This is a genomic window from Noviherbaspirillum malthae, from assembly GCF_015352985.1.
Taxonomy (GTDB): domain Bacteria; phylum Pseudomonadota; class Gammaproteobacteria; order Burkholderiales; family Burkholderiaceae_D; genus Noviherbaspirillum; species Noviherbaspirillum malthae.
Map to the genome: position 1 here is coordinate 112,593 of NZ_JACYXF010000007.1, position 100,383 is coordinate 212,975.

General features: G+C 63.1%; 95 protein-coding genes and 1 tRNA gene (1 of these 96 cut by a window edge). 52 read left to right on the top strand and 44 right to left on the bottom strand.

Annotated elements, in window-relative coordinates; all coding sequences use genetic code 11:
• The 7 genes from IGW03_RS12515 to IGW03_RS12545 form a co-directional block, all read right to left on the bottom strand.
• Nucleotides 1-725, bottom strand: partial view of an Nramp family divalent metal transporter gene (locus IGW03_RS12515; RefSeq protein ID WP_194722897.1) — the 5' portion only. 613 nt of this gene lie to the left of the window's left edge; 725 of the gene's 1,338 nt are visible here — the first part of the coding sequence; its start codon is at nucleotides 723-725; its stop codon lies beyond the left edge, outside the window.
• Between the two features lie 166 nt (nucleotides 726-891).
• Nucleotides 892-1,809: a manganese catalase family protein gene (locus tag IGW03_RS12520; protein WP_194722898.1), complete on the bottom strand. Its 918-nt coding sequence runs from the start codon at nucleotides 1,807-1,809 to the stop codon at nucleotides 892-894.
• 150 nt (nucleotides 1,810-1,959) lie between these two features.
• Nucleotides 1,960-2,127, bottom strand: coding sequence for a hypothetical protein (locus IGW03_RS12525; RefSeq protein ID WP_194722899.1), 168 nt, complete (start codon nucleotides 2,125-2,127; stop codon nucleotides 1,960-1,962).
• A 117-nt stretch (nucleotides 2,128-2,244) separates the two neighbouring features.
• Nucleotides 2,245-3,051: a phosphonate ABC transporter, permease protein PhnE gene (gene phnE, locus IGW03_RS12530; protein ID WP_194722900.1), complete on the bottom strand. Its 807-nt coding sequence runs from the start codon at nucleotides 3,049-3,051 to the stop codon at nucleotides 2,245-2,247.
• A complete protein-coding gene (locus IGW03_RS12535) occupies nucleotides 3,048-3,884 on the bottom strand; it encodes a PhnE/PtxC family ABC transporter permease (RefSeq protein ID WP_194722901.1) in 837 nt (278 codons plus the stop codon). Before IGW03_RS12535 ends, phnE begins: the two co-directional genes overlap by 4 nt.
• A gap of 16 nt (nucleotides 3,885-3,900) precedes the next feature.
• Entirely contained in the window at nucleotides 3,901-4,722 is an 822-nt protein-coding gene (locus tag IGW03_RS12540) for a phosphonate ABC transporter ATP-binding protein (protein WP_194722902.1), read from the bottom strand.
• Entirely contained in the window at nucleotides 4,722-5,573 is an 852-nt protein-coding gene (locus IGW03_RS12545; protein WP_194722903.1) for a putative selenate ABC transporter substrate-binding protein, read from the bottom strand. The genes IGW03_RS12540 and IGW03_RS12545 overlap by 1 nt, the downstream gene beginning before the upstream one ends.
• A 273-nt stretch (nucleotides 5,574-5,846) precedes the next feature.
• Between IGW03_RS12545 and IGW03_RS12550 the strand changes: the two genes are divergently transcribed.
• Nucleotides 5,847-6,245 carry a chemotaxis response regulator CheY gene (locus tag IGW03_RS12550; RefSeq protein WP_194722904.1) on the top strand — a complete coding sequence of 133 codons (399 nt, stop codon included), beginning with the start codon at nucleotides 5,847-5,849 and terminating at the stop codon, nucleotides 6,243-6,245.
• Between the two features lie 53 nt (nucleotides 6,246-6,298).
• On the opposite strand, the gene IGW03_RS12555 is transcribed toward IGW03_RS12550, so the two are convergent.
• On the bottom strand, nucleotides 6,299-6,985 hold the full coding sequence (locus tag IGW03_RS12555; protein WP_194722905.1) for a type 1 glutamine amidotransferase domain-containing protein: 687 nt from the start codon (nucleotides 6,983-6,985) through the stop codon (nucleotides 6,299-6,301).
• Entirely contained in the window at nucleotides 6,982-7,143 is a 162-nt protein-coding gene (locus IGW03_RS12560; RefSeq protein ID WP_194722906.1) for a hypothetical protein, read from the bottom strand. Before IGW03_RS12560 ends, IGW03_RS12555 begins: the two co-directional genes overlap by 4 nt.
• Before the next feature lie 182 nt (nucleotides 7,144-7,325).
• Here IGW03_RS12560 and IGW03_RS12565 point away from each other — a divergent pair, with 182 nt between their 5' ends.
• The gene (locus tag IGW03_RS12565; protein ID WP_194722907.1) at nucleotides 7,326-9,587 is read left to right on the top strand and encodes a molybdopterin-dependent oxidoreductase; all 2,262 of its coding nucleotides are present in this window, start codon (nucleotides 7,326-7,328) and stop codon (nucleotides 9,585-9,587) included.
• Complete coding sequence (locus tag IGW03_RS12570) at nucleotides 9,580-10,401, top strand: phytanoyl-CoA dioxygenase family protein (RefSeq protein WP_228535431.1); 822 nt, start codon at nucleotides 9,580-9,582, stop codon at nucleotides 10,399-10,401. Before IGW03_RS12565 ends, IGW03_RS12570 begins: the two co-directional genes overlap by 8 nt.
• A gap of 125 nt (nucleotides 10,402-10,526) precedes the next feature.
• Here the strand turns inward: IGW03_RS12570 and IGW03_RS12575 are convergent, their stop codons facing one another.
• Nucleotides 10,527-10,835 carry a hypothetical protein gene (locus tag IGW03_RS12575; protein ID WP_194722908.1) on the bottom strand — a complete coding sequence of 103 codons (309 nt, stop codon included), beginning with the start codon at nucleotides 10,833-10,835 and terminating at the stop codon, nucleotides 10,527-10,529.
• A 236-nt stretch (nucleotides 10,836-11,071) separates the two neighbouring features.
• Here IGW03_RS12575 and IGW03_RS12580 point away from each other — a divergent pair, with 236 nt between their 5' ends.
• Nucleotides 11,072-11,440 (top strand): helix-turn-helix domain-containing protein, encoded by a 369-nt coding sequence (locus IGW03_RS12580; protein ID WP_194722909.1) that lies wholly within the window; start codon nucleotides 11,072-11,074, stop codon nucleotides 11,438-11,440.
• 66 nt (nucleotides 11,441-11,506) lie between these two features.
• Here the strand turns inward: IGW03_RS12580 and IGW03_RS12585 are convergent, their stop codons facing one another.
• Entirely contained in the window at nucleotides 11,507-11,707 is a 201-nt protein-coding gene (locus IGW03_RS12585; protein WP_194722910.1) for a hypothetical protein, read from the bottom strand.
• A gap of 246 nt (nucleotides 11,708-11,953) precedes the next feature.
• Between IGW03_RS12585 and IGW03_RS12590 the strand changes: the two genes are divergently transcribed.
• From IGW03_RS12590 to htpX, 6 genes are all read left to right on the top strand, one after another.
• The gene (locus tag IGW03_RS12590) at nucleotides 11,954-13,186 is read left to right on the top strand and encodes a putative DNA modification/repair radical SAM protein (RefSeq protein WP_194722911.1); all 1,233 of its coding nucleotides are present in this window, start codon (nucleotides 11,954-11,956) and stop codon (nucleotides 13,184-13,186) included.
• The gene (locus IGW03_RS12595; protein WP_194722912.1) at nucleotides 13,183-14,610 is read left to right on the top strand and encodes a UdgX family uracil-DNA binding protein; all 1,428 of its coding nucleotides are present in this window, start codon (nucleotides 13,183-13,185) and stop codon (nucleotides 14,608-14,610) included. The genes IGW03_RS12590 and IGW03_RS12595 overlap by 4 nt, the downstream gene beginning before the upstream one ends.
• Nucleotides 14,607-15,977, top strand: coding sequence for a 3'-5' exonuclease family protein (locus IGW03_RS12600; RefSeq protein WP_194722913.1), 1,371 nt, complete (start codon nucleotides 14,607-14,609; stop codon nucleotides 15,975-15,977). Before IGW03_RS12595 ends, IGW03_RS12600 begins: the two co-directional genes overlap by 4 nt.
• A 78-nt stretch (nucleotides 15,978-16,055) precedes the next feature.
• Nucleotides 16,056-17,669: a diguanylate cyclase gene (locus IGW03_RS12605; protein ID WP_194722914.1), complete on the top strand. Its 1,614-nt coding sequence runs from the start codon at nucleotides 16,056-16,058 to the stop codon at nucleotides 17,667-17,669.
• A 122-nt stretch (nucleotides 17,670-17,791) separates the two neighbouring features.
• Nucleotides 17,792-18,133, top strand: a complete 342-nt coding sequence (locus tag IGW03_RS12610) for an HPF/RaiA family ribosome-associated protein (protein WP_194722915.1) — start codon at nucleotides 17,792-17,794, stop codon at nucleotides 18,131-18,133.
• Between the two features lie 44 nt (nucleotides 18,134-18,177).
• The gene (gene htpX / locus IGW03_RS12615) at nucleotides 18,178-19,050 is read left to right on the top strand and encodes a protease HtpX (RefSeq protein ID WP_194722916.1); all 873 of its coding nucleotides are present in this window, start codon (nucleotides 18,178-18,180) and stop codon (nucleotides 19,048-19,050) included.
• Between the two features lie 136 nt (nucleotides 19,051-19,186).
• Here htpX and IGW03_RS12620 read toward each other — a convergent pair.
• Nucleotides 19,187-19,263 (bottom strand) — tRNA-Met (locus tag IGW03_RS12620).
• Nucleotides 19,264-19,385: 122 nt separating this feature from the next.
• Between IGW03_RS12620 and IGW03_RS12625 the strand changes: the two genes are divergently transcribed.
• Nucleotides 19,386-19,604 (top strand): hypothetical protein, encoded by a 219-nt coding sequence (locus IGW03_RS12625; protein ID WP_194722917.1) that lies wholly within the window; start codon nucleotides 19,386-19,388, stop codon nucleotides 19,602-19,604.
• A 49-nt stretch (nucleotides 19,605-19,653) separates the two neighbouring features.
• Here the strand turns inward: IGW03_RS12625 and IGW03_RS12630 are convergent, their stop codons facing one another.
• Together IGW03_RS12630 and IGW03_RS12635 are read right to left on the bottom strand one after the other, a co-directional pair.
• Nucleotides 19,654-20,178, bottom strand: a complete 525-nt coding sequence (locus tag IGW03_RS12630) for a PaaI family thioesterase (RefSeq protein ID WP_323744965.1) — start codon at nucleotides 20,176-20,178, stop codon at nucleotides 19,654-19,656.
• Between the two features lie 77 nt (nucleotides 20,179-20,255).
• Complete coding sequence (locus IGW03_RS12635; protein ID WP_194722919.1) at nucleotides 20,256-20,702, bottom strand: winged helix-turn-helix transcriptional regulator; 447 nt, start codon at nucleotides 20,700-20,702, stop codon at nucleotides 20,256-20,258.
• Between the two features lie 167 nt (nucleotides 20,703-20,869).
• Between IGW03_RS12635 and IGW03_RS12640 the strand changes: the two genes are divergently transcribed.
• On the top strand, nucleotides 20,870-21,253 hold the full coding sequence (locus IGW03_RS12640; protein WP_194722920.1) for a DUF4148 domain-containing protein: 384 nt from the start codon (nucleotides 20,870-20,872) through the stop codon (nucleotides 21,251-21,253).
• An 85-nt stretch (nucleotides 21,254-21,338) separates the two neighbouring features.
• Here IGW03_RS12640 and IGW03_RS12645 read toward each other — a convergent pair whose 3' ends face one another.
• Entirely contained in the window at nucleotides 21,339-22,913 is a 1,575-nt protein-coding gene (locus IGW03_RS12645; protein ID WP_194722921.1) for a CHASE domain-containing protein, read from the bottom strand.
• A 212-nt stretch (nucleotides 22,914-23,125) separates the two neighbouring features.
• On the opposite strand from IGW03_RS12645, the gene IGW03_RS12650 reads away from it, so the two are divergent.
• Nucleotides 23,126-24,343 carry an MFS transporter gene (locus IGW03_RS12650; protein WP_194722922.1) on the top strand — a complete coding sequence of 406 codons (1,218 nt, stop codon included), beginning with the start codon at nucleotides 23,126-23,128 and terminating at the stop codon, nucleotides 24,341-24,343.
• 333 nt (nucleotides 24,344-24,676) lie between these two features.
• Here IGW03_RS12650 and IGW03_RS12655 read toward each other — a convergent pair whose 3' ends face one another.
• The 4 genes from IGW03_RS12655 to IGW03_RS12670 all read right to left on the bottom strand — a co-directional run bounded on the left by IGW03_RS12655 (nucleotide 24,677) and on the right by IGW03_RS12670 (nucleotide 29,759).
• Nucleotides 24,677-25,081, bottom strand: a complete 405-nt coding sequence (locus tag IGW03_RS12655) for a hypothetical protein (RefSeq protein WP_194722923.1) — start codon at nucleotides 25,079-25,081, stop codon at nucleotides 24,677-24,679.
• Between the two features lie 155 nt (nucleotides 25,082-25,236).
• Nucleotides 25,237-27,291 carry a putative bifunctional diguanylate cyclase/phosphodiesterase gene (locus IGW03_RS12660; protein WP_194722924.1) on the bottom strand — a complete coding sequence of 685 codons (2,055 nt, stop codon included), beginning with the start codon at nucleotides 27,289-27,291 and terminating at the stop codon, nucleotides 25,237-25,239.
• Between the two features lie 124 nt (nucleotides 27,292-27,415).
• Nucleotides 27,416-28,726, bottom strand: coding sequence for an MFS transporter (locus IGW03_RS12665; RefSeq protein ID WP_194722925.1), 1,311 nt, complete (start codon nucleotides 28,724-28,726; stop codon nucleotides 27,416-27,418).
• A 10-nt stretch (nucleotides 28,727-28,736) separates the two neighbouring features.
• Nucleotides 28,737-29,759, bottom strand: coding sequence for a MerR family transcriptional regulator (locus tag IGW03_RS12670; RefSeq protein ID WP_194722926.1), 1,023 nt, complete (start codon nucleotides 29,757-29,759; stop codon nucleotides 28,737-28,739).
• Between the two features lie 248 nt (nucleotides 29,760-30,007).
• Here IGW03_RS12670 and IGW03_RS12675 point away from each other — a divergent pair, with 248 nt between their 5' ends.
• On the top strand, nucleotides 30,008-31,264 hold the full coding sequence (locus IGW03_RS12675) for an NHL repeat-containing protein (RefSeq protein ID WP_194722927.1): 1,257 nt from the start codon (nucleotides 30,008-30,010) through the stop codon (nucleotides 31,262-31,264).
• Between the two features lie 89 nt (nucleotides 31,265-31,353).
• Here IGW03_RS12675 and IGW03_RS12680 read toward each other — a convergent pair whose 3' ends face one another.
• From IGW03_RS12680 to IGW03_RS12690, 3 genes are all read right to left on the bottom strand, one after another.
• On the bottom strand, nucleotides 31,354-31,767 hold the full coding sequence (locus IGW03_RS12680; protein ID WP_194722928.1) for a hypothetical protein: 414 nt from the start codon (nucleotides 31,765-31,767) through the stop codon (nucleotides 31,354-31,356).
• A gap of 467 nt (nucleotides 31,768-32,234) precedes the next feature.
• Entirely contained in the window at nucleotides 32,235-34,151 is a 1,917-nt protein-coding gene (locus tag IGW03_RS12685) for a putative bifunctional diguanylate cyclase/phosphodiesterase (protein ID WP_194722929.1), read from the bottom strand.
• Between the two features lie 127 nt (nucleotides 34,152-34,278).
• Nucleotides 34,279-35,436: a GGDEF domain-containing protein gene (locus tag IGW03_RS12690; protein WP_194722930.1), complete on the bottom strand. Its 1,158-nt coding sequence runs from the start codon at nucleotides 35,434-35,436 to the stop codon at nucleotides 34,279-34,281.
• Nucleotides 35,437-35,842: 406 nt separating this feature from the next.
• Here IGW03_RS12690 and IGW03_RS12695 point away from each other — a divergent pair, with 406 nt between their 5' ends.
• The 5 genes from IGW03_RS12695 to pdeM all read left to right on the top strand — a co-directional run bounded on the left by IGW03_RS12695 (nucleotide 35,843) and on the right by pdeM (nucleotide 42,307).
• Nucleotides 35,843-36,385, top strand: a complete 543-nt coding sequence (locus IGW03_RS12695) for a septal ring lytic transglycosylase RlpA family protein (RefSeq protein WP_228535433.1) — start codon at nucleotides 35,843-35,845, stop codon at nucleotides 36,383-36,385.
• A 106-nt stretch (nucleotides 36,386-36,491) separates the two neighbouring features.
• Nucleotides 36,492-37,541 carry a ligase-associated DNA damage response exonuclease gene (locus IGW03_RS12700; RefSeq protein ID WP_194722931.1) on the top strand — a complete coding sequence of 350 codons (1,050 nt, stop codon included), beginning with the start codon at nucleotides 36,492-36,494 and terminating at the stop codon, nucleotides 37,539-37,541.
• Nucleotides 37,534-39,153 (top strand): ATP-dependent DNA ligase, encoded by a 1,620-nt coding sequence (locus tag IGW03_RS12705; protein ID WP_194722932.1) that lies wholly within the window; start codon nucleotides 37,534-37,536, stop codon nucleotides 39,151-39,153. The genes IGW03_RS12700 and IGW03_RS12705 overlap by 8 nt, the downstream gene beginning before the upstream one ends.
• Before the next feature lie 50 nt (nucleotides 39,154-39,203).
• On the top strand, nucleotides 39,204-41,657 hold the full coding sequence (locus IGW03_RS12710; protein ID WP_194722996.1) for a ligase-associated DNA damage response DEXH box helicase: 2,454 nt from the start codon (nucleotides 39,204-39,206) through the stop codon (nucleotides 41,655-41,657).
• On the top strand, nucleotides 41,654-42,307 hold the full coding sequence (gene pdeM / locus IGW03_RS12715) for a ligase-associated DNA damage response endonuclease PdeM (RefSeq protein ID WP_194722933.1): 654 nt from the start codon (nucleotides 41,654-41,656) through the stop codon (nucleotides 42,305-42,307). The genes IGW03_RS12710 and pdeM overlap by 4 nt, the downstream gene beginning before the upstream one ends.
• A gap of 8 nt (nucleotides 42,308-42,315) precedes the next feature.
• Here the strand turns inward: pdeM and IGW03_RS12720 are convergent, their stop codons facing one another.
• The 5 genes from IGW03_RS12720 to IGW03_RS12740 form a co-directional block, all read right to left on the bottom strand.
• Entirely contained in the window at nucleotides 42,316-43,473 is a 1,158-nt protein-coding gene (locus tag IGW03_RS12720) for a hypothetical protein (RefSeq protein ID WP_194722934.1), read from the bottom strand.
• Between the two features lie 139 nt (nucleotides 43,474-43,612).
• A complete protein-coding gene (locus IGW03_RS12725) occupies nucleotides 43,613-44,845 on the bottom strand; it encodes a metal-dependent hydrolase (protein WP_194722935.1) in 1,233 nt (410 codons plus the stop codon).
• A 64-nt stretch (nucleotides 44,846-44,909) separates the two neighbouring features.
• On the bottom strand, nucleotides 44,910-45,806 hold the full coding sequence (locus IGW03_RS12730) for a helix-turn-helix domain-containing protein (protein ID WP_194722936.1): 897 nt from the start codon (nucleotides 45,804-45,806) through the stop codon (nucleotides 44,910-44,912).
• 225 nt (nucleotides 45,807-46,031) lie between these two features.
• Nucleotides 46,032-46,799: a TerC family protein gene (locus IGW03_RS12735; RefSeq protein WP_194722937.1), complete on the bottom strand. Its 768-nt coding sequence runs from the start codon at nucleotides 46,797-46,799 to the stop codon at nucleotides 46,032-46,034.
• 132 nt (nucleotides 46,800-46,931) lie between these two features.
• Nucleotides 46,932-47,621 (bottom strand): Bax inhibitor-1/YccA family protein, encoded by a 690-nt coding sequence (locus IGW03_RS12740; protein WP_194722938.1) that lies wholly within the window; start codon nucleotides 47,619-47,621, stop codon nucleotides 46,932-46,934.
• 191 nt (nucleotides 47,622-47,812) lie between these two features.
• Between IGW03_RS12740 and nhaR the strand changes: the two genes are divergently transcribed.
• A complete protein-coding gene (gene nhaR / locus IGW03_RS12745) occupies nucleotides 47,813-48,724 on the top strand; it encodes a transcriptional activator NhaR (RefSeq protein ID WP_194722939.1) in 912 nt (303 codons plus the stop codon).
• Nucleotides 48,725-48,757: 33 nt separating this feature from the next.
• Here the strand turns inward: nhaR and IGW03_RS12750 are convergent, their stop codons facing one another.
• Nucleotides 48,758-49,366 (bottom strand): LysE/ArgO family amino acid transporter, encoded by a 609-nt coding sequence (locus tag IGW03_RS12750; RefSeq protein WP_194722940.1) that lies wholly within the window; start codon nucleotides 49,364-49,366, stop codon nucleotides 48,758-48,760.
• A 121-nt stretch (nucleotides 49,367-49,487) separates the two neighbouring features.
• On the opposite strand from IGW03_RS12750, the gene IGW03_RS12755 reads away from it, so the two are divergent.
• From IGW03_RS12755 to IGW03_RS12775, 5 genes are all read left to right on the top strand, one after another.
• Nucleotides 49,488-50,372 (top strand): LysR family transcriptional regulator ArgP, encoded by an 885-nt coding sequence (locus IGW03_RS12755; protein WP_194722941.1) that lies wholly within the window; start codon nucleotides 49,488-49,490, stop codon nucleotides 50,370-50,372.
• 58 nt (nucleotides 50,373-50,430) lie between these two features.
• Nucleotides 50,431-51,675, top strand: a complete 1,245-nt coding sequence (locus IGW03_RS12760; RefSeq protein WP_194722942.1) for an MFS transporter — start codon at nucleotides 50,431-50,433, stop codon at nucleotides 51,673-51,675.
• A 68-nt stretch (nucleotides 51,676-51,743) separates the two neighbouring features.
• Nucleotides 51,744-53,048: a family 1 glycosylhydrolase gene (locus IGW03_RS12765; protein WP_228535435.1), complete on the top strand. Its 1,305-nt coding sequence runs from the start codon at nucleotides 51,744-51,746 to the stop codon at nucleotides 53,046-53,048.
• 60 nt (nucleotides 53,049-53,108) lie between these two features.
• Nucleotides 53,109-53,540, top strand: a complete 432-nt coding sequence (locus IGW03_RS12770) for a carboxymuconolactone decarboxylase family protein (RefSeq protein ID WP_194722943.1) — start codon at nucleotides 53,109-53,111, stop codon at nucleotides 53,538-53,540.
• A gap of 138 nt (nucleotides 53,541-53,678) precedes the next feature.
• Nucleotides 53,679-54,257 (top strand): CHRD domain-containing protein, encoded by a 579-nt coding sequence (locus tag IGW03_RS12775; RefSeq protein WP_194722944.1) that lies wholly within the window; start codon nucleotides 53,679-53,681, stop codon nucleotides 54,255-54,257.
• Between the two features lie 95 nt (nucleotides 54,258-54,352).
• On the opposite strand, the gene IGW03_RS12780 is transcribed toward IGW03_RS12775, so the two are convergent.
• Both IGW03_RS12780 and cls read right to left on the bottom strand, forming a co-directional pair.
• The gene (locus tag IGW03_RS12780; protein WP_194722945.1) at nucleotides 54,353-55,774 is read right to left on the bottom strand and encodes a PQQ-dependent sugar dehydrogenase; all 1,422 of its coding nucleotides are present in this window, start codon (nucleotides 55,772-55,774) and stop codon (nucleotides 54,353-54,355) included.
• Between the two features lie 160 nt (nucleotides 55,775-55,934).
• A complete protein-coding gene (cls, locus tag IGW03_RS12785) occupies nucleotides 55,935-57,365 on the bottom strand; it encodes a cardiolipin synthase (RefSeq protein WP_194722946.1) in 1,431 nt (476 codons plus the stop codon).
• 93 nt (nucleotides 57,366-57,458) lie between these two features.
• Between cls and IGW03_RS12790 the strand changes: the two genes are divergently transcribed.
• Nucleotides 57,459-58,319 carry a DUF429 domain-containing protein gene (locus tag IGW03_RS12790; protein ID WP_228535437.1) on the top strand — a complete coding sequence of 287 codons (861 nt, stop codon included), beginning with the start codon at nucleotides 57,459-57,461 and terminating at the stop codon, nucleotides 58,317-58,319.
• A 239-nt stretch (nucleotides 58,320-58,558) separates the two neighbouring features.
• Here IGW03_RS12790 and IGW03_RS12795 read toward each other — a convergent pair whose 3' ends face one another.
• The gene (locus IGW03_RS12795; protein ID WP_194722947.1) at nucleotides 58,559-58,810 is read right to left on the bottom strand and encodes a DUF6139 family protein; all 252 of its coding nucleotides are present in this window, start codon (nucleotides 58,808-58,810) and stop codon (nucleotides 58,559-58,561) included.
• A gap of 346 nt (nucleotides 58,811-59,156) precedes the next feature.
• On the opposite strand from IGW03_RS12795, the gene IGW03_RS12800 reads away from it, so the two are divergent.
• From IGW03_RS12800 to IGW03_RS12820, 5 genes are all read left to right on the top strand, one after another.
• A complete protein-coding gene (locus tag IGW03_RS12800) occupies nucleotides 59,157-60,416 on the top strand; it encodes a dienelactone hydrolase family protein (RefSeq protein ID WP_194722948.1) in 1,260 nt (419 codons plus the stop codon).
• A gap of 39 nt (nucleotides 60,417-60,455) precedes the next feature.
• Nucleotides 60,456-61,706: an Hsp70 family protein gene (locus IGW03_RS12805; RefSeq protein WP_194722949.1), complete on the top strand. Its 1,251-nt coding sequence runs from the start codon at nucleotides 60,456-60,458 to the stop codon at nucleotides 61,704-61,706.
• Between the two features lie 100 nt (nucleotides 61,707-61,806).
• Entirely contained in the window at nucleotides 61,807-62,577 is a 771-nt protein-coding gene (locus IGW03_RS12810; RefSeq protein ID WP_194722950.1) for a histidine phosphatase family protein, read from the top strand.
• Between the two features lie 10 nt (nucleotides 62,578-62,587).
• The gene (locus IGW03_RS12815) at nucleotides 62,588-63,511 is read left to right on the top strand and encodes an NAD(P)H-hydrate dehydratase (protein ID WP_194722951.1); all 924 of its coding nucleotides are present in this window, start codon (nucleotides 62,588-62,590) and stop codon (nucleotides 63,509-63,511) included.
• Between the two features lie 32 nt (nucleotides 63,512-63,543).
• A complete protein-coding gene (locus IGW03_RS12820; protein WP_194722952.1) occupies nucleotides 63,544-64,137 on the top strand; it encodes a DNA-3-methyladenine glycosylase I in 594 nt (197 codons plus the stop codon).
• On the opposite strand, the gene IGW03_RS12825 is transcribed toward IGW03_RS12820, so the two are convergent.
• The 3 genes from IGW03_RS12825 to IGW03_RS12835 form a co-directional block, all read right to left on the bottom strand.
• Nucleotides 64,119-64,826: a glutathione S-transferase family protein gene (locus IGW03_RS12825; protein WP_194722953.1), complete on the bottom strand. Its 708-nt coding sequence runs from the start codon at nucleotides 64,824-64,826 to the stop codon at nucleotides 64,119-64,121. The genes IGW03_RS12820 and IGW03_RS12825 overlap by 19 nt on opposite strands.
• A 62-nt stretch (nucleotides 64,827-64,888) precedes the next feature.
• A complete protein-coding gene (gstA, locus tag IGW03_RS12830; RefSeq protein ID WP_194722954.1) occupies nucleotides 64,889-65,497 on the bottom strand; it encodes a glutathione transferase GstA in 609 nt (202 codons plus the stop codon).
• Nucleotides 65,498-65,557: 60 nt separating this feature from the next.
• Nucleotides 65,558-65,986, bottom strand: a complete 429-nt coding sequence (locus IGW03_RS12835) for a DoxX family protein (RefSeq protein WP_194722955.1) — start codon at nucleotides 65,984-65,986, stop codon at nucleotides 65,558-65,560.
• A gap of 74 nt (nucleotides 65,987-66,060) precedes the next feature.
• On the opposite strand from IGW03_RS12835, the gene IGW03_RS12840 reads away from it, so the two are divergent.
• Nucleotides 66,061-66,954, top strand: coding sequence for a LysR family transcriptional regulator (locus tag IGW03_RS12840; RefSeq protein ID WP_194722956.1), 894 nt, complete (start codon nucleotides 66,061-66,063; stop codon nucleotides 66,952-66,954).
• A gap of 104 nt (nucleotides 66,955-67,058) precedes the next feature.
• Nucleotides 67,059-67,628, top strand: a complete 570-nt coding sequence (locus tag IGW03_RS12845; protein ID WP_194722957.1) for a hypothetical protein — start codon at nucleotides 67,059-67,061, stop codon at nucleotides 67,626-67,628.
• Nucleotides 67,629-67,891: 263 nt separating this feature from the next.
• On the opposite strand, the gene IGW03_RS12850 is transcribed toward IGW03_RS12845, so the two are convergent.
• Nucleotides 67,892-68,782: a DMT family transporter gene (locus IGW03_RS12850; RefSeq protein ID WP_194722958.1), complete on the bottom strand. Its 891-nt coding sequence runs from the start codon at nucleotides 68,780-68,782 to the stop codon at nucleotides 67,892-67,894.
• Between the two features lie 200 nt (nucleotides 68,783-68,982).
• On the opposite strand from IGW03_RS12850, the gene gcvA reads away from it, so the two are divergent.
• The 8 genes from gcvA (at nucleotide 68,983) to sugE (ending at nucleotide 75,422) form a co-directional block, all read left to right on the top strand.
• Complete coding sequence (gene gcvA / locus IGW03_RS12855) at nucleotides 68,983-69,891, top strand: transcriptional regulator GcvA (RefSeq protein ID WP_194722959.1); 909 nt, start codon at nucleotides 68,983-68,985, stop codon at nucleotides 69,889-69,891.
• A 94-nt stretch (nucleotides 69,892-69,985) separates the two neighbouring features.
• Nucleotides 69,986-70,717, top strand: coding sequence for an AzlC family ABC transporter permease (locus IGW03_RS12860; protein ID WP_194722960.1), 732 nt, complete (start codon nucleotides 69,986-69,988; stop codon nucleotides 70,715-70,717).
• On the top strand, nucleotides 70,714-71,040 hold the full coding sequence (locus IGW03_RS12865) for an AzlD domain-containing protein (protein ID WP_194722961.1): 327 nt from the start codon (nucleotides 70,714-70,716) through the stop codon (nucleotides 71,038-71,040). The genes IGW03_RS12860 and IGW03_RS12865 overlap by 4 nt, the downstream gene beginning before the upstream one ends.
• Nucleotides 71,041-71,141: 101 nt before the next feature.
• On the top strand, nucleotides 71,142-73,142 hold the full coding sequence (siaA, locus tag IGW03_RS12870; RefSeq protein ID WP_194722962.1) for a biofilm regulation protein phosphatase SiaA: 2,001 nt from the start codon (nucleotides 71,142-71,144) through the stop codon (nucleotides 73,140-73,142).
• A 21-nt stretch (nucleotides 73,143-73,163) separates the two neighbouring features.
• Complete coding sequence (siaB, locus tag IGW03_RS12875) at nucleotides 73,164-73,703, top strand: biofilm regulation protein kinase SiaB (protein ID WP_194722963.1); 540 nt, start codon at nucleotides 73,164-73,166, stop codon at nucleotides 73,701-73,703.
• Between the two features lie 20 nt (nucleotides 73,704-73,723).
• Nucleotides 73,724-74,104 carry a biofilm regulation phosphoprotein SiaC gene (gene siaC, locus IGW03_RS12880; RefSeq protein WP_194722964.1) on the top strand — a complete coding sequence of 127 codons (381 nt, stop codon included), beginning with the start codon at nucleotides 73,724-73,726 and terminating at the stop codon, nucleotides 74,102-74,104.
• Nucleotides 74,105-74,106: 2 nt separating this feature from the next.
• Entirely contained in the window at nucleotides 74,107-74,892 is a 786-nt protein-coding gene (gene siaD / locus IGW03_RS12885; protein WP_194722965.1) for a biofilm regulation diguanylate cyclase SiaD, read from the top strand.
• Between the two features lie 215 nt (nucleotides 74,893-75,107).
• Nucleotides 75,108-75,422: a quaternary ammonium compound efflux SMR transporter SugE gene (gene sugE / locus IGW03_RS12890; RefSeq protein ID WP_194722966.1), complete on the top strand. Its 315-nt coding sequence runs from the start codon at nucleotides 75,108-75,110 to the stop codon at nucleotides 75,420-75,422.
• Between the two features lie 174 nt (nucleotides 75,423-75,596).
• On the opposite strand, the gene IGW03_RS12895 is transcribed toward sugE, so the two are convergent.
• Nucleotides 75,597-76,097: an SET domain-containing protein gene (locus IGW03_RS12895; RefSeq protein WP_194722967.1), complete on the bottom strand. Its 501-nt coding sequence runs from the start codon at nucleotides 76,095-76,097 to the stop codon at nucleotides 75,597-75,599.
• 200 nt (nucleotides 76,098-76,297) lie between these two features.
• Here IGW03_RS12895 and mnmC point away from each other — a divergent pair, with 200 nt between their 5' ends.
• The 4 genes from mnmC (at nucleotide 76,298) to IGW03_RS12915 (ending at nucleotide 84,047) form a co-directional block, all read left to right on the top strand.
• Nucleotides 76,298-78,202, top strand: a complete 1,905-nt coding sequence (gene mnmC / locus IGW03_RS12900; protein ID WP_228535439.1) for a bifunctional tRNA (5-methylaminomethyl-2-thiouridine)(34)-methyltransferase MnmC2/FAD-dependent 5-carboxymethylaminomethyl-2-thiouridine(34) oxidoreductase MnmC1 — start codon at nucleotides 76,298-76,300, stop codon at nucleotides 78,200-78,202.
• 798 nt (nucleotides 78,203-79,000) lie between these two features.
• Nucleotides 79,001-80,923 (top strand): PrkA family serine protein kinase, encoded by a 1,923-nt coding sequence (locus IGW03_RS12905; protein ID WP_194722969.1) that lies wholly within the window; start codon nucleotides 79,001-79,003, stop codon nucleotides 80,921-80,923.
• A gap of 260 nt (nucleotides 80,924-81,183) precedes the next feature.
• Nucleotides 81,184-82,452, top strand: coding sequence for a YeaH/YhbH family protein (locus IGW03_RS12910; protein ID WP_194722970.1), 1,269 nt, complete (start codon nucleotides 81,184-81,186; stop codon nucleotides 82,450-82,452).
• Nucleotides 82,449-84,047 (top strand): SpoVR family protein, encoded by a 1,599-nt coding sequence (locus IGW03_RS12915; protein WP_194722971.1) that lies wholly within the window; start codon nucleotides 82,449-82,451, stop codon nucleotides 84,045-84,047. The genes IGW03_RS12910 and IGW03_RS12915 overlap by 4 nt, the downstream gene beginning before the upstream one ends.
• A gap of 1 nt (nucleotide 84,048) precedes the next feature.
• Here IGW03_RS12915 and IGW03_RS12920 read toward each other — a convergent pair whose 3' ends face one another.
• Complete coding sequence (locus IGW03_RS12920; protein ID WP_194722972.1) at nucleotides 84,049-84,303, bottom strand: hypothetical protein; 255 nt, start codon at nucleotides 84,301-84,303, stop codon at nucleotides 84,049-84,051.
• Nucleotides 84,304-84,471: 168 nt separating this feature from the next.
• Between IGW03_RS12920 and IGW03_RS12925 the strand changes: the two genes are divergently transcribed.
• From IGW03_RS12925 to IGW03_RS12935, 3 genes are all read left to right on the top strand, one after another.
• On the top strand, nucleotides 84,472-85,170 hold the full coding sequence (locus tag IGW03_RS12925; RefSeq protein ID WP_228535441.1) for a DUF4142 domain-containing protein: 699 nt from the start codon (nucleotides 84,472-84,474) through the stop codon (nucleotides 85,168-85,170).
• Nucleotides 85,171-85,282: 112 nt separating this feature from the next.
• Nucleotides 85,283-85,732, top strand: coding sequence for a PA2169 family four-helix-bundle protein (locus IGW03_RS12930; RefSeq protein ID WP_194722973.1), 450 nt, complete (start codon nucleotides 85,283-85,285; stop codon nucleotides 85,730-85,732).
• A gap of 257 nt (nucleotides 85,733-85,989) precedes the next feature.
• Nucleotides 85,990-87,648, top strand: coding sequence for an NAD(P)/FAD-dependent oxidoreductase (locus IGW03_RS12935; protein ID WP_194722974.1), 1,659 nt, complete (start codon nucleotides 85,990-85,992; stop codon nucleotides 87,646-87,648).
• Between the two features lie 638 nt (nucleotides 87,649-88,286).
• Here IGW03_RS12935 and IGW03_RS12940 read toward each other — a convergent pair.
• Nucleotides 88,287-88,757 (bottom strand): metallophosphoesterase family protein, encoded by a 471-nt coding sequence (locus IGW03_RS12940; RefSeq protein ID WP_194722975.1) that lies wholly within the window; start codon nucleotides 88,755-88,757, stop codon nucleotides 88,287-88,289.
• 331 nt (nucleotides 88,758-89,088) lie between these two features.
• On the opposite strand from IGW03_RS12940, the gene cysE reads away from it, so the two are divergent.
• Entirely contained in the window at nucleotides 89,089-89,958 is an 870-nt protein-coding gene (gene cysE / locus IGW03_RS12945; protein WP_228535443.1) for a serine O-acetyltransferase, read from the top strand.
• 663 nt (nucleotides 89,959-90,621) lie between these two features.
• Here cysE and IGW03_RS12950 read toward each other — a convergent pair.
• The 3 genes from IGW03_RS12950 to gstA (IGW03_RS12960) form a co-directional block, all read right to left on the bottom strand.
• Nucleotides 90,622-92,898 carry a GGDEF/EAL domain-containing response regulator gene (locus IGW03_RS12950; RefSeq protein WP_194722976.1) on the bottom strand — a complete coding sequence of 759 codons (2,277 nt, stop codon included), beginning with the start codon at nucleotides 92,896-92,898 and terminating at the stop codon, nucleotides 90,622-90,624.
• Between the two features lie 221 nt (nucleotides 92,899-93,119).
• Nucleotides 93,120-94,289, bottom strand: a complete 1,170-nt coding sequence (locus IGW03_RS12955) for a patatin-like phospholipase family protein (protein WP_194722977.1) — start codon at nucleotides 94,287-94,289, stop codon at nucleotides 93,120-93,122.
• Nucleotides 94,290-94,342: 53 nt separating this feature from the next.
• On the bottom strand, nucleotides 94,343-94,963 hold the full coding sequence (gstA, locus tag IGW03_RS12960) for a glutathione transferase GstA (RefSeq protein WP_194722978.1): 621 nt from the start codon (nucleotides 94,961-94,963) through the stop codon (nucleotides 94,343-94,345).
• A 180-nt stretch (nucleotides 94,964-95,143) separates the two neighbouring features.
• Here gstA (IGW03_RS12960) and IGW03_RS12965 point away from each other — a divergent pair, with 180 nt between their 5' ends.
• Together IGW03_RS12965 and IGW03_RS12970 are read left to right on the top strand one after the other, a co-directional pair.
• On the top strand, nucleotides 95,144-96,820 hold the full coding sequence (locus IGW03_RS12965; RefSeq protein ID WP_194722979.1) for a long-chain fatty acid--CoA ligase: 1,677 nt from the start codon (nucleotides 95,144-95,146) through the stop codon (nucleotides 96,818-96,820).
• Between the two features lie 359 nt (nucleotides 96,821-97,179).
• Nucleotides 97,180-98,685, top strand: coding sequence for a B12-binding domain-containing radical SAM protein (locus IGW03_RS12970; RefSeq protein ID WP_194722980.1), 1,506 nt, complete (start codon nucleotides 97,180-97,182; stop codon nucleotides 98,683-98,685).
• A gap of 16 nt (nucleotides 98,686-98,701) precedes the next feature.
• On the opposite strand, the gene IGW03_RS12975 is transcribed toward IGW03_RS12970, so the two are convergent.
• Entirely contained in the window at nucleotides 98,702-98,920 is a 219-nt protein-coding gene (locus IGW03_RS12975) for a DUF3717 domain-containing protein (protein ID WP_194722981.1), read from the bottom strand.
• A gap of 97 nt (nucleotides 98,921-99,017) precedes the next feature.
• On the opposite strand from IGW03_RS12975, the gene IGW03_RS12980 reads away from it, so the two are divergent.
• Nucleotides 99,018-99,719 carry an SDR family oxidoreductase gene (locus IGW03_RS12980; RefSeq protein ID WP_438943642.1) on the top strand — a complete coding sequence of 234 codons (702 nt, stop codon included), beginning with the start codon at nucleotides 99,018-99,020 and terminating at the stop codon, nucleotides 99,717-99,719.
• 68 nt (nucleotides 99,720-99,787) lie between these two features.
• Here the strand turns inward: IGW03_RS12980 and IGW03_RS12985 are convergent, their stop codons facing one another.
• Nucleotides 99,788-100,177 carry a hypothetical protein gene (locus IGW03_RS12985; protein ID WP_194722983.1) on the bottom strand — a complete coding sequence of 130 codons (390 nt, stop codon included), beginning with the start codon at nucleotides 100,175-100,177 and terminating at the stop codon, nucleotides 99,788-99,790.
• 107 nt (nucleotides 100,178-100,284) lie between these two features.
• Nucleotides 100,285-100,383, bottom strand: a 99-nt coding sequence (locus tag IGW03_RS12990) for an IS3 family transposase (RefSeq protein WP_194722984.1), incomplete at its 5' end; no start/stop codon positions are given.

Sequence of the window (100,383 nt, forward strand, 5' to 3'; positions counted from 1 at the left end):
GTGGACGAATGCAGGTAGAGGTTGTGCGGCATGACGGTCGCGCCGATGATGCCGATGGCCACATACAGCATCGCCGGATCGGTGATGGTCTGGCTGTTGGGGATGATGCCGGCGGCGACTTCGCGCCACTGCGGCTGCGCGAGGATCAGGTTGAAGACGATGCAGACGAAGATCACGCTGAGCAGGCCGATGATCAGCGCCTCGAAATAGCGGAAGCCGCGCTGCTGCAGCCACAGTACCACCAGCACATCGAGCACGGTCAGCGTCACGCCCCAGGCCAGCGGTATGTTGAACAGCAGGTTGAGCGCGATCGCGGTGCCGATCACTTCGGCCAGGTCGGTGGCGCAGATGGCGATTTCGCAGATCACCCACTGCGCCAGCGCCGATCGGCGCGAGTAATGCGCGCGGCAGGCTTGCGCCAGGTCCATGCCGGTGGCAATGCCGAGGCGCGCGGCGAGTATCTGCAGCAGGATTGCCATCAGGTTCGACAGCATGATGATCCATAGCAGCGAATAGCCGAAGGAAGAGCCGCCGGCGAGATCGGTCGCCCAGTTGCCGGGGTCCATGTAGCCGACCGCGACCAGGTAGCCCGGTCCCATGAAGCCGAGCAGGCGTCTTATCCAGTGGCCGCTTTCGTTAACGGAAACGCTGCGAAGCATGCCGTTTCCGTCTGCAGTGTTCGGTGAATTCCAGGCTGGTGCGTCCGCGAGGGTGGGCGGTGGCATGAAGGCGCATCCTTGTTATCTTTTTCCTCCGGCAGGCGGCGGTGCGAGGCGCCGCCTGCCTGGACTGGACAGGTGGTCATTGCTGCACGCAGCAATGACGCTGCGATTCACCGGCTCATCGATTCAAGATTCAATCATCATGAATGATGAGTTGATGAATCAGTGATCACGGCTTGATCGTTTTGCCCTTGAGCGATTTTCCCTGGTCGGTGCCGGGTGCGGCGCCGAGTTCGGCACCGGTCGGCGGATCAAGGGTCGGGTTGGATTGGGTGCGCTTGGCCATGACGTCGAGCGCGGTCATTTCCTCGGGCTTGAGCTGCACGCTGGCAAGGCCGTCGCCGCCATCCACCGCCATCTGCTCGTTGCGGTCGGATACGAACATCCACTGGTCGCCCTGGTTCCAGGAGCCGCGCATGTCGCCTTCGCCCTGCGACATGTTGAAGTAGACGCTGGCGAAGCGCGAGTCGCCAGGCAGTTTGCCCGGAGGGAAATTGGGCTCGATGGAATACAGCGCCTTCTCGAACGACTTCTGGTGCGCAATCTCGCGCGTCATCAGGAAGCCCAGCGCTTCCTTGACGCCGGGATCGTCGGTACAGTTGATCAGGCGCTCATACACGATCTTGGCGCGCGCCTCGGCCGCGATGTTGGAACGCAGGTCTGCGGTCGGCTCGCCGATGGTGTCGATATAGGCCGCGGTCCAGGGCACGCCGGCGGAATTGACGAGCGGCGTACCTGCGCCGTACAGCACCTGTGTCGTATGGCTGTCGTTGCCCGCGCCGTTGATCTTGCGATACATTTCCGCTTCGCTGTCGATGCCTTCTGCCAGCGGACCCTTCGCGCCCTTGTTCAGCATGGCGACTAGATTGCCAATCACTTCAAGATGGCTGAGCTCTTCGGTAGCGATATCCATCAGCATGTCCTTGCGGCCCGGATCGTCCTCGCTCAGCGCCTGCGTGAAATAGCGGCAGGCTGCGGCGAGTTCGCCCTGCGGTCCGCCGAATTGTTCCAGCAGAAGATTGGCCAATCCTGGATTGCTTTCTGTGACGCGTACCGTGTACTGAAGACGTTTGTTATGAGCAAACATGGAATTCCTCTCGTAAGTTGCCTGGCAATGATGCTGGGCCAGGTCGCGTTGATAGGTGGACGCGACGAGAATGCAAGACATGTACCACGCAGGCCGGCTGCGTAATAGATAGCTGCGATCTTTAGGATGGGATCGATATGCGCTTGTTATTCAAGCGATTGCTGCGGTGCGTCGCGGTGAAGGAAAGACAGGGAAAGAGAAGATCACTGCGCAAGATTTACCGGCGCAACGTACAAAGTGCATGCGCAGATGACGCATGCCGATGATCTCATCATCGATCAAGGTGGCAATGAAGAGTGAGGAGCCGTGTGTAGACATGACGCGGCTCATTTGCTGAGACTATCACCGCGATTGAAAATTCCTTGCGGCGCAGAGCCGATGTCTGCAGTATCAATCCGTTTGATTGAAGCAGGAAAAGGTTCATGCATCAACACATCAACGCATCAATAGGCGTCGCAGTGCGAAGCTTCCCGCATCGACGAAGGCGACAAGCAGCAGCATCGCAATGATCACGGTGGCGGCCTGATGCATCTGGAAAAGCGAGAGGTGATACTTGAGCATTTGCCCGAGACCGCCCGCACCGACCACGCCGAGGATGGCTGCAGCGCGGATATTGTTTTCCCAGCGATACAGGGTGTACGACAGCATCTGCGGCAAAGCCTGCGGCAATGTCGCATACAGGAACGCCGGCATCGCCTGCGCGCCGTTCAGCCGCAGCGACGATTCCGGCAGCGGTGAAGTATTCTCCAGCGCATCGGCGAACAGCCTGCCCAGCACACCGCTGGTATGGAAGGCAAGAGCCAGCGTGCCGGCGAACGGGCCCAGTCCGGCCGCGACGAGAAGGATCGACGCCCATACCAACTCGGGCACCGAGCGCGATACGTTGAGCAGCATGCGCGTGAACGCCTTGGCGCTTGCGCCGAAACGGCCGCTGGCCGGCACGGCGAGCAGGATGCCCGCTGCGGCGGCGAACGCAGTGCCCAGCGCCGACATGGCGATCGTTTCGGCCGCCGCCAGCGCCGTCTTGCGCAGAAAGTTGGGCGCGCTTTCCGGAGGCGCAAAACCGCCGAGGAAATCGCGCGCGGTGCGCAGCGCATCGAACGTGAAGAATGCCTTCCATTGCAGGGGCAGCGTGGCGAAGCTGGCAATCACCAGCGCCAGGAGGCCGAGCAGGAGCAGCAGCGTGGAAATGCGGATGCCGGGCGGAGGCGACGGCGCGATGCCGGGTGTATTCGGCGTCATGCCAGCCTCCGCCGCAGCAGCTTGCTCACGAGATCGGCGCTCGCCACCAGCAGCACGAAGATGATCAGCATGGTCGCGACTTCGCCGCCGGCCAGCATCTTCATCGACTCATCCATGCGCTGGCCTAGCCCGCCTGCGCCGACGAAGCCCATCACCACCGAACCGCGGATTGCGCACTCCCAGCGATACACCGTGTACGACACCAGCTCCGACGCCGATTCCGGCAGGGCACCGTACAGCAGCGCAGCCAGTCTTCCGCTGCCGTTGTTGAGCAGCGCGTCGCTGGCATGCGGATCGGACGATTCCAGGATCTCCGCATACACCTTGCCGAGCATGCCGCAGTAGGTGAGGGCGATGGCGAGCACGCCGGCGGTCGGTCCGAGACCGACGATGCGCACCAGCAGCAGCGCCCACACCAGTTCCGGCACGCTGCGCAGGAGAACCAGCAGCCAGCGCATCAGCTGCCTGACGATGCGCCCCAATGCACCGGTGCGGCCGGTGCCGAGCCGCGATACCGACAGGCGTTCATTGATGAGAATGGTGAGCGGAACGGCGCCGATCAGCGCCAGCGTCATGCCGGCGGTTGCAATCGCAATGGTCTGCCAGGTCGCCTCGGCGACCAGCAGCAGGAAATCGGGAGCATGCGCGGGCGGCAGGAAGGACGCGAGAAACATCCCGGTCGCTTGCAGGCTTTGCGCATCGAGCAGAATCCAGGGCTTGAATTCGCTCCAGGTCAGCAGCGGCCAAAGTACGATGAGCATCAGCACGATCGCGGTGACGCGCCCGCGCCAAGCCGGATCGGAAGGAATGACGGGAGTCGCGCTGGTAGTCATGGCTGCGGCAGACGGCTCAGAAGCAGCCGGAGGCGAAGCTGCGGCCGGCGCCGATGCCGGGTTCTTCGCCGACGGCGACCTGCGGCTCCCGGCCGGCCTGCTGGTACAGCGCGGCGATCATCTGGTCGCTGACGGCTTCGCGCGGCGCATCGAATACCACGCGGCCGCCGCGCAGGCCGACGATGCGGGGAAAATGCGCGCGGGCCAGCTCGACCTGGTGCAGGCTGCAGACAAGGGTTGCCTTGCGCGCCGAGGCTTCCTGCTGCAGCACGTCGAGCGTCTGCTGCGCCAGTGCCGGATCGAGCGCCGACAGCGGTTCGTCCACCAGCAGCGCCTGCGCATTGGAGACGAGCAGGCGCGCCAGGCTGCAGCGCTGGCGCTCGCCGCCGGACAGGCGGTCGACTCGTGCATACAGCTTGTCCTGCAGATCGAACCTGGCGAGCGCATCGTAGGCGGCTTGCGGATCGGCCGGCTTGAAGAGAGAGGCGACAGCCTTGAACAGGCTCCATTGCGGCAGCCGACCTGCCAGCACCGCGGTGATCACGCGCTGGCGCGGCGGCAGCGGCGGCGTCTGCGGCGCCAGGAAGATGCGCGTGCGCAGCGCATGTCGTCCGCTCGAACTCAGGCCCCAAGGCTCGGCATCGAGCGCGCGCAGGCTGCCGCTGTCGATGCTGCGCGCAAAGGCGAGCGTATGCAGCAGCGTCGTCTTGCCGGCGCCGGAGGGGCCGATCAGCGCCACCTGTTCGCTCTGCGCGATCGACAATGTCACGTCCGACAGCGCGAGCCGGGGCAGCGCCGGCGAATAGCGCACCGAGACGCCGCGCAGTTCAAAGCTCATTACTTCAGCAATCCTGCCTGCTGCGCCGCCTTTTCGATCGACGCATAGTTTTCCGTCCTGGTCGGAATGAAGCGCGTGGCGCGCTGCAGTTCGAGGATTTCCTTGCCTTGGGCATTATTGGCGTTCAGCGCGAGGAAAGCATCGGTGATCTTCCTGCGCAGCTCGGGATTCATGTCCGAGCGCACGGTCCAGTTGTAATCGAAATAGCCGGGCGTGGTGTAGAACACGCGCAGCTTGCTGCCGTCGACCTTGTTCTGCGCCACCAGCTTTTCCCAGACCGAGATGTTGAGCGCACCGGCATCGACCTTGCCGCCGGCCACTGCGGCCACGGTGGCGTCGTGCGCGCCGGAGAAGGCGACGCGCTTCATGTCCACATCAGGATTGATGTTGGCTGCGAGCAGATAGTAGCGCGGCATCAGGTGGCCGGAAGTCGAGGACTCGGAGCCGAACGCGAAGGTCTTGCCCTTGAGGTCTTCGAGCTTGCTGACCGACTTGTCGGTGGTGATGAAGACCGACTTGAATTTTTCATCTTCTTCGCGCTGCACCAGCGGAATCACCTTGCCGCCGCTGCGCACCTTGGCCTGGACGAAGGTGAAGCCGCCGAACCACACCATGTCGAGCTTGTTGTTGATCAGCCCTTCGACCGATGCCGCATAGTCGGTCACCGGAACGAACTCCACCTTCATGCCGGTCTTCTGTTCCAGATAGCTGCCGAGCGGCTTGAACTTGCGCTGGAGCTCGGTGGGCGCTTCGTCGGGGATGGCGGAGACGCGCAGCACCTGCTGGGCCTGGGCGCCGGCGGCAAGCAGCAGCGCGCCGATGGCAAGGGTGAACCGGAACAGAGATTTCATAGTGGTGGATGGATTCGAGTCGATATTGTTATGCGGGTTTGCGCGCATGAGCCGAAGACTTCGAGTGGCCGCGGCGCAGGCCGCCATGATAGCAAACTTGGCCCGAGGGATTTTCCGCGGGCGTGCCGCACGGCCGCCATGCTGCGGGATAGCTGCGATGTATCCATCCGGAACTTTTTTCCGCTGAAATCTTCATAGTGCTTTCATCGCGCTCAGGCAAACCCGAATGCCTGCGCATGCGCTTTATCCTTGCACGACAACCAACTCTATTGCATGTCTTCTCACATTCACGTTCTCGTTGTTGACGATTTTTCCACGATGCGCCGCATCGTTTCCAATCTGCTGCGCGAAATCGGCTTTGCCAAGATTTCCGAAGCCGAAGACGGCGAAAAGGCCTTGCACTGCCTGCGCTCGTCCGGCGTGCCTGTCGATTTCGTGGTGACGGACTGGAACATGCCTGTCATGGATGGCCTGACCCTGCTGCAGCGCATCCGCGATACACCGGAATTCAGGCATCTGCCGGTGCTGATGGTGACGGCGGAGGCAAAGAAGGAAAACATCATCGCCGCCGCGCAGGCCGGCGCCGACGGCTATATCGTCAAGCCTTTCAATGCGGCGACGCTCAAGGAAAAAGTGGACAAGATCCTCGCCAGGCACAAGCTGGCGGCCTGACGACACTTCTTCTCCTGCACGTCTGCGCCCGCTCACTGCGGGCGCAGCGGCATTCAAGTGCCTTTCTTCAGCAGCTTGATCACCTCATGCGCGGCCGCCTCCGAGGATGCTGGATTCTGGCCGGTGACGAGCGTGCCGTCGACCAGCACATAGGACGCCCAGTCCGGACCGCGCGAAAAATCGCCGCCGCTTTTTTTCAGTGAGTCTTCCACCAGGAAAGGCACGACCTTGGTCAGCTGCACCGCCTCTTCCTCGGAGTTGGTGAAGCCTGTCACCTTCTTGCCTTCCACCAGCGGCCGCCCGTTGTGCAGCTTGGCATGGCGGAACACGCCCGGCGCATGGCAGACCGCGGCCACCGGCTTGCCGGCCGCATGCATGCTCTGGATCATGGTCAGCGAATCTTGGTCTTCCGACAGGTCCCACAAGGGGCCGTGGCCACCGGGATAGAACACGGCATCGAATTCCTCATGCGAAACGCTGGAGAGCAGCACCGTATTGGCCAATGCCTGCTGCGCTTCGCTGTCTTTCCTGAAACGTTCGGTTGCGGCCGTCTGCGCATCCGGCTCGTCGCTCTTCGGATCGAGCGGCGGCTGTCCGCCCTTGGGCGAAGCCAGCGTAATCCTTGCGCCCGCATCCTTGAACACGTAATACGGCGCGGCGAACTCTTCCAGCCAGAAACCGGTTTTCTTGCCGGTATTGCCCAGCTGGTCGTGCGAAGTGAGTACCATCAGAATATTCATCGGAATGCTCTTTCCTTCTTGAATGCGTTGATGCCATGGGTGCCATGGGTGCCATAGGTGCCATAGGTGCCATAGGTGCCATAGGTGCCATAGGTGCCATAGGTGCCATAGGTGCCATAGGTGCCATAGGTGCTGTTGGTGCCATTGGCGTGATTCAATGCGATTAAGTCAATTGACGTTGCGTCAACGTAGAGTGAAGGCCGCCATCGAAAGTTCTTGAGTGCGACGCAGACTCGGCGCGCGCTTTTCCGCTGCCTTCGATGACCTGCAAGGTAATCGCGTCTGCCGCATAATGGTTCGACAATAAAAGACAGCCAGCCTATCCAGCCAGGAGACAAGCATGTCCAGCCAGAACATTGCAACAAGCGCAACAAGCGCAACAAGCGCAACAAGCGAAACCGTTGCCCATCGCATCTGCCCGCTCTGCGAAGCGTGCTGCGGCCTGGAACTGCGGGTCAGGGACAACAAGGTGATCGGCATCCGCGGCCATGCCGAGGATGTCTTCAGCCGCGGCTACATCTGTCCGAAGGGGGCGTCGCTGAAAGACCTGCATGAAGACCCGGACCGCCTGCGCTCGCCGCTGATCAAGCGTGACGGCCGTTTCGTGGAAGCATCCTGGGAAGAAGCCTTCGAGGAAATCGAGCGCCGCCTTCCGCCCATCATGCAGGCCCACGGCAACGATGCCGTCGCCAACCTGATCGGCAATCCGTCCGCACACAAGATCGGCCTGCTGATGTATTTTTCGCGCCTGAGCAGGGCGCTCGGCACGCGCAATTTCTTTTCCGCGTCCACCCTCGACCAGATGCCCAAGCAGCTGTCCTGCGGCCTGATGTTCGGCAACTGGCTGTCGTTTCCGGTGCCGGATATCGAACGTACCGATTTCCTGCTGATCATCGGCGCCAATCCCATCGTGTCCAACGGCAGCCTGTGGACGGTGCCCGACTATCGCGGCAAGGCCAAGGCGATGCGCGCGCGGGGCGGCCGCATCATGGTGATCGACCCGCGCCGCACGGAAACCGCCGCGGCGGCCGACGAACATCATTTCATTCGCCCCGGCACCGATGTCTTCCTGCTGCTGGGCATGGTGCATGCGCTGTTCGACGAGGGACTTGTGCGCCTGGGCCGCATCGAGGCCCACCTCAACGGCGTGGAAGCCGTCCGGGCCGCGGTGCAGGACTTCACGCCGGAATCGATGGCGCCGCGCTGCGGCATCGAAGCCGAAACCATCCGCGCGCTGGCGCGCCGCCTGGCAAACGCAGAGCGCGCCGCGGTCTATGGCCGCATGGGTACCTGTACCCAGGAATACGGCACGCTCTGCAGCTGGCTGATCGATGTGCTCAATGCGCTCACCGGCCACCTCGACCAGGAAGGCGGCGCGATGTTCGCGAAAGCTCCGGCCTTCGCCGCCAATACCATGGGCAAGCCGGGCATCGGCAAGGGCGTGAGCACCGGCCGCCGCAGGAGCCGCGTTTCCGGTGCGCCGGAAGTCATGGGCGAATTTCCCATCGTCTGCCTTGCCGAGGAAATCGAAACGCCGGGAGACGGGCAGGTCAGGGCCCTGATCACCATCGCCGGCAATCCGGTGCTGTCGGCGCCGAATGGCGAACGGCTCGCCGCGGCACTCGATTCCCTGGAGTTCATGGTCAGCGTCGACATCTACCTCAATGAAACGACGCGCCATGCCGACGTCATCCTTCCGGGTTTGTCGCCGCTGGAAGACCTGCATTACGACATGGCCTTCCCGCAGTTCAGCTACCGCAACTACGCGCGCTACAGCGAGCCGGTCTTGCCGCGCGACCCGCAACAGCCGCCGGAATGGCAGATCCTGCTGCGCCTGGCCGCGATTGCGCAGGGAAAGGGAGCAGGCGCCGACGTGATTGCACTGGACGACGCCCTGTTCGCGGAAGACGTGCGGCGCATGGCCGGCGAACATGCCGATGCGATCATCGCCGCTCTGGCACACCTGAGCGGACCGGAGCGGCAGATCGACCTCGCCCTGCGCACGGGGCCCTACGGCGACCAGTTCGGGCGCAATCCCGGCGGCCTGAACCTGCGGAAGCTCAAGGCCGCGCCGCAAGGCATCGATCTCGGCCCCCTGCAGCCGCGCATTCCGGAAATGCTGCGCACGCTCTCCGGCAAGGTGGAGCTGGCGCCGGAGATGCTGATCGAGGATCTGAGCCGCGTGCGCGGCGCACTTGCACAGCCGGTGCCGCCGATGGTCATCATCGGCCGGCGCCAGGTGCGGTCCTGCAACAGCTGGATGCACAACCTGCCGATACTGGCGAAAGGGCCGTACCGCTGCACCGCGCTCATCCATCCGCAGGACGCACAAAGGCTTGGCCTGCGGGACGGCGGCCTGGCGCGCATCGGCAGCGAAGGCCGCATCATCGACGCCACGGTGGAGTTCAGCGAGGAGATGATGCCGGGCGTGATCAGCCTGCCGCACGGCTGGGGACACGATATGCCGGGCACACGGATGACGGTGGCGGCGGAACGGCCCGGCAGCAATCTCAATGCGGTGCTCGACGAGAAACGCCGGGATCCCCTGTCGGGCAATGCCGTCCTGAGCGGCGTTGCGGTGGAGGTGACGGCCATTGCCTGATCATGCCGCCCGCGTCACGCCGGATGCGGCGCGCTGCCGGCTTCAGTTTCAGGAGCACGGATTCGTCGTCGCCCGGCGGCTTATGGACGGTGCCCGCGTCGCGGCGCTCGGCGCGAGCGTCGATGCGATTTTCCGGCAATGGCTGGATGCGCATCGGAACGACTATGCCGAACGCGGCCTGGTGAACATGCATTCGCTGACGCACGCACGCTACCATGCCGGCAGCGAGGCGCGCATCCGCTTCTTCGAGCAGATCGCCGACACGAGGGCGACCGCGCTGCTGGAAGCCATGTTCGGCCAAGACATCTACTTTCACAACACGCAGCTCTTCTTCAATCCCTGCAGTCCCGATCAGCCGCCCTACTGGCACCGAGACCTGCAGTACAGCCCGATCGCGGATGCCGAGCAGGCTGCGGAGCAGGGCAGGCTGCTGAACCTGCATGTGCGCATGCCGCTGGTCGCCGAGACGGGACTGGCACTCGTTCCCGGCACGCACCGGCGCTGGGATACCGCGCTGGAAGCGGCGGTCAGGTTCGAACGCGAAGGACATCGGCACAGCGACGACCTGCCGGGCATGCAGCTGGTTTCGCTGGAGCCCGGCGATGTGCTGATCTTCGATGCGCAAATGCTCCACCGCGGCCATTACCGCCCGAATGCGCATCGAATGGCGCTGGATATCTGCGCAGGGCGGCCGCACCGGTTCACGCTGTCCTACCTCGACCGCGAGGTGCTTCCAACCGGAGAGGAACTGGCGCGCATTGCCAACAACGCCTGGTACCGAAGGGCGTATGAGCTTGCAGGCGCTTTGGATTGAGTTCTGGGGCACCCGAATACAAGCGATGGAAAACAAAAAAGGCAGACCCGCGAGGGCCTGCCTTTTTCAACGCGCATGCGGCTTGTCTACAGAGGCCGTCGATGCAGCAAATGCAATTCAGCGTCTTATTTCTTCGCTGCGTCGGCCTTGTCCTCGGCGGCGTCCTTCTTCGCCTCGGCAACTTCCTTCTTCGCTTTCTTGTCAGCCTTTGCCTTCTTCTTGTCGGCATCGGCGTTGGCCTTCGCTACCTTCTCCTGCGCCTTGGCGTCTGCCTTCGCGCTCTTTGCATCGGCCTTGGCATCGGCTTTGGCTGCCTTGGCTTCAGATGCTGTCGTGGTGGTAGTGGTTGCAGTGCCGGCAGGCGCGGTTGCGGTTTGGGCAAATGCGGAAGCGGCGAACAGGCCTGCGATCAGGGTGGCAATCAGGGATTTCATATCGTGTCTCGCTTTCGGTGTAAGAAGTATCGAAGGGGTGATACAGGTCCAAAAACGACTGCCTCCGCAGGTCAGTTGACCCCGACAGTGTAAGCAATTGTTATCAATCAAACCATTCGTAACAGATCAAATCGAGGTGTGCTGCGAGGCTTGCGCAAGATCAAGAAGTGGCAGGGTTTCCCACCCATTCATGTTTCGCCAAGGCAAAATTGCTCATCGTTATCGAGGAGGTAAGCATGAGAAAAAAATCGCCGCTGGTAGGCCAGGAAGGTTATACGCCCAACCATTTGCTCGACACCTTGATGGAAGTACTGGGTGCCAAGAGCGACGCCGCATTGGCACGTGCACTGGACGTTCCGCCCTCGACCATCAGCAAGGTGAGGCACAAGCAGGTGGCGGTCAATTCCGACATGCTGCTGACCGCCCATGAACTGACCGAAATCAGCATCCGCGATCTGCGCGACATGATGGGAGATACGCAATCCAAATACTGGCTCGGCGGCATGGATCCGCAGGTGAAGAGCCGGCGCTCGCCCAAATTGCCTTCGTTCCGCGACACGATGCACCGCGACATGCCGCATTCGGCGAGCATCGGCGCCATGTAATACCGAATTACCGGCAGCGCGTTCCTTGCGCTGCCGGCGCGGCATCAGCCGCGCGATCTGCCTTTCCTAGCTGTCGCCGTCCTTCTCATCCTGCGTCATCTCTCCCGGAAGCTTTTCCCCGTTTGCACTATCCAAGCTGCCGTTTCGGCTTGCCCTGCGGTCCGCGGTATCGCGCGGCACGGCGCGGCGGTCAGCGATCCGCCTTTCCCTGAACTTGTTCAGGTCATAGCTGGCTTGTTCAAACAGGTTGTCGGGGCGGGTCATCATGGTCTCCGGTTGCCTTCATGAATTGAATCTAGGCGCAGTGTAAGACCCCGTCCGCCGGCACTTTTGACGCACAGCAAATCAGTTCAAATCCGATACAAAAGACGGCATTTAGGTGCATTTCCGCAACAATGTGCTATAGGAAATCTGTTGCGGACACGCACGGTAGCCATCAGAAAACCCGAAGCAAGCCCTCACCGTCTCGCGTAAAATACTGTATGTATAAACAGTGAGACAGTGCGAATTGCGATGGAATTGACCGACAAGCTCGAAATCCTTGCTGACGCGGCGAAATACGATGCCTCATGCGCCAGCAGCGGCGCGCCGAAACGTTCGTCCGAAGGCAAGGACGGCCTCGGCGCCACCACCGGCATGGGAATCTGCCACAGCTACACGCCGGACGGCCGATGCGTCTCCCTGCTCAAGATCCTGCTGACCAATTTCTGCATCTACGATTGCCAGTACTGCGTCAACCGGCGCAGCAGCAACGTGCCCCGGGCACGATTTTCCGTCGACGAAGTGGTCAGGCTCACCACCGATTTCTATCTGCGCAACTATATCGACGGACTTTTTCTGAGCTCCGGCATCATCCGCTCCGCCGACTACACGATGGAGCAGCTGGTGCTGATCGCGAAAAAGCTGCGCAACGAGCATCAGTTCCGCGGCTACATTCATCTCAAGACCATTCCCGATGCCGCGCCCGAACTCATCGCCGAAGCCGGCCTGTATGCTGACCGCCTGAGCGTCAACATCGAATTGCCGACCGCCGAAGGCATCGAGCGCCTGGCGCCGGAAAAGAACGTGCATACCATCAAGCTGGCGATGGGATCGATCCGCCGCAAGCTCGATGAAAAGGAAGCCGAGCCGAAGGCGCCGCGCTATGCGCCGGCCGGGCAGAGCACCCAGATGATCGTCGGAGCCGACCAGACCGACGACAGCACCATTCTGTCCACCGCAGAAACCCTGTACGGCTCCTACAAGCTCAAGCGCGTCTACTATTCCGCATTCAGCCCGATTCCCGAGAGCCCGAACGGACTGCCGCTCAAGCCGCCGCCGCTGATGCGCGAACATCGCCTCTACCAGGCCGACTTCCTGGTGCGCGGCTACGGCTTCCATGCCGGCGAGCTGCTGCCTTCGGCCGGCAATCTTGCACTCGACATCGATCCCAAGCTGGCCTGGGCGCTGGCGCACCGCGAGCATTTTCCGCTCGATCTCAACAGCGCCGATCTCGGCATGATCATGCGCGTGCCGGGGATAGGCCTGCGCAACGCCAAGCGCCTGGTGGAACTTCGGCGCGCCAGACGCATCCGTTATGGAGATCTGGCACGCATGAGATGCAGCATGGAAAAGATCAAGCCGTTCATCATCACCGCCGATTACCGGCCGCAGAACGACACGGCACCCTCCGAGGCGCTGCGCCGCGCGCTGGCCGATGCGCCGCAGCAGCTGGGCCTGTGGCCTTCGCTGCAGGAAGCGGCATGAATGCACGTGCGCAAGTCGCTTCCTTCGAGGAGTGGCGTGACGCGGCAAGAAGCTTCATCGCCGCCGGCATGGCGCCGCATGAAATCGACTGGAGCGAAGAAGGGCAGGAACCCGGGCTGTTCGCAGGCGATGAGGGCGTGCAGGATCAGCACGCGCAGCCGGGAGTCTTGCAGGTATCGCGCGAACTGTTCGGCCTGCTGCAGCAGGCTGCCAGCTTCCGCGCCGCCGACCGCTGGGCCTTTCTCTACCGGGTGCTGTGGCGCTGGAGCCATGGCGACCGGATCGTGCTGTCCCACGCGGACGAGGACGGCATGCGCCTGCAGATGATGGCCAAAGCGGTGCACCGCGAGGCGCACCGCATGCATGCATTCCTGCGGTTCCGCGAACGTCCTGTCGACGCCGGCGATCCACGCTTCGTCGCCTGGTACGAGCCAGAGCATGATGTGCTGCAGGATGCGGCGGAGCATTTCTCAAAGCGCATGGGCAGGGCGACATGGCTGATCGCCACGCCGCAGGGCAATGCCTCCTGGGACGGCGCGCAGCTGCATTACGGACCGCCGGGAAACGCGCGGGCGGAGCCCGACGATATCGGCGAAGCCTTGTGGCTGGCGTATTACCGCAGCACCTTCAATCCTGCGCGCCTCAACACCGATGCCATGGAGATGCATATGCCCGTACGTTACTGGAAGAACCTGCCGGAAAGCCGCCTGATTCCCGATCTCGTCAGCAAGGCCGGCGCCGGCGCGCAGCGCGTTGCGCAGGCGCGCGAGGTCGGCCGCCGCGACGGCGCCGTCATCGCCATCGAAGCCGCCGATGCGCAGCCCAAACGCGATGAGCCGACTTCGCTCGATCAATGCCGGCGCTGCGAACTGTGGGAGCGGGCAACGCAAGGGGTGCCGGGCAGCGGGCCCGAGGACGCGCCCATCATGCTGGTCGGCGAACAGCCGGGCGACCAGGAAGATCTGGCCGGCCAGGCATTCATCGGCCCCGCCGGCAAGCTGCTCGACGACGTGTTCGCGCAGGCCGGCCTGCAGCGCGATACGGTCTATCTCACCAACGCGGTCAAGCATTTCCGGTGGGAGCCGCGCGGCAAGCGGCGGCTGCACAAGACGCCCGACCAGCGGCATATCAATGCCTGCAATTACTGGCTGGAACAGGAAATCGCCGGCATCGGGCCGCGTGTTGTCGTCGCGCTCGGCGCCACCGCGCTCAAGTCGCTGATGCACACGAGCAAGGTGACATTGACCAGCATGCTCGGCAAGCCGCTGCAGCACGAGGGCCGCTGGATCGTGACGACCTATCATCCGTCGTACGTGCTGCGCGTGCCGGACGAGCAGCTCAGGGCGGCCGCCTTCGCCGACATGGTGCGCGCCCTGCAGACCGCGCAGCGGCTGGCCGCGGGCGAGGCCGTCGAACCGACATGAAAGACCGGCGCTATCCCCGTCTCGCCTTTGTCGATCTTGAAACCACCGGCGGCACGGCGGGCTCGGACCGCATTACCGAAGTCGGGATCGTGGAAGTCGACGAGCAGGGCGTGCGCGAGTGGAGCAGCCTCGTCAATCCCGACATGCCGATCCCGGAATTCATCCAGTCGCTGACCGGCATTTCGGATGCGATGGTGCAGCATGCACCGCGCTTTGAAGACTTGGCCGACGAGATCGATGCCCGTCTTGCAGACCGCGTCTTCATTGCGCACAACGCGCGTTTCGACTACGGCTTTCTGCGCAGCGAGTTTCGCCGCATCGGCCGCGACTTCCATCCCCCGGTGCTGTGCACCGTGCGCCTGTCGCGCAAGCTCTATCCGCAGTTCGAACGACACAATCTCGATGCGCTGGTGGCGCGCCACGGTTTGCATGTGACCGAGCGCCACCGGGCCCTGGGAGATGCGCAGCTGATCTGGCAGTTCTGGCAAAAGCTGCATGAGGCGCATGCGGCCGATGCCGTCGACGAGACCATCGAAAAGCTGCTCAACCGTCCCGTGGCGCTGCCGCATATCGAAGCCCTGCATATCGAGGACATGCCCGATACGCCGGGCATCTATCTCTTCTACGGCGAGCATGATGCGCCGCTGTATGTCGGCAAGGCCGATCACCTCTACCGCCGCGTGCAGGCGCATTTCAGTGCGGGCCGCATGCCGCCGCGGGAGCAGCAGATGATGTCGCAGGTGCGGCGCGTCGAGTGGATGCCGACGTCGGGCGAACTCGGATCGCTGCTGCTGGAAGCGCGCATGGTCAAGCAGCTGCAGCCGGCATTCAACCATTTCGCGCGCGATGCGGAAGTGTGCGCATGGCGCCTGGTCATGCGCAAGGGCGTGCTGCAGCCGGAGCTGATCACGACCGATGATCTGTTCTTCGGCGTGGACCCGGACCTGTACGGATTATTCGTCAACAGGCGCAAGGCATGCGATGCGCTTCGCGCCGTTGTCAATGTCTACCAGTTGTGTCCCCGCCTCCTGGGGCTCGAAAAAACGCGCAAGCGCGAAGCCTGTTCTGCCGCGGCAGGAACATGCGCCGTTTGCTCCGGCGAGGAAAGCCCGGACATGCACAACCAGCGTCTGCGGACCGCGCTGAAAGGCATGCGCCTGCAGCCATGGCCGTATGCCAACGCCATCGCCATCCGCGAAAACGATGTACTGCATGTCATTGACTCTTGGTCGTATCTTGGTTCTGTAATGAACAACGAAGAGGCGGTTGAATTGCTACGGAAAGGCCGTGGGCGATTCGACCGGGAGGTCTATTACATCACGCGCAAATGGCTGTCGAAGGCGGATGCGGCCATTGTAGAGTTGTAGCAACTTCCGGTTACATTCTTCATTGCCTGCGTCCCTCCGCTTCCCCGATAATGCCGAATCGTTTTCGTCGGTCCGGCCATGCCACACTCTTCCCCCAACTCCATCGATGATCGCCTGTCCGTCCTGCAGAAACGCTGGTCGCGCTATGCCGAGGAAGGCCGCTTCGAGCAGTTCATCGAATTCGCCATCGCCGTCAACAGCCTTGCGGAATACTTCAATCGCCTTCGCCTGCCCGGCCTGGTGCGCCTCTGCGAAGGACTGGAGAATGCCGCGCTGGAGCGGCTGGGGCAGGAGGATACGCATCCGGTGCCGCGCCAGGACATCGCCATGCTGCAGCGGCAGGTCGACGCGCTCGCCGGCGCCGTGGCCACATCGCGCAATGCGGCTTCCGCGCGACGCATCCCCGAGGCCGCGACGGCGCCGGCCGACATTGACTGGATCAAGCCGAGATCGGTGTGGATGATCGCAGCGCCGGAAAAACAGGGCATGGCGCATGCGCTCACGGAGCAGCTGCAGTTTTTCGGATTCAAGGTCGACAAGCACGGTTGGGAAGAAGGGCAAGGTGCGGCGGAAGCGGAAAAGCCGCTTGCCGTTCTTTTCATTCCTGCGGGCGACATGGCGACGGCGGGCGAGAGCGCAAGGATTGCCGCCGTCCGCGCGGCCTGCCCGGCAAGCCAGCTGATCTACCTCGGCGTGGAATCGCAGATCGAACCCATCGTTGCACTGATGCGGGCCGGCATCGATATCACCATCGCCGCCGAGGACCAGCCTGCCATGGTACTCAATTGCATTCTCGATCTGGTCCAGACCAGCGAACAGGAGCAGTACCGCGTGCTGATAGTCGAAGACTCGCGGGTTGCCGTCGCACTGATCCGGCGCACGCTGTCACAGCATGGCATCCATACCCACGCCATTCACGATCCCGGCAGGTTGCTGGACGCGCTCGAATTCTACAAGCCAGACCTGGTGCTGATGGACATGTACATGCCCCGCTTCAACGGCGTTGAAGCCACGCGGGTACTGCGCCAGATGGCCGCTTACAATTCGCTGCCGGTCGTGTATCTCTCCGGCGAATCCGCAGTCGGCATGCAGGTGGAAGCGCTGCGCCTCGGCGGCGACCAGTTCCTGATGAAGCCTTTCAACCCCGTGCTGCTGGCGGCGGTGGTCAAGACCAGGATCGAGCGCTTCCGCGAAGTGCGCCGCTCCACCCGGCTCGACGGGCTGACCGGCCTGCTCAACCATACGGCGGCCAAGTCCCGGCTCAAGGCAATGGTGGACGAGGCCAGCGCCGACAACGGGCTGACCGTGGCAATGATCGACATCGACCACTTCAAGTCGATCAACGATACCTTCGGCCATCCCGTTGGCGACCAGGTGATCCGCGGCCTGGCCTGGCTGCTCAAGGGCCGGCTGCGCTCGGTGGACCTGATCGGACGCTACGGCGGCGAGGAGTTCCTGGTTGCCCTGCCGGGCGTGACCAGGGACAAGGCCCTGTCGGTGATCGATCGCATCCGCCGGGATTTTTCCGGCTTGCCTCACGCCCATCCGGGCGGTGCGCTGCATGCCACCTTCAGCGCAGGCATTGCCTCCCTGCCCGAGGTGGATACCGCCGCCGGACTGACCGAAGTGGCGGACGGCGCGCTGCTGCAGGCCAAAAGACTGGGGCGAAATCGGGTGGAAACAGGCGCGTGATGCCTGCATGCTCACACTGAAGCATCAGTTTTTTTGGAATAAAATCTTCCACCAACTTCGCTTTTTTATAGCGCCGCATTCCTCTACGATGTGGGCTCCTTAACCTCTTAATGGAGCCTTTCATGAAACCGACTATCGTTGCCAATGGCGTCAAGCTGCCCCGGGTCATGCGCGACCATGTTGTGCGGCGCCTGCGGTTTGCACTCGACCGGACCCATCAATCCATCAATGCCGTCGTGGTCCGCATTACCGACCAGAACGGTCCCAAGGGCGGCATCGACAAGCAATGCCGGATCCAGCTTCGGATTCCGGGGCTGCCGCCTGTCGTGGTCAACGGCAAGGCTGCCAGCATTCTCGAAGCGGTCGATGTCACCGCCCATCGCGCCGCGCAGGCGATTGCCCGGCATCTCGAGCGTTCGCGCCGCATCCGCCATGCGCGCATCGAGGCGCCCGAACTTGCCTGAACACGGCTGCCTAGATTTCCATTCATTCACATAACGGAATAATCATGAAACGAGTGATCCTGTTCGTCGGAACCAACCTTGCCATCATGCTGGTGCTCGGCATCAGCGCCAGCCTGCTTGGCGTCAACAAATACCTGACCGCAAACGGTCTCAATCTCGGCACGCTGTTGATGTTCTCGGCGCTGATGGGCTTCGGTGGTGCATTCATTTCCCTGTTCCTGTCGAAACCGATCGCCAAGTGGTCGACCGGCGCGCGCGTGATCGAACAGCCGAGCACCTCCACGGAAATGTGGCTCATGGATACTGTGGCCAGCCAGGCCCAGCGCTCGGGCATTGCCATGCCGGAAGTCGCGATCTATGACGGCGAACCCAACGCCTTTGCCACCGGCGCGACCAAGAACAGCTCGCTCGTCGCCGTCTCCACAGGTCTACTGGAATCCATGACCAGGGAGGAGGTGGAAGCGGTGCTCGCGCACGAGGTGGCGCACATCGCCAATGGCGACATGGTGACCCTGACGCTGATCCAGGGCGTGGTGAACACCTTCGTTACCTTCCTCGCGCGCGTCGTGGGTTATCTGGTGGACCAGATGCTGCGCAGGGGCGACCAGGAAAACAGCGGCCCCGGCATCGGCTATACCGTGACCGTCGTGATCTGCGACATCCTGTTCGGCATTCTCGCCAGCATCATCGTCATGTATTTCTCGCGCCAGCGAGAATTCCGTGCCGACCGCGGTGCTGCCAAGCTGCTGGGTTCGCCGCGCCCGATGATCGCCGCGCTGCAGCGTCTGGGCGGCCTGTCCCACGGCGAGTTGCCCAAGAACATGGCGGCATCGGGAATTGCAGGCGGCGGACTGATGTCCCTGTTCTCCAGCCATCCGCCGCTGGAAGACCGTATCGCCGCCCTACGCCACGCCTGATCGGCACACCCGCCGGCAGTCCCGCTGCCGGCGGGCCGTGCGAATCAAGGCGCGGTGGTCGATGGGAATTGAAACGCTGCGGCGGAACTGCCGCCGAAATGAAAAAGGCCGCGAAATTCGCGGCCTTTCCGGTATTTGGTTGCGGGGACAGGATTTGAACCTGTGACCTTCGGGTTATGAGCCCGACGAGCTGCCAGACTGCTCCACCCCGCGTCTGAGGCTGCGAATTGTACAGGGGATGCCGGCATGGCGCAATCGAAAACGCAAAAACAAAACCATGAAATAATGGGCGCCCGCGAAAACCGCCTCAACCCTTATTTGTCTTTGCCTGGAAAATGAGCAACAAACCCGCCCGTACCCTGCAGTTCAAATGCAAGACATGCGCGAAGCCCGTCAAGGTTTTCCTGCAGAAAGTCTCCGCCTGCTCCCATATTCAGCCTTATCAAGGGATTTGCAGCTGCGGTGAAGTCATGCGCCATGCAACCGGCCAGAAGGATGCCGTGGAATCCTACCTCGCCTCGCCGGACGGCCTCTGGACGCATCATCATCATTGAAGCCTTGCCGGCGGCGTGCAGCGCAGCCGGCCTGCGCTTCGTTAGTTACTTAGATTGGAAACACCAGGCAGGTTGTAGTCGCATGCGCGTACAGCTTGCCGTTGACGTCCGTGATGCGTCCTTCAGCTACGGCAACCTGGCTGCCTACGCTGATGACCCGTCCTTCCGCGCGGATCGGACCGGTCTTGTCGGTCAGCGCGCGAATGTAATTCACCTTCAATTCCAGGGTGCTGTATCCCTTGCCGGCCGGAAGCATGGTATGGATCGCGCAGCCGACGCAGGAATCGAGCAGGGTGGCCGCATATCCGCCGTGCACCATGCCGATCGGGTTGTAATGCTGCGGTCCGGGCGTGCCCTGGAATATCATCACTCCCGCATCCGCGCGCACCGGAATGAAGTCCATCAGGGCGCCGATCGGAGCGACCGGCAACTTGCCCTGAAAGATATCGTTCAGGAATTCCAGTCCTGAGCGCTCGCGCAGCTGTTCCCGCGTCGCCACGCCGGGTGCGGAGAGCACCGGACGGATGGCGGCTTCCTCGTCCTGCCACTGCTTGAGCTTTTCATGCGTTTCCACGGTAAGGCCTCCTGAATGTGTTGTCATTTTCCGTTATCGATTGATTGTTGTTGCCGGGGAAGACAGCACAGTCCCGCTCAGGACTCTTCCAGCGTCACGTTGCCGAGCCGTATCGGCCCGCCGCATTCCGAACAGGTCTGTCCTGGCCTCGAAAGCTTGCCGCAGTCGGCATGCCGCAGGCGTACCGGCTTGGCGTCTTCGCACTGCAGGTATTCGTCGCCGAAGCGCATCAGTTCCAGCACTACCGGAAACAGGCCCTTGCCGGCCCTGGTGAGCTGGTAGTTGAATCGCGGCGGCCGCTCCTGATAAGGCACTTTCTCCACCAGTCCGCCTTCGATCATGCGGTTCAGGCGCGTGGTGAGGATATTGGTCGCCGCCCCGGTCTGCTTCTGCAGGTCGTCGAAACGCAGCGGCCCTCGGAACAGCGCTCGCAAGGCCAGCAGGATCCATTCGTCTCCCAGAAGCAAGGCCGAGCGCACGATCGGGCAGGAGATGGGGGCTGCGCATTTGAGTGTCTTTTCCATGTTTTTGATTTTAGACCCTTGCAAAATAAAAGTCACTAGGCTAAGATGAACTCGTCGCTTGCAAAATGCAAGTAACATGGAAACTAGGTAACTATAGGCACCCAACGCATGTGCCTGCATCGGCAGCAGATGCTGCCGGCTATTCATCGATTCCGTGGAGTCCCAAAATGAACATCAAAATGACCACAGTTGCACTCGCCATCATCGCCACCTCCAGCGCAGCTTTCGCGGCTGACGATTTCGTCGATTACACCAATGTCCCCTCGGCCAGGACGCGCGCGGAAGTGCGGGCGGAACTCGACCAGCCGTTCGCGCGCAGCCCGGCGCAGTCGCCGGAATTCGTCGAGGTCACCCAGGTTGCCGGCGGCAAGACCCGCGCCGAGGTGCGCGCCGAACTCGATGCCGCTTACGCGCAGGGCCTGGTCGGCCAGCAGTCGGAATTTGTCGAATTCACCCGGGTAGCCTCCACCAGGACGCGCGACGAAGTGCGCGAAGAGGCCCTCCAGCAAGCCAAGGCCGGCCGTGCCGTCGCCGTGCGCAACGGAGGCTGAGCAGTTTCCGTGTCATCTCCTCGTAGTTGACGCATGCCTCTCCATATTGCCAATATGGATTCGGCCCGCCGAGCGCGGGCCTTTTTTATGCCGGGCGTTCGGCCCGCTTCACGTTGGCGCGTCCCGCGTTCTTGGCGGCGTACATCGCCATGTCGGCGCTCCTGATGAGCGACTTGGCGTCGCTGCCGTCATGCGGATAGACCGCCGCGCCGATGCTGGCGGAGATATGGAAGGTATGTCCGGCGATGTCGTAAGGTTCGGTCAGTGCGCGCAGTATCTTGTCGGCCACGCGCAGCATGGCCTCGTCATCCTCGACGCCAGACAGCAGGGCGACGAATTCGTCTCCGCCCAGCCGCGAGGCCGTATCGGATTCGCGCATGCAGCTCTGCAGACGCTTGGCCACTTCCTTGAGCAGCAGGTCGCCGTAGGCATGGCCGAAGTTGTCGTTGACCGGCTTGAACTTGTCGAGGTCGATGAACAATAAGGCGACCTGACTGCGGTCGCGCCGCGCCTTGGCCAGTTCGACGCCGAGCCGCTCCTCGAGCAGCTTGCGGTTCGGCAGCCCGGTCAGGGCATCGTACAGCGCAAGCTGCATCGCCTGGTCGGCGGCCTGCAGGGCGCGCGCCCTATCGTCCAGAAACAGCCAGATCAGCAGGGCAACCAGCAGGCTGATGCTGATGCCCGATTGCAGGATCAGCTTGGGCCGGTCCGACTGCATGCGGATGTCGAATTCCGGCAGCGCGGACGTGACCACCGTCCATGTCCTGCTGCCCGCCTGGATATAGCCGACCCGCTTGTGCCTGCTTTCGGGCGAGGTGGCGTCCCTGTCCTCGTGACTGTCATACATCCGCGCCGCGGGCGTGACCAGCTCGCCGTCATAGATTTCCACATCCAGGTCGTCGGCCAGCGAGCCGTTGACCCCGCGCATGAAATCATCCATGCGGAACGGCGCATAGACCCAGCCCATGATGCTGGTGCGCCTTTGCTCGACGCTGGAGCGCGGTTCATTGTTGCGGTACACCGGCAGGTACATCAGGAACCCGTCCTGGACTTCGCTGCCGGACTCCTGGATCAGAACCACCTTGGAGGAAATGGCGGCCGTTCCGCCGTCGCGCGCCTCTTCCATCGCCGCGCGCCGGTTCGGCTCGGAAAACATGTCATAGCCGAAGGCCCGCAGGTTGCGGCCGAAGAAGGGTTCGAGATAGACGATGGATGTCAGGAAATCGCGCTTGCCCGGCGGCCGGATATCGTATTCCGGGAAACCTTCGGCACGAACGGCGGCGACATGCGCATCCCTTTGTTCGGGCAGCACGATGAGCGACAGGCCCACGCCTTCGATGCCGGGAAACATTTCCGGCAGGGAAAGGCTGCTGACGAAGGCGCGGAATTCGCTGCGGGTCACTGTATCGGCCGAGGCGAACAGGCCGACGGTGGCGCGCAGGATCTGTTCGTAGATGGCCAGGCGCTGTTCGATGCGGATGTTCGATTCCCTGACACGGAAGTCGAAGGCCGTGCTGAGATTTTGCTGCGCGGAGCGTTCGGCACCTTCCCAGATACGGTAAGTCACGAGCAGGGACACGGCCAGCACGGCGAGCGTGACCATTTCCCTTGCCTTGAATAAATGCAGGATACGCAGCCTGCGTTGCGCTTTTTGTCTCATGCCGTATTGCGACGGCATGCTGTCGCCGTCCTCCGCCGTCTATGTCTGTTGAACCCAACGGTATCATCGCGCATCGGGCGGTGGCGTCCTTGAGAACCTGCAACCACCTTGCATCAGCACGGCATCTGCGCATGGCGGCAATCATTCTTCTGCGCAGCATGGCTGGACGCGGTAAGCTCCCGGTTCGGCATCTCCGCATTGTTAAAACAAGAATGAGCAATCCACTCGCAGCCTACCCCTCGTTCCGCAACTTCTTTCTCAGCCGCATTGCCACCACCGCGTCGAACCAGATGCTGATGGTGGTCGTGGCCTGGCAGATGTACGACATCACGCAGAGTGCCTACGACCTCGGCATGGTGGGGCTGGCGCAGTTCATGCCCGCGCTTGCCTTGTCCCTGCTGGTCGGCCAGATCGCCGACCGCTATGACCGCCGCCGCATCCTGGCCTGGTGCCTGGCCGGACAGCTCGGCGTCGCGCTGCTGCTGATCGCCGGCACCCTGGGGCATTGGCTCAACCGCGAAACCATCCTGCTGGCATCGCTGGCGCTGGGCGCGGCAAAGGCGTTCCAGATGCCGACCCAGCAGGCGCTGGGGCCGCTGCTCGTGCCGCCGGAAGTGCTGCCGCGCGCGCTGGCGATCAATTCCGCCGGCACGCAGATCGCCATCATCCTCGGGCCGGCCATCGGCGGCTTCCTGTATGTGGCCGGCGCGGTCGCCGTCTATACGACCTGCGCGCTGCTCTGCGTGGCCGCCGCCGTCCTGACGCTGATGATCCGCATCGATCACGCGCCGCCGGCGCGCGAGCCGGTTACCCTGCAGACTTTGTTCGCCGGCATCGTCTTCATCTGGAATCGCAAGGAGGTTCTCGGCGCAATCTCGCTCGACCTCTTCGCCGTGCTGCTGGGCGGGGCCACCGCGCTGCTGCCCATCTTCGCGCGCGACATCCTGCATGTAGGGCCGTGGGGATTGGGCCTGCTGCGCTCGGCGCCGGCCATCGGCGCGCTGCTGGTGTCTCTGTATCTGGCGCGCCACCCGATCCAGCGCAAGGTCGGCAAGGTCATGTTCGGCTCGGTCGCGCTGTACGGCGTGGCAACCCTGGTCTTTGCCTTGTCGACATCATTCGGCCTGTCGCTGGCAGCACTGGCGCTGACCGGCGCCTTCGACATGGTCAGCGTGGTGGTGCGGCAATCGCTGGTGCAGCTCGATACGCCGAATGAAATGCGGGGAAGGGTCAGCGCGGTCAATTCCATTTTCATCGGGGCATCGAACCAGCTGGGAGAGTTCGAATCGGGCGTGACCGCCGGCTGGTTCGGCGCCATACCGTCGGTGCTGATCGGCGGCTTCGGCACGCTCGCCATCGTGGCGCTCTGGATGAAGCTGTTTCCTTCGCTCACCAACCGCGAGAAACTGACCGATCGAGCGCGCATCTGAGCGCCTGTGTGCGTCAAGCGCAGGAACCAAGCGGGTCGGGCTGCGTCAGATCATCATCGACTGACTCACTGACGGAGGTCTTCATGCGCAAGATGATTTTCCTCGCCGTCGCAGGATTCCTGTGGCGCAAGCTTCAATCCAGGATGCTGACCCGCAGCTACGGGGCGCGTACCGTGCGCCGCAGCCGCTACTAGGAAATGTGCCTGAGGGTCCGGATTCGCTTCCGGACCGGGTCCGGCATCCGGTCTCATCGAATGCCACCGCAGAACAGCTTGTCGTCTGCGGTGGCATTGCCTTTTTCGCTTTGCGCTGTCAGCTGCGGCATCCTGGCGTTCAGCAGGCCGCAATCCGTGCCGAGCGGCGCAAGCCGAAGTACTCCAGTTCGGCCAGCACCGCCACCGCGAGCGCCTGCGCCACAATGAATGCCTGCCCCGCGGCATTCGGCGCCACCCATCCCGACAGCAGCAGGTAGAAGCTGTCCACCACCCACACCGCATTCACCGCGATCACGGCCCAGACGGCAGCCCGCGGCGGCGCCTTGCGCGTGCCCAGCCAGGCGAGGAAGGCTGCGAACGGCAGCAGGCTGGCGCCCGCGGTTCTCAGCAAGGCGGCCGGCAGGTTCAGCAGGCTTTCCAGCATGCCGGCGCCGATCAGCATCAGCAGGCCGGCCGCGGCACCGGCGGCGGCATCGGCGAGCAGGACGCGGCGAAGGAAAAGTGGCGATTGAACGTTCAACATGGCAAGCTCCTCGAGTCGGATCAGGGGAAGGTTCCGATGCCGGCATCTGCGTGCTGCATCGTTGAACGCATCTTGCGCCCGACCTGGCATGCGGTCGATTACCTCCCGCGTCATCAAGGCATGCCATCGGGATAGCGGGATAAGAAGACGGCGCGCTAGAACAGCTGCTCGAACTCTTCCGCCGGCACGGGCCGCGAGAACAGGTAGCCCTGCGCGTAATCGCACTTGCTCGCCGCCAGCAGGCGGCGCTGGCCTTCGGTTTCGACGCCCTCGGCCACCACCTTGATGCCCAGCTTGTGCGCCATCACGATGATGGCGTCGCACAAGGCCATGTCGTCGGACCCGGGCGCCAGGTTCTGCACGAAGGACTTGTCGATCTTGATGTAATCGATGTCGAATTTCTTCAGATAGGACAGCGACGAATAGCCGGTGCCGAAGTCATCGAGCGCCGCCTGCACGCCGTTGTCGCGAAAGCGCAGCAGCTGGCTCGACACGCCGCGCGAACTGTCCATCAGCATGCCTTCGGTGATTTCCATGACCATGCCCTGTCCCGGCAGCTGCATCGATTCCAGGCAGCCGAGCCAGCTTTCATGGTTGATGCCTTCTCTCTGCAGCTGCACCGGCGAGACGTTGACGCTGATCTGGAACGCCGGATCATGGCGCACGCGCCAGGCGCCGGCCTGGCGTGCGGCCTGCCGGAAAATCCATTCGCCGAGCTCGACGATCATCCCGGTTTCCTCGGCCACCGGAATGAATTCCGCCGGGCTGATCAGGCCGCGCACCGGATGCTGCCAGCGGATCAGCGCCTCGGCCTTGCAGATGCGGCCGCTGCCGAGATCGATGATGGGCTGGTAGTACACCCGGAACTGCTTCTCGTGCAGCGCGGTGCGCAGGTCCGTGACCAGCCGCTTGCGCAGCTGCGCGGCTTCCTGCATGGAAGTGGTGAAGTAGCTGTAGCGGTTGCGTCCCTGGGCCTTGGAGGCATACATCGCCTGGTCGGCATTCTTGAGCAGGGTATCGGTTTCCCGGCCGTCGGCCGGATAGAAGGTGATGCCGATGCTGGCCGAGATGTACACCTGTTCGGTGCCGAGATGGAAAGGCTCGGCCAGCTCGCGCAGGATGTTGCCGACGGCGCGCTCGACGCTGCGGGTGTCGTTCAGCTCCTCAAGAATGACGGTGAATTCGTCGCCGCCCAGCCGCGCCACCGTATCGGTCTCGCGCACGCAGGCGCGCACTCGGCGCGCCGCTTCCTGCAGCAGGCGGTCTCCCACGCTGTGGCCGAGCGTGTCGTTGACTTCCTTGAAGAAGTCGAGATCCAGGAACAGCAGCGCCACCTGCTGACCGCCGCGGTTGGCCTTGAGCATGGCCTGCTGCAGCCGGTCATGGAACATGCTGCGGTTGGGCAGGCCGGTCAGCGTGTCGAAATTGGCCTGGCGCCAGATCAGTTCATCGGTTTCCCGCTTTTTCGTGATGTCGGAAAACAGGCCGACATTGCACTGGATCGAGCCGTCCGGCTGGTAGATGGAATTGAGCGTGAGCGACAGCAGGAAATCCTGGCCGCTCCTGCGCCGGCCCCACAGCTCGCCCTGCCAGCGTCCGTCGCGCGCCATCGTTTTCCACATGCGGGCATACGTCTGCGGGCTCTCGCGCTGGGAATGCAGCATCCTGATGTTGCGGCCGATGGCCTGCGCCTCGGTATAACCTGTGATCTCGGTGAAGGCCGGGTTGATATTGACGATGGTGCCGTTGCCGTCGATGACCGACATGGCCTCGCTGCTCTTCTGGTAGACCAGCGAAGCCAGCCGCAGCGAATCAAGCGCACGCTGGCGTTCGGTGATGTCGAACACGATGCAGAACAGCAGCGGCCGGCTGCCGATGTCGATGGCGGAGGGGTGCACTTCCACGGTGCGCAGTTCTCCGCCGGCGAGCCGATGGCGGAAGACGCAGAAATTGCGCCGCTCTTCCTGCGCCCGCTGCAATTCATGGAGAACCTCGTGCCCGGGCTGGCTGCTGATCCGGCCGATCTGCATGCCGCGCAGGGCATTCTGCGAATAGCCGTAGAACGCCGCGGCCGCCGGATTGGCGCCGGCGATGATGCCTGCTTCGGCATCGATGAGCAGCATGATCGAGCTGTGCCTGCGGAACAGCTGGTGAAACAGGTCTTCCTCCGCCTCGCCCGTCGGCGGTGTTGTCAGATCGGCATCGAGCATGAATTCCCAGTCTTCGCGCGCATTGCTGGCGATAATTGTTTTTCTGGTGAAACATCGATTATTGCCGAAATCGGGCGCGCGGTGCTGAAAACACCGGGTTATCTCTCCTTTGGACGAGACGGCGTCAGGAAGGCAGGGAAGCCGCCGACGGCGCGTCCGTTATCTTGCCCATGCGCGACGTCCCCAGTGCGACCAGCACGATGGCCACCAGAGCGCCGCCGCTGAACGCGAACAGCTGGACCAGCGTCGCGCTGCGCAGCAGCCATCCGGTCAGCGCCGACGACATCGGCGCGATCCCCATGAAGATGAACATGAACATCGCCATGGCGCGGCCCATCATGGCGGGCGCGACATGCCGCTGCAGCCAGGTAAAGACCGTCACCTGCACGAAGCCGCCCAGGACGCCGATGACGAACAGCAGCAGCATGCCCTGCCAGGCGGCGCCGATCAGGCCGAGCGGAATGAACAGCAGGCCGATCACGCCGTCGAGCAGCAGGATGGTCTTGCCGAAGCTGCCGATGCGCATGCGCGGCCGCATGCCGGTGGCGATGACGCCGATCAGGGTGCCGGCCCCGTGCGCGCCGGCCAGCGCGCCGAAGGCGGCCGCGCCCTGCCCCAGTTCGCCGGCCAGCACCGGCACCGCCACCTGGACCGGGCCGCTGATGAACAGGGCCACCGCCGCCCAGTAGGTGAAGCAGGTGCGCAGGCTGGCGTCGTTCCAACAGTAACGCAGGCCATCGCCGACGGCTGCCCAGACGGATTGCGCGGGCTGGCCGGGCACGGTCTGGCGCGGCGAAGAGACGCCGGTCTGCACCCTGGACAGCGTCCAGGCCGACAGCGCGAAGCTCAATGCGTCCAGCACGAATGCGACAGCGATGCCGTGTGCGTCTTGCACGCCCTTGCCGCCGCCATCACCGAACAGCGCGATCAGCAGGCCCGCCAGCAGCGGGCCGGCGAACATCGACAGCTGGCGCAGGCCCATCGTTATGCCGTTGGCCGCCGGCAGCAGTTCGCGCGCAACCACGTGCGGCATGATCGAGGTGGCGGCGGGGATGCTGAATGCCGTCGCCAGGCCGATTGCCAGCGCCAGCGCATAGACCATCCAGAGAGTCAGCTGGCCGCTGAAGACCAGCGCCGCCAGCAGCGCCAGCAGCAGCGTGTTGGCATGCTTGGTCAGCATCAGCACGCGCTTGGGCGAATGCCTGTCCGCCAGCGCGCCGCCGAGCAGGATGAACAGTGCGCGCGGCACGCTCATCAGGGCCAGGACCGTGCCCAGCACCAGCGTATCGCCGGTCATCTGCAGCACCAGCCAAGGCAGGGCGATGAGGCTGAACTGGTCGCCCATCATCGAGATCAGCGAGCCGGCGATCAGCCAGCGGAAATTGCGGTCGCGCATGAGTTGGCCGCGCGCGGGAGCGGCAGGTGAGGTTGCCATGAAGTGCCTTCTAGTTTTGATTGTTTTCGAGGTATGCCAGACCCTGACCCAGGAGAGTCATCAATTCGCCCTGCAAGCCGCTGCCGGCCATCAGGTCCGGTTCCCGGGCATGGATGTCGCGGATGCGTGCACGCACGGCCGGATCCTTGCCCCAGACAGCCTGGAAGAGTGCGATCCAGCGCGAGCAGAAGTCCTGCATTTCCGGGCTGTCCGGCGCCGCGCCGCGCTCCAGCAGTTCCTGCGCTTCCGCAAACATCACCGGCCAGCGCCGGTAATGGGCAAGGTAGGCAGCGCGCATGCCGGCGATTTTGTCGGCCCCGAGGTAGCGGGCATACACGCCCAGCCGGTACTCCGCGCTCACCTGCGTTACGTATTCGAGCATGGCGGTATCCACGCCGGTCAGTGCCTGCGCACCGGGCTCGTTGCGGTGCAGGGCATCGAGCTTGAGCATCATGCGCGGATCGCCGCCCATGTGTTCCAGCGAAAGTCGCAGCCAGGGTTCGGCCAGCACCACGGCCTCGGGCGCATCGGGCGCGACGCCGCGTTCCATCAGGTCGCGCACTGCCGCCACGATGGCATTGAGCTCCCTCATTTCCCTGGAACCCTTTTGCATGCGCGCGTATTCCTCGGGCGTGAAATAGCGGTCATAGATGGCCATCATCTCGAGCGTCGTCAGCCATTCGTTCAGTGCGGGCTGCTCCTGTCCGCGCAGCAGCGTGCGCAGGTCGTTCAGGCGGTTGCGCAACGCGGCGGCGCGCTCGATCTGCCGCTCCAGCGCCGTCACCTGTTCATCGATCACGCTCTGCAGGTCGCGCGCATCGCCTTCCAGCAGCACCGCGACTTCCGACAAGGGCAGATCGAGGCGGCGCAGCGCCTGGATGCGATAGAGGCGCTCGACATCGCCGCGGTCGTACAGGCGGTAGCCGGCCTCCGATCTTGCCGAGGGCCGCAGCAGGCCGATGGCATCGTAGTGATGCAGGGTGCGCACCGTCAGCCCGGTGCGTTTTGCCAGTTCGCCGACTTTCAGCAGCATGTTCGCCTCCTCTCCATGCCAACACGATAAAGGCTGACGCAGCGTAAGGGTCAAGTAGTTTGGCGGGAAAAATGTTTTTAACTTGCAATTAAATGCCTAAAAAATAAGCAGAAACACATGGATACAACATCATTTCCACACTTTCTTCCACCGTTGAGGGTTGTCAAAAGACGCATGTTTCCTCTCGGTGATGATATTTGAAAACAAATATGTAATCAGGGAGTTACGAAAGATTGTTGAGGTGAAATATGGCTACAGTAACTATGGTCAGCCGGCTGACGGCAGGTCTCATTTGCATTGCACTGACAGCATGCGGCGGCGGTGGCGGTAGCCCTGATAACGCAGTGAGTCCGACGTCGGGCAGCGGCACGACGGGCACGGACGGAAGCGGCGGCGCAGGAACGGGAACGACCGGAACGACAGGCAACGGTGCAACGCCGGGCCAGGGCACAGGCACAGGTTCGACGCCGCAGAGCTCGCCGCCTTCAGGCGGAACGGACGGCACGGGCGGCACCGGTGATACAGGCAATACCGGCAGCACCGCAAACGCTACCGATGCCCGCTTCAACCGGCCGATCGGCCTTGCGCGCGATGCGGCGGGCAACATGTATGTGGCCGATTCCGGCAATTACACGATCCGCAAGATCAGCCCCGCCGGCAATGTCAGCACGCTGGCCGGCAGCGCGGGCAGCAGCGGCAGCGCCGACGGCACCGGCAGCGCGGCGCGCTTCAGTTTCCTCAAGGGATTGAGCGTCGACGGCGCCGGCAACATCTATGTCGTGGACGGCAATGCGGTGCGCCGCATCTCGCCCACCGGCGCGGTGACGACGCTGGCCGGCGTGGTGAATACCGCCGGCAGCGTCAACGGCACCGGCGCCGCCGCGCGCTTCTCCCAGCCTTGGGGCATCGCGGTCGATCCTTCCGGCGTCGCCTATGTCGCCGACACCGAAAACTATGTAATCCGCCGCGTGGCCACCGACGGCACCGTGAGCACCTATGCCGGCACGCCCGGCAGCCGCGGCACCGTAAACGGCAGCACCGCCAGCGCCACCTTCCTCGGACCCAAGGGTATCGCGCGCGACGCTTCGGGCAACCTGTACGTGACCGACTGGTTCGGACCGCCGGCGCCGATGACCAGTGAAACCAGTACCTTCATCCGGAGGATCGGCAGCGACGGCGTCGTGAGCACGATGGCCGGCAACTTCGGCGGCGAAACCGGGCCGGCGCAGTTCCGCGATACCTTCGCCATCACCGCCGACAATGCGGGCAATGCCTATGTGTCGGCGTTCAACCGGGTACAGCGCATCAGCGCCGCCGGTGCGGTGAGCACCGTGGCCGGGCCGATCATCGGTTACCAGTCGCTCGAAGGCATCACCATCGATGCGGAAGGCAATCTCTATGTCGCCGATACGCCCAGCCACGCAATCAGCCGCGTCACGCAGGCAGGCGCCGTGACGGTGGTCGCCGGCAAGCAGAATGAAGCCGGCAGCACCGACGTGCCCTGAGGCAGGAATGCTCGCGGCAATGCCCGGCAGCCAGGCCGGCTTGCCGCGGGCGGTTAGTTTTCAGGAATTGCGAGGCGGAGAAGGCGTGATCAGCGCCAGCCCTTGCGGATGCGGTAATCGTGGCTGATGACGATGCGGGTGGTGGCGATCAGCGGGCTCAGGCCGAGGATCAGCTGCGTCATCCTGTCGCCGGGAAGCGACCAGATCTGCGCAGGCGGCGGCGCGACCTGGGTGGCGGCGGTGATCAGCGGCGCCACCCATTCGGCATCCGGCGTGACGTCGAGCAGGATGTCGCCGTCCTGGGTGGTATGCAGGTAGATTTCCCCGCCATGCTCCAAGCCGAAGCAGATACCATGGCCGTTCGGCTGCTTTTTGGCGTCGACGTGGAGCTGCAGCTCGCGGTTGTAGTTGTCGATCCAGGCTTCGACATCGTAAGTCGTGGTCAGCACGATCCAGGGGCGCTCGCCCGGTTCTGCGGGCTTGTTGTCTTCCAGAGTATCCATGATGGTCAGGTCGTGCCGCAGAGGGTGGTGTTCCAGATAAAGCGCATTATTGTAGTCTGAACGACTCCACTTCGGCTTCCCCTCGGGCATCAACCCCGGATACCGAGCGCCGGGACGGCATTCCAGTTTCGCTGGGGCGGTTTGGCAGGATTGGCAGCAGTTTCTGCAGGTGATGAATTGGATTGTCTTTCGCATGCAGCCAAGGCTGCAGCCAGCACGAGTACAACAATGGCAATACGCTCCGGGGTCGTGCGAAGTGACATTTGATCCTTCCAGGATTGCAGGTACCTGACCTAGACCGGATTTGGTTTCCGCAGTTCAATGCGTTTTTACCTGTTTTTACACCGCGCTGTTTACCAATTACAAAACGTAAATCCATTAAAACAACATTGTGTTGATTTCGATATCAGCCTTGCAGCAGCAGGCTGATATCGAAAGTCGGCCGGCATGCCGAAATGACAGGATGGCTACAGCAGGAGCTCGAATTGCTCCGGCGGCAAAGGCTGGGAGAACAGGAAGCCCTGCGCATAATCGCATCCCGCCTCCAGCAGCCATTGGCGCTGCTCCTCGGTTTCCACCCCTTCGGCGATCACCTGCAGTCCGAGCTTGTGGGCCATCACGATGATGGTCTCGGCAATGGTGCGGCTGGTGCTTTCGCGCGTGGTGTCGCGGATGAAGGACTGGTCGACCTTCAGGTAATCGACATCGAATTTCTTCAGGTAGGCCATCGACGAATAACCGGTGCCGAAATCATCGATGGCGACCTGCACGCCGGCGTCGCGCAGGCTGAACAGTTTTTCGGCGGTCGCTTCGCTGGCGTTGAGCAGCAGCCCTTCGGTGATTTCCACCGACATGCTGTTCCAGCCGAGGTCGAGTGAACTCAGGTACGCGCCCCAGTCCAGCGTCTTGGCATTGGCGAGGAACTGCACCGGCGACTTGTTGATGCTCACCTGGAATACACCGTTGCGCATCTTGCTCCAGCGCTTGGCCCAGACGGCGGCCTGCATGAAGACCCAGTTGCCGATCTCGTTGATGAGGCCGGTCTCTTCGGCGAGATAGATGAACTGGTTCGGGCAGACCAGGCCGCGCGAAGGATGAATCCAGCGCAGCAGCGCCTCGGCCTTGGCCACCTTGCCGGTGCGCAGTTCGACCACCGGCTGAAAATACAGGGACAGCTGGCGCTGCGGCAGCGCATTGCGCAATTCGCCGATCAGCTTGAGGCGCTGCCAGGCCTGCTCCTGCATCGACCGGGTAAAGAAGCTGAACTGGTTGCGCCCTGCATTCTTGGCCACGTACATGGCCTGATCGGCATTGCGCACCAGGCGTTCCGGCTCGTGCGCATCGCCCGGATGCAGGGTGATGCCGATGCTGCCCGACACATGGATCTCTTCCTGGCCGAGCAGGTAGGGGCGGCCGAGCGCCGCAAGGATTTTTTCGGCAATGTGTTCCACATGCGAGCGGCCGTCCAGATCGGTCAGGATGACGGTGAACTCGTCCCCGCCGAGCCGCGCGACCGTATCCGATTCGCGCACGCAGGAGCGGATGCGCGCCGCAGTCTGCTTGAGCAGGTCATCGCCGGCATCATGGCCGAGCAGGTCGTTCACCTCCTTGAAGCGGTCCAGGTCGATGAACATCAGCGCCAGCAGCTTGCCGCTGCGGCGGGAATTGAGCACTTCGTATTCCAGCCGGTCGCGAAACAGCGAGCGGTTGGGCAGGCCGGTGAGCGCGTCGAAGTTGGCGCGGCGCAGGGTTTCCTGTTCGGAGGAAATATCGACCGTGGTACCCACCATGCGCGTGGCCAGGCCGCTGTCGTTGCGCGCAATCACGGCGCCGCGCGCCATGACCCATTTCCATGTGCCGTCCTTGCAGCGTACCCGGTATTCGCAGGCGAGAAAGCGGCTCTGGCCTTTCAGGCAGGTCATCATTTCCTCGTACACGCGCTCCCTGTCCTTGGGATGGGTAATGGCGGCCCAATCCTGCAGGCGTGAGCCGACTTCCGACTCGTCGTAGCCAAGCATCTGGCGGCCGCGCCAGGACAGCGTGAAGTGGTCGCTGGAGATATCCCATTCCCAGACGCCGTCGCCCGCGGCTTCGAGCGCAAGGCGCAGGCGCGCTTCGCCGGCCTGCATGTCGCTGCGCATTGCGGTGGCAGCTGTTTCATCTGTGTTGGCCTGGGCTTGGGCTTCGGCCGCAGGCGGGACGGGCTGCTGAAGGGGAAGCAATTCGTGGAGCGGCCGTCCGACGATGTCGGCCTTGCTCAGGCCCAGCTGCTGCAGGAAGGCATCGTTGGCATCGACCACGCGCAGGTCCGGCGACAGCAGCAGCAATCCTTCGCTTGCCGCATGCATGGCCGACGGCAGATCGGCGGAATGCATCATGCTCATGGCCCTCCTCGATGATTCGCTGCGCGGCAAGCGGCGTGCCGCACGCGAGAATCCCATTCATGATGATTAGGAAGGTGCAGAGTTTTATAGTTCCAGGCTTTGCCGGCGCTCATTGGCGGGCTTTTTTCTAATCGCAGGCGACCCGGTTGCGCCCGGATGCCTTGGCGGCATACAGGGCGGCATCGGCGCGGCGCATCAGCTCCTGGAACGAGTCGGATTCGCGCAGCATCGCCAGGCCGATGCTGACGGTATAGGCGGGCGTGTCCGGCTGGCCTTCCAGGTGGAAGGCATTGGCGCTGCCTTCCATCGTTACCCGGATGCGCTCGGCGACCTTGACGCCGGCGGTGCGGCCGGTTTCCGGCAGCAGCACCGCGAATTCCTCGCCGCCGACGCGCGAGAAATAATCGATGCTGCGGATCGCCGTTTCCGCCCGCAGCACCGCATCCATCAGCACCCTGTCGCCGGTGGTATGGCCCCAGGTATCGTTGATCGACTTGAAGTTGTCGATGTCGAGCATGAGCAGCGCCATCGGCCGGTTGGTGCGCCGCGCCAGCGACAGCTCGCGCTCGGCCAGTTCGAACAGCGCGCGGCGCGACCAGGCGCCGGTGAGGAAGTCGCGGTTGGCCGCATGTTCGGCCTTGGCCATCATGGTGTCATGCACCATCATGACCGCGCCGATGGTCAGGACCGGCAGCACGAAGGTGCCCGCCGACAGGAAGAACAGGTTCCAGGGCGAAGGCTGCAGCAGCGATGTCAGTTCTACCGGATTGGCGAAATAGATGACGGCGCGTGCCGCATGTCCGAGCGTGATGAGGCCGGCCATGCCCACGGTAAACACATACGGATAGCGTGAACGCCATGCCTGGCGGGCGCGCCAGATCGTTAGGGCGATCAGGAAACAGATGCCGCCCTGATACAGCGCTACCGTGGCGGTGCGCAAGGCGAAGGAATCGATGGCGTAGTGAAACGCCGCAATCAGAGCAGTCACGGCGACCACGCTGAGCATCAGCGGCCTGAGGTAGACCTTGCGGCCGAAGAAACGGCGAAAGCCGACAAGTATCGCCGCACTGGCCGCGGCATACGTGCCGTTGGCCAATTCGTAGGCAGCAAGTTCGGGCAGCTCTCTTCCGAACGCATAGAGCACCAGCGCGCAGAAGCCGATGCCGTTGGCCACCGACCATTCCCGTACGCCAGGTATGCCGCTGCGCAACAGGGACATCAGGACGAGCAGCATGACGACGCAGAACAGGGCGCCGATGACGAGGATGTTGAATGCGCTGGGCATGGTATGACGTTCGGTCCGTGAAAAGTTAAAAGGCCATGCCTGATGCTCTACGGATTGATGCGGATGGCGTCGTCCCGGCAGCGGACGACAACACATAAGATGCGTGCCGCGCCTTTAATGTTCCGCGACGAAAGTGGAAGTTCTGCGTGTTTTTGTGCGCATGATCAAAGGCTGTTCCCTGCAGATAAAGGCGGTTGTCATCATGTCGAAACTTTAAGCAGCGCAGGCTATCGAACTTGAAACCCGATAGAGTCCACGCATGCATTCATTGCCGCGCATGTCCCCTTGCGGCAAGCCGCGGACTCCGGAGCCTGAATCGTTTTAATGCAGGCTCCACGCGCGCATCCCCGGCGGCAAGCCACCAGCGCGCGCCTTCCTATCCGTTATTGTTGCAAGGAGTACCGACATGGTTACGATGCCGTTCGCTTTGCGTTTCAGTACGTTGTTGATCGCTTCCAGCTTGGCCGCCGGCGCGGCGATTGCTGACACCTCCTCCAAGTCTTCCGCTTCGGAAAAACCGCCGCAGAGCAAGACCGCTTCCGCGCAAAAAGCACAGAAGCCGGGCAAGCCCAAGCTCGACCATTCCGGCCAGCCGCGACATGGCAAGGCCTCTTTCTACGCCGATAAATTCGCCGGCCGCAAGATGGCTGACGGCACGCGGATGGACCCCGATTCCAATATCGCCGCCAGCCGCACCTTGCCGATCGGCACCAAGGCGGAGGTCAAGAACCTCGACAATGGCAAGACCGAAGTCGTAGAGATCCGCGACCGCGGCCCGTATGTCGACGGACGCATCGTCGACCTCACGCCCAAGACCGCGAAAAAGCTCGACATGGACGAGAAGGGCGTGGTCCCGGTAGTGGTGACGCCGATCGAGGTGCCGCAGCCCGACGGTTCGGTCAAGCCGGGCGCGGCGGCGGACAGCGACGTCAAGACCGCGGAACGATGAAGCAATGATGGAGAACAATGCACCGGGCGCACCAACCGGTGCTTTCCATTGTCATAGCTGAAGGAAAGAGGCCGGCTATCGATGATCAAGTATTGAGGAATCCCGCATGACAGACATGGTGGTTGCACGCAAGGAAGGCCTCTATTGCGTACCCGGGGATTTCTACATCGACCCCTGGCTTCCGGTGGAAAGGGCGGTGATCACCCATGCGCACGCCGACCATGCGCGCATCGGCCATGGCCGCTATTTGGCGTCGGCGGAAGGCGAGGGCGTGCTGCGCGCCCGCCTCGGCGACATCCGCCTCGACACGCTGCCCTACGGCGAATCCGTGGTGCATAACGGCGTGAACGTATCGCTGCATCCTGCCGGCCATGTGCTCGGCTCGTCCCAGGTGCGCATGGAATGCCGCGGCGAAGTGTGGGTCGCTTCCGGCGACTACAAGGTGGAATCCGATGCCACCTGCGCCGCGTTCGAGCCGGTGCGCTGCGACACCTTCATCACCGAATCCACCTTCGGCCTGCCGATCTACCGCTGGCAGCCGCAGCAGACCATCTTCAACGACATCAACGACTGGTGGCGCGCCAATGCGCAGGAAGGCCGCGCCAGCGTGCTGTTCTGCTATGCCTTCGGCAAGGCGCAGCGCATTCTCGCGGGCATCGACGCCGGCATCGGCCCCATCATCTGCCACGGCGCGGTCGAACCGCTCAACCGCGCCTACCGCGCTTCGGGCGTGCGCCTGCCGGAGACGCGCATGGTCACCGACATTGCCGACAAGGCCGAGCTGCGGCGCGCGCTGGTGATTGCACCGCCTTCAGCCGGCAGTTCGCCGTGGATGAAACGCTTCGGCGAATACAGCGACGCCTTCGCCAGCGGCTGGATGCTGCTGCGCGGCGCGCGCCGGCGGCGCGCGGTCGACCGCGGCTTCATCCTGTCCGACCATGCCGACTGGCCCGGCCTGATGCAGGCCATCGGCGCCACCGGGGCAGAGCGGGTGATCGTCACCCACGGACAGGTGCCGGTGATGGTGCGCTGGCTGCGGCAGAACGGACTCGATGCAGGCGCCTTCGTGACCGAATACGGCGACGAGGAAGACGATAGCAGTACGGAGAAGGAATCCGCGATTGCGCCCTCAGGCGAAAGGACTGCCGATGCGTGAGTTCGCCCGCCTGTATGCGGAGCTCGACAGCACCACCGCCACCAGCCGCAAGCTGGCGGCGCTCAAGCAGTACTTCAGCCATGCGGCGCCGGCCAATGCGGCCTGGGCCGTCTATTTCCTTTCCGGCGGCAAGCCGCGTCAGATCGTGCCGACCAAGCTGCTGCGGCAATTCGCGATCGAGCATGCTGGCATCGATGACTGGCTGTTCGACGAGTGCTATCACGCAGTCGGCGACTTCGCCGAGACCATCGCCCACCTGCTGCCGCCTCCGAAGGATGCGTCCGATGTCGGCCTTGCCGAATGGATGACCGAGCGCATCGCGCCCCTGCGGGGCGCCGCGCCGGAAGCCATTCGCAGCGCCATGTTTTCCTTCTGGGACCAGCTCGACGCGCAGGAGAGATTCGTGCTGCAGAAGCTCATCGGCGGCAGCTTCCGGGTGGGCGTCTCGCGCCTGCTGGTCACGCGCGCCATCGCGGAAGTGGCCGGCGTCGACGGCAAGCGCATCGCCCAGCGCCTCATGGGCTGGACCGACGGCAAGGTGCAGCCCACCGCCGAACAATATCAGCGGCTGGTCGCCGGCCATCATGACGAGGAACAGCAGTCGCTCGGTGGGCAGCCGTACCCGTTCTTTCTCGCCCATGCGCTGCAAACCGATCCGGCCACGCTGGGAGCGGCCGGCGACTGGATGGCGGAGTGGAAGTACGACGGCATCCGCGCGCAATTGATCCGGCGCGAGGGCGAGACCTGGCTGTGGTCGCGCGGCGAAGACCTGATCACCGAACGATTTCCGGAAATCAGCGGCGTTGCACTGCCCGAGGGCATGGTGATCGACGGCGAGATCGTCATCTGGAAGGAGGATGCGCCAGCGCCTTTCTCTTCGCTGCAGCAGCGCATCGGCCGCAAGACGCTGTCGGCGAAGATGCGCGCCGAACTGCCGGCGGTGCTGATCGCCTACGATCTGCTCGAACTCGAGGGTAACGACATCCGCGACCGCACCCAGGCCGAGCGGCGCGCCCTGCTCGAACAGGCGGTTGCGGCCATTGATCATCCGGCGCTCAAGCTGTCGCCGCTGGTGCGCGCCGCCTCGTGGGAAGAGCTGGCGCAGCTGCGCGAAACCTCGCGCTCGCGCGCCGTCGAGGGCCTGATGCTCAAGGCGGCCGGATCGCGCTACGGCGTCGGCCGCACCAAGGACAGCGGCACCTGGTGGAAATGGAAGATTGATCCCTATGCGGTCGATGCGGTGCTGATCTATGCCCAGACCGGCAACGGCCGGCGCGCCTCGCTCTATACCGATTACACCTTCGCGGTCTGGGACAGCGAGCCCGACGGCACGCGCAGGCTGGTGCCCTTCGCCAAGGCCTATTCCGGCCTGACCGATGCCGAGATCGCAAGAGTCGATGCGGCGATCCGGCGCACCACGATAGAACGCTTCGGCCCGGTGCGCAGCGTGCAGCCGACCATGGTGTTCGAGATCGGCTTCGAGGGCATCGCCGCGTCGCCGCGCCACAAGGCCGGCATCGCAGTGCGCTTTCCGCGCATTCTGCGCATGCGCGATGACAAGCCGATCGAGGAAGCCGATACGCTCGATACGCTGAAGGGAATGCTGGCGTGAGCACGGCGCCGGTCGATGCCTTGCCCGCGCGCCGCGCGAGGCGAGCGCCCTTGCCGAAGGACGCGCTGCCGCACGCCGCCGAAGACGACGTCGATCGCTGGTTCGAACAGCGCGGCTGGCAGGTCTTTCCTTTCCAGCGCGCCGTCTGGCAGGCCGCGAGCGAAGGCAAATCCGGCCTGCTGCATGCGACCACCGGTTCCGGCAAGACCTATGCGGTGTGGTTCGCCGCCCTGCTGCGCGCCATGCGCCAGCCGCAGGCCAAGTCCGGCCTGCGCGTGCTGTGGATCACGCCGATGCGCGCGCTGGCCGCCGATACTGCGCGCGCATTGCAGGCGCCGCTGGAAGAACTGCTGCCCGCATGGCGGGTCGGCCTGCGCACCGGCGATACCTCGTCCTCGGAACGCAGCCGCCAGGCCAAAGCCTTGCCCCAGGCGCTGATCACCACGCCGGAAAGCCTGTCGCTGATGCTGAGCCGTGCCGACGGCGAGGCGCAGATGGGCAAGCTCGACATGGTGATCGTCGACGAGTGGCATGAACTGATGGGCAGCAAGCGCGGCGCGCAGACGCAGCTTGCGCTGGCGCGCCTGCGGCTGTGGCGGCCGGACCTGGTGGTATGGGGGCTGTCGGCCACGCTCGGCAATCTGCGCATGGCGCAGGATGCCCTGCTCGGCGAAGGCAAGGGTGAACTGGTCGAGGGGCGTCTCGACAAGGAGATCGTGGTCGATACCCTGATCCCGCCCAATCCCGCCATCTTTCCCTGGGCCGGCCATCTCGGCCTGCAGATGCTCAAGCCGGTCATCGAGGAAATCGAAGCGCATGCGGCCACGCTGGTGTTCACCAACACGCGCTCGCAGGCCGAGCTCTGGTACCAGCAACTGATCGAGGCGAGACCCGACTGGGCCGGCCTGATCGCACTGCATCACGGCTCGCTCGACAAGGCGGTGCGCGACTGGGTGGAGCTGTCGGTGAAGCAGGGCGAACTCAAGGCGGTGGTCTGCACCTCCAGCCTCGATTTGGGCGTCGACTTTCTTCCGGTGGAGCGGGTGCTGCAGATCGGCAGCCCGAAAGGCGTGGCCCGCTTGATCCAGCGCGCCGGCCGCAGCGGCCATGCGCCCGGCCGAGTGTCGCGCGTGACGCTGGTGCCGACGCACAGCCTGGAGCTGCTGGAAGCCGCGGCGGCCAAACGCGCGGTGGCAGAGCGCCGCATCGAATCGCGCCCGGTGCCCGACAAGCCGCTCGACGTGCTGGTGCAGCACATGGTCACCATCGCCCTCGGCGGCGGCTTCACTTCCGACGCCCTGTTCGATGAAGTGAAAACCGCCTATGCCTACCGCAACCTGAGCAGTGAAGAATGGCAGTGGGCGCTGGACTTCGTCGCCAGCGGCGGAAGAAGCCTCACGGTCTACCCGGAATACCGGCGCGTGCTGCCCGACGAGCAGGGCGTCTATCGCGTGCCGGATGCAACGCTGGCCCGGCGCCACCGGATGAGCATCGGCACCATCGTCTCCGATGCATCGGTGCAGGTGAAATTCCTGTCCGGGACCAAGCTTGGCACGGTCGAGGAATCCTTCATTTCGCGGCTGCGCAAGGGCGACCATTTCCTGTTCGGCGGACGCCTGCTGGAATTCGTGCGGGTACATGAAATGAGCGCCTATGTCAGGCGCGGCAGCGGCAGCAAGGCGGCGGTGCCGCGCTGGCAGGGCGGCAAGCTGCCGCTGTCCTCCGAGCTGGCGCGGGCAGCGCTGGACTGCCTGCAGGAAGCCGCTCAGCATCGCTATGACAGCCCCGAGATGCGGGCCATTGCGCCGCTGCTGGAAGTGCAGCAGCGCTGGTCGGGCCTGCCCACTGTGCAAGTGCTGCTGGCGGAGCAGACCGAGAGCCGGGAAGGGCATCACCTGTTCGTGTATCCGTTTGCCGGCCGCTCGGCGCATATCGGCCTGGCTTCGCTGTTGGCATGGCGCGTCGCGAAACAAGAACCGGCGACCTTCTCGATGGCGGTCAACGACTACGGCTTTGAACTATTGTCGCTGCGGCCGGTGGAATGGCGCAGCCTGCTCAATGACCGGCTGCTGTCGGCCGACCATCTGCTGGAAGACGTGCTGGCCAGCCTGAATGCCACCGAGCTGGCACAGCGCCGCTTTCGTGAAATTGCGCGCATCGCCGGCCTGATCTTCCAGGGCTTTCCCGGGCAGCCGAAAAGCACGCGGCAACTGCAGGCATCGTCGAGCCTGTTCTTCGAAGTCTTCCGCAAGCATGATGCCGGCAACCTGCTGCTGACGCAGGCGCAGCGCGAAGTGCTGGAGCAGGAACTGGAACTGTCGCGCCTGCGCGCGGCGCTCATCGACATGCGGCAGCGCAAGCTTCACTTCTACGTCACGCGCAAGCCGACCCCGTTCGCCTTTCCGCTGATGGTGGAGCGGCTGCGCGAAAAACTCAGCAATGAGAAATTGTCGGACCGCGTGGCCCGCATGCTGCGCGAACTGCAGAAGGCGGCGGAGAAATGAGCGTCGATATCGTCATCGCGGGTGAAACGCTGCAGCTGCTGCCGCAGCGCGCGCTCTACTGGCCGGCCCGGCGTACTCTGATGATCGCCGACATCCATTTCGGCAAGGCGGCCGCCTTTCGCGCGCGTGGAGTGCCGGTGCCGCACGGGACCACCGCGCAGAACCTCGCGCTGATCGATACGCTGCTGCAGGCGCATGCGGTGGAGCACATCGTCTTCCTCGGCGACTTCCTGCATTCGCGTGCGGTGCAGAACTCAGCCAGCCTGCACACCCTGCAGCAATGGCGCGAGACGCACGCCGACCTCAAGCTGACGCTGGTGCGCGGCAATCATGATGCGCATGCCGGCGATCCGCCGGCGGCACTGGAGATGGACATCGTGGATGAGCCTTTTTGCATCGGGCCGTTTGCATGCTGCCATCATCCCGAACCGCGGGCGGAAGGCTATGTGCTGGCCGGCCATGTGCATCCGGTCTACCGGCTGGCGGCCGGCGGCGACAGCCTGCGGCTGCCGTGCTTTTTGTTCGGGGATGGATATGCAGTATTGCCTTCCTTCGGCGCGTTCACGGGCGGTTATCTCGTGATGCCGAAGGAAGGAGAGCGGCTGTTCGTCGCGGCGGAAGATGCGGTGTTCGAGGTCCCGCTGCGTTAAGTATCAGCTCAGGCCGGCTGATGCTGTGCGGCAGCGGCGAAGCGGGCGCGGCCGATCAGGTATTCGAGGCTGGTGGCCACCGCCAGCACCAGCGAGCCGGCGATCAGCACCTGGCGCGGCGCCAGCGTTTCGGCCAGCATCCAGAACATGCCCAGCGATACCATGCGCAGCATCCACAGCACCAGTTCGCGCGCGAAGATGCGGTCCGACAGCGCGCCTTCGATATCGAGCGTCTGCTGGTTCAGCACCTGTTCGCTGGCGATCAGAAAGGGGCTGCCGACCGCCTTGAGCACGGAATAGACGATGTACAGCGCCGGTATCCAGAGGCTTGCGCCGAGCAGCAGGAAGGCAGTGCCGACCACCAGGCAGGACGCCCCGAGCCAGCTGGCGCGGTTGCCGACATCGCGGTTGCGGCGCGTGATGTAGAGGGCGATGCCGCCCGCCAGGCCGGCCAGCGTTGCGACCCAGCCGAAGCGGCTGGCCGAGCCGAGGGCTTCCGCAGCGCCCGCCGAAGCCAGCGCCTGGCTGATGCCGAACAGGCCGGATTCGAGGAAGAACAGCGGCAGGCAGGCAATGAATTGCGGCTGACGCAGCACGGCTGCCGGTTGCTGCAGCGGCGCCATCGGCGCATGCGGCAGGCCGCGGCCGAACAGGACCGAGCCCAGCAGGGCGATTGCGCCGTAGACCTGGTAGACCAGATCGCTGCGCTCGGAAAAGACGGCCAGCAGGCTGGTCATGGTCAGGGTAGTGCCGACGCTGAAGAACACCATCGCGGTGCCGGCGCGAGCGGCATAGGCGTCGCGTTCGCCATCCTTGAGCAGCGACATTTCCAGCCAGTGGCGGGCGCCCCATGAGAGGCCGAGGAAGGCGCCGTAGGCCATCGCCAGGTTCCACCTGGTATGGTCGCCCAGCAGCAGCAAGAGGCCCGGCACAAAGAAGGCCAGGCGCATGACCTGCGCGGCGCTCAAGCCCAGACGCGGACCGAAAACATAGGCGAGGGCGGTGGCGCTCATGGCGGAGGTGAGCATGGCGGCGGTGAAGCCGAACATGGCATGCACGTCGTGCGCGGCCATGACGAAATAGCCGATGAAACCGATCATGGTGCCGATGGAACCTTGCAGGGCGATGAAAGGCAACATCGCGCGTTGGGATGTTGATAAGGACATTCTTGTTTTCGCTTGTTGATGTGATGGAAAGCGCGAAGGCCATGTGCCATGCGCCGGGCCGTGTAGGACTAGCCTGCAGGAAAGAGGTTCCGCAAGGAAATGTCCTTGCGGAAATCGGCGGAAAGGAGTGGTCGAAGTGTTATCGAGGCGTCAGCAGGTCGTGACGCGGATAGGCCCAGGCGGGCACATTCGACAGGCAGGACCGGTTTGCAAAATCAGCAAAACGCAGCGTCGAGAAATTGCCGCGCGGCGTGGTGGCGAAGCGGATGTCGGTGGCCTGTTCGGCATTCACCGAAGGAACGCGCGCAAAGCGCATCCAGGCATCGAAATGGCAATTCTCGTTGCGCAGGCGGCGCAGCGCATGCAAATCGCCCTGTTCCTGCGAAAACAATGCAATGCCCGGCGCGGCGGGCTGCTGCGCGTCTGCGTCCGCCAGCGCGGCAGGACAGGCGGCAGCCGGAACGAGATCCGGTGCAATGCTGACAATGCCGCGCTTGAGACCGTAGGTGCCGGCGGCTTCGTTGCTCTCCACCGAGGCGAAGGCCCAACACAGCGGATTGGCGGGAAAGGCCGACATCGACATGTCGAGCACGCGCGTCGCGGGATCTGCGGCGCGCAGTTGCGCGGCAAGCATGTCCTTGCTGCGCTGCGACGCCTGGTGCTGCACGCCGACGAAAGCCAGTGCGAAAGCGAAGGACAGCAGCAGGCCGCTTCTGCCGCGTTCGCCGCAACGCTGCTGCACCAGCGCAAGCACGATGCCCATGCCCAGCAATGCCGCAAACGACGGCCAGGACAGGAAACCACGCGTGGTGAAGAACAGCGGCACGCCGATCAGCAGGGCCGCCAGCAGGATCTTCAACGCCCTCAGGGGCACCATCAGGGCCAGCGGCATGCCGAAGGCGATCCAGAAAACCGGTTCGAGGATGAACACCATGTCGCCGTAGAGCCAGCGCGGATCGAACGGGTAGAAGGGATGGATGCCGTAGGAATTCAAATAGTCCATCAGCAGGTGCAAGGCGAAGCCGGTGCCCATGCTGAGCAGGAAGCCGAGGCGCGCGGTCGCGCTCCGCATGACAAGCCGCCGTGCCGCAGGCCAGAGCAGCATCAGCACCAGGGCCAGCAGCAGCGCCTGAGGCAGCGCATACAGGACGGTATGGGTATGGCCCCGGTGGTGCAGCAGGTAGCCGAGCGGTTCCGGCAGCAGGGGCGTGAGCACCAGGTCGAGATCGGGAAAGTTGCCGGCCAGCCAGCAGGTGACCAGCATCAGCCGATGGCGGATGTGCTGGTCCGGCTTGTCGCTTTCGGAAGGAAGGCTGCGGTGCAGCAGTGCGCCGGCCGCGAGGCTGGCGACGGAGTGGCTGAGGTTGTCCATGGTGCAAGATATTACCGGCTTTTCAAGCGCGGCAAGCTCTTGCGTTTTCCATCATCCCGGAGGCTCAGGTCCCCGGCGGACGGCCCTGCTCCGCCATGGCCTTGAACCAGTTCGCGGTGGCTTCATCGGCCGGGAAAAAGGATTCCACCCGTAGTTCATGCACGGTGACGTCATGCGGCGTGCCGAGCGTGGCGATGGTTGTGAACAGATTGAGCGACACGTTATCCTTCTTCAGGATGACTGGCAGGAAGGGCAGGCTGCGGGAATCGAGATTGGGCGCGCGCATGGCGCCGGCGATGCCGTCGAAGGCGGCGAGCTCGTCGAGCAGGCGCGTCGCTTCGCTGCCGGGGCCGTCGCTCATGGCCTCGCGCTGTATCCAGTGCAGCATGTCGCCGCACACATCCTGCCAGTTCGGAATGAACGGCCGCAGTCCCGCCGGATCGAGCATCAGGCGGGCGACATTGATCTGCCCGTCGCGCGGAATCGGCGCCTGCTCGGGCATGCCGAGCAGCCATTTCATCATGCGCGCCGCAGGCTCGTTGGGCATCACAAGATTCCACAGCCTGTCCACCACCAGCGCCGGATAGGGCGCCTGCTGCCGCAGCATGAAGTCCAGCGCCTGCTTGACCGAACGCAGTTCGGGGTCGGACAGGCTGCGCTCCTGATAGGCAGGCGCGAAGCCGGCGGCGAGCAGCATCACGTTGCGCTGGCGCAGCGGCACGTCGAGCGCCATGCCGAGCTTGAGGATCATTTCCCTGCTCGGCTGGGAGCGGCCGCTTTCGAGGAAGCTGATGTGCCGCTGCGAAATGCCGCTCTCGGTCGACAGCTTGAGCTGCGTCAGGCCGCGCTTCTCGCGCCAGTAGCGCAGCGCCGAAGCGAAGTCGTGGAAATAGCGCTCATGCGAGGACGACGCGGCCGCCGGCCTGTGCGTCGCGGTGCTTGCCTGGACTGTTGCGCTCATCCTGCCTCCTTTTTCTTTGCGCCGATGTGCCGGCAGTGTACCCGCCAGCCGCCATTCCTTCATGAACGGCATTCTGCAAGGCGTACGGCATCGGGTCGATTACGTGCGAGGTAATGGGCGGCGGGATGAAAAAAGCGAAAAAAAGCCGGCAGGGAACCGAAGTTCCTCTGCCGGCCAACACTGCAGCCGTTGCCGGCTGCTTACCCAGGTTGACGAGCGGGTTGGTTAGTGAGACTTGCTTGCCTCGTCGGGCACATAGCGGGTCGCGTCCAGTTCAGCCCGCGTGGAGTGGCGGCGCAGGCGGATGTTGAGCATTTCCACTACCAGCGAGAAGGCCATCGCGCTGTAGATGTAACCCTTCGGCACATGATGACCGAAGCCTTCGGCGATCAGCACCACGGCGACCACGACCAGGAAGGACAGCGCCAGCATCTTGATCGTCGGATGTGCGGACACGAAGCGGCCGATCGGACCGGCGAAGAACATCATCAGGCCGACCGACACGACGACCGCGGCTACCATCACGGCAATCTCGTCCACCATGCCGACGGCGGTGATGATGGAGTCCAGCGAGAACACCAGGTCGATCACCATGATCTGCAGCACGATGCCGGCAAAGGTGCTCTTCACCACGCCGCCTGCGCCGCCGCTTTCTGCGCCTTCCAGGGATTCATGGATTTCGCCCACGCTCTTGTACAGCAGGAACAGGCCGCCGGCCAAGAGCACCAGGTCGCGTCCCGAGAAGCCGTAGCCGAAGATCGAGAACAGCGGCTCCGTCATGCCGACGATCCACGACAGTGTCAGCAGCAGGCCGATACGCATGAACATCGCAAGGAAAAGCCCGAGGCGGCGGGTGAATTCCTGCTTTTCCTTGGGAAGCTTGTCGACCAGAATGGAGATGAAGATGATGTTGTCGATGCCCAGCACCAGTTCCAGCGCCGTCAGCGTCAGAAAGGCCATCCATATTGCCGGGTCGGAGAGTAGTTCAATCATGTAATTTCCTTGGTTGGTGATTATTCTTATCGGCAATAACGGAAGGCGCGCCCTGTGCCTGTACGGGAAGGACGCGCCCTCGTTCGATCCACGGCAAGGTGGACCCGTTCCCTGTCATGCCTCAATCGCTGCTTAATCGTTGCTGCTGAAGCCCAGCAGGTGCAGCAGGCTGGTGAACAGGTTGAAGATGGAAACGAAAAGGCTCAGCGTCGCCATCACATAGTTGGTTTCACCGCCGCGCACGATCTGGTTGGTTTCGTACAGGATCATGCCCGACATCAGCAGCACGACCACCGCCGACACCGTCAGCGACAGTGCCGGGATCTGCAGGAAAACCGCAGCCAGGCTGGCGAGGAAGGCCACGATGATGCCCACCATCAGGAAGCCGCCCATGAAGGACAGGTCGCGCTTGGTCACGAGCGCATAGGCGGACAAACCGACGAAAGCCGCCGCAGTGCCGCCCATGGCCAGCATGACGGTCTGCGTACCGTTGGGCATGTTCAGGTAGTGCGTCAGCACGGGGCCGAGCGTATAACCCATGAAGCCGGTCAGCGCGAACACCAGCGCCACGCCGAGGCCGCGGTCGCGGTACTTGTTGACCAGGAACAGCAGGCCGAAATAACCGACCATCGTGATGAGAATGCCCGGATGCGGCAGGCGCAGGGCAACAGAGATGCCGGCGGCCAGCGCGCTGAAGGCCAGCGTCATGGCCAGCAGCATGTAGGTGTTGCGCAAGACTTTGTGGGATGCCACATCCATCACGCTGGTTGCGGCATAGGCAGCAGGCGCCGGACGGCGCAGCGAGTTGAAGCGGTCATTCATGATGCAATCCTTTCAGGACAGTTCAAACAGACTCGGAGGCGGCGGGGAGCGGCGCAGACCTGACAGACAAGACGGGAAGTCATTGTCAATCAGGCACGGCCGATCCCTGCCGAAGACAAAGGAGATGTTAAAAGCTCCCATCTGTGATAAAAAGCGAAGATAAAAGAAACGTCGCTTCGGGAAAACGGAATATGAAAAATACTGGGATCAATTTTCGTCACCTCTATTACTTCTGGGTGGTCGCCAAGGAAGGCAGCGTGACGCGCGCCGCGGAACGGCTCGATGTTGCCATCCAGACCATCAGCGCCCAGCTTGCGCTGCTGGAACAGTCGATCGGCAAGGCACTGCTGGCGCCGCAGGGACGGCGGCTGGTGCTGACCGAAGCCGGCCGGGTAGCCTTGCGCTACGCGGACCAGATCTTCATGCTCGGGGAGGAAATGCAGGAAGTGCTGACCGAATCCGACATCGGCCAGACCATGCGCCTGACTGTCGGGCTTTCCGATTCCCTGCCGAAACTGATTGCCTCGCGGCTGCTGGAAGCGGCGCTGAAGCTGCCGCAGAAGGTGAAGCTGGTCTGCCACGAGGACGATTTCGAATCGCTGCTCGGCGACCTGTCGGTGCACAAGCTCGACGTGATCCTGACCGACCGGCCGGTGCCTTCGGGCACCACGCTGCGGGTGTTCAGCCATCTGATCGGCGAGAGCGAACTGATGCTGTTCGGCCTGCCCGATGTGGCCGATAAATATCGCGCCGACTTTCCCAAGAGCCTGCATGGCGCGCCGATGCTGCTGCCCACGCGCAATCATGCGATCCGCGGCCGCTTCGATCACTGGTTCGAATCGCATGACGTGCGTCCCGACATCGTTGCGGAATTCGATGACAACGCCTTGCTGAACACCTTCGCCCGCCACGGCCATGGATTGTTTCCGGCGCCGTCCGCGCTGGCCGACGACGTGCGCGAGGAACTGGGCGCGGTGCCGGTCGGCGAGCTGACGCAGCTGAGGGAACAGTTCTATGCGATTTCGAACGAGCGCAAGATCCAGCATCCGGCGGTCGACGCGATCCTGACGGCCGTGCACGGCGGCCTTTTCATCAAGCATTGAGCCGCAACGGGCGAAAGCCCCGGCATGGTTTGCTCAAGCCGCCTGCACCGCCAGGGTCAGCGCCAATACCAGCATGACCGTGCCGATCATGCCGTCGAGCAGCTGCCATGCGGCCGGCCGCGCGAACCACGGCGACAGCAGGCGCGCGCCGAAGCCGATCAGGCTGAACCAGGCGCAGGCCGCGCTGACCGCGCCGAGCGCGAACCACCATTTGCCGTCCGGTCCCTGCTGGCCGCCCACTGCGCCCAGCAGCACCACCGTATCGAGATAGACATGCGGATTGAGCCATGTCACCGCCAGCACCGTCAGCAGGGCCTGGCGCACGGTGAGGCGCGCGCCTGACGATGCCTGCAGGCTGCCCGCGCCGAAGGCAGCCTTCCAGGCGCGCAGTCCATACCAGGCGAGAAAGAGGGCGCCGCCCCAGCGCGCCGCATTCAGCAGCAGCGGCGAGCGCTCGATCAGCGTGCCGATGCCCGCGATGCCGGCGCTGATCAGCAGCGTCTCGCAGACGATGCACACCAGTACCGTCAGGCCGACATGTTGGCGCTGCAGCCCCATGCGCAGCACATGCGCATTCTGCGATCCGATCGCAACGATCAGTCCGGCGCCGAGGCCGAGTCCCTTCAGGTAGTAAGCGAGCATGCCGGTTCTTTCCTTGCCATTTGGTTTGCGAAATGCGATGGCCGCAATTGTTGCCCGGGAAAGCCGAAAGCTGAACAAAACTTAATACAATTAAGCTTTCCTAAATTTCGCTTCATCTGCCATGCAGCTCGATCCCCGCCAGACCCAGGCCCTGCTTGCCGTCATCGACACAGGAAGTTTTGAACGGGCGGCCACCGAGCTGCATCTGACAGCCTCGGCCGTATCGCAGCGCGTGCGTGCGCTGGAAACAGCGCTCGGAACGCCGCTGGTGGTGCGCACCCGGCCATGCCGCACCACGCCTGCCGGACAGCGGCTGCTGCAATACCTGCGCCGGGTGAAATCGCTGGAGGAAGACCTGCGCGCCGATTTCGCCGGCGGCTCCGATCCGCTGGCCGTCACCATTGCCGTCAATGCCGACACGCTGGCCAGCTGGCTGCTGCCGGCGCTTGCCGGTTTCATTATCGAAGAGCGCATCCTGCTCGACCTGACGGTGGACGATCAGGACCATACCTATGCGCTGCTGGAGGCCGGGCTGGCGCTGGGGTGCGTCTCCACCGAAGCCAAGCCGATGCGCGGCTGCCAGGCGCAGCCCTTGGGCAGCATGCGCTACCGCTGCATGGCGGCGCCGGCGTTTCGCGACAGGTGGTTCGCCAAGGGCATGACGCGGGCCGCGGTGCAGCAGGCGCCGGTGGTGGAATTCAACCGCAAGGACAAGCTGCAGGCCGACTTCCTGCAGCGGCATTACGGTCTCATGCCGGGAAGTTATGCCAGCCATTTCGTGCCGGCTTCCGAAGCCTTCATGCGGGCGATAGAACTGGGGCTGGGCTGGGGCATGCTGCCCGAAGTGCAGATGGCGGCGCTGCAGCGGCAAGGGACGCTGGTCGACATCGCGCCGCACCGGCCGACCGACGTGCGCCTGTTCTGGCATACCTGGAAGGTGCAGTCGCCGCGCATGGAGCTTCTGTCGGAGGCGCTGCTGAAGGCTGCGGGCAGGGTACTGCGGTAATTTGCGGATGCCGGCGGCTGCCCGAGCAAGGCCGGCGCCGAAGGATTACACTGCGGTAATGCCGAAATCGACCGTCGACCTGCACAGCAGCGATCCCTGGAAGATCGTCTACCTGCTCGCCTTTACCCAGATCGTGTCCTGGGGGTCGCTGTACTACGCATTCGCGGTCATCGCCCATGACATCGAGCGCGATCTCGGCCTGCCCACCTCCGTCCTGTTCGGCGCCTTTTCCTGGAGCCTGCTGGTCGCGGGCCTGGCCGCCACGCCGGCAGGCATGCTGATCGACCGTTACGGCGGCCGCGCCGTGATGGCCGTCGGATCGGTGCTGGCGGGCATCGGCATGGCAGGCATCGCCTGCAGCAATTCTGCGGCAATGTATGTCGGCGCCTGGACCGTCACCGGCATCGCCATGGCGATGACCCTCTACGAAGCCGCCTTCGCCACCATCAACCGCGAATTCCTGCGCGGCGCGCGCAAGGGCATCTCGGTGCTGACCCTGTTCGGCGGCCTGGCGAGCACGGTATTCTGGCCGCTGACGCTCAAGCTCAATACCGCATTCGGCTGGCGCGACACGCTGCTGTTCTATGCGGCAATCCACCTGCTGCTGTGCATGCCCATGCATGCCTTGCTCGCGCAAGCCAGAAAAGGGAAAAGAGAGACTGTTCACCTGGATGCAATGCGCCCGGAGCACGGGCAGGAAAACGAGCCGCATTCGCCCAGCTTCACGCTCGCGGAAGCCTTGCGCGAACCGGTGTTCTGGAAACTGGCGCTGGCCTTCTCGGCCAACCTCTTCATCTTTTCCGCGCTGTCGATCCACCTGATTCCGCTGCTGCAGCGCTTCGGCCATTCCGCCGGCACCACCGTGATGGTGGCGGCATTGATCGGCCCGATGCAGGTGGCGGGCCGCATCGCCGAAATGGCTTTCGCCGGCAAGGTGCGCCCGCAGACCGTCGGCATCGTCACCTTCGCGGTGCTGCCGCCCGCCTTGCTGGCGCTGCTGCTGCTGGGTGCGCATCCTGTGGCCGTCGCCGTCTTCTGCATGCTGTACGGCATGAGCAACGGCGTGCTGACCATCGTGCGCGGCATCGTGCCGCTGGCCCTGTTCGGCAAGGAAAACTACGGCGCCATCTCGGGCGCGCTGGCCGGGCCTTCCCTCATCTCCAAGGCGGCCGGGCCGCTGGCGGCGGCCTCCCTGGTGGCCTATGATCCGGCGCCGGAATGGCTGCTCGGCATCCTGCTGGCGGTCTCGGTCCTGTCGCTGGCCTGCTTCCTGTCCGCGGCGCGTGCCGGCGCCGTCCGCTAAGCCGGCGCGCATTCCCTTCCGAAACTTCGAAGCGCCGGGCGGGGTCTACCTGCCATTGGGAAGGAGGCATGATGTCACCCGGATTCATCTTCGCCACGGGAATCGAAAACAGCGCGCCCACGATCAACGGCGGGCGCACGCGCATGGATGAAATGGACAAGTGCGGCCATTACCATCATTGGCGTACCGATTTCGGACTGGTGCAGGAGCTCGGCATCCATTTCCTGCGCTACGGCCCGCCGCTGCATTCCTCGCTGCTGGGTGCCGGCCGCTACGACTGGTCGTTCGCCGATGAAACTTTCCGCGATCTCAAGGAGCGCGATCTCATTCCCATCGTCGACCTGTGCCACTTCGGCGTGCCGGACTGGATAGGCAATTTCCAGAATCCCGACTTCCCGGACATCTTCGCCGCCTATGCGCAGGCCTTCGCCCAGCGCTTTCCCTGGGTGCAGCTGTACACGCCGGTCAACGAAATGTTCATCTGCGCGGTGTTTTCCGCACTGTACGGCTGGTGGAACGAACAGCATACCAGCGACCGCGCGTTCGTCACCGCGCTCAAGCATCTGGTCAAGGCCAATGTGCTGGCGATGAATGCCATCCTCAAGGTCAGGCCCGACGCGCTGTTCGTGCAGAGCGAATCCTCGGAATACTTCCATGCGGAGAATCCGCGCGCGATCCGGCCGGCGGAACTGGCCAATGCGCGCCGCTTCCTGTCGCTGGACCTCAACTACGGCCGCCGCGTCGATTCCGAGATGTACGAATACCTGATGGACAACGGCCTGACGCGCGAAGAGTACCGCTTCTTCATGCGCAACAATCTCAAGCACCACTGCATCATGGGCAATGACTATTACATGACCAATGAGCACCTGGTGTCGGAAGACGGCAGCATGCAGGCGTCGGGCGAGATATTCGGCTATTCGGTGATCACCAACCAGTATTACGACCGCTACCGGCTGCCGGTCATGCATACCGAGACCAACCTGGTGCAGGGACCGAGGGGTGACGAAGCAGTCTTCTGGCTGCGCAAGCAGTGGGCGAACGTCTTGCGGGTGCGCAACGACGGCGTGCCCATCGTCGGCTTCACCTGGTATTCGCTGACCGACCAGGTCGACTGGGACACTGCGCTGCGCGAGAACAACGGGAATCCGAATGCGCTCGGCCTGTACGACCTCGACCGCAACATCCGCCCGGTGGGCGTGGCCTATGCCAAGCTGATCCACGACTGGTGCCAGGTGCTGCCGACACAGAGCGTCTGCCTGCAGGTGCCGGTCGTCATGCCCAGCGAAGCCGACCAGGAATGGGCAAGGCGACAGCGCGCCCATGCCTATCAGACCCGGCATGAAACGGCCGCGCCGGACAATACCGAATGACGCAGGGAGAGGAAATGCTGCCTCTTATAATCTGCGCTTTCAACCGCACGGAGACACGGCATGGAACAGCACGACAAGCAGCATGGCAAGCAGCACGACCGGCAATACGAGGACGGCTTGCAGAAGCGCAAGCAGACGATGGGCGAAGACTATGTCGAACGCGCTTTCGCCAATGCCGACGAATTCACCATGCCGCTGCAGGACTTCATCACACGCAACGCCTGGGGCACGGTCTGGTGCCGTGACGGACTCGACATGAAGACCCGCAGCCTGGTCACGGTATCGATGCTCACCGCGCTCGGCCGCGCGCATGAATTGAAAGGACACCTGCGCGGCGCCTTGAACAACGGCGCCACGCCCGACGAGCTGCGCGAGGTGCTGCTGCATGCCGCCGTCTACTGCGGCGCGCCGCTGGCGGTGGATGCCTTCCGCATCGCGCAGGAGGTGGTGGCGGACTGGAAGGCGGCGCGGTCGCAGCAGCCGCCCGCTTGATGCAGGAGACGCCGCATGCAGGCATGGTCCGTGCATGGCAATGGATCACAACAATGACGTCAGCAGCAGCGGGCATGGAGCCGGCTCTGCCGAGCAGGGAGAAAGCGAAAACGATGATCAACCTGTCAGGAGACGGCTGTGAAAAACTGGTCCTTGCGCATTTTTTACATCGGCTTCCTCTCCCTGCTGCTTGCCGCCTGCGGGGGAGGTCATGACAGTCCGTATGTCGCATTCAGCAGCGTGCTGACCGGGCGCGAGGTGGTGCCCGCGGTGGCCAGCAACGGCTTCGCCGATGCGGTGGCGACGGTCGACACGAACAGCATGACGCTGCTGGCCACGGTGGTCGTGTCCGGCGTGGCGGCCACCGACGTGCACCTGCACATCGGCCGCGTCGGCACTGTCGTTCCGCCGGCGTTCGGCTTCGGCAATGTGCCGGGCACGGCACTGTGGACGCTGAACATTGCGCTCACCCAGGCGCAGATGGACGCGCTGTGGAACGGCGATTTCTACATCGATGTGCACAGCGCCGCCGCGCCGGCCGGCGAAATCCGCGGCCAGCTGCTGGACTTCTTCCCCTCGTTTGAGCAGGTCGACACGCTGGCCCGGGTCAGGCAGCAGTCGCCGCTGGTCGAGGAACAGCTGCGGCAGCTGCGCGATATCGAGGATGAGGAAGACGGCTGGCGCTTCGGCGGCGTGGGCTTTACGGTCGGCTTCTGAAGCTTGCTGAAGCCTGCTGACGCCTGTTGACTCCACGAGGCTCCGCGACAGCACCTTGCCGCTCCTGAGAACGGCAAGGCGCCTCGCCGGTATTGCTAGCGCGGATACAGCTGATAGATCGCGTTGGCGTAATCGTCCGAGATCAGCAGGTTGCCTCTCGCGTCGGGAATCACGTCCACCGGACGGCCCCACACGCTGCGCGCCACCGGATCGGTTACGAAGCCGGTGACGAGATCAAATTCGGCGCCGGCATTGCCCGCCCCGTCGAAGGGGAAGTACGACACCTTGTAGCCTGCGCGCAGGGTGGTGCAGTTCCAGCAGCCATGCTGCGCCACCGCGGCGCCGGAACGATAGGCGGCAGGCACCGCACTCGCCTGCAGGAAGCTGAAGCCCAGCGGCGCGGAGTGGGCGCGTATGCCTTTTACCGAGCGGTCCACGGTCGCGCAGTTGAGCGCGGCGCCGTCGCGGTTGAGGTCGAAGTCGGGCAGCAGATCGAGATTGCTCATCGTGGCGTTCGGCACCGAGTTGCAGAACGGCCAGCCGTAGTTGCCGCCGTTGCGCACCGGCGTGAACAGTTCCGGCGGAAAATCATCCACGAACGAGGGCAGGATCTTGCCCAGATCGCTGCTGCCGTCGCCGTCGAGATCGGCGTCCAGCGGCACCTTGATTTCATCGCGGTTGTTGACCGTGAGCCAGAGGGTATTGGTGCCGGGAATGAAATCGAGCCCCTCGGCATTGCGCAAGCCGCGTGCATACAGCACACGCTCGCCGCCGTCCGCCGAATACTGGTAGATCGCGCCGCGGACCGGATCGCTGGCCGTGTCTTCGGCGCAGGCATTGCAGGCCGATGCCACCGACACGTAGAGCTTGTGATCCGGCGACAGGGCAATGTTCTTCAGTTCATGACCGTAGGTGCCGCCCAGTTCAGCCAGCGAACTGTCGGGCAGGTCGGCGACCACGGTGTCGCGCGCGCCGGTCGCCGTTTCCCCGGCCTGGTAGACCGAGCGGGTGATGCGGTTGGACTCGGCCACGTACAGGTAAGTCGTGTTGCCGATGGTATGGAACACCATGTCATGCGGATTGCGCAAGCCGGTCGCATAGTCGAAGGCCTGCGGCGTGCCGTTCGCCTGCTCGCGCAGCAGCACGATCTTGCCTTCGCTCGGCACCGAGACCAGTACATCGCCATTCGGCGCCAGCGCCATGAAGCGGGCCTTGTTCACCCTGGCCCAGACGCGGATGCCGAAGCCGGGCGGCACGACCAGGCTCTTGCCGGCGGCAAAAGGTTCCTGGGCAAGGGCGGCGGGGACTTCCAGCGGCACGGCCACCGAAGCCGGAGCGGTCTGCAGCGCTGCGCCAGGCGCAGGAGATGCAGGAGGTGCCGCATTCGGCGTCAGGGACTGCGCGGTCGCTCCTTCGCCGCCGCCTCCGCCGCAGCTGCCCAGCAGTGCCGCGCCCAGCACGATTCCCAGCGCGCGCGTACAGGCACGGCGCGCCGGAGTTTCCATCGGGATTTTCATATTGCACTTTCTTTAATGATTCAACTGCTCGATGGATTTCGATTCAATAATTTGGTTCAAACTCGCTACATCGCGGCAAGTGGCATAGGCCCGGAATTAACGGAAAACAATGCACCGCGGGAAAAGAGGGTGAGATGAAAAGCAGGGAGGCGGACCAGGCTTAAAGCCAGTATTCCAGCAGGCGTGTGCCGAACTCGCGCATGCGTTCGCGCAGGCCGCGCTGGCGCCAGTTGTCCAGCGTGATTTCATTGGATTCCTGCAAGTCGCGCTGGAACAGCGCTTCCATGCGGTCGGCAAATTCAGCGCTCAGCACCACCGCATTGATTTCATCGTTGTGCAGGAAGCTGCGCATGTCGAGATTGGTCGAGCCTATGGTCGACCATACGCCGTCGATGACAGCCGTCTTCGCATGCAGCATCGCCGCCTTGCGTTCGTAGACCCGGATGCCCGCCTTGAGCAGTTCGTCATAGTAGGAGCGGCCCGCATACAGCAGGAGGCCGACGTCGGTAAAGCTCGGAAAAATGATGCGCACATCGACGCCGCGCCTGGCGGCATCGATCATGGCGTCGACGATCTGGCGGTCCGGCACGAAGTAGGCGGTGGTCAGATGCACATACTTGTCCGCATGGGCGATCGCGGAGATATACGTCTTGTACACCGCGAAGTCGGCGTGGTCGGGCGTGCTGGCGATGGCGCGCACCAGCGACTTGCCCTCGGTCTTGAGCGGCGGGAAATATTTCGCGTCCTGCGGCGCGCGTCCGGTCTTGCGCTGCCAGGTGTCGAGAAACATTTTCTGGAAATCGGCCACTACCGGGCCTTCGATCTGCATGTGCGTGTCGCGCCAGGCGGCATCCGCCGCATCCTTGGGCGGCGGATCGTTGCGCCGGCTCTGGAGGAAGGAGCTTTTGCCGTAGACCTTGCTGATGTTGACGCCCCCGGTGAAGGCGATACGGCCGTCGACCACCAGCAGCTTGCGATGGTCGCGCTGGTTGATGTCCCAGTCGCCCTTGGCCTCGAGCGGGTTGACCGGATTGAACTCGAGCACACCGATGCCGGCGGCACGCATGCGGTCGAAGAATTCGCGCGGCGTATCAAGACTGCCCACGCTGTCGTAAATCAGGTTGACACGCACGCCGGCCGCCTGCTTGGCAATCAGCAGGTCGGCGAGCTGGCGGCCGATTTCGTCGGCTTCGAAGATGTAGGTTTCGAGATTGACGTGGTCGCGCGCGGCGCGGATCGCGCTCATCATCGCACGCATGGTTTCCGGTCCGTCGTCGAGCAGCGTCACCTTGTTGCCCGCGACCAGCGGCTGTCCGCTGATCTCTTCCTCGGCCGCCACATGCTTGGACAGCACATCGGTGTCGCCCGCCTTCGCCGCCAGGCCGTCGAGCAGCGCCTGCTTGCGCTTGCCATCGAGTTCGCCGTTGGCGCTGACGATGGTCGGCTCGGCCTTGTCGACGAGATGGCGGTTGCTCAGGTAGCGGACATCGGGAAGGCTGGCGCAGCCGGCAAGGACAAGCATGCAAAGCAGCGCCGCGGCATTCCTCAGCCGGTCGACAGCAGACAATGGCGATGCACTCGGTGTGCGCATCCAACGCTTCTTTCTTCGTTATTGATCTTGGGCCGGAAGGCAATGCATCGGTATCCGGTAATGACTTGGAGTCACTTTGCCGCCCGATAATTCATGCAACCCTCACCGCTCTTGTTTTTCGTTAAACTGGCCGGCATGCAAATCGTTGGAGTGGATTTCACCTCGGTGCCGCGGCGCGCCAAACCGATCACGATCGCCGTCGGCGAGGCGGAAGGCAATCTGCTGCGCATCGAACGCATCGATGCCCATGCCGGCTGGGCTTCGTATGAAGCGTGGCTGGGGCAGCCCGGCCCGTGGATCGGCGGCTTTGACTTTCCCTTTGGACTGTCGCGCGAACTGGTCGAGCATCTCGGCTGGCCGCAGACCTGGGCCGAGCTGGTGATGCATTGCGCCACGCTGGAACGCGCGCAGCTGCGCGAGACCTTCAAGGCCTTCTGCGATGCGCGCCCGGTGGGCAACAAGTTCGCGCATCGCGTCACCGACGGTCCAGCCGGTTCCAGCCCTTCGATGAAATGGGTGAATCCGCCGGTGGCCTACATGTTTCACGAAGGCACGCGCCGGCTGCTCGAGGCCGGCGTGACGGTATTCGGCCTGCACGCCGGCGACCCGCAGCGCATTGCGCTGGAAGCCTATCCCGGGCTGGTTGCCCGCGCGGTCACGCGCGCTTCCTACAAGAGCGACGAGCGCGCCAAGCAGACGCCGGAACGGCGCGCGGCGCGCGAACGCATCGTCCAGTCGCTGGAAGACGGCACGCATGCGCTGGGCATACGGATCCAGTTGAAGAAGGCGTTGCGGCGCGAACTGATCGAAGACGGCACGGCCGACTGGCTCGATGCGGTGCTGTGCGCAGTTGCAGCCTCATGGGCCGCGCAGCGGCCCAATTTCGGCCTGCCGCTGCAGCTTGATCCGGTGGAGGGATGGACCGCCGGAGCAATGCATGACGGCATCGCGTGACGATCACGAAGATATCGAAATACCGAAGAAAAACGCAGGGATCTGCTGCTGATGCCGCATGCCGGCGATACGCAGCCGGCATGCGGTTCTGCTATTGCCTGCCCGGATGCCTTGGCAGATGGCAGGCAGGGAGAACAGGCAATGAGAGACATCGCATCATGATGCCATCATGAAACGTCGACTGCTCTGATGATTCGTGATGATCGTGGTGCGAGGAAAGGTTCGGTTGCGCAACCGGCCTAGACGTTGGGACCAATCCTTATCCTGTTGACACTCGAAATGGCATAGCCCTTTGCGCTGATCTGCTGATGGGCGTCTTCTGCGGAAATGCCGTGCAGCGGCTCATTGCCGGCATCGTCGAGATCCACGTTGGTCTCGGCGCTTTCCCAATCAATGTTGGTGGCCTCCTCCGGTATGGGTCGTCCTTCGGGTACGGCGAGGTAAGAAAACTTGCCTTCCTTTTCAGGGCGTTTATACACATCAACTTTCATGGTGACATCCTTTTAAAAACGGGTGTCTGCTATTGACCTGATGACATCGCAAAAGGTTGCGCGACGCCGCAGGAACCGTCTGCCAGTTTTTGTGCCGGCATCGCTTTCAGTCTTGTGGCTCGCGGTATTGTCTTTTTGAGATGCCTCAATCATAAGCAAACTAAGGACATCGTTATCGTTTTGAAAAATTTGCGTAAAAAAATGTTTCGGAGTTGCATAAACGAATATTGAAGGCTGGAAAGTCCGTATTTAGAATGGGCAACGTTGCGTCTCATCAATGAGGTGCAGCGGATTCGGCGGTTCGCATGACGAGCCGGTGTGTTTGCCCTTCGAAGTGTATGGATTTATGCCTGACCTACTATTAGAGAAGCGCGCCGCGAAGAAGACCCGCATTTTCTCCGCATTCCGCTCCACGGTTTTCGCCGCACTTACTCTCGCTGCCAGCCTCGTGGCCATTCCCGCCGCAGCCCAGGCAGTCGTTCTCGAAACTAGCCTCAACGAACAAGTCGTCATGGTGCCCGCCGTTTCCAGCGGCAGGACCGTGGAACTCGAAACCACCATCTTCAAGCCCGTCGGCGACGGTCCCTTTCCCTTGCTGATCATGAATCACGGCAAGGCCCTCGGCAATCCGCGCAACCAGAACCGCGACCGCTTCCTGGTCATCAGCCGCGAATTCGTCAAGCGCGGCTATGCCGTCGTGATCCCGATGCGCAAGGGCTTTTCCAAGTCCAGCGGCGACTATGCCGATCCCGGCTGCAACATGACCGCGCACGGCCAGCTGCAGGCGGAAGACCTCGACAGCACGCTCGCCTACCTGCGCACGCAGGCCTGGGCCGACAATGAACGCATCGTGGTGGCAGGCCAGTCCTACGGCGGCCTGACCACGCTGGCCTTCGGCACGCATGCGGCGCCGGGAGTGAAGGGGCTGATCAATTTCGCCGGCGGACTGAAGATGCACGGCGGCGACTGCCGCTGGGAACAGTCGCTGGTGCAGGCCTTCGCCAGCTACGGCGCGAAGACCACGCTGCCCAGCCTGTGGTTCTATGGCGAGAACGACAACCACTTCGGCCCGGCGCTGGCGTCGCGCCTGCGCGATGCCTATGTGCAAGCCGGCGGCCGCGCGAAACTCGTCGCCTACGGTCCGTTCAAGCGCGATGCGCACGGCATGAGCGGCAGCCGCGATGGCGTGAAGATATGGTGGCCGGAAACCGAAAGGTTCCTGCGCGAAGTCGGCATGCCGGCCGATACCGTGTATGCCATCAATGATGAATACCGGATTCCGAAAACCGAGTATGCATCAATCGACAATGTGGATGCGATTCCCTACCTGCGCGGCAGCGCGCGGGAGCAGTACAGGACTTTCCTGAGCAAGTCGATGCCCCGCGCCTTCGCCGTGTCGCCGACCGGCGCCTGGAGCTGGGCCGAGGACGGCGATGATCCGGTGGCGCAGGCGCTGGCGGATTGCCAGAAAAACAGCAGCCAGCCGTGCCGGCTGTATGCGGTCGACGACCATGTCGTATGGACCGACGACCAGGGTATCGGTGCTTCCACGGCAACGGTTGCCGCACCGGCGCCGGTGACGACATCGGCCATCACCGGTCCGTGATTGTGGCGTATGATGGTCGGCTTTTTTGAGGAGCCGACCATGACCAATGCCTGCGGTGTCGACTTCGGCACTTCCAACTCCACCGTCGGTTTCCATCGCCCCGGCCAGCCTGCGCTGCTGGCGCTGGAAGACGGCAAGCCCACACTCCCCTCTGTCGTTTTCTTCAACGCGGAAGACAATGCGGTCAGCTTCGGCCGCGCCGCGCTGGCCGATTACCTGTCCGGCTACGAAGGCCGCCTGATGCGCTCGCTCAAGAGCCTGCTCGGCACCAGCCTGATCGACAGCCAGACCGAAGTCCATGGCCGCGCCCTGTCATTCCGCGAACTGCTCGGGCAGTTCCTGCGCGAACTGAAATCGCGCGCCGAGCAGGCAGCCGGCCGCGATTTCACGCAAGCCGTCTTCGGCCGGCCGGTGCATTTCATCGACGACGATGCCAAGGCCGACCAGCTGGCGGAAGACACCCTGCGCGAGATCGGGCACAGCGTTGGTTTCCGCGACATTGCCTTTCAGTATGAGCCGATCGCCGCCGCCTTCGATTACGAGTCCGGCCTTTCGCGGGAAGAGCTGGTCCTGATCGTCGACATCGGCGGCGGCACCTCCGACTTTTCGCTGGTACGGCTGTCGCCGCAGCGCGCCAGCAGCAGCGACAGGCGCGATGACATTCTCGCCACCGCCGGTGTGCATGTCGGCGGCACGGACTTCGACAAGTACCTGAACCTGTCGTCCGCGATGCCGCTGCTCGGCCTCGGCACGCGCATGAACAGCGGCAACGAAGTGCCGTCGAGCTATTACTTCAACCTCGCCACCTGGCACACCATCAACTTTGCCTATACGCAAAAAGTCTGGCGCGAGCTGCAGGAGGTGTATCGTGATGCGAGCGAGCGCGACAAGCTGGCGCGCCTGCTGAAGCTGATCGAGCAGCGCGACGGCCACTGGCTGGCGCTGAAAATGGAAGAGGGAAAAATCGCCCTGTCGGGTGCGGAGCGCGCCTCGCTGCATCTGGACCGCCTCGCTTCCGATCTTCATCTCGTCGTACAGCGGGCCGGTTTCGATGCATCGATTGCGCATCTGGTCGACAGCGTCGGCAACACGCTCGGCGGATTGCTGCGCGATGCCGGCATTGATGCAGACCGCATCGACACGGTGTTCTTTACCGGCGGCTCCAGCGGCGTGCAATTGCTGCGGCAGAATATTTCCGCGCTGCTGCCCAACGCCGCGCGCGTCGAAGGCGACCTGTTCGGCAGCATCGGCGCCGGGCTTGCGCTGGATGCCGTCAGAAAATTCGGCTGACCTTGTCTTGATGCAGCGCCAGCGCCGCGCCTCTTGCCGGCGGCGGCGCGAAACTTCATGCCGGGGCGGTTGTCATTCCCTTCAATGAAAGGAATGCAAGATGCCGGAACAGAAATGGCCTCAGACAATCTGGATCGTGCGGCACGGGCAAAGCGCCGGCAACGTCGCGCGCGATGAAGCCGAAGCGGCGGGCCTGCCGCTGATCGACATCGCCACCCGCGACATCGACACGCCGCTGTCGGCGCTGGGCGAACAGCAGGCCGATGCCCTCGGCCACTGGTTCGGCCAGCTGCCGCCGGACCAGCAGCCCAACGTCGTATTGTGTTCTTCCTATGTGCGGGCGCGCCGCACCGCCGAGATCGCGATGCAGGCGGCGGGCATCGATCTTGACGACATCACCTTCAATGCCGATGAACGCCTGCGCGAAAAGGAATTCGGCATCCTCGACCGCCTGACCAAGTTCGGCATCGTGCAGAAGTATCCGGAGCTGCACGAGCAGCGCACCCATGTCGGCAAGTTCTATTTCCGCCCGCCCGGCGGCGAAAGCTGGTGCGACGTCATCCTGCGGCTGCGCAGCGTGCTCGACACCATCAGCCGCGAATACCGGCGCGAGCGGGTCCTCATCGTCGGCCACCAGGTCATCGTCAACTGCTTCCGCTATCTGTTCGAGCGGATGGACGAGAGCCAGATACTGGAAATCGACCGCGTCGCCGACGTGCCGAACTGCTCGGTCACCTCGTATGAGTTCGATCCCACGCGCGGCAAGAACGGCAAGCTGGTGCCGAGCCTGGTGAACTTCGTGGCGCCGCTGCGCGAAGCCGGCGCCCCGGTCACCGCCGAGCCGGACGTGCCGGCGGCCCCGAAATCCTGACGGAGCCAAGATGAAAGATGCAACGCGGGCAGAACCCGTGCTGGTGGACGATGCGCTGCTGCGGCAATGGCCGCTGCCCATGCCGGCCGCCGAAGGCGACAAGGAAGAGCGCGGCAAGGTGCTGGTGATTGCCGGCTCGCGCGAGATCGCGGGCGCGGCCATCCTGTCGGGCATGGGCGTGCTGCGCGCCGGCGCCGGCAAGCTGGCGATCGCCACGGCGGAAAGCGTGGCGCCGCTGCTGGCGCAGGCCATGCCCGAGGCGCGCGTGATCGGCCTGCCCGAAACCGAAGACGGCGACCTGGCCGGTGCGGCAGCGGCGGACAGGATCGGCAGCATCATCGGCCGCTACGGCGCATTGCTGATCGGCCCCGGCATGCAGAATGAAGAGGCGATCTGCGATTTCGTCGCCGAACTGATGCCGCACATGGACGGCAGGCCGATGCTGCTCGATGCAAGCGCAATGAGTGTGGTGCGCGGGCAGGGTGACGGTGAACGTCCGGCCCGAGTCAGCCGCTTCGATTCGCCGGTGCTGCTGACGCCGCATGCCGGCGAGATGGCGCACCTGACCGGTGCCGACAAACAGGAAGTGCTGGATGACCCGGTGAATGCCGCGATGCAGGCGGCGCGGCGCTGGAATGCGGTGGTGGCGCTCAAGGGTGCGGTCACTCACATCGCCGCGCCCGACGGCCGGCTCTGGCGGCATGAAGGCGGCAATGTCGGGCTGGCCACCTCCGGTTCCGGCGACACGCTGGCCGGCATCATCACCGGCCTGATGGCGCGAGGCGCGCCGCTGGAACAGGCCTGCGCCTGGGGCGTGGCCCTGCATGCCCGCGCCGGCGAGAGGCTGTGCCAGCGCCTTGGCCCGCTCGGCTATCTGGCGCGCGAGATCCTCGACGAAATTCCGGCGTTGATGCATGCATTAAGGCCGCAGTAGAATCGGCTTTTCCGCCATTCTGCCTGCCGCCCATGCCTGCTCAAGACACCAAAGCCATTCAACGCTGCTTCTGGGCCAATCCGGCCAATTCCCGCTACCTCGCCTATCACGACGAGGAATGGGGCGTACCCTGCCATGACGAGCGCCGCCTGTTCGAGATGCTCAACCTGGAAGGCGCGCAGGCCGGCCTGAGCTGGGAAACCGTGCTCAACAAGCGCGACAACTACCGCATCGCCTTCGACGGCTGGGATCCGGAAAAGATCGTCCGCTATGACGAGGCCAAGGTGGCCGAGCTGATGGCCAACCCCGGCATCATCCGCAACCGCCTGAAGATCGCGGCCGCCATCACCAATGCCGGCGCCTACCTGCGGCTGCGCGACGAAACCGGCGGACTCGCGCCCTATCTCTGGGCCTATGTCGACGGCAAGCCCATCCTGAACGCGTGGACCGGCAAGGGCGACACCCCGGCCAAGACGCTGCTGTCGGACCGCATCTCGAAAGACTTGTCGAAGCGCGGCTTCAAGTTCGTCGGCTCCACCATCATCTATGCCTACATGCAGGCGACCGGCATGGTCAACGACCATGCGGCCGGCTGCTTCCTGCATCCTCACGCTGCGGCAGAATAGCGAGGCAGAACCGGCGATGCCGCCAGCAGGCGGCCGCCGAGCACGCCATTCTGGCGGATCACGAATTCCGTCAGCAGCGCCGGGTAATCGTCCGATACCGCAGACTGTACCGAAGGCCGCTGCGCCAGCGCCGTCCGCCATGCGCGCAGCTTCGGCGCATCGGCAAGGAAGTCGATGCCGCTGACCGGGTCGAACACGTCGAAGTAGCGGAACACCGGCGCGAAGGCCGCATCCACCAGGCTGAAGCTGTCGCCGGAAAAATAGGAGCCGTCGCCGAGCGCCTTCTCCAGTTGATGGAAACGGTCCGCCAGCACGGCGGCCGCAGCCGCATAGGCGGATTCATCCCTGGCGGTGTAGAAACTCCAGATCGCATTCAAGGTGGCTGATGCGAATTCGATCCAGGCGCGATGCTTCGCGCGCTGCAGCGCATCGGCCGGGTGCAGCGCGGGGCCGACAGTGTCTTCCAGGTACTCGCAGATGACCGCTGATTCGAAGACGACGTCATGATCGACGCGCAGCACCGGCGTCTTGCCCAGCGGTGACAGCGCGAGAAACCATTTCGGCTTGGCGGCGAGATCGATGTCGATGCGCCGGTAGTCGACCTGCTTTTCCTTGAGCGCGATCACGGCGCGCTGCACGTAGGGGCAAAGCTTGTGGCTGATGAGGGTGAGGGTAGGGGTAGAGGGCATGGCATGTTCTCCTGCAGTCAAAGAGGGAGCGGAACATGCATGTGCCGCCCCGCGGAGTGGAATTACTTGATCAGGCCTTCGGCCCGCATCGCGGCCTGCACCGCCGGGCGCGTCTGGATGCGCTCGCGGAAGGCGACCAGGGCCGACCATCTTTCGAGTTCGATGCCGACGAAGCCGGACCAGCCCGTGGTGACGAAGAGATAGGCATCGGCCACCGAGAAGCCGCCGTCGAGCAGGTAATCCTGCCTGGCCAGATGCTGGGCGACATAGTCGAAGCGCCTGGCCAGCAGTTCCTTGAACTGGGTCTTGGCTTCAGCCGGCGTGCCCGGCTTGAGCAGCGGTGAAAAGCCCTTGTGGATTTCCGAGGTAATGAAATTGAGCCAGGACTGCAGCCTGTAGCGTTCCGCCGTGCCGTTGGCCGGCGCCAGTTTCGCTTCGGGCGCCTGGTCGGCGATGTACTGCATGATGGCCGGGCCTTCGGTCAGCACGAAGCCGGGCTCGACTTCGAATGCCGGCACATAGCCGTTCGGATTGATCGCCAGGAAATCCTGGCCGCTTGCCGTGCGGCCGGCGGCGGGATCGACCTTTTCGAGACTGAAGGCGAGACCGGCTTCGCGCAGGACGATGTGCGGAGCAAGCGAGCAGACGCCGGGCTTGTAATAGAGCTTCATGGCATGTCCTTCGAGGGAGTGACGTTGGTGTTGGGAGGGGCTAGGATTCAGGTCTTGGATTCAGGCGGTCTTCAAGCGCGCCGGCAGCGTCTCAGTGGCGGCCGAACGCATCGCGAACGCGCCGTCGCCCAGCAGGCCGTGCACGACCGACATCGCGATCAGGAAGAGCGGATATTCCCAGCCGCCGTTGGCATTGCTGAAGACCCAGCCGTTGCCGATGTGGGCGGCCATCGCACCGGCCATGACGGGCAGCAGCAGGAGCGAGGCGATGCGGCCGTGCCAGCCGAGCAGGATCAGCGCACCGCCGGCGAGCTCAAGGGTCACCACCGGCCAGGCGATGAAGGCCGGCATGCCGTGGCTGGAAAGAAAGCCTTCGAAGCCAGCGATGGTAAAAACCAGGAGCTTGAGCAGCGCGTGGGTGATCCACATGGTGCCGAGCGAGAGGCGCAGCAGGGTGGCGGCATAGGGAGCGTAGCGTTGGTCGATCATGATGAATTTCCTTTCAGGTTGGGTTGCGGTGGTGTTAATGTACGTGTGCACCGCTACAACGAAAATAGGCATTCATGAAACCGATCTATGCAAAAATGCAAACCCCGCTCAGCCATGCCGACCTCGAGCTGCTGCTGGCCCTCGTGCGCGGGCGCTCGCTCGGCGGCGCGGCCGAGCGGCTGAAGGTGGATACCTCGACGGTGTTCCGCTCGATCAAGCGGCTGGAAAAGGATCTGGGCGAGCTGCTCTTCGACCGCAGCCGCAACGGCTACCTGCCCACAGAACTCGCGCGCGAACTCGCCGCCTATGCCGAACGCATCGAGTCGCAGCTCAACGAAGCGCGCGATGCGGCGTCCAAGAGCGGCGGTGCGCCGTCGGGCGTACTGCGCATCACGACCACCGACACCGTACTCAACGGCTTGCTGCTGCCGCTGCTGTCGCGCTTCACTGCCGACTATCCCGGCATCGACCTCGAACTGATCGCGACCAATACGCTGGCCAACCTGAGCCAGCGCGATGCGGATGTCGCCATCCGCGCCACGCGCAAGCCGCCCGAGCATCTCGTCGGCAGCCGCCTCGGCACCATGCAGTCGGCCATCTTCGCTTCCGAAAGCTATCTGCAGCGTTTCGATGAATTGCCGCCGCTGGAAAGGATGGACTGGATCGCGCTCGACGAAACCCTGGCCGAACATCCCTCGGTCAAGTGGCGCAGGCAGCGCCTGCCCAGGGTCGTGCCGCGCTACCGCTGCAACAGCGTGCTGTCGATCGCCGGCAGCGTGGTCTGGGGCATGGGCGTCGGCGTGGCGCCGCTGTTCCTGCTCAAGGACAAGCCGGGAGTGCGCATGCTGGAAGGTCCGGTGCCGGAAATGGAAACCGACTTGTGGATGCTGGCGCATCCCGACATCCGCCATCTGCAGCGGGTGAAGCTGCTGTTCGATTTCCTGAAGGACAATCTGGTGCTGTCCTGAGCCGCATCAGCGTACTTGCCTTCGGTCATTGCGGCCTCTCAAGGGCGAACCGCCGCGCTCTGGTACATCTGTAGGATGCGACAGATCCATTCCCGGAGATCCAGATGAAGCGTCTTTTCCTATCGCTTGCCCTGCTTGCGCTGCAACCCGGCGCTCACGCTGCCGAAGAAGACCTCAGCGGCGTGTGGACGGCTTCGCTGTGTCCTCCGGACGTGCAGCGCGACAGCGGCAAATGCTCCAGTTTCGTACTGGAACTCCACCAGCAAGGGAGCAAGCTGTGCGGCGCCCATCTGTTTTCCACTGCCGGCGCCGAGCGCATCGATGAAGGCGCCGCGCCTTCGCTGACCGGCGACGTAACCGATGCCGGCGCCCGCATCACCATCGTCAGCGGCCGCTCGCCGCTGCGGGTGCCGGGCGAACTCAAGAAGGCCGGCAATTCGCTGCAATGGACCCGCCTGGAAAACCCGAAGGGCGACTACCTGCTTCCGCCGTCGGCGAGGCTGGCCAAGTCGAAGAAAAAAACCATGTTCGCGCCGATGTTCGAGCAGGAACTGAAGGCGGCCTGTTCCTCGGTGTTCGCGATGGCCGCCGAGGCGCAGCGCAGGCAGAACGAAGCCGCTGCGCCGCCGGCAGAACCCGTCAAGGGTGAGAGCGCGCCTGCGCCGGCGCGCTGAATCTTCTTAGCAGGATGGCGCGACTTTCAAGATTTTCTCCGGCCTGAGGACTGATACATTGCTGCCCGTGGTTGTATGGACAACCATTGGTAAGTAGTTTGCCGCGCCGATTCGTGGCGGTGCGGCGACAGTCTCTCCTCAGTGTCTCCTGAGGTTTGGAGTGGAGACATCTTGTCTCCACTCCATTTTTTATCTTCCGCCCGGAAAATGCAAAACGGCAGCTGCAATGCAGCCGCCGCTCCAGATACCGTCATTTCAAGCCGTCAAGTTCGAAGCACCGCCCTCCATTTGCCGAACAGGCCGAGCGCCAGCGCGGTCGCGCACAGCACGACGGCGATGCCGGCCACGGTGCCGGGCGTGATCGGCTCGCCCAGGAACAGCCAGGCCCAGATCGATGCGGTTGCCGGCACCAGGAAGGTCACGGTGACCGCCTTGCTCGCGCCTTCCTCTGCGATCAGGTGGAAGAAGATCGCATAGGCGACGCCGGTGCAGACCACGCCCAGGAAAAGCGCGGACAGCGCCACGTTCCAGTTCATCGTCGCCAGGCCCAGCGGCATCGACGGCAGCGTCAGCGGCAGCAGCACGACCGCCGCCGCCAGCTGGCTGCCGGTCGCAGTCGCCAGCGAGGGCAGGGCCGAGGCCCTCATCCGGGTATAGGTCGCCGCATAGCCGTAGCAGACTGCGGCGCCGATGCTGGCGAGCACACCGAGCACGGTGTCGAGCGTGACCGCGCTCGGTCCGACACCCACCAGCACCGCCACGCCCGTCATGCCCAGCACGCAGGCCATCATGCGCGATGCGCTCAGCTTCTCCGACAGCAGCAGGAAACCGAACAGGCCGGTGAAGATGGGCGCGAGGGAGTTCATGGTCGCCATGTAGGACGAGGGAATATGCAGCGCAGACCAGGCGAACAGGGCGAACGGAACCGCCGTGTTGAACAGGCCGATCACGAGATAGGTCCTGGCATTCTCGCGCCAGCCGAAGCGGATGCCGCGCGCACGGGCGAACAGGTAAAGCGCGGCCGCCGCGAGCAGGGCGCGGAAGAAGGTGGTCAGCATCGGCCCGAGCGCGGGAGAAGCAATGCGCATGAGCATGAAGCTCGTGCCCCAGATGGCGCCGAGCAGCAGAAGCCGCAGCAGGTTGGCAGTAGACATGATCGTTTTGGCAGTATTGTCGTCCTCCGGTTTTCGTATAAGATCCGCAGCAACGGAGTCGAGCTGCATGGCATTGCCATGCGCCTGATTGTAGGTGCACCGCCGCAGCTTCGCGAACGACATTTATTCACATCGGATGTTAGAAAAACTAACATCTCAGGCAGACCACAACGACTGCTTCACAATCCGGTGCTTCGACAATGAAACCGCCCCTTCTCGCCCTGCATGTCTTCGAATCCGCTGCGCGCCACGGCAGCTATACCCGCGCGGCGGATGAACTGCATGTGACCCACAGCGCCATCAGCCAGCAGATCCGCGCATTGGAAGGCACGCTCGGCGTGCCGCTGTTCGCGCGCGAAGGCCGGCAGATGCTGCTGACCAGGGAAGGCGCGCTGCTGTTCAAGCGCATCCAGCCGGCGCTGCGCCAGCTCGGCCGCGCGCTGACGGAGATCGAGGAACACAAGCGCGCGCCGTCGATCACCGTCACCACGCTGCAGTCGGTCGCCAGCCGATGGCTGCTGCCTCGCCTCGGCAAATTCCAGAAGCTGCAGCCCGACGTTGCGGTGCATATCCAGGCATCGCCGGACCTGAAGGATCTCGAGCGCAGGGAAGCCGACATTGCCATCCGCTACGGGCTAGGCGACTGGAAAGGCTGCGATGCCGTCAAGCTGATGGACGAATGGCTGTTCCCGGTGTGCAGCCCCGACTTCAACAAGGGGCGCCTGCCGTCATCGCCCAAGATGCTCAAGCGCTACCGCATCCTGAGCGACGATTGCATGACCGAATGGAATGCCTGGAGCAAGGAGGCAGGCATCGACATGGAGGAATTCCTGCACGGCGCCAACTACAGCGACAGCAACCTAATGCTCAGCGCGGCCATCGCCGGCCAGGGCATCGCCATCGGCCGCAGCGCGCTGGTCTCCGCAGACGTGGCGGCCGGGCGGCTGGTGCCGGTCTGCGGCGTGATTGCGCAGGCGCCGTTTTCCTATTACCTCGCCACCGCCAGCCAGGTGGCGAAGTCGTCGCACCTGCAAGCGTTCGAGCAATGGCTGCTCAAGGAAGCCGCAGCATTCGAGCGCCGCGACAGGAGAACGCTCGGCATTGAATAGCGGCACGAAATAGCGGCATCAAGCGCATCGCCGCAAGTTCATACAAGCAGCCGCCGGCCACCCGGATTACCATGTGCGGCTGAAAGGATTTCCCATGCCGCATTCCACCCGTTTTTCCAGTTTTGCCGCCGGCGCGCGCGATACGCTGCCCATGCTGGTGGGCGCCGCGCCCTTCGGCATCATTTTCGGCACCCTGGTCACCGCCGGGCCGCTGGCCGCCTGGCAGGGACAGCTGATGTCGCTGAGCGTCTACGCCGGTTCCAGCCAGTTCATCGCCACCGGTCTCGTCGCCGGCCATGCCGGCATGCTGGTGATCTGGCTGACCACCTTCATCGTCAACCTGCGCCACATGCTCTATGCGGCCACGCTGCTGCCGCATGTGGCCCACCTGCCCGCGTACTGGCGCTGGGCACTCGGTTTCTTCCTGACCGACGAAACCTTCGCCGTGATGAACGGCTATTACAGCCGGCATCCGCGCGCGCCGCTCGGGCACTGGTATTTCCTTGGCTCCTGCCTCGCCATGTATTGCAACTGGCAGGCCTGGACGCTGGTCGGACTGTCCTTCGGCGCGGTATTTCCGCAGCTGCAGACGCTCGGGCTGGACTTCGCGATGGTGGCCACCTTCATCGCCATCGTCGTGCCGCAGCTGGGCCGGATGCCGCATCTGGCGGCCGCACTGGCTGCCGGCGCCTTCGCCTTCCTGCTGCGCGACCTGCCATACAAGCTCGGCCTGATGTCGGCGGTGCTGATCGGCGTTGCGGTCGGCATGCTGATGTCGCGGCGCCGCTCGCGCCTTGCGCCGTCAGCCAAGGAGGAAACGGCATGAATTACACCCTGATGATTCTCGGCATGGCGGCGGTCACGGTCGCCATCAAGGCCACCATTTTCGTGCTCGGCGGACGCGTCTCCTTTCCGCCGTGGCTGCAGCAGGCGCTCGGTTTCGTGCCGGTCACCGTGCTTACCGCCATCATCGTGCCGATGATCCTGGCGCCGCACGGCGAGGGGATGGAACTGACCTGGCGCAATCCCCAGCTTGTCGCTGCCATCGTCGCCATTCTCGTCTGCGCCGCCACACGCCGGCAGCTGCTGACCATTGGCCTTGCATTGCTGGTGTTCTTCGGCTGGCAGTTCGGCGTGCTGGCAAACTGACAATACCGCACCGGCTTGGTCGGATATGCCGGTTTGACATTGCAGCGCAGCGCAATGGCTGTCAGAATTTCCGGTAATCATCATTTTCTACCGGAGATCACATGACAGGCGCTCTTGGACTTCGCGGCAAATCGGTTCTCGCGTTGTTCGGCACTTGCATGCTGGTGCTGCTGCTGGCGGGCGTGGCCGGCTGGCAGGCGGTGGAATCCATCCGCTCCCACCTGGGTACGGCTTTCACGCGCAACTTCACGCTGCTCAACCGCGAGCGCATCCTGGCGCCGGTCGCGCGCGAGCTTGCGCTGTCGCTGCGGCTGGCACGCTCGCAGTCGATCCAGCAGTGGCTCAAGGACGAGGACAATCCGGAAAAGAAGGCGATGGCGCTGCAGGAAGCCGAAAGCTTCCGCAACGATTTCAACGACAAGTCCTTCTTTCTCGCCTCGGCCCTGTCCTATCACTACTATTTTTCGGATGCGAAGACGCCGACCAACGGCGAGCCGCGCTACACCATCAAGCCTGACGATCCGCACGACATCTGGTTTTTCAATTCCCTGAAAAGCGAAGAGGCCTTCAACATCAATGTCGACCCCGATCCCAAGCTCGGCCTGACAAAGGTCTGGTTCAACGTGCAGGTGCGCGACGGCGCGCGCAGGCTGGGCTTGTGCGGCACCGGCCTCGATCTCTCCAAGTTCCTGAGCGACTTCATTTCGGCGTCCGAGCGCGGCGTCACGCCGATGATCGTCGACGTCAACGGCGCCATCCAGGCGCATCCCGATAACCGGCACATCGCTTTCAATTCCGGCGCCGGCGTGCAGGGACGCGGCAAACTGCTGTTCGACCTGCTCGAGCACAAGGGCGATACGGAACGCGCCCGCGCCGCGCTGGACGCCGCCGTCAAGAATCCCGGCACCACCGAGCCGTTCTTCGCCACGCTGAACGGCAAGAAGCAGCTGCTGGCCGCCTCTTACATTCCCGAACTCAAATGGCATGTGCTGACCGCGGTCGATCTCGATGCCGCCGAAGTGATCGACAGCAGCCTGCTGGGCTGGGTTGCGCTGGCCGTGTTCCTGCTGCTGCTGGTGGCGATGAGCGGCTTCGTGTATGCGATGAACCGGATGGTGATCGCGCCGCTGCTCAAGTTGAAACAATCGGCGCGCGAAATGGCGGCCGGCAATTACGCGCTGGCGCTGCCGCCGGCCCGCAACGACGAGATCGGCGAACTGACCGCCGCCTTCGCGGCCATGGCCGGCAAGGTGCGGCGCCATACCGAGGAACTGGAAGACACGGTGCGCGAAAGAACGCAGGAACTGGTGCTGGCCAATCGCGACATGAGCGTGGCCCACAAGAAGATCAGCGACTCCATCTCCTACGCCAGCCTGATCCAGCGCGCCATCCTGCCCGACCGCGAGCTCGACGCCGCACTGGGCGACGATCATTTCGTCCTGTGGCGTCCGAGGGATGTGGTCGGCGGCGACTTTTACGTCTACCGCCAGGTCGAGGGCGGCTGCCTGATCGGCATCGTCGACTGCGCGGGCCACGGCGTGCCGGGCGCCTTCATGACCATGCTGGCGCGCGCCGCCGTCGACAAGGCGGTCGACGAAGTCGGTGCCCATGACCCGGCCGCCATCCTTGCCCGTACCGACCGGATCGTGCGTTCCATGCTCAACAGCGGCGGCAGCCAGCGCGACATCGCCACCATCATGGACGCCGGACTGGTGCATGTCGATTTTGCAAGCCGCCGCGCCGTCTTTGCCGGCGCCAAAATTTCGCTCTACTGGAGCGAAGGCGGCGAAGGCGAAGACGTCGAAAGCGCCAAGGGCGGCCGCCGCTCGCTCGGCGACCGGCAGCAGGGCGAGTATGCGAACCAGACGGTCGATCTGCTGCCGTCGCGCACTTTCTATCTCACCACCGACGGTTTCCTCGACCAGGCCGGCGGCGACAAGGGCTTCGGCTTCGGCAATGCGCGTTTCATCGACATGTTGAGACAGCATGCGAGCCGGCCGCTGGCAGAGCAGAGCGAAGCGTTTGCCTCTACACTGGCCGCTTACCAGGGCGGCCATGCGCAGCGCGACGACATCACGGTAGTTTGCTTTCGATTCACCTGATATTGAAGAGACGGATATTCCATGCTGATTGACTTGTTTTCATTGCAGCAGACCTATAACCAGCAGCGCATCATGCTCTGTTTCAACGGTCCGCTGACCAAGAGCCTGATCGAAGAGATCGGCAATGCGCTGCGCAATTACATGAAGACCGAGAACGCCACGCCGTCCTCGGCGATGGACGTCTTCGGCGCCTATATCGAAATGACGCAGAATATCCGCCACTATGCGGCGCGCAAGGGCTGGGCCGACAACGAGGCATCGGCCACCGTCGTCATCGCGCGTGACGCGGAAGGACGCTACGTGGTCATGGCCGGCAACATCGTCGACAGCGCCGACGGCGCCGGCCTGACCGAATGCGTGCAGCAGCTCGCCGCGCTCGACAAGAGCGAACTCAAGGCGCGCTACAAGGAACAGCTGCGCAAGCCCCGCGAAGAAGGCAGCACCAGCGGCGCCGGACTCGGCCTGATCGACCTGGCGCGCAAGGCCAGCGAACCGCTCGCCTGCTCGCTGCAGACGCTGGAGGACGGCCGCGCCTTCTTCAGCGTCCGCGTGGTGATGTAATCCAGCCGTAAGGAAATCCAATGAACAATCTGCACATAGACAGCACCCAGTCGACGCCGTCGATCATGGCCGATGCGCATACCGGCATCATCGAGATGCGCGGCGACTCCTATCCCGAGAATTCCTACGAACTGTTTTCGCCGGTCATGCAGTGGATCGACGATTACCTGGCTGGCGGCGACTGCAAGCTCGTCCTCGACCTGCACCTGCTCTACCTCAACACCAGCAGCGTCAAGGCCATGATGGATATCTTCGACATGCTCGAAGAGGCGCACCGCGCCAAGCGCGCGGTGGAGGTCAACTGGTATTACGACGAACAGAACGAACGCGTGGCCGAGCTCGCGGAAGAATTCAAGGAGGACTGCAGTTTTCCCTTCGTGATCACCAGCCTGGCGGGTTGAGCATGCGCGGCGAAAAACAGATCGAGCAGAAGGTCGAGGCGCTGCTGTCCGATCCTGCCCATGAGGACAATCCGCTGCGGCCGGCCCTCGACGAACTGTATGCCGAATTCCGCGGGCTGCTGCACCAGATCGACCGCGTCACCCGCATCTCCGACCGCTACCAGCATGTCAGCCGGGAGGAAAAGATGTCGCTGACCGAGCGCTACCAGAAGCAGCTGCGCCAGCTGGAAAAGATCGCCCGCATTTCCGACCGCTACCAGTCGATGATGCGCGATCTGAACGAGGCGCTGAAGGAAGCATCGACCCGCGACGCGCTCACCGGCATCGGCAACCGCCGCATGCTGATGGAAAGAATCAAGACCGAATCGGCGCGTGCCGAAAGGCTGGACCGGCCGCTGACGATCGCCCTGCTCGATGTCGACCGCTTCAAGTCGGTCAACGATGCCCACGGCCACGAGGTCGGCGACAAGGCGCTGGTCGAGATCGCGCACGCCATCGTGACGAGCGTGCGGCACTACGATCTGTGCGGCCGCTGGGGCGGCGAGGAATTCATGGTGATCATGCCCGAGATCGGCGCCGAGGAAGCGGCCATCGTGGTCGAGCGCGTTCGCCATGCCGTCATGGCGCTCGATATCAGGGCCGGCGATGCGCGCCTGTCGCTGTCGGCCAGTTTCGGCATCGCCGAGCGGCGCGAGGGTGAGAATGTGTCCGAGACCATCAACCGCGCCGATACGGCCCTGTTCGATGCCAAGCGCGCCGGACGCAACTGCTACAGGATTGCCGCCTGAGGCCCGGGCCCTGAAAGGCGCCGGCGATTCGGCTACACTTCCTTGCGGCGCGGCGGCCTCCGGGGCTGCATCAACCGTAATTCAATGCTGTTTTGATGCAGGCCTCACCCGCATCCGCATCTGCCTCATGAGGGCGGGGACGCCCGCGTCTTTCCCTCTTTCCCTGTTTTCTCAGTCATCCCGTGGACAGCCACGGACCCCGGAAAGAAAAAGCGATGTCCTGGATACTCTTACTGATTGCCGGCCTGCTCGAGACCGGCTGGGCCATCGGCCTGAAATATACCGAAGGCTTCACGAAGCTCTGGCCGTCCGTCGGCACCATCGTGTCGATGCTGCTCAGCGTGGTACTGCTCGGCATGGCGATGAAGACTCTGCCGGCCGGCACGTCCTATGCGGTATGGACCGGCATCGGCACCGCCGGCACGGCGATACTGGGCATCATTCTGCTGGGCGAATCGGCCTCCGTTGCCAAGCTGCTCTGCCTCGGACTCATCCTGTGCGGCGTTGCCGGACTGAAGTTCTTCGAATGAAAAACCGGCCGCCTAGAGCCTGTCATGCACTCCTTAAGGGGTCTGGATGACGCCATAACGGGCCGTCTGCTGCGTTGCGACTCCTTGCCGTAACTCGTTACTGCCGCGTCGTCGCGCCTTGCATCCAGCCCGTTCTGACGTCCCCAGTCGCCCTTACAGAGTGCATAACAGGCTCTACGCGGCCTGCTTCTTCCTGCGCTTGGGCGCCAGCAGCGTGCCGCGGCAGGACGGCGTGCCGCACAGGCACTGGTAAGCCTTCTTCAGCGCCGGCGTATGCCGCTGCTCCATGATCAATCCATAGTCGTAATACAGCTCTTCGCCGCGCTTGATGTCGCGCAGCGCATAGATGAATATCTTGCCGTCTTCCTCGCGCGCCTCGCAGTTCGGCTCGCAGGAATGGTTGATCCAGCGCGCGTCGTTGCCTTCGTCGCCGCCGTCGATGATCTTGCCGCTTTCCAGGCTGAAGAAAAAGGTATGGAAGCTGTCGGCCGGCTTCAGGTTTTCGCGGCGCTCCGCTTCCTTGCCGCTGATGCGCTTGCCCTGGTATTCGATGATGCAGGTGTCTTCAGGGATCTTGCGGGCGGCGAACACGCCGTTGCCATGGATCTTCGAATGGCGCACGACATAATAGGGTGTGGCGGAGGAGGCGTTGTCAGTGGTGCTGGTTGTTTTCATGAGGGCGGGCAGGCCGAAGGTGGTTTGAATCGTCGTTGGCCCGGGTTTGCTTTAAGCGGTGAGCGCAAGGCGCCGGCCTGTGCATTCCCGGACAAACAGCGAGTGTAAACAATCGTGCCGCATCATGCATGCGTCCGTTCGCATTTTTGAGCGGGCGGTCGCATGCCGCTACAATGAATCGTCCTTCTTCACATCCCATCATGCCCGCCCAACGCCTCATTCCCGCAACCCTGAAGCTGCAAGACGGCATTCCCTATGCCGATGCCTACGGCGACGTCTATCACTCCGCCGACGGCGGCCTGGAGCAGGCCCGCCACGTATTCCTTGCCGGGAACGGCCTGCCGGAGCGCTGGCGCCATCGCCGCAGCTTCACCATCCTCGAGACCGGCTTCGGGCTCGGCCTCAATTTCCTCGCGACCTGGCAAGCCTGGCGCGACGATTCCCGGCGCAGCGCGCAGCTGCATTACGTGGCCGTCGAAAAGCATCCTTTCGCCGCACCCGACCTGCAGACGCTGCATGCGCTGTGGCCGCAGCTGCAGCCGCTGTCGGCGCAGCTCTGCGATGCCTGGCCGCCGCTGGTGGCAGGTTTCCATCGGCTGACGCTCGATGAGGGCCGCGTCGTGCTGACGCTGGTGTTCGGCGACATCGCCGACTGCCTGCCGGAGATCCAGGCCGCGGCCGATGCCTTCTATCTCGACGGCTTCGCGCCGAGCAGGAATCCCGAGATGTGGTCGGTGCAGCTGCTCGCCCGTCTCAACCGGCTGGCCGCCCCGGAGGCGAAGCTGGCCACCTACACCGTGACCGGCACGGTGCGGCGGGCGCTGATCCAGGCCGGCTTCGTCTGCGACCGGCCGCCAGGATTCGGCCGCAAGCGGCAGATGCTGGTCGGCCGCTTTGCACCACGCTGGCAGCAGCCGCCGCGCATGTCGCTGAAGGACCGCCGCGCCGTCGTGATCGGCGCCGGCATTGCCGGCAGCGCAGCCTGTGAACGCCTGGCCGCGCGAGGCTGGCAGGTGACCCTGATCGAGCGGCATGCGCGGCCGGCGCAGGAAGCCTCGGGCAACATCGCGGGCATCGTCATGCCGATGATGTCGCGCGATGGCAACCAGGCATCGCGGCTGGCACGCGCCGCCTATCTGTATGCCGTCGCCCAATGGCGGCAGCTGGGCGGCATCGGCAAGGCGTTCGCCGGCAGTCAGTGCGGCGTGCTGCAGCTGGCGGGCGATGCGCAGCAGGCCGACATGCAGCGGGCAACACTGCATGACCTTGGATTGCCACAGGATTTCGCGCGCTGGGCGGCGCCGGGCGAGGCGGCGGCGCTGACGGGCAATGCCGCATCCCATGGCGGCTGGTTCTTTCCGCGGGGCGGCTGGGTCACGCCGGCCAGCCTGTGCGAAGCGATGCTGGATGCCTGCGGAACGAAGCTTGTGCGCCTGTTCGGGCGGCCGGTCGCCGGGCTGGAACGCGATGGCGGCATCTGGATGGTGCGCGACGAGGCAGGCGCAGAAATTGCAAGCGCTCCGGTTGTGATCGTCGCCGGCGGCATCGATGCGCATCGCTTGCCGCAAACGCAAGGTCTGCCGCTCGATGCGGTGCGCGGGCAAGTCACGCATCTCGCCGCCGATGCGATGACAGCGCCGCCGGTCGTGATCTGCGGCGACGGCTATGTGACGCCGGAAGTGCGGGGCATCTGCACCGTCGGCGCCACTTATGATGCCGATCATGAAACGGCTCTGCGCGGCGACAGCCAGCATGAAAATCTGCAGCGGCTGGCGCAGCTGCTTCCTGCGGCGCAGCCTGCGGTTTCGGATATGGCATTGAGGGGGCGGGTCGGCTTTCGCTGCGTGACGCCGGACCGCATGCCTCTCGTTGGTGCATTGCCGGATGCGGATCGCGCCATCACCAGCAGCCGCCTGCGGGATGTACCACGCCATCCGGGTTTGTATGGGTTGATGGGATATGGATCGCGCGGACTGATCTGGGCGCCCTTCGCTGCGGAGCTGCTGGCTTCAATGCTGGAAGGGGAGCCGTTGCCGATCGAGCGCAGCTTGCTTGATGTGCTTGATCCTGCGCGGTTTGCGTTGAAGGTTTATCGGCGGGGGTAGGCGGAGCGACTTGGTATTAAATTCGGAGAGCAGAACCCCTCTCCCGTAAGCGGGGCGCAGGCAGGGTTTCGCAAACCATCGGTTTGCGCTGCCGTAGCCGGTTCGGCTTGCAAGCCGAACCGTGGGGCGCGGAGCGGGGGCAGGGGTGAGGGCGGTAGCAAAACCCTAGGAGGTCTTGGCCATCCCCCTCATCCCCAACCCTTCTCCCGCCTGCGGGAGAAGGGAGCCAACCTGCATTGGCAAAATGTTGGGGCAGCTTGGTTTATTCGCTTGACCTTATCTCATTGCCACTCTTACTGCGTAACGAAATGCAGTAACGATAAAGATAACAAATAAGGAAGAAGAGCTTCATCAACGGCCGTCGCGCATCCAAGTCTCAATGATGCGCTTCCTGCATCAAACACAAACCCTGAACTGCTCCGCCTTTAACTCTCAATTCCACCAATTGCCCTTACGGCATCCGCAACCCCTCTTCAAACCACGCACATCCCTGTCGCATTTACGCAGCGCAGCCCTTCACACAAGCCTTAAAAATTAAATAAAAAAAACTCGCCGCCTGACCACGCCCGCGCAAAAAAGTTTTACACAATCAAATCGGAAAATCAAAAAAATACGCGATAAATAATCCTTTGAAAAGATCATTTGAAAATTCATTTTTTTAAGAGTTTGCGCTTACAAAAAAAAGCCGAAAATTTCCTAGCGACCAGTGAAAATCGGGCGTAGTATGAAATTGCGGAGTGGAAATTCAGTCTTGAATCCGACCCCGAAGTGACCGGCATTTATATCAAAGGAAACCCCATGAAAATCTTTGACAACTACGCAGCACGGTATGAGCGGACTCGGGAAGAGGAATACTCCCTGCAGGAATATCTGGAACTGTGCAAGCAAGATCGCCTCGCTTATGCCACCGCTGCCGAGCGCATGCTCGAAGCCATCGGCGAGCCGGAAATGATCGACACGCGCCACGACTCGCGCCTGTCACGTATCTTCGCCAACAAGGTTATCAAGATCTATCCCGCCTTCCGTGAGTTCTACGGCATGGAAGAGGTGATCGAGCAGGTGGTGTCCTATTTCCGTCATGCGGCCCAGGGCCTCGAAGAACGCAAGCAGGTGCTCTATCTGCTCGGCCCCGTCGGCGGCGGCAAATCCTCCATTGCGGAAAAGCTCAAGGCGCTGATGGAGCAGGTGCCCTTCTATGCAATCAAGGGCTCGCCCGTCAATGAATCGCCGCTTGGCCTGTTCAATGAACTCGAGGACGGCGACATCCTCGAGGAAGACTACGGCATTCCGCGCCGCTATCTCAAGACCATCCCCAGCCCGTGGGCAGTGAAGCGCCTGCATGAATTCAACGGCGACATCAACCAGTTCCGCGTGGTCAAGCGCTATCCGTCGATCCTGAAGCAGGTCGCGATTTCCAAGACCGAGCCGGGCGATGAAAACAACCAGGACATCTCCTCGCTGGTCGGCAAGGTCGACATCCGCAAGCTCGAGGATTATTCGCAGGACGATCCGGATGCCTACAGCTACTCCGGCGGTCTCTGCCTGTCGAACCAGGGCCTGATGGAGTTCGTCGAGATGTTCAAGGCGCCGATCAAGGTGCTGCATCCGCTCTTGACCGCCACCCAGGAAGGCAACTACAAGGGTACCGAAGGCTTCGGCGCGATTCCCTTCGACGGCGTGGTGCTCGCGCACTCGAACGAATCCGAGTGGAAGGCCTTCCGCAACAACAAGAACAACGAAGCGTTCCTCGACCGTATCTACATCGTGAAGGTGCCGTACTGCCTGCGCGTATCGGAAGAGATCAAGATTTACGACAAGCTGATCCAGAGCTCCTCGCTGTCGAAGGCGCCTTGCGCTCCCGGCACGCTGAAGATGATGGCGCAGTTCGCGGTGCTGTCGCGCATCAAGGATCCGGAAAACTCCAGCGTCTTCAGCAAGATGCAGGTCTATGACGGCGAAAACCTGAAGGACACCGATCCGAAGGCGAAATCGCGCCAGGAGTACACCGACTACGCCGGCGTCGACGAAGGCATGAACGGCCTGTCCACCCGCTTCGCGTACAAGATCCTGTCCAAGGTCTTCAACTTCGACAACACCGAAGTCGCGGCCAATCCGGTGCACCTGCTGTATGTGCTGGAACAGCAGATCGAGCGCGAGCAGTTCGCGCCCGAGGTCGAGCAGCGCTACATGTCCTACATCAAGGAATACCTGGCGCAGCGTTACGTCGAGTTCATCGGCAAGGAGATCCAGACCGCCTACCTCGAAAGCTATTCCGAGTACGGCCAGAACATCTTCGACCGCTACGTGACCTTCGCCGACTTCTGGATCCAGGATCAGGAATTCCGCGATCCGGATACCGGCGAGAGCTTCGACCGCGATGCGCTCAACAACGAGCTGGAGAAGATCGAGAAACCCGCGGGCATTTCCAATCCGAAGGACTTCCGCAACGAGATCGTCAATTTCGTATTGCGTGCCCGCGCGCAGAACAACGGCAAGAACCCGGCATGGACCAGCTATGAAAAGCTGCGCACCGTGATCGAGAAGAAGATGTTCTCGAACACCGAGGAACTGCTGCCGGTGATCTCGTTCAACGCCAAGGCCAGCGCCGACGACGCCAACAAGCACCAGGAGTTCGTTGCGCGCATGGTGGCCAAGGGCTACACCGCGAAGCAGGTGCGCCTGCTGTGCGAGTGGTACCTGCGCGTGCGCAAGTCGTCGTAATTGTTGTAGGTTGTACTCCTCTTCCGGATCAGCTGTTCCTGGCTGCAAGACCTCCGTGGCTCCTTCCCCTAAGGGGAAGGTTGGGATGGGGATGGGTTTCTACGCTGTCGTATCAAGCGGTCGTTTTCAACCCATCCCCACCCTAACCCTCCCCTTGAAGGGGAGGGGAGCTCCAAGGTCTTGGCTAATTGCAGGGCTCAACTGATTTTCAGGAGGACGGACACAAGAAACAAACGCCCATACCAGTATCAGGAGGCATTTTGGCTCACCTCATCGACCGGCGTCTGCAAGGCAAGAACAAGTCCGCTGGCAATCGCGAACGCTTCCTTCGGCGTTACAAGGGCCAGATCAAGGACGCGGTAGCACGCGCCATCAAAGGCCGCTCGATCAAAGACATCGAGAAAGGCGAAAAAGTATCCATCCCCGTCAAGGACATCAACGAACCGGCGTTCGGCCATTCGCATGGCGGCGTCTGGGAAGTGGTCCGTCCCGGCAACAAGGAATACCAGAAGGGCGACCAGATCCAGCGTCCCAAGAGCGGAGGCGGGGGCGCCGGCAAGGGCAAGGCGGGCAACAGCGAGGAAGTGACCGAGGACGATTTCGCGTTCGAACTGACGCGCGAAGAGTTCATGAACTATTTCTTCGAAGACCTCGAGCTGCCCAACCTGGTCAAGACCCAGCTCAAGTCCATCACCGAGTTCAAGCAGCAGCGCGCCGGCTACACCGTATCGGGCACGCCGTCCAACATCCATGTGCTGCGCTCGCTGCGCGGCGCGCTCGGACGCCGCATCGCCGTCGGCGCGAAGTCGCGCAAGCGGCTCAAGGAAGCGGAAGAGGAACTGGACGCGCTGATGAAGACGGCGTTCGAGGACGATCACCGCATTCTCGCGCTGCGCAAGGAAATCCATCACCTGCGCACCCGGCTGCATGCGATTCCCTTCCTCGATCCGATCGACCTGCGCTACAGCAACCGCATCAAGGTGCCGAAGCCGTCGAGCAGCGCGGTGATGTTCTGCGTGATGGACGTCTCCGGTTCGATGGACCAGGCCAAGAAGGATGCGGCCAAGCGCTTCTTCATCCTGCTCTACATGTTCCTGGAGCGTGCGTATGAAAAGATCGAAGTCGTGTTCATCCGCCATCACACCCAGGCGACCGAAGTGACCGAGGACGAGTTCTTCAACTCGCGCGAATCCGGCGGCACCGTGGTGTCGTCCGCGCTGGTGCTGCTCGACAAGGTGATCCGTGAGCGCTATGCCAGCAGCGACTGGAACGTGTATGTCGCGCAAGCCTCCGACGGCGACAACTGGGACAATGATTCGGTCACCTGCCGCGAGCTGCTGATCAACAAGATCATGCCGCTGGTGCAGTACTACGCCTACGTGGAAATCACTGACGGCGAGCCGCAGAACCTGTGGCACGAGTACACGCAGATTCCCGATCTCTGTCCGCACTTCGCCATGCAGAAAATCGAGTCGCCGGCCGACATCTATCCGGTGTTCCGTGAACTGTTCAAGAAGCAACCGAAATGACTACCGACATCATTGCGACTGAACCCGCGGCCAAGAAGCCCACGCGCAAGCCAGCAGCCAAGGGCTCGCGCAAGAAGGCGGCCAAGCCCTTCCGCCTGCCGGAGCAATCCGAATGGACCTTCGAGCTGATCGAGCAGATCCATGCCGAGATCCGCCGCGTGGCCGAAGGCTTCGGCCTCGAGACCTATCCGAACCAGCTGGAGATCATCACCGCCGAGCAGATGATGGATGCCTATGCATCGGTCGGCATGCCGGTGTCGTATGCCCACTGGTCGTTCGGCAAGCAGTTCCTGTCGACCGAGAAGAGCTACAAGCGCGGCCACATGGGACTGGCGTATGAAATCGTCATCAACTCCAATCCCTGCATCGCCTACCTGATGGAAGAGAACAGCCTGATGATGCAGGCGCTGGTGATCGCGCACGCCTCCTACGGCCACAATTCCTTCTTCAAGAACAACTACCTGTTCCGCACCTGGACCGATGCCGAAGCCATCATCGATTACATGGTGTTCGCGAAGAACTATATCGCCGACTGCGAGCAGCGCTACGGCATCGAAGCGGTGGAACTGCTGCTCGATTCCTGCCATGCGCTGCAGAACTACGGCGTCGATCGCTACAAGCGTCCCGCCAGGCTGTCGATGGCGGAGGAGCGCGAACGCCAGGAAGAGCGCGAGCGCTACCTGCAGTCGCAGGTGAACGACCTGTGGCGCACCGTGCCGCGCAGGCAGGAAGTGGTGCAGGAAACCGGCCCGGCCCGCTATCCGGCCGAGCCGCAGGAAAACCTGCTGTACTTCATCGAGAAGTCGGCGCCGCTGCTCGAACCCTGGCAGCGCGAGATCGTGCGCATCGTGCGGAAAATTTCCCAGTACTTCTATCCGCAGCGCCAGACGCAGGTGATGAACGAAGGCTGGGCGACGTTCTGGCATTACACCATCCTGAACCAGCTCTACGACGAAGGCGTGGTCGGCAACGGCTTCATGATGGAATTTCTGCAGAGCCATACCAACGTCGTCTACCAGCCGCCGGTGACCAGCCGCTACTTCAACGGCATCAATCCCTACGCGCTGGGCTTTGCGATGATGCAGGACATTCGCCGCATCTGCGAAAACCCCACCGACGAAGACCGCCACTGGTTCCCGGACATCGCCGGCAGCGACTGGAAGAAGACGCTCGACTTCGCGATGCGCAACTTCAAGGATGAAAGCTTCATTTCACAGTACCTGTCGCCGAAGGTGATTCGCGATTTCCATTTCTTCGCAGTGCTGGATGACGACAAGAAAGACAAGCTGGCGATTTCCGCGATTCACGATGAAGCCGGCTACCGCTATCTGCGCGAGCAGCTTGCCGGGCAGTACAACCTCGGCAACCGCGAACCCAACATTCAGGTGTGGTCGGTCGACACCCACGGCCACCGTGCGTTGACCCTGCGCCACAACCAGTACCTGCGCCGGCCGCTCAACAACCAGACCGGCGAAGTCCTGAAGCATGTGGCGCGGCTGTGGGGCTTCGACGTGATTCTGGAAACCGTCGATCCCGAAGGCAAGGTGCTGGAAACGATGGAATGCAAATGCGAAAAGAGGCAACGCGGTAGCTGATTCAGGTTCCGGGAACGCCGCAAGAAAGGGGAGCGCATCGCGCTGCGGCGGATTCCGGGATGAAGGCATTGCGTTGTGAACCCGCATCGCGGTGCAGGCGGCCGCCGCTCTTTTCATGGGCGCTTGCCGGAGCAATCCGGCAGGACTTGATGCCAAGGTGCAAGCCTTGGCATTTTTTTATGCGCTCGCGGCGGAGAAGATCATGGATGAAGCGCTTCACTAGCAGTCTTTCTTTTGTATCTGTAATTTTTTCCATTGCTCTGTACTCTCTTCCACCTCTTTGTTGCGCTGATGCATTTCTATTGATGCAATAAGATGGGAATCGATGCCATGCATGATTGGCATGCGGTTTGCGTTAGCAGATTTTCCACATCAGACGATGTATCTGTTGGCTATTGCCATCACATCCCAAGGAGAATTCCAGATGCAACAACGCAAACAACTCAATCGCATGCTCGGGATTGCCGCGCTGGCAATGCTGTTCAGCGGCAGCTCCGTCCATGCGCAATCGACCGGCACCACATCGGCAACAGGCAGCGGCACGACCGCCGCGCAGTCGAGCTCCGGCACCTCGGCCAATTCCTCGGCTGGCGCCAGCAAGGGATCGAACGGCAGCGTCAGCAAGGGCGATCAGCGGATGATGAAGAATCTGGCCGAAGCCAACTTCGCGGAAATCGACACCGGCAAGCTGGCACTGCAGAAGTCGCAGAGCGACCAGGTCAAGACGTTTGCGCAAAAGATGATCGACGATCATACCCAGGCGCAGAAAGAGCTTGAGCAGCTGGCCCAGCAGAAGGGCGTGACGCTCCCCACCGAAACCGACATGAAGCACAAGGCCGCCGCCAAGGCGCTGAGCGCGCTCGAAGGCGAGAAGTTCGACAAGATGTACATGAACCAGGTCGGCGTGATGGATCACAAGAACACTCATCGCCTGCTCACCAAGGCACAGAAGGATGCCAAGGATCCCGACCTGAAGGCGCTGGCCGCCAAGCTGACACCGACTGTCGATGGCCACCTCAGCATGGCGCAGGACCAGACCGGCAAGAAAGGCAGCAGCTCCGGCAGCTCGGGCAAGACCAGCTCGAATTCCGCTTCGGGTTCCAGCAGCTCCGGATCGAAATAAGCCGGGCACGAGCCAGCGGCAACGCATGCAGCCTTCCGCAGCCCCCTGCGGGGCTGCGTGCGCGCACCTGCTTCCCGGCACGCTTGCCGGATTCACCTTACAGGAGTGATGCATGAATAACGACGACATAATTTCCACGCTCAACGACCTGATCGAAACCAGCAAGGATGGCGAGGAGGGCTTTCGCACCTGTGCCGACGACGCGAGAGATCCGACACTGAGGACCTTTTTCTCCAACCGCGCGCAGAGCTGCGCCGCGGCGGCCCTCGAACTGCAGAGCCTGGTGCGCTCCTACGGCGGCGATCCGGAAACCACCAGCGGCCTGGGCGGCGCACTGCACCGCCGCTGGGTCGACATCAAGTCGCTGGTGACCGGCAAGGATGACAAGGCCGTGCTGAAGGAATGCGAACGAGGCGAGGACGTGGCGGTATCGAGCTACCGGCGCGCGCTGGAAAAGGGCCTGCCGGCCGACGTGCGTACCGTGGTCGAACGCCAGTACCAGGGCGTGCTGCAGAACCATGACCAGGTCAAGAGCCTGCGCGACCAGTACCGCAGCGCCTGACGGCGTGATGCGGCAGCAGGCGTAAAACGCTAACGGCGGGCGAGCCGGCATGGCTGGCTTGCCCGCTTTTCCATGATGCTGCGCTTTGCGCGTAGGCCCATGGAGTAAAATACCGGCCTGCCGGCGACACCCCTCCCATCCTCTCCGGCAGCGGATTGCTGTCAGCCTGACAACGCATCGGCCGCTGCAAACCCTGCAGGCCTTGCATGCATTGCTCGCATCGCGACAGCCCGACCCCATTTTTCCGGATTGCCCGCATGCTGCGACTGACCAACGTTATTCTTCCGCTCGACCATCCCGAAGCCGACCTGAGGGCGGCCATTCTCGACCGCCTGCAGATCGCCGATACCGATCTCAACGGCTACACCATCTTCCGCCGCGGCTACGATGCGCGCCGCCGCAGCGCCATCACGCTGGTCTATACGCTGGACGTGGATGTCGCGGGAGAGGCCGAGGTGCTGGCCCGCCTGCAGGGCACGCCGAACGTCGGGCCCAGCCCCGACACGAGCTACAAGTTCGTGGCGCAGGCGCCGGCCGGTCTGCCGACGCGTCCGGTCATCATCGGCTTCGGCCCCTGCGGCCTGTTCGCCGCGCTGATCCTGGCCCAGATGGGCTTTCGCCCCATCATCCTGGAGCGCGGCAAGGTGGTGCGGGAACGCACCAAGGACACCTGGGGCCTGTGGCGCAAGCGCGAGCTCCAGCCCGAGTCGAATGTGCAGTTCGGCGAAGGCGGCGCCGGCACCTTTTCCGACGGCAAGCTGCACAGCCAGATCAAGGACCCGAAGCATTACGGCCGCAAGGTGCTCAACGAATTCGTCAAGGCCTTTGCGCCGGAAGAAATCCTGTACGTCAGCAAGCCGCATATCGGCACCTTCCGCCTGGTCAAGATGATCGAGGCGATGCGCGAGACCATCGAGTCGCTCGGCGGCGAATTCCGCTTCCAGTCCAAGGTGACCGATCTCGAGATCGACAACGGCAAGCTGCGCGCGGTGATCCTGGAAAACGGCGAGCGCCTCGCCTCCGACCATGTGGTGCTGGCGGTCGGCCACAGCGCGCGCGACACCTTCCAGATGCTGTACGAACGCGGCGTTTATGTGGAAGCCAAGCCGTTCTCGGTCGGTTTCCGCGCCGAACATCCGCAGTCGCTGATCGACCGTGCGCGCTTCGGCAAGTTTGCCGGCCATCCGCTGCTCGGCGCGGCCGATTACAAGCTCGTTCATCATGCGAAGAATGGACGCTCGGTCTACAGCTTCTGCATGTGCCCCGGCGGCACCGTGGTGGCCGCCACTTCCGAGCCGGAGCGCGTAGTAACCAACGGCATGAGCCAGTATTCGCGCAACGAGCGCAATGCCAACAGCGGCATCGTGGTCGGCATCACGCCGGACGACTACCCGACCGATCGCGGCGCGGGCCATCCACTGGCCGGCATCGACCTGCAGCGCGAGCTGGAGTCGCGCGCCTATGTGCTGGGCGGGCGCAACTATGACGCGCCGGGCCAGCTGGTGGGCGATTTCATCGCCGGGCGGGCGTCAACGGAATTCGGTTCGGTCGTGCCGTCGTACAAGCCGGGCGTGCACCTGACCGACCTTGGGCCGTCGCTGCCGGATTATGCGATCGAGGCGATCCGCGAAGCCTTGCCGGCGTTCGACCGGCAGATCAAGGGGTATGCGATGCGGGATGCGGTGCTGACCGGGGTTGAAACCCGAACCTCATCGCCGGTGCGGATCAAGCGCAAGGATAATTTCCAGAGCCTGAATACCGAGGGGCTGTTCCCTGCGGGGGAAGGGGCGGGGTATGCGGGGGGGATTCTTTCTGCGGCGGTGGATGGGATCAAGGTGGCTGAGGCGGTGGCGCTCAGCATGGTGGGGAGGACGGATGTGAAGGGTGGGGGGATGGCGGGGGATATGTTGTATTGAGGGTCCTTACGCTCCAGCAGCATCGGTTGGTTCTTTTTGATTCCCTCCTTTCAAGGGCGGCCGGCGAGGTGGACCGCAGTTTAACGCTTAAAGAACGCTCCTTCCCCTTCAAGGGGAAGGTTGGGATGGGGATGGGTTTCAGGCTACGGCACAGCTTAGGAAGCGGTTGTTTGTAGAATTCTTTTAGAGGGTGCTGATACGTTGGTTTCTCCGTGCAGGCTTGCCGGGGGTGGCCCGGCGGCCACTAATTTTCTTGTCTCGCCAAGAAAAGTAAGCAAAAGAAAGGGGCCGCCGAGGTGCGACACCCCTACCGCCGCCCCTGCGGGGTTCCCAAAAGAGCGCGGCACCAAGCGGGAAGCGCGGAAACTCGCCTGCGGCTCAGACAGTCCGCGCTTCTTTATCCGCTTGGCGCCGCGCTCTTTTGGCGTCGTTAGAGGGGAGAATTCAACAGCCTCTATGCATTGACTCGGCCGGCTTGAATAGCCTCCCCTCTCCCGCAGGCGGGGCGCAAGCAGGATTTCGCAAACCATCGGTTTGCACTGCCGTAGCCGATTCGGCTTGCAAGCCGAATCGTGGGACGCGGAGCGAGGGCGGGGGTGAGGGGGCTCGCCAAGACTTCACGCATCAGTTCAAAGAACCTAATCCACCTCCAACATCTCCAACTCCGCCTTCGGCACGCCATCGCTGATTTCCAGAAACCCCACCGAAATCGGCAACCGGAACCGGCGCGGGCCGGCGCTTCCAGAATTGACGAACAGCACCCCTCGCTCCTTCTTCACGACAGGCCGGTGTGAATGCCCGGAAACAACCACCTTGATGCCTTCCACCGCCGGATCGATGTCGAGATCCTGCAGGTCGTGCACCACCATGACCTTCACGCCTCCCACCTCCAGCACTTCCTTTTCCTGCAGGCGCTGCGCCCAGTCGCCGCGGTCGTTGTTGCCGCGTACGGCAATAACCGGGGCGATTTCTTCCAGCTGCTCCAGTACGCCGGCATTGCAGATGTCGCCGGCATGAATAATGCAAATCACGCCGGACAGCGCAAAGCGCGCTTCCGGCCTCAGCAATCCGTGGGTATCGGAGATCAGTCCGATGCGGTGTTTCTCCATATGAATCATCGTGAAGGCAAATAAGAAGCAGATGCATGAAACAGGCCGGGGCGGCCTGCACGTAAAAAATGGAATTGTGCTCTAATGCGCTAACCAATGCAGAAGTCGCATATCGATATTCCTTTTCAGTTTGACGCATGAGCCCGCAACTCGTTTCCGCTGATTATCCGATGCTTTCATGTTGTCGCCGAGGGCGGCCGCGGATGGCAATGAACGGGTGCGTCAGCTGACGCCGTTTTTCCAGTTTCCCATGGCCGCAGTGTTGAAAGACCTGCGGCCATTTTGCTTTTCGCGGTGCATGCCGCCCGAAAAAGCCGAAAGGACTTTCGTCATGAACAAGCCGTCAGGGCAGCCAGCGCAGCGCATGTCGCAGGGACTCCGCCTTGCCGCGCGCCCGATCAGGATAGGCGCCGGCATTCCGCTCAAGCCGGACCGGCGCACGCCGGTCTGGACCGATATCGCGGCGGCGGCCGAGGGGCTGGCGCAGCGCGAGCCCCTGCTGAAGCCGAGGCTGCAATCGCTCATCCTTGCCCATGACAATCTCGGCGCGGGCGTTGCCGCGGTGCTGGCGCGCCGGCTGGGCGGCGCGGACCTGGAAGAAGCGCCGCTGAGGGACTTGTTCCTGCAGCTGGCCGACGAAGACTTCGCCGAAAAAGTCGCCGCCGACCTGCGCGCCGTCAGGGAACGAGATCCGGCCGGCGGCGACGAGCTGCATGTACTGCTCAACTTCAAGGGCTTCCAGGCCCTGCAAACCTACCGCATCGCCCATGCCTTGTGGCAGGAAGGCCGGACCGAGTTGGCGCATGCCTTGTCGAACCAGGCATCGATCGTGTTCGCGGTCGACATTCATCCGGCGGCCCGCATCGGCACCGGCGTCATGTTCGACCACGGCACCGGCATCGTGATCGGCGAGACCACGGTGATCGAAGACAATGTCTCGCTGCTGCAGAACGTGACGCTGGGCGGCACCGGCAAGGAACACGGCGACCGCCATCCCAAGATCCGCAGCGGCGTGATGATCGGCGCCGGCGCGAAGATCCTCGGCAACATCGAGGTCGGCACGATGAGCAAGATCGCTGCGGGCAGCGTGGTGCTGCATCCCGTGCCGCCGCACACGACAGTTGCCGGCGTGCCGGCGAGGGTGGTGCGCAGGCATCACGATGATAGTTGTCCTTCGGTGGAGATGGATCAGAGGATTTGAGGGGGAGTTCTATTTGCGCAGAAGGTCTTGGCGAGCCCCTCATTCCCAACCCTCGCTCCGCGTCCCACGATTCGGCTTGCAAGCCGAATCGGCTACGGCAGTGCGAACCGATGGTTTGCGGAACCCTGCCTGCGCCCCACTTGCGGGAGAAGGGAGCTTATGCTGACCATGTTAAGGCATAGAGGCTGTTAGAGCCCCCTCTAACGACGCCAAAAGAGCGGACGGAAAAGCGGATAAAGAAGCGCAGACTGTCTGAGCCGCAGGCGAGTTTCTGCGCTTCCCGCTTTGCCGTCCGCTCTTTTGGGAACCCCGCAGGGGCGACGGTAGGGGTGTCGCACCTCGGCGGCCCCCTTCTTTTGCTTACTTTTCTTGGCGAAGCAAGAAAAGTGAGTGGCCGCCGGGCCACCCCCGGCTAGCTCCCACGGAGAAAACAAGGTTTCAGCAACCGCTCACAAGAGCTCTGCAAACAACTTCTCTTTAAGCTGTATCGCCTGTTGAAAACCCATCCCCACCCTAACCCTCCCCTTGAAGGGGAGGGAATGGATGTGCGAGCGACAGAAGTCGTACTACTTAAAAACCTCGAACCTCGAACCTCGAACCTCGAACCTCGAACCTCGAACCTCGAACCTCGAACCTCGAACCTCAAACCTCAAACCTCAAACCTCAAGCATCAATCATCCACCGACTCTGCCTCACCAGCATCTCCGTAAACTCCTCCGCCGACACCGGCTTGCTATAGTAATACCCCTGCCCCGAAGGACACCCATGACTCTGCAGAAAGCACTTCTGCTCATCGGTCTCCACCCCCTCCGCCAGCACCTTCAGCCTCAAACTGTTGGCCATTGAAATGATCGCCGCCACCAGCGCCGTGTCATTCGAATCCTGCCCGATGCCGCTGATGAAGGAGCGGTCGATCTTCAGCGCATCCACCGGAAAGCGCTGCAGGTAAGCCAGCGAGGAATAACCGGTACCGAAGTCATCGATCGACAGTTTGATCCCCATGTCCGACAAGACCTTCAGCGTTGCCACGTTGTCCTCGGTGCGCTGCATCAGGATGCCTTCGGTGATCTCGAGGTCAAGCCGGTTGGGCGGCACGCCGGCGCCGTCGAGCGCGTCGCGCACCATCTGTTCGAAGTTGGGCTGGAAGAACTGGCGCGGCGACAGGTTGACCGCCATGGTCAGCCCGCCGAAGCCGCTTTCATGCCATTGCCGCAGCTGCTTGCACGCCTCGCGCAGTACCCATTCGCCGATCGGCAGGATCAGGCCGGTCTCCTCGGCGATGGCGATGAACTCGTTGCAGCCCACCGGCGGCTCGCCGTCGCGCTTCCAGCGCAGCAGCGCCTCGGCCGCGAAGATGGCGCCGCTGTCGAGATCGACCTGCGGCTGGTAGTACAGCACGAATTCATTGCGGTTGAGCGCATGGCGCAAGGCGTTCGTCAGCTGCAGCCTGCGCTGCGCGGCGCGGTTGAGGCTCTGGGTGAAGAACTGGTAGTTGCCGCGGCCCTTTTCCTTCGCGTAGTACATCGCGGTATCCGCGGTGCGCATCAGGGTGGCGACATCACGGCCGTCCTCGGGATACATGCTGACGCCGATGCTGCCCGAGACATGCAGTTCATGGTCGCCGCATTGAAACGGAGAATCGAGCGCGTCCAGCACCTTCTGGGCAACGCGCGCAGCGTCATGGCTGCCGCTTATCAGCGGCAGGGCCAGCACGAATTCATCTCCCCCCAGGCGCGCCACGCTGTCGCCCTCGCGCACGCAGTGCAGCAGCCGCCTGGCGACATCGCGCAGCAGGCTGTCGCCCACCTGGTGGCCGAGCGAATCGTTGATGTGCTTGAAATAATCCAGGTCAATGAACATCAGCGCGACCAAAGTCTGCGTGCGTGCCGCATGTGCCAGCGCCTGCTGCAGCCTGTCCTGCAGCAGCACCCGGTTGGGCAGGCCGGTCAACGCGTCATGGTCGGCCATGTAGCGGATGCGCTCCTCGGCCTGCTTGCGTTCGGTGAGGTCGAGCACGAAGGCCACGCCGGTCTGCTGGCGCTTGCTGATGACGGTGCCGCCCACGAGAATGGGAATGCGCCTGCCGTCCTTGCCGACGTATTCCTTCTCGTAGGGCGCGAAGCTGCCGCTCACGCGTAGCTCCTCCCATGCGCGCTCGCTGATGTCTCCGTACTCCGGCGGCGTGAGCGTGTCCCAGCGCACGCGTCCCTGCTTCAGGTCCTGCTGGGTATAGCCGAGCAGGCGCAGGAAGGCATCGTTCGCCTCGACCACGCGGCCGTCGGCGGCCCAGAAATAGATGCCGATGATGTTGGCCTCCACCAGGCGGCGCATGCGCACCTCGCTGCGCCGCAGGCTTTCCTCGGCGCGGGCGCGTTCGCCGATTTCGGCGGTCAGCAGGGTATTGGCATGGGCCAGCTGTTCGGTGCGCTGTGCGACGCGCTCTTCCAGCATTTCATAGGCATGCTGCAGGTAGGCTTCGATCTGCAGGCGCAAGGCCTTCTCGTGCTGCAGCAGGGCTTGCAGTTCGTTCAGCCGCCGGCGGGCGGCATGCAGCGAAAGATGGGTATCGATGCGCGCCAGGGCTTGAATGGGTTCCAGCGGCCTGGCGAGATGATCGGCGGCGCCGGCCTCAAGGCAGCGCTGGCCGTTGTCGCCGGGCTTGGCGGTCATCAGCAGTACCGGGATGTCGCGCAGCCGCTCGTCCTGCTTGAACGAACGGCAGACGGCAAATCCGTCGGGCTCCTGCAGTGCAGCATCAAGCAGGATCAGGCCGGGAGCGGAAAGACCGGCCTGCCGCAGCGCCTGTTCGCCATCCGGCGCCAGCGCCACGCAATGCCCCCGGCTTTCAAGCGACTGGCGAAGTGCGGGAAGATCAGGCAGGTCGTCGCCTGCCACCAGAAGGATGTAACCGGAGTCCGACGTGCCGGTCGGCCCGGTCATGCGCATGCCCTCGCAGCCGGTGCCGCCGGCAGGCGACCGGAGTGAGGGCGGAAGGACTTTGTGCGTTGCGGGTTCATGGTCGGAATGTCAAAAGGCAAGGATCAAGGCCGGAGCAACCGTGGCGCAGGCTGCAGCGCCGGCAGGCAAGGCCGCCGGCGTTGCAAACAATGCAAATTTAGACGCGGCGCCGTCTGTTGAGTTCAGGCCGCGGTTCTTGACACTCAACCCGCAGCGGCGCTGGCGACCGAGTGCGGCGCGTGCGTGTCCGCCGGAGGGATGTCGTGCACCAGGATGCCGGCGCCTTCCGGCGTCTGCTTCCGCCAGGCACCTTCCTCGATGGCGCGCAGCGCGTCGCGGTAGCCCAGTTCCCAGCGCCACTCGATCGAGCCGCGAGAGAAGTTGATGTCCTTGGACGCCATCTGCCAGTCGCGTCCGGCATAGGCCAGGCGCACGATGTGCACGGTGGAGTCGGCGCCGACCGCCTCGACCTGGCGCCGTTCCTCGTCGCTCAGCGCCTCCGGCGGCAGCTTGTCGCGCAGCATGCGCACCATGCGGCGCAGCTTGTGGCCGCGCAGGTAGGCATCGATGTGCCGCTGCGACCGGGACGCGAACATCACATCCTTCTGCCGCGTCTGCACTTGCTCGAGCGTCTGCGGCTCCGGGCCGTCCGCGCTCCACAGGTCGACCATGAAGCAGGTGGTGTCGATGCGCGGCTCGTCGGCCAGCAGGATTTCCAGCGGCGTATTCGAATACAGGCCGCCGTCCCAGTACAGGCGCCCGTCGATGCGCACCGGAGCAAAGCCGGGCGGCAGCGCGCCGCTGGCCAGGATGTGCTTGAGCGTCATGCTGCGCGATGCGCTGTCGAAATTGTCGAGCTGGCCGCAGTCGACGCGGATTGCGCTGACCGACAGGCGTATGCCGCTTCCGCCGTTGAGGCAGTCGATATCCACCAGCTTTTCCAGGGTGCGTTCGAGCGGCGCGGTGTCGTAGAAGCTGGCCGCTTCCGGCGCCACCGGCCAGCCGGCGGCAAACGGATTGAACCAGCGCGGCGAATAGAAGCCCTGCACGCCGGCGGTGAGGGCGCTCATGGTATTGACCATGGTGTTGAAGTGGCGCACCGAATCGGGCACGCGGCGCATGTCGAGCAGGTCGTTCTGCGCCACCTCATTCCAGAACTGCTTGAGCCGCGCCACGCGCATGCCGGGGCGGTTGCCGGCGATCAGCGCCGCATTGATGGCGCCGATCGAGGTGCCGATCACCCAGTCGGGCGTCAGCCCGTGTTCATCCATGGCTTCGAACACGCCGGCCTGGTAGGCGCCGAGGGCGCCGCCGCCCTGCAGCACCAGCGCCGTGCGCGGCCTGGCGGCGATCGCCTTGACCGTTGCTGTCATGGTTGTCCTCCCTTTGCAAGCTTGCTGCACTGCAGTATAGCGGTAGCTCCTTGCTACTGCGCGGGCGGCTTCATCAGTCCTTCAGCCTGCAGGGCCGCATGGACCGCCGGCCGCGCGCCGATCCGCTCGAAATAGGACTGTACCTGCGGCCAGCGGCCGAGGTCGATCTTCATTGAGGTGGCCCAGCGCAGTATGGTGAACAGGTAGGCGTCGGCCACGCCGAACTGGTTGCCGGTCAGGTAATCCTTCCCCTGCAGCTTCTGGTTGATGAATTCCAGCCGCGCGGAAATATTGTCGAGCGCCGCCTTTTTCGTTTCCTCAGGCGTGCCCGGCTTGAACAGCGGAGAAAAGCCCTTGTGCAACTCGGTCGAGATGAAGTTCAGCCATTCCATCAGGTGGTAGCGTTCGATCGTGCCGGCCGGCGGAGCAAGCCGCTTGTCGGGATGCTGGTCGGCCAGGTATTGCACGACGACTGCCGCTTCAGTCAGCACGTCGCCATTGTCGAGCTGCAATGCCGGCACATAGCCTTTGGGGTTGACGGTACGGTAGTCCGTGCCGCTCTCGGTTTTCTTGTCCGCAAGATTGACCTTTTCGCGGTCAAAGCCGATGCCGAGTTCATGCAGCACGATATGCGGCGACAGCGAACAGGCGCCAGGCGCAAAATAAAGTTTCATCTAAGACCTCCTTGTATTGCTCTTTCGGTTGCCCATGCCGGAATCACGAGCTTAATCGACGTCAAATTGTGAAGCGGTTGACATTCCGGACCGGGATTCAGAGTGCAGAATCCTGCTGTTGCACGCCGCAATAAACATGCCCTTATAATCGATTGCCCCCATAAAAACCGGACGGAGACAATGAATACGCTTCACTATGCCCATTGGCCTGCAGGCATGCCGCGCGCCATCACCACGCCCGACACCAGCGTCTACGCCAATCTGCAGGTATCGGCCCTGCGCTATGCGAACAAGCCGGGCATCATCTTCTACGATACCGTGCTGACCTATGCGCAGATCCATGAACAGGTGCTGGCGCTGGCCGGCTATCTGCAAAAGGTCTGCGGCGTGCAGCGCGGCGACCGCGTATTGCTGGACATGCAAAACAGCCCGCAGTTCATCATCAGCTATTACGCGATCATGCGCGCCGATGCGATGGTGGTGCCGGTCAACCCGATGCTGATGACCGACGAGCTCGAGCATTACATCGAGGACAGCGGCGCGAAGGTGGCGCTGGCGTCGCAGGAAATCTTTTCGCGCATCGCGCCGCTGATCGGCAAGACTTGCCTCACGCATGTGGTTGCCGCCGCGTATTCCGATTACCTGATCGCACCGACCGAGCTCAACGTGCCCGATTTCGTTCGCGCGCCCTATGCGGTGCCGACGATGGAGGGCGTGACGCCCTGGAAGCAAGCGCTGGCCGCAGGCCATGCGCCCGGCCCGCACGAGGCCGGCCCCGACGACCGCGCCTGCATGCCCTATACCTCGGGCACCACCGGCAAGCCCAAGGGCTGCGTGCATACCCATCGCTCGGTCATGTTCAACGCCGTCGCCAGCCCGACCTGGTCCGGCCCGATGGCGCCCGACCATGTAACGCTGGCGGTGCTGCCGTTCTTCCACGTGACCGGCATGCAGTCGGTGATGAACGCGATGATTTACACCGGCGGCGCCATCGTGGTGCTGCCGCGCTGGGACCGCGATGCGGCCGGCCAGCTGATCACCCGCTACAAGGTCACCACCTGGACGCTGATCCCGACCATGATGATCGACTTCCTGTCCAATCCGCGCCTGGGCGAATACGACATCTCCAAGCTGCAGCGCGTCTCGGGCGGCGGCGCGGCGATGCCGGCGGCGATTGCGCAGAAGCTCCTGCAGCTGACCGGCCAGACCTACATGGAAGGCTACGGCCTGTCCGAGACCATGGCGGCCTCGCACGTCAATCCACCCAACCGCATGAAGCAGCAATGCCTCGGCGTACCCTACCTGAACGTCGATGCCCGCATCGTCGATCCGGTCACGCTCAAGGAAGTGCCGCAGGGCGAGAACGGCGAGATCTGGATCCATGGTCCGCAGGTGTTCCAAGGTTACTGGAACGATCCGAAGAAGACCGCCGAAGCCTTCGCCGAACTCGATGGCAAGCGCTTCTTCCGTTCCGGCGATCTCGGCTACATGGACGAGGAGGGTTTCTTCTTCTTCACCGACCGCCTCAAGCGCATGATCAATGCCAGCGGCTTCAAGGTGTGGCCGGCGGAAGTGGAATCGATGATGTACCAGCATCCGGCGGTGCAGGAGTGCTGCATCATCGCGGCGCGCGATCCGTATCGCGGCGAAACGGTGAAGGCGGTGATCGTGAAGCGGCCCGGCGTCGACGCGAGCGCCGAGGACATTACGAAGTGGGCGCAGGAGAAGATGGCTGCCTACAAGGTGCCGAAGATCGTGGAGTTCGTCGATGCGCTGCCGAAGTCGGCCACCGGGAAGGTGATGTGGCGCAGCCTGCAGGAGAAGGAGATGGCGGCGCAGGAGGCGGCGAAGGTTTGAGTGTCGGCTTTGATCGGAGGCGATGATAATCAATCTGCTCAAGCCAATCGTTGTCTGCCATTCGCCAAGACCTCGTAATTCCCTCCCCTTCAAGGGGAGGGCTAGGGTGGGGACGGGTTCAAACGCGCTGCTACACCCCATCCCCATCCCAACCTTCCCCTTGAAGGGGAAGGAGTACAGAGGTCTTGCAATGTCATGAAGACAATTTAAATTTCTTAACACAAGCTTTTCATAGTGGGAAGCTTGTATTTGCCGAATCGAAGCAACTCCAATCCAGTACCACTTCCAGTCTCTCTCTTCCCCATCCCCTCGCCCCGCCCGTCGTAAAATAGCGGCTCCTCCCGCCCGCTGTTTCCCAAATGACCATCCTGCTGTCCACCCTCAACGCCCGCTACACCCATGCCTCGCTGGGATTGCGTTACCTGCTTGCCAACATGGGAGAGCTGCAGGGCGTCACCCGCTTGCAGGAATTCGTGATCGGCGCCAAGACCGCCGACGTGGTCGAGCGCCTGCTCACACATAGTCCACGCATCATCGGCTTCGGCGTCTACATCTGGAATGTCGAGGAAACCACGCGGGTCGTCGCGCTGCTCAAGCATGTCGCGCCGCAGGTGACCATCGTGCTCGGCGGGCCGGAAGTGTCCTACGAGCCGCAGGAACAGCAGATCGTGCAGCTGGCCGATTACCTCGTCACCGGCTGGGGCGACATTACCTTCCCGCAGCTGTGCCGCCAGATCCTCAACGGCCCCAAGCCGCTGATGAAGATTCATGCCGGCGTGCAGCCGCCGCTTGATGACATCGCCTTGCCCTACGGCCTCTACACCGAGCAGGACATCGCCCACCGCACGCTGTATGTCGAGGCCTCGCGCGGCTGTCCGTTCAAGTGCGAGTTCTGCCTGTCCTCGCTCGACAAGACCGCTTGGCCCTTTGATCTCGACAAGTTTCTCGGCGAGCTGGAAAGCCTGCATGCGCGCGGCGCGCGGCTGTTCAAGTTCGTCGACCGCACCTTCAATCTCAACATCAAGTCCAGCCTGAGGATCATGCAGTTCTTCCTCGACAAGCTGGCGGCCCATCCCGAGGACCCGGTGTTCGCGCATTTCGAAGTGGTGCCCGACCACCTGCCGGATGCGCTGAAGGAAGCCATCCGGAAATTCCCTCCCGGAACGCTGCAGTTCGAGATCGGCATCCAGAGCTTCAATCCGGAGGTGCAGGCCACCATCAGCCGCAAGCAGAACAACGACAAGTCGGCCGACAACATCCGCTGGCTGCGCGAGCATTCCCATGCGCATCTCCACGTCGACCTGATCGCCGGCCTGCCGGGCGAGGACATCGCCAGCTTTGCGCAGGGCTTCGACCGGCTGGTGGCGCTGGCGCCGCACGAGATTCAGTTCGGCATCTTGAAGCGCCTGCGCGGCACGCCCATCATCCGGCATACCGAAGCTTTCGGGTTGGTGTTCGATCCGTATCCGCCCTACAGCATCCTCGCCACCGACCGCATCGACTTCGCCGCCATGCAGCGGCTGATGCGCTTTGCGCGCTACTGGGACCTGGTCGCGAATTCGGGCCGCTTCGCCCATACGCTGCCGGCCATTCTCGGCGATGCGCCGTTCGTCAATTTCATGGCGCTGTCGGACTGGCTGTATGCGAATACCGATGCGACGCACCGCATCGCGCTCGACAAGCTGGCCGCGCTGGTGGCGCGCTGGCTGAACAGCCGGGGCATGGACAGGAAAGAGGCAGATGCGCTGGTCGACAGCGACTATGCGGGACAGGCGCACAAGGCCAGGCCGAGATCGGAAAAAACGGAGAAGGCGGCAAAGGCGGATGCGGCGCCGCAGCGGCAGGCGCGGCATCTCGCGGCATGAGGATGAGACGGCGTGATCAGGCCCGCTGCTGCGCGCGCCAGTTTTCCAGCACCTGACGCGTCGGCGCGTCGAGGCTGTCGAGGGGGATGGAACGCGAGCGGTTGAAGATCATGATCGCGTAGACGGTGGCAAGCAGGTCGACTTCCGGCGACAGCGCGCGTTCTTCGCCGGTCGAAGGGCGCATGGCGCGCCAGTAGTTGATCGCCTGTTCCAGTTCGGGGAGAGTGATGTCCATGCACGTATTGTAAAACAGTGCACAGACGGGGCCGCAATCACGCCCAGCCGCCGCAAAACATTGCCAGTCATTGTGAAAGGAAAAGCAGATGAGTGACATGAAGGACAAGGTAGCCATCGTGACGGCGGCGTCACGCGGCATGGGTGCGGCTTGCGCGCGGGAACTGGCGGCGCGCGGCTGCCGGCTGGTGCTGATGTCGCGCTCGGCAGACATTCATGTCCTGGCCGGCGAACTGAACGGCATCGCGCTGCAAGGCTCCAGCGACAATGCCGACGACCTGGAGAAGCTGATGGCGCTGGCCATGGACAGGCATGGCCGCATCGATGCGGTGGTCAACAACACCGGCCATCCGAAGAAGGGACCGCTGCTGGAACTCACCGACGCCGACTGGCATGCCGGCCTCGACCTGCTGCTGCTCAACGTGGTGCGCATGGCCCGCTTGGTGACGCCGATCATGCAGGTGCAGGGCGGCGGCGCCATTGTCAACATCTCCACCTTCGCCGCCTTCGAGCCGTCGGCGCGATTTCCGATCTCGGCCACGCTGCGCGCGGCGCTCGCCAGCTTCACCAAGATCTATGCCGACGAAGTGGCGAAGTCGAACATCCGCATCAACAACGTGCTGCCCGGTTACGTGGATTCGATCCCTCAGAACGAGGCAACGATCGCGCAGATCCCGATGGGACGCCAGGCAACGAAGGAAGAGATCGCCAAGACGGTAGCCTTCCTGCTGTCGTCGGACGCCGGCTATATCACCGGGCAGAACCTGCGCGTGGATGGCGGCATTACGCGCTCGGTATAGGCAAGGCCATCAAGCATTAACGCTGCGCATCGAATGGCGAGGCAAGCGCAAGAGGAAGGATTATTTCCTCATCCGTTTTTGCCTCGGTTTCTGACGGCAAACGAAGAGGCCGAAACAACAATCGCGATCAACGGAATGGGCATCGGAAGAAGGACCATGGCAATCAATTGATCGACGGAGAGTTGGCCTGTTCCAGACTGCCCGATCAGCGAAAGAGGGCCGAACGTGAACAGGTGAACGGAGCTGACGACAAGCGTTACGAGGAGGCCGCCCCGGCCAGCCCATGGAACAAGCAGGCTATTTACCAGGAGAGCAGATACCGCCATCATCCACGCCACTCCCGGCATGCCCAAGCTCAGGAAGAGCGAGAAGCATGCGACAAAAGCGAACAATACGCTAACCCGGAAAGCCGACCGCTGTTTTCCGCTCTCTGTCTTCGCTCCAACATTTTTCAGCATGCGTGTTTTGCAAGCAGGTGTGCAGTCGTCCACACATCCACTTTGCGCCCTTGTTTCCGCGATTGAATTAAAGGCATATGGGGGTGCGGCGTAAATCTTGGACTGGGTTATGCCGTAAATCCTAGGCTCTCCCGGTATTCGAGAGGACTGAGTGAGCCAAGGGATATCTTGATGCGCTTTTCGTTATACCAGCGGATGTAAGAGTC

What these genes read in the sequence shown, in the direction of transcription:
- IGW03_RS12520 (WP_194722898.1), bottom strand. Translation starts at nt 1,809, where the DNA reads ATGTTTGCTCATAACAAACGTCTTCAGTACACGGTACGCGTCACAGAA.
- IGW03_RS12525 (WP_194722899.1), bottom strand. Translation starts at nt 2,127, where the DNA reads ATGTCTACACACGGCTCCTCACTCTTCATTGCCACCTTGATCGATGAT.
- phnE (WP_194722900.1), bottom strand. Translation starts at nt 3,051, where the DNA reads ATGACGCCGAATACACCCGGCATCGCGCCGTCGCCTCCGCCCGGCATC.
- IGW03_RS12535 (WP_194722901.1), bottom strand. Translation starts at nt 3,884, where the DNA reads ATGACTACCAGCGCGACTCCCGTCATTCCTTCCGATCCGGCTTGGCGC.
- IGW03_RS12540 (WP_194722902.1), bottom strand. Translation starts at nt 4,722, where the DNA reads ATGAGCTTTGAACTGCGCGGCGTCTCGGTGCGCTATTCGCCGGCGCTG.
- IGW03_RS12545 (WP_194722903.1), bottom strand. Translation starts at nt 5,573, where the DNA reads ATGAAATCTCTGTTCCGGTTCACCCTTGCCATCGGCGCGCTGCTGCTT.
- IGW03_RS12550 (WP_194722904.1), top strand. Translation starts at nt 5,847, where the DNA reads ATGTCTTCTCACATTCACGTTCTCGTTGTTGACGATTTTTCCACGATG.
- IGW03_RS12555 (WP_194722905.1), bottom strand. Translation starts at nt 6,985, where the DNA reads ATGAATATTCTGATGGTACTCACTTCGCACGACCAGCTGGGCAATACC.
- IGW03_RS12565 (WP_194722907.1), top strand. Translation starts at nt 7,326, where the DNA reads ATGTCCAGCCAGAACATTGCAACAAGCGCAACAAGCGCAACAAGCGCA.
- IGW03_RS12575 (WP_194722908.1), bottom strand. Translation starts at nt 10,835, where the DNA reads ATGAAATCCCTGATTGCCACCCTGATCGCAGGCCTGTTCGCCGCTTCC.
- IGW03_RS12580 (WP_194722909.1), top strand. Translation starts at nt 11,072, where the DNA reads ATGAGAAAAAAATCGCCGCTGGTAGGCCAGGAAGGTTATACGCCCAAC.
- IGW03_RS12585 (WP_194722910.1), bottom strand. Translation starts at nt 11,707, where the DNA reads ATGATGACCCGCCCCGACAACCTGTTTGAACAAGCCAGCTATGACCTG.
- IGW03_RS12590 (WP_194722911.1), top strand. Translation starts at nt 11,954, where the DNA reads ATGGAATTGACCGACAAGCTCGAAATCCTTGCTGACGCGGCGAAATAC.
- IGW03_RS12595 (WP_194722912.1), top strand. Translation starts at nt 13,183, where the DNA reads ATGAATGCACGTGCGCAAGTCGCTTCCTTCGAGGAGTGGCGTGACGCG.
- IGW03_RS12600 (WP_194722913.1), top strand. Translation starts at nt 14,607, where the DNA reads ATGAAAGACCGGCGCTATCCCCGTCTCGCCTTTGTCGATCTTGAAACC.
- IGW03_RS12605 (WP_194722914.1), top strand. Translation starts at nt 16,056, where the DNA reads ATGCCACACTCTTCCCCCAACTCCATCGATGATCGCCTGTCCGTCCTG.
- IGW03_RS12610 (WP_194722915.1), top strand. Translation starts at nt 17,792, where the DNA reads ATGAAACCGACTATCGTTGCCAATGGCGTCAAGCTGCCCCGGGTCATG.
- htpX (WP_194722916.1), top strand. Translation starts at nt 18,178, where the DNA reads ATGAAACGAGTGATCCTGTTCGTCGGAACCAACCTTGCCATCATGCTG.
- IGW03_RS12625 (WP_194722917.1), top strand. Translation starts at nt 19,386, where the DNA reads ATGAGCAACAAACCCGCCCGTACCCTGCAGTTCAAATGCAAGACATGC.
- IGW03_RS12635 (WP_194722919.1), bottom strand. Translation starts at nt 20,702, where the DNA reads ATGGAAAAGACACTCAAATGCGCAGCCCCCATCTCCTGCCCGATCGTG.
- IGW03_RS12640 (WP_194722920.1), top strand. Translation starts at nt 20,870, where the DNA reads ATGAACATCAAAATGACCACAGTTGCACTCGCCATCATCGCCACCTCC.
- IGW03_RS12645 (WP_194722921.1), bottom strand. Translation starts at nt 22,913, where the DNA reads ATGAGACAAAAAGCGCAACGCAGGCTGCGTATCCTGCATTTATTCAAG.
- IGW03_RS12650 (WP_194722922.1), top strand. Translation starts at nt 23,126, where the DNA reads ATGAGCAATCCACTCGCAGCCTACCCCTCGTTCCGCAACTTCTTTCTC.
- IGW03_RS12655 (WP_194722923.1), bottom strand. Translation starts at nt 25,081, where the DNA reads ATGTTGAACGTTCAATCGCCACTTTTCCTTCGCCGCGTCCTGCTCGCC.
- IGW03_RS12660 (WP_194722924.1), bottom strand. Translation starts at nt 27,291, where the DNA reads ATGCTCGATGCCGATCTGACAACACCGCCGACGGGCGAGGCGGAGGAA.
- IGW03_RS12665 (WP_194722925.1), bottom strand. Translation starts at nt 28,726, where the DNA reads ATGGCAACCTCACCTGCCGCTCCCGCGCGCGGCCAACTCATGCGCGAC.
- IGW03_RS12670 (WP_194722926.1), bottom strand. Translation starts at nt 29,759, where the DNA reads ATGCTGCTGAAAGTCGGCGAACTGGCAAAACGCACCGGGCTGACGGTG.
- IGW03_RS12675 (WP_194722927.1), top strand. Translation starts at nt 30,008, where the DNA reads ATGGCTACAGTAACTATGGTCAGCCGGCTGACGGCAGGTCTCATTTGC.
- IGW03_RS12680 (WP_194722928.1), bottom strand. Translation starts at nt 31,767, where the DNA reads ATGGATACTCTGGAAGACAACAAGCCCGCAGAACCGGGCGAGCGCCCC.
- IGW03_RS12685 (WP_194722929.1), bottom strand. Translation starts at nt 34,151, where the DNA reads ATGAGCATGATGCATTCCGCCGATCTGCCGTCGGCCATGCATGCGGCA.
- IGW03_RS12690 (WP_194722930.1), bottom strand. Translation starts at nt 35,436, where the DNA reads ATGCCCAGCGCATTCAACATCCTCGTCATCGGCGCCCTGTTCTGCGTC.
- IGW03_RS12695 (WP_228535433.1), top strand. Translation starts at nt 35,843, where the DNA reads ATGGTTACGATGCCGTTCGCTTTGCGTTTCAGTACGTTGTTGATCGCT.
- IGW03_RS12700 (WP_194722931.1), top strand. Translation starts at nt 36,492, where the DNA reads ATGACAGACATGGTGGTTGCACGCAAGGAAGGCCTCTATTGCGTACCC.
- IGW03_RS12705 (WP_194722932.1), top strand. Translation starts at nt 37,534, where the DNA reads ATGCGTGAGTTCGCCCGCCTGTATGCGGAGCTCGACAGCACCACCGCC.
- pdeM (WP_194722933.1), top strand. Translation starts at nt 41,654, where the DNA reads ATGAGCGTCGATATCGTCATCGCGGGTGAAACGCTGCAGCTGCTGCCG.
- IGW03_RS12720 (WP_194722934.1), bottom strand. Translation starts at nt 43,473, where the DNA reads ATGTCCTTATCAACATCCCAACGCGCGATGTTGCCTTTCATCGCCCTG.
- IGW03_RS12725 (WP_194722935.1), bottom strand. Translation starts at nt 44,845, where the DNA reads ATGGACAACCTCAGCCACTCCGTCGCCAGCCTCGCGGCCGGCGCACTG.
- IGW03_RS12730 (WP_194722936.1), bottom strand. Translation starts at nt 45,806, where the DNA reads ATGAGCGCAACAGTCCAGGCAAGCACCGCGACGCACAGGCCGGCGGCC.
- IGW03_RS12735 (WP_194722937.1), bottom strand. Translation starts at nt 46,799, where the DNA reads ATGATTGAACTACTCTCCGACCCGGCAATATGGATGGCCTTTCTGACG.
- IGW03_RS12740 (WP_194722938.1), bottom strand. Translation starts at nt 47,621, where the DNA reads ATGAATGACCGCTTCAACTCGCTGCGCCGTCCGGCGCCTGCTGCCTAT.
- nhaR (WP_194722939.1), top strand. Translation starts at nt 47,813, where the DNA reads ATGAAAAATACTGGGATCAATTTTCGTCACCTCTATTACTTCTGGGTG.
- IGW03_RS12750 (WP_194722940.1), bottom strand. Translation starts at nt 49,366, where the DNA reads ATGCTCGCTTACTACCTGAAGGGACTCGGCCTCGGCGCCGGACTGATC.
- IGW03_RS12755 (WP_194722941.1), top strand. Translation starts at nt 49,488, where the DNA reads ATGCAGCTCGATCCCCGCCAGACCCAGGCCCTGCTTGCCGTCATCGAC.
- IGW03_RS12760 (WP_194722942.1), top strand. Translation starts at nt 50,431, where the DNA reads ATGCCGAAATCGACCGTCGACCTGCACAGCAGCGATCCCTGGAAGATC.
- IGW03_RS12765 (WP_228535435.1), top strand. Translation starts at nt 51,744, where the DNA reads ATGATGTCACCCGGATTCATCTTCGCCACGGGAATCGAAAACAGCGCG.
- IGW03_RS12770 (WP_194722943.1), top strand. Translation starts at nt 53,109, where the DNA reads ATGGAACAGCACGACAAGCAGCATGGCAAGCAGCACGACCGGCAATAC.
- IGW03_RS12780 (WP_194722945.1), bottom strand. Translation starts at nt 55,774, where the DNA reads ATGAAAATCCCGATGGAAACTCCGGCGCGCCGTGCCTGTACGCGCGCG.
- cls (WP_194722946.1), bottom strand. Translation starts at nt 57,365, where the DNA reads ATGCGCACACCGAGTGCATCGCCATTGTCTGCTGTCGACCGGCTGAGG.
- IGW03_RS12790 (WP_228535437.1), top strand. Translation starts at nt 57,459, where the DNA reads ATGCAACCCTCACCGCTCTTGTTTTTCGTTAAACTGGCCGGCATGCAA.
- IGW03_RS12795 (WP_194722947.1), bottom strand. Translation starts at nt 58,810, where the DNA reads ATGAAAGTTGATGTGTATAAACGCCCTGAAAAGGAAGGCAAGTTTTCT.
- IGW03_RS12800 (WP_194722948.1), top strand. Translation starts at nt 59,157, where the DNA reads ATGCCTGACCTACTATTAGAGAAGCGCGCCGCGAAGAAGACCCGCATT.
- IGW03_RS12805 (WP_194722949.1), top strand. Translation starts at nt 60,456, where the DNA reads ATGACCAATGCCTGCGGTGTCGACTTCGGCACTTCCAACTCCACCGTC.
- IGW03_RS12810 (WP_194722950.1), top strand. Translation starts at nt 61,807, where the DNA reads ATGCCGGAACAGAAATGGCCTCAGACAATCTGGATCGTGCGGCACGGG.
- IGW03_RS12815 (WP_194722951.1), top strand. Translation starts at nt 62,588, where the DNA reads ATGAAAGATGCAACGCGGGCAGAACCCGTGCTGGTGGACGATGCGCTG.
- IGW03_RS12820 (WP_194722952.1), top strand. Translation starts at nt 63,544, where the DNA reads ATGCCTGCTCAAGACACCAAAGCCATTCAACGCTGCTTCTGGGCCAAT.
- IGW03_RS12825 (WP_194722953.1), bottom strand. Translation starts at nt 64,826, where the DNA reads ATGCCCTCTACCCCTACCCTCACCCTCATCAGCCACAAGCTTTGCCCC.
- gstA (WP_194722954.1), bottom strand. Translation starts at nt 65,497, where the DNA reads ATGAAGCTCTATTACAAGCCCGGCGTCTGCTCGCTTGCTCCGCACATC.
- IGW03_RS12835 (WP_194722955.1), bottom strand. Translation starts at nt 65,986, where the DNA reads ATGATCGACCAACGCTACGCTCCCTATGCCGCCACCCTGCTGCGCCTC.
- IGW03_RS12840 (WP_194722956.1), top strand. Translation starts at nt 66,061, where the DNA reads ATGAAACCGATCTATGCAAAAATGCAAACCCCGCTCAGCCATGCCGAC.
- IGW03_RS12845 (WP_194722957.1), top strand. Translation starts at nt 67,059, where the DNA reads ATGAAGCGTCTTTTCCTATCGCTTGCCCTGCTTGCGCTGCAACCCGGC.
- IGW03_RS12850 (WP_194722958.1), bottom strand. Translation starts at nt 68,782, where the DNA reads ATGTCTACTGCCAACCTGCTGCGGCTTCTGCTGCTCGGCGCCATCTGG.
- gcvA (WP_194722959.1), top strand. Translation starts at nt 68,983, where the DNA reads ATGAAACCGCCCCTTCTCGCCCTGCATGTCTTCGAATCCGCTGCGCGC.
- IGW03_RS12860 (WP_194722960.1), top strand. Translation starts at nt 69,986, where the DNA reads ATGCCGCATTCCACCCGTTTTTCCAGTTTTGCCGCCGGCGCGCGCGAT.
- IGW03_RS12865 (WP_194722961.1), top strand. Translation starts at nt 70,714, where the DNA reads ATGAATTACACCCTGATGATTCTCGGCATGGCGGCGGTCACGGTCGCC.
- siaA (WP_194722962.1), top strand. Translation starts at nt 71,142, where the DNA reads ATGACAGGCGCTCTTGGACTTCGCGGCAAATCGGTTCTCGCGTTGTTC.
- siaB (WP_194722963.1), top strand. Translation starts at nt 73,164, where the DNA reads ATGCTGATTGACTTGTTTTCATTGCAGCAGACCTATAACCAGCAGCGC.
- siaC (WP_194722964.1), top strand. Translation starts at nt 73,724, where the DNA reads ATGAACAATCTGCACATAGACAGCACCCAGTCGACGCCGTCGATCATG.
- siaD (WP_194722965.1), top strand. Translation starts at nt 74,107, where the DNA reads ATGCGCGGCGAAAAACAGATCGAGCAGAAGGTCGAGGCGCTGCTGTCC.
- sugE (WP_194722966.1), top strand. Translation starts at nt 75,108, where the DNA reads ATGTCCTGGATACTCTTACTGATTGCCGGCCTGCTCGAGACCGGCTGG.
- IGW03_RS12895 (WP_194722967.1), bottom strand. Translation starts at nt 76,097, where the DNA reads ATGAAAACAACCAGCACCACTGACAACGCCTCCTCCGCCACACCCTAT.
- mnmC (WP_228535439.1), top strand. Translation starts at nt 76,298, where the DNA reads ATGCCCGCCCAACGCCTCATTCCCGCAACCCTGAAGCTGCAAGACGGC.
- IGW03_RS12905 (WP_194722969.1), top strand. Translation starts at nt 79,001, where the DNA reads ATGAAAATCTTTGACAACTACGCAGCACGGTATGAGCGGACTCGGGAA.
- IGW03_RS12915 (WP_194722971.1), top strand. Translation starts at nt 82,449, where the DNA reads ATGACTACCGACATCATTGCGACTGAACCCGCGGCCAAGAAGCCCACG.
- IGW03_RS12920 (WP_194722972.1), bottom strand. Translation starts at nt 84,303, where the DNA reads ATGGAAAAAATTACAGATACAAAAGAAAGACTGCTAGTGAAGCGCTTC.
- IGW03_RS12925 (WP_228535441.1), top strand. Translation starts at nt 84,472, where the DNA reads ATGCAACAACGCAAACAACTCAATCGCATGCTCGGGATTGCCGCGCTG.
- IGW03_RS12930 (WP_194722973.1), top strand. Translation starts at nt 85,283, where the DNA reads ATGAATAACGACGACATAATTTCCACGCTCAACGACCTGATCGAAACC.
- IGW03_RS12935 (WP_194722974.1), top strand. Translation starts at nt 85,990, where the DNA reads ATGCTGCGACTGACCAACGTTATTCTTCCGCTCGACCATCCCGAAGCC.
- IGW03_RS12940 (WP_194722975.1), bottom strand. Translation starts at nt 88,757, where the DNA reads ATGGAGAAACACCGCATCGGACTGATCTCCGATACCCACGGATTGCTG.
- cysE (WP_228535443.1), top strand. Translation starts at nt 89,089, where the DNA reads ATGAACAAGCCGTCAGGGCAGCCAGCGCAGCGCATGTCGCAGGGACTC.
- IGW03_RS12950 (WP_194722976.1), bottom strand. Translation starts at nt 92,898, where the DNA reads ATGACCGGGCCGACCGGCACGTCGGACTCCGGTTACATCCTTCTGGTG.
- IGW03_RS12955 (WP_194722977.1), bottom strand. Translation starts at nt 94,289, where the DNA reads ATGACAGCAACGGTCAAGGCGATCGCCGCCAGGCCGCGCACGGCGCTG.
- gstA (WP_194722978.1), bottom strand. Translation starts at nt 94,963, where the DNA reads ATGAAACTTTATTTTGCGCCTGGCGCCTGTTCGCTGTCGCCGCATATC.
- IGW03_RS12965 (WP_194722979.1), top strand. Translation starts at nt 95,144, where the DNA reads ATGAATACGCTTCACTATGCCCATTGGCCTGCAGGCATGCCGCGCGCC.
- IGW03_RS12970 (WP_194722980.1), top strand. Translation starts at nt 97,180, where the DNA reads ATGACCATCCTGCTGTCCACCCTCAACGCCCGCTACACCCATGCCTCG.
- IGW03_RS12975 (WP_194722981.1), bottom strand. Translation starts at nt 98,920, where the DNA reads ATGGACATCACTCTCCCCGAACTGGAACAGGCGATCAACTACTGGCGC.
- IGW03_RS12980 (WP_438943642.1), top strand. Translation starts at nt 99,018, where the DNA reads ATGAAGGACAAGGTAGCCATCGTGACGGCGGCGTCACGCGGCATGGGT.
- IGW03_RS12985 (WP_194722983.1), bottom strand. Translation starts at nt 100,177, where the DNA reads ATGCTGAAAAATGTTGGAGCGAAGACAGAGAGCGGAAAACAGCGGTCG.